At 64.9% G+C, this 115,343-nt stretch carries 94 protein-coding genes (2 of these 94 cut by a window edge); 19 read left to right on the top strand and 75 right to left on the bottom strand.

The features are described from left to right. From Q0H23_RS01775 to Q0H23_RS01585, 39 genes are all read right to left on the bottom strand, one after another. Positions 1-458 carry the 5' portion of a YqeG family HAD IIIA-type phosphatase gene (locus Q0H23_RS01775; RefSeq protein ID WP_293835062.1) on the bottom strand. It extends 28 nt beyond the left edge of the window, so only the first 458 of its 486 coding nucleotides appear in the window; the start codon lies at positions 456-458; its stop codon lies off the left edge, out of view. Beyond that, the gene (gene mltG, locus Q0H23_RS01770; protein ID WP_293835060.1) at positions 458-1,801 is read right to left on the bottom strand and encodes an endolytic transglycosylase MltG; all 1,344 of its coding nucleotides are present in this window, start codon (positions 1,799-1,801) and stop codon (positions 458-460) included. Before mltG ends, Q0H23_RS01775 begins: the two co-directional genes overlap by 1 nt. 36 nt (positions 1,802-1,837) lie before the next feature. Continuing rightward, positions 1,838-2,260 (bottom strand): Holliday junction resolvase RuvX, encoded by a 423-nt coding sequence (gene ruvX / locus Q0H23_RS01765; protein WP_293815237.1) that lies wholly within the window; start codon positions 2,258-2,260, stop codon positions 1,838-1,840. A 66-nt stretch (positions 2,261-2,326) separates the two neighbouring features. Further along, the gene (gene alaS, locus Q0H23_RS01760; RefSeq protein WP_293835058.1) at positions 2,327-4,984 is read right to left on the bottom strand and encodes an alanine--tRNA ligase; all 2,658 of its coding nucleotides are present in this window, start codon (positions 4,982-4,984) and stop codon (positions 2,327-2,329) included. Between the two features lie 188 nt (positions 4,985-5,172). After that, the gene (locus tag Q0H23_RS01755; protein WP_293835056.1) at positions 5,173-6,513 is read right to left on the bottom strand and encodes an AI-2E family transporter; all 1,341 of its coding nucleotides are present in this window, start codon (positions 6,511-6,513) and stop codon (positions 5,173-5,175) included. Next, entirely contained in the window at positions 6,510-7,367 is an 858-nt protein-coding gene (locus Q0H23_RS01750) for a SigB/SigF/SigG family RNA polymerase sigma factor (RefSeq protein WP_293815231.1), read from the bottom strand. The genes Q0H23_RS01755 and Q0H23_RS01750 overlap by 4 nt, the downstream gene beginning before the upstream one ends. Further along, positions 7,360-7,755, bottom strand: a complete 396-nt coding sequence (locus Q0H23_RS01745) for an ATP-binding protein (RefSeq protein ID WP_293835054.1) — start codon at positions 7,753-7,755, stop codon at positions 7,360-7,362. The genes Q0H23_RS01750 and Q0H23_RS01745 overlap by 8 nt, the downstream gene beginning before the upstream one ends. Beyond that, positions 7,756-8,403, bottom strand: a complete 648-nt coding sequence (locus Q0H23_RS01740; protein ID WP_293835052.1) for a DUF948 domain-containing protein — start codon at positions 8,401-8,403, stop codon at positions 7,756-7,758. Positions 8,404-8,483: 80 nt separating this feature from the next. Continuing rightward, on the bottom strand, positions 8,484-10,055 hold the full coding sequence (locus Q0H23_RS01735; RefSeq protein ID WP_293835050.1) for a replication-associated recombination protein A: 1,572 nt from the start codon (positions 10,053-10,055) through the stop codon (positions 8,484-8,486). Between the two features lie 34 nt (positions 10,056-10,089). Further along, positions 10,090-11,322, bottom strand: a complete 1,233-nt coding sequence (locus tag Q0H23_RS01730) for an HD domain-containing protein (protein ID WP_293835047.1) — start codon at positions 11,320-11,322, stop codon at positions 10,090-10,092. 62 nt (positions 11,323-11,384) lie between these two features. Continuing rightward, positions 11,385-12,539 (bottom strand): hypothetical protein, encoded by a 1,155-nt coding sequence (locus Q0H23_RS01725; protein WP_293835044.1) that lies wholly within the window; start codon positions 12,537-12,539, stop codon positions 11,385-11,387. 3 nt (positions 12,540-12,542) lie between these two features. Further along, positions 12,543-13,838, bottom strand: a complete 1,296-nt coding sequence (locus tag Q0H23_RS01720) for an SGNH/GDSL hydrolase family protein (RefSeq protein WP_293835042.1) — start codon at positions 13,836-13,838, stop codon at positions 12,543-12,545. Continuing rightward, positions 13,838-14,704 (bottom strand): metallophosphoesterase, encoded by an 867-nt coding sequence (locus Q0H23_RS01715; protein ID WP_293835041.1) that lies wholly within the window; start codon positions 14,702-14,704, stop codon positions 13,838-13,840. Before Q0H23_RS01715 ends, Q0H23_RS01720 begins: the two co-directional genes overlap by 1 nt. Before the next feature lie 20 nt (positions 14,705-14,724). Then, the gene (locus Q0H23_RS01710; RefSeq protein WP_293835040.1) at positions 14,725-15,333 is read right to left on the bottom strand and encodes a very short patch repair endonuclease; all 609 of its coding nucleotides are present in this window, start codon (positions 15,331-15,333) and stop codon (positions 14,725-14,727) included. A gap of 7 nt (positions 15,334-15,340) precedes the next feature. Then, entirely contained in the window at positions 15,341-15,619 is a 279-nt protein-coding gene (locus Q0H23_RS01705) for a YggT family protein (RefSeq protein WP_293815212.1), read from the bottom strand. Between the two features lie 4 nt (positions 15,620-15,623). Then, a complete protein-coding gene (gene proC / locus Q0H23_RS01700) occupies positions 15,624-16,451 on the bottom strand; it encodes a pyrroline-5-carboxylate reductase (RefSeq protein WP_293835038.1) in 828 nt (275 codons plus the stop codon). Positions 16,452-16,517: 66 nt separating this feature from the next. Continuing rightward, the gene (locus Q0H23_RS01695) at positions 16,518-17,306 is read right to left on the bottom strand and encodes a cell division protein SepF (RefSeq protein ID WP_293835037.1); all 789 of its coding nucleotides are present in this window, start codon (positions 17,304-17,306) and stop codon (positions 16,518-16,520) included. Positions 17,307-17,356: 50 nt separating this feature from the next. Further along, positions 17,357-18,118 carry a YggS family pyridoxal phosphate-dependent enzyme gene (locus Q0H23_RS01690; protein ID WP_293835036.1) on the bottom strand — a complete coding sequence of 254 codons (762 nt, stop codon included), beginning with the start codon at positions 18,116-18,118 and terminating at the stop codon, positions 17,357-17,359. Continuing rightward, positions 18,108-18,971, bottom strand: coding sequence for a PhoU domain-containing protein (locus Q0H23_RS01685; protein ID WP_293835035.1), 864 nt, complete (start codon positions 18,969-18,971; stop codon positions 18,108-18,110). The genes Q0H23_RS01690 and Q0H23_RS01685 overlap by 11 nt, the downstream gene beginning before the upstream one ends. A gap of 38 nt (positions 18,972-19,009) precedes the next feature. Next, on the bottom strand, positions 19,010-19,777 hold the full coding sequence (gene pstB, locus Q0H23_RS01680) for a phosphate ABC transporter ATP-binding protein PstB (protein WP_366509934.1): 768 nt from the start codon (positions 19,775-19,777) through the stop codon (positions 19,010-19,012). A gap of 37 nt (positions 19,778-19,814) precedes the next feature. After that, on the bottom strand, positions 19,815-21,785 hold the full coding sequence (pstA, locus tag Q0H23_RS01675) for a phosphate ABC transporter permease PstA (protein ID WP_293835033.1): 1,971 nt from the start codon (positions 21,783-21,785) through the stop codon (positions 19,815-19,817). Further along, complete coding sequence (locus tag Q0H23_RS01670) at positions 21,782-22,648, bottom strand: phosphate ABC transporter substrate-binding protein (RefSeq protein WP_293835032.1); 867 nt, start codon at positions 22,646-22,648, stop codon at positions 21,782-21,784. The genes pstA and Q0H23_RS01670 overlap by 4 nt, the downstream gene beginning before the upstream one ends. Next, positions 22,612-23,418, bottom strand: coding sequence for a polyphenol oxidase family protein (locus Q0H23_RS01665; protein WP_293835031.1), 807 nt, complete (start codon positions 23,416-23,418; stop codon positions 22,612-22,614). The genes Q0H23_RS01670 and Q0H23_RS01665 overlap by 37 nt, the downstream gene beginning before the upstream one ends. Then, positions 23,418-24,530: a cell division protein FtsZ gene (gene ftsZ, locus Q0H23_RS01660; protein WP_293835028.1), complete on the bottom strand. Its 1,113-nt coding sequence runs from the start codon at positions 24,528-24,530 to the stop codon at positions 23,418-23,420. Before ftsZ ends, Q0H23_RS01665 begins: the two co-directional genes overlap by 1 nt. Before the next feature lie 223 nt (positions 24,531-24,753). Further along, on the bottom strand, positions 24,754-25,845 hold the full coding sequence (locus Q0H23_RS01655; protein WP_293835026.1) for an FtsQ-type POTRA domain-containing protein: 1,092 nt from the start codon (positions 25,843-25,845) through the stop codon (positions 24,754-24,756). Positions 25,846-25,951: 106 nt separating this feature from the next. After that, positions 25,952-26,872, bottom strand: a complete 921-nt coding sequence (murB, locus tag Q0H23_RS01650) for a UDP-N-acetylmuramate dehydrogenase (protein ID WP_293835023.1) — start codon at positions 26,870-26,872, stop codon at positions 25,952-25,954. Between the two features lie 9 nt (positions 26,873-26,881). Then, entirely contained in the window at positions 26,882-28,291 is a 1,410-nt protein-coding gene (gene murC / locus Q0H23_RS01645; protein ID WP_293835021.1) for a UDP-N-acetylmuramate--L-alanine ligase, read from the bottom strand. 273 nt (positions 28,292-28,564) lie between these two features. Continuing rightward, a complete protein-coding gene (locus tag Q0H23_RS01640; protein ID WP_293835019.1) occupies positions 28,565-29,686 on the bottom strand; it encodes a UDP-N-acetylglucosamine--N-acetylmuramyl-(pentapeptide) pyrophosphoryl-undecaprenol N-acetylglucosamine transferase in 1,122 nt (373 codons plus the stop codon). 2 nt (positions 29,687-29,688) lie between these two features. Next, entirely contained in the window at positions 29,689-31,260 is a 1,572-nt protein-coding gene (locus tag Q0H23_RS01635; RefSeq protein WP_293835016.1) for a putative peptidoglycan glycosyltransferase FtsW, read from the bottom strand. Then, entirely contained in the window at positions 31,260-32,666 is a 1,407-nt protein-coding gene (gene murD, locus Q0H23_RS01630) for a UDP-N-acetylmuramoyl-L-alanine--D-glutamate ligase (RefSeq protein WP_293835014.1), read from the bottom strand. Before murD ends, Q0H23_RS01635 begins: the two co-directional genes overlap by 1 nt. Before the next feature lie 177 nt (positions 32,667-32,843). Continuing rightward, positions 32,844-33,875 (bottom strand): phospho-N-acetylmuramoyl-pentapeptide-transferase, encoded by a 1,032-nt coding sequence (gene mraY, locus Q0H23_RS01625; protein WP_293835011.1) that lies wholly within the window; start codon positions 33,873-33,875, stop codon positions 32,844-32,846. Next, the gene (gene murF / locus Q0H23_RS01620) at positions 33,876-35,336 is read right to left on the bottom strand and encodes a UDP-N-acetylmuramoyl-tripeptide--D-alanyl-D-alanine ligase (RefSeq protein WP_293835007.1); all 1,461 of its coding nucleotides are present in this window, start codon (positions 35,334-35,336) and stop codon (positions 33,876-33,878) included. It abuts the gene before it with no gap. A 25-nt stretch (positions 35,337-35,361) separates the two neighbouring features. Then, positions 35,362-36,987, bottom strand: a complete 1,626-nt coding sequence (locus tag Q0H23_RS01615) for a penicillin-binding protein 2 (protein WP_293835003.1) — start codon at positions 36,985-36,987, stop codon at positions 35,362-35,364. Positions 36,988-37,164: 177 nt separating this feature from the next. Beyond that, positions 37,165-37,752 carry a hypothetical protein gene (locus Q0H23_RS01610; RefSeq protein WP_293834999.1) on the bottom strand — a complete coding sequence of 196 codons (588 nt, stop codon included), beginning with the start codon at positions 37,750-37,752 and terminating at the stop codon, positions 37,165-37,167. A gap of 215 nt (positions 37,753-37,967) precedes the next feature. Then, positions 37,968-38,957, bottom strand: coding sequence for a 16S rRNA (cytosine(1402)-N(4))-methyltransferase RsmH (rsmH, locus tag Q0H23_RS01605; RefSeq protein ID WP_293834995.1), 990 nt, complete (start codon positions 38,955-38,957; stop codon positions 37,968-37,970). After that, positions 38,932-39,378: an MraZ family transcriptional regulator gene (locus Q0H23_RS01600; protein WP_293815170.1), complete on the bottom strand. Its 447-nt coding sequence runs from the start codon at positions 39,376-39,378 to the stop codon at positions 38,932-38,934. Before Q0H23_RS01600 ends, rsmH begins: the two co-directional genes overlap by 26 nt. A 778-nt stretch (positions 39,379-40,156) precedes the next feature. Next, complete coding sequence (locus Q0H23_RS01595; RefSeq protein WP_293834992.1) at positions 40,157-41,056, bottom strand: site-specific tyrosine recombinase XerD; 900 nt, start codon at positions 41,054-41,056, stop codon at positions 40,157-40,159. 259 nt (positions 41,057-41,315) lie between these two features. Further along, entirely contained in the window at positions 41,316-42,965 is a 1,650-nt protein-coding gene (locus Q0H23_RS01590) for a CTP synthase (RefSeq protein WP_293834990.1), read from the bottom strand. A gap of 356 nt (positions 42,966-43,321) precedes the next feature. After that, positions 43,322-44,794: a DUF1846 domain-containing protein gene (locus tag Q0H23_RS01585; protein WP_293834987.1), complete on the bottom strand. Its 1,473-nt coding sequence runs from the start codon at positions 44,792-44,794 to the stop codon at positions 43,322-43,324. 117 nt (positions 44,795-44,911) lie between these two features. Here Q0H23_RS01585 and Q0H23_RS01580 point away from each other — a divergent pair, with 117 nt between their 5' ends. The 5 genes from Q0H23_RS01580 to Q0H23_RS01560 all read left to right on the top strand — a co-directional run bounded on the left by Q0H23_RS01580 (position 44,912) and on the right by Q0H23_RS01560 (position 48,856). Further along, entirely contained in the window at positions 44,912-45,844 is a 933-nt protein-coding gene (locus Q0H23_RS01580) for a tRNA threonylcarbamoyladenosine dehydratase (protein WP_293834984.1), read from the top strand. 5 nt (positions 45,845-45,849) lie between these two features. Continuing rightward, entirely contained in the window at positions 45,850-46,605 is a 756-nt protein-coding gene (locus Q0H23_RS01575; protein WP_293834981.1) for a TatD family hydrolase, read from the top strand. A 157-nt stretch (positions 46,606-46,762) separates the two neighbouring features. Further along, a complete protein-coding gene (locus Q0H23_RS01570) occupies positions 46,763-47,278 on the top strand; it encodes a nitroreductase family protein (RefSeq protein ID WP_293834978.1) in 516 nt (171 codons plus the stop codon). A 112-nt stretch (positions 47,279-47,390) separates the two neighbouring features. Further along, positions 47,391-47,732 (top strand): ArsC/Spx/MgsR family protein, encoded by a 342-nt coding sequence (locus Q0H23_RS01565; RefSeq protein ID WP_293834973.1) that lies wholly within the window; start codon positions 47,391-47,393, stop codon positions 47,730-47,732. Between the two features lie 161 nt (positions 47,733-47,893). After that, positions 47,894-48,856, top strand: coding sequence for a 3-hydroxyacyl-CoA dehydrogenase (locus tag Q0H23_RS01560; protein ID WP_293834971.1), 963 nt, complete (start codon positions 47,894-47,896; stop codon positions 48,854-48,856). Between the two features lie 159 nt (positions 48,857-49,015). Here the strand turns inward: Q0H23_RS01560 and Q0H23_RS01555 are convergent, their stop codons facing one another. Next, on the bottom strand, positions 49,016-49,600 hold the full coding sequence (locus Q0H23_RS01555; protein ID WP_293834969.1) for an NUDIX hydrolase: 585 nt from the start codon (positions 49,598-49,600) through the stop codon (positions 49,016-49,018). Between the two features lie 269 nt (positions 49,601-49,869). On the opposite strand from Q0H23_RS01555, the gene Q0H23_RS01550 reads away from it, so the two are divergent. The 3 genes from Q0H23_RS01550 (at position 49,870) to pflB (ending at position 54,028) form a co-directional block, all read left to right on the top strand. Beyond that, positions 49,870-50,610 (top strand): Crp/Fnr family transcriptional regulator, encoded by a 741-nt coding sequence (locus Q0H23_RS01550; protein ID WP_293815151.1) that lies wholly within the window; start codon positions 49,870-49,872, stop codon positions 50,608-50,610. 334 nt (positions 50,611-50,944) lie between these two features. After that, positions 50,945-51,676, top strand: coding sequence for a pyruvate formate-lyase-activating protein (pflA, locus tag Q0H23_RS01545; protein ID WP_293815149.1), 732 nt, complete (start codon positions 50,945-50,947; stop codon positions 51,674-51,676). Positions 51,677-51,757: 81 nt separating this feature from the next. Further along, positions 51,758-54,028 (top strand): formate C-acetyltransferase, encoded by a 2,271-nt coding sequence (gene pflB, locus Q0H23_RS01540; protein ID WP_293815147.1) that lies wholly within the window; start codon positions 51,758-51,760, stop codon positions 54,026-54,028. A 196-nt stretch (positions 54,029-54,224) separates the two neighbouring features. On the opposite strand, the gene Q0H23_RS01535 is transcribed toward pflB, so the two are convergent. From Q0H23_RS01535 to rlmH, 7 genes are all read right to left on the bottom strand, one after another. After that, positions 54,225-55,070, bottom strand: coding sequence for a LysR family transcriptional regulator (locus tag Q0H23_RS01535; protein ID WP_293815145.1), 846 nt, complete (start codon positions 55,068-55,070; stop codon positions 54,225-54,227). A gap of 226 nt (positions 55,071-55,296) precedes the next feature. Next, the gene (locus tag Q0H23_RS01530; RefSeq protein ID WP_293834966.1) at positions 55,297-56,544 is read right to left on the bottom strand and encodes an amidohydrolase family protein; all 1,248 of its coding nucleotides are present in this window, start codon (positions 56,542-56,544) and stop codon (positions 55,297-55,299) included. A 116-nt stretch (positions 56,545-56,660) separates the two neighbouring features. Next, positions 56,661-58,100, bottom strand: a complete 1,440-nt coding sequence (locus tag Q0H23_RS01525; RefSeq protein ID WP_293815518.1) for an APC family permease — start codon at positions 58,098-58,100, stop codon at positions 56,661-56,663. A 280-nt stretch (positions 58,101-58,380) separates the two neighbouring features. Then, positions 58,381-59,058, bottom strand: coding sequence for an ABC-2 transporter permease (locus Q0H23_RS01520; protein ID WP_293834963.1), 678 nt, complete (start codon positions 59,056-59,058; stop codon positions 58,381-58,383). After that, entirely contained in the window at positions 59,055-59,936 is an 882-nt protein-coding gene (locus Q0H23_RS01515) for an ABC transporter ATP-binding protein (protein ID WP_293834961.1), read from the bottom strand. The genes Q0H23_RS01520 and Q0H23_RS01515 overlap by 4 nt, the downstream gene beginning before the upstream one ends. A 12-nt stretch (positions 59,937-59,948) precedes the next feature. Next, on the bottom strand, positions 59,949-60,329 hold the full coding sequence (locus Q0H23_RS01510) for a GntR family transcriptional regulator (RefSeq protein ID WP_293815511.1): 381 nt from the start codon (positions 60,327-60,329) through the stop codon (positions 59,949-59,951). Positions 60,330-60,444: 115 nt separating this feature from the next. Continuing rightward, positions 60,445-60,915 carry a 23S rRNA (pseudouridine(1915)-N(3))-methyltransferase RlmH gene (rlmH, locus tag Q0H23_RS01505; RefSeq protein ID WP_293815509.1) on the bottom strand — a complete coding sequence of 157 codons (471 nt, stop codon included), beginning with the start codon at positions 60,913-60,915 and terminating at the stop codon, positions 60,445-60,447. Between the two features lie 132 nt (positions 60,916-61,047). Here rlmH and Q0H23_RS01500 point away from each other — a divergent pair, with 132 nt between their 5' ends. The 4 genes from Q0H23_RS01500 to Q0H23_RS01485 all read left to right on the top strand — a co-directional run bounded on the left by Q0H23_RS01500 (position 61,048) and on the right by Q0H23_RS01485 (position 63,841). Beyond that, positions 61,048-61,344 (top strand): hypothetical protein, encoded by a 297-nt coding sequence (locus tag Q0H23_RS01500; RefSeq protein WP_293815507.1) that lies wholly within the window; start codon positions 61,048-61,050, stop codon positions 61,342-61,344. 117 nt (positions 61,345-61,461) lie between these two features. Then, on the top strand, positions 61,462-62,019 hold the full coding sequence (locus tag Q0H23_RS01495; protein ID WP_293834959.1) for a methylated-DNA--[protein]-cysteine S-methyltransferase: 558 nt from the start codon (positions 61,462-61,464) through the stop codon (positions 62,017-62,019). Between the two features lie 200 nt (positions 62,020-62,219). Continuing rightward, on the top strand, positions 62,220-62,891 hold the full coding sequence (locus Q0H23_RS01490) for a hypothetical protein (protein WP_293834957.1): 672 nt from the start codon (positions 62,220-62,222) through the stop codon (positions 62,889-62,891). Positions 62,892-63,037: 146 nt separating this feature from the next. Beyond that, a complete protein-coding gene (locus Q0H23_RS01485) occupies positions 63,038-63,841 on the top strand; it encodes an AIM24 family protein (protein ID WP_293834955.1) in 804 nt (267 codons plus the stop codon). A gap of 174 nt (positions 63,842-64,015) precedes the next feature. On the opposite strand, the gene map is transcribed toward Q0H23_RS01485, so the two are convergent. From map to Q0H23_RS01470, 3 genes are all read right to left on the bottom strand, one after another. Beyond that, complete coding sequence (gene map, locus Q0H23_RS01480) at positions 64,016-64,900, bottom strand: type I methionyl aminopeptidase (protein ID WP_293815499.1); 885 nt, start codon at positions 64,898-64,900, stop codon at positions 64,016-64,018. A gap of 127 nt (positions 64,901-65,027) precedes the next feature. Next, positions 65,028-65,900, bottom strand: a complete 873-nt coding sequence (fba, locus tag Q0H23_RS01475) for a class II fructose-1,6-bisphosphate aldolase (RefSeq protein WP_293815497.1) — start codon at positions 65,898-65,900, stop codon at positions 65,028-65,030. Positions 65,901-66,247: 347 nt separating this feature from the next. Beyond that, entirely contained in the window at positions 66,248-66,565 is a 318-nt protein-coding gene (locus Q0H23_RS01470) for a hypothetical protein (RefSeq protein WP_293834954.1), read from the bottom strand. A 240-nt stretch (positions 66,566-66,805) separates the two neighbouring features. On the opposite strand from Q0H23_RS01470, the gene Q0H23_RS01465 reads away from it, so the two are divergent. Both Q0H23_RS01465 and Q0H23_RS01460 read left to right on the top strand, forming a co-directional pair. Continuing rightward, a complete protein-coding gene (locus Q0H23_RS01465; RefSeq protein ID WP_293834952.1) occupies positions 66,806-68,038 on the top strand; it encodes an iron-containing alcohol dehydrogenase in 1,233 nt (410 codons plus the stop codon). A 6-nt stretch (positions 68,039-68,044) separates the two neighbouring features. Then, positions 68,045-68,398: an acylphosphatase gene (locus Q0H23_RS01460; RefSeq protein WP_293834950.1), complete on the top strand. Its 354-nt coding sequence runs from the start codon at positions 68,045-68,047 to the stop codon at positions 68,396-68,398. A 69-nt stretch (positions 68,399-68,467) separates the two neighbouring features. Here the strand turns inward: Q0H23_RS01460 and Q0H23_RS01455 are convergent, their stop codons facing one another. Then, a complete protein-coding gene (locus tag Q0H23_RS01455; protein ID WP_293815488.1) occupies positions 68,468-69,271 on the bottom strand; it encodes an SDR family NAD(P)-dependent oxidoreductase in 804 nt (267 codons plus the stop codon). Between the two features lie 481 nt (positions 69,272-69,752). After that, positions 69,753-70,967: an iron-containing alcohol dehydrogenase gene (locus tag Q0H23_RS01450; RefSeq protein ID WP_293834948.1), complete on the bottom strand. Its 1,215-nt coding sequence runs from the start codon at positions 70,965-70,967 to the stop codon at positions 69,753-69,755. 781 nt (positions 70,968-71,748) lie between these two features. Here Q0H23_RS01450 and Q0H23_RS01445 point away from each other — a divergent pair. Then, complete coding sequence (locus Q0H23_RS01445; protein WP_293834946.1) at positions 71,749-72,672, top strand: LysR family transcriptional regulator; 924 nt, start codon at positions 71,749-71,751, stop codon at positions 72,670-72,672. Positions 72,673-72,697: 25 nt separating this feature from the next. On the opposite strand, the gene Q0H23_RS01440 is transcribed toward Q0H23_RS01445, so the two are convergent. Further along, on the bottom strand, positions 72,698-73,630 hold the full coding sequence (locus Q0H23_RS01440) for an aldo/keto reductase (protein WP_293834943.1): 933 nt from the start codon (positions 73,628-73,630) through the stop codon (positions 72,698-72,700). Between the two features lie 719 nt (positions 73,631-74,349). Between Q0H23_RS01440 and Q0H23_RS01435 the strand changes: the two genes are divergently transcribed. The 3 genes from Q0H23_RS01435 (at position 74,350) to Q0H23_RS01425 (ending at position 78,692) form a co-directional block, all read left to right on the top strand. Beyond that, the gene (locus tag Q0H23_RS01435) at positions 74,350-75,657 is read left to right on the top strand and encodes an O-acetylhomoserine aminocarboxypropyltransferase/cysteine synthase family protein (protein WP_293834941.1); all 1,308 of its coding nucleotides are present in this window, start codon (positions 74,350-74,352) and stop codon (positions 75,655-75,657) included. A gap of 436 nt (positions 75,658-76,093) precedes the next feature. Continuing rightward, positions 76,094-77,224: a 5-methyltetrahydropteroyltriglutamate--homocysteine S-methyltransferase gene (locus Q0H23_RS01430; protein WP_293834939.1), complete on the top strand. Its 1,131-nt coding sequence runs from the start codon at positions 76,094-76,096 to the stop codon at positions 77,222-77,224. Between the two features lie 334 nt (positions 77,225-77,558). Then, positions 77,559-78,692, top strand: a complete 1,134-nt coding sequence (locus tag Q0H23_RS01425; protein WP_293834936.1) for a 5-methyltetrahydropteroyltriglutamate--homocysteine S-methyltransferase — start codon at positions 77,559-77,561, stop codon at positions 78,690-78,692. Positions 78,693-78,946: 254 nt separating this feature from the next. On the opposite strand, the gene Q0H23_RS01420 is transcribed toward Q0H23_RS01425, so the two are convergent. From Q0H23_RS01420 to Q0H23_RS01330, 19 genes are all read right to left on the bottom strand, one after another. After that, entirely contained in the window at positions 78,947-79,435 is a 489-nt protein-coding gene (locus Q0H23_RS01420) for a hypothetical protein (RefSeq protein WP_293834931.1), read from the bottom strand. 126 nt (positions 79,436-79,561) lie between these two features. Continuing rightward, the gene (locus Q0H23_RS01415) at positions 79,562-81,043 is read right to left on the bottom strand and encodes a glutamate synthase subunit beta (protein ID WP_293834929.1); all 1,482 of its coding nucleotides are present in this window, start codon (positions 81,041-81,043) and stop codon (positions 79,562-79,564) included. A gap of 1 nt (position 81,044) precedes the next feature. Further along, complete coding sequence (gene gltB / locus Q0H23_RS01410) at positions 81,045-85,691, bottom strand: glutamate synthase large subunit (RefSeq protein WP_293834927.1); 4,647 nt, start codon at positions 85,689-85,691, stop codon at positions 81,045-81,047. Positions 85,692-85,945: 254 nt separating this feature from the next. Continuing rightward, a complete protein-coding gene (gene rmuC / locus Q0H23_RS01405) occupies positions 85,946-87,331 on the bottom strand; it encodes a DNA recombination protein RmuC (protein ID WP_293834925.1) in 1,386 nt (461 codons plus the stop codon). Positions 87,332-87,346: 15 nt separating this feature from the next. Beyond that, positions 87,347-90,952 (bottom strand): UvrD-helicase domain-containing protein, encoded by a 3,606-nt coding sequence (locus Q0H23_RS01400; protein ID WP_293834923.1) that lies wholly within the window; start codon positions 90,950-90,952, stop codon positions 87,347-87,349. Next, on the bottom strand, positions 90,952-94,143 hold the full coding sequence (locus tag Q0H23_RS01395; protein ID WP_293834921.1) for a PD-(D/E)XK nuclease family protein: 3,192 nt from the start codon (positions 94,141-94,143) through the stop codon (positions 90,952-90,954). Before Q0H23_RS01395 ends, Q0H23_RS01400 begins: the two co-directional genes overlap by 1 nt. Positions 94,144-94,333: 190 nt before the next feature. Then, positions 94,334-95,968 (bottom strand): AAA family ATPase, encoded by a 1,635-nt coding sequence (locus Q0H23_RS01390; protein ID WP_293834919.1) that lies wholly within the window; start codon positions 95,966-95,968, stop codon positions 94,334-94,336. A 33-nt stretch (positions 95,969-96,001) separates the two neighbouring features. Next, a complete protein-coding gene (locus Q0H23_RS01385; RefSeq protein ID WP_293834917.1) occupies positions 96,002-96,865 on the bottom strand; it encodes an NAD(+)/NADH kinase in 864 nt (287 codons plus the stop codon). Positions 96,866-97,212: 347 nt separating this feature from the next. After that, on the bottom strand, positions 97,213-97,974 hold the full coding sequence (locus tag Q0H23_RS01380) for an aminoglycoside phosphotransferase family protein (protein WP_293834914.1): 762 nt from the start codon (positions 97,972-97,974) through the stop codon (positions 97,213-97,215). 118 nt (positions 97,975-98,092) lie between these two features. After that, positions 98,093-100,714, bottom strand: a complete 2,622-nt coding sequence (gene adhE / locus Q0H23_RS01375; RefSeq protein WP_293834910.1) for a bifunctional acetaldehyde-CoA/alcohol dehydrogenase — start codon at positions 100,712-100,714, stop codon at positions 98,093-98,095. Between the two features lie 586 nt (positions 100,715-101,300). Further along, the gene (locus Q0H23_RS01370; RefSeq protein WP_293834908.1) at positions 101,301-101,744 is read right to left on the bottom strand and encodes a hypothetical protein; all 444 of its coding nucleotides are present in this window, start codon (positions 101,742-101,744) and stop codon (positions 101,301-101,303) included. A 91-nt stretch (positions 101,745-101,835) separates the two neighbouring features. Next, positions 101,836-102,204: a PLP-dependent transferase gene (locus Q0H23_RS01365; protein WP_293834905.1), complete on the bottom strand. Its 369-nt coding sequence runs from the start codon at positions 102,202-102,204 to the stop codon at positions 101,836-101,838. 12 nt (positions 102,205-102,216) lie between these two features. Next, positions 102,217-103,980: a threonine--tRNA ligase gene (thrS, locus tag Q0H23_RS01360; protein WP_293834902.1), complete on the bottom strand. Its 1,764-nt coding sequence runs from the start codon at positions 103,978-103,980 to the stop codon at positions 102,217-102,219. Positions 103,981-104,683: 703 nt separating this feature from the next. Further along, a complete protein-coding gene (locus Q0H23_RS01355; RefSeq protein WP_293815661.1) occupies positions 104,684-105,115 on the bottom strand; it encodes a zinc ribbon domain-containing protein in 432 nt (143 codons plus the stop codon). 232 nt (positions 105,116-105,347) lie between these two features. After that, positions 105,348-106,793, bottom strand: coding sequence for a Mur ligase family protein (locus tag Q0H23_RS01350; RefSeq protein ID WP_293834900.1), 1,446 nt, complete (start codon positions 106,791-106,793; stop codon positions 105,348-105,350). A 106-nt stretch (positions 106,794-106,899) separates the two neighbouring features. Beyond that, a complete protein-coding gene (folE, locus tag Q0H23_RS01345) occupies positions 106,900-107,571 on the bottom strand; it encodes a GTP cyclohydrolase I FolE (RefSeq protein ID WP_293834898.1) in 672 nt (223 codons plus the stop codon). Between the two features lies 1 nt (position 107,572). Further along, positions 107,573-108,442 carry a tetrahydrofolate dehydrogenase/cyclohydrolase catalytic domain-containing protein gene (locus Q0H23_RS01340; RefSeq protein ID WP_293834895.1) on the bottom strand — a complete coding sequence of 290 codons (870 nt, stop codon included), beginning with the start codon at positions 108,440-108,442 and terminating at the stop codon, positions 107,573-107,575. 1 nt (position 108,443) lies between these two features. Then, complete coding sequence (locus Q0H23_RS01335) at positions 108,444-109,076, bottom strand: cyclodeaminase/cyclohydrolase family protein (RefSeq protein ID WP_293834893.1); 633 nt, start codon at positions 109,074-109,076, stop codon at positions 108,444-108,446. 16 nt (positions 109,077-109,092) lie between these two features. Further along, complete coding sequence (locus Q0H23_RS01330) at positions 109,093-110,757, bottom strand: formate--tetrahydrofolate ligase (protein ID WP_293834889.1); 1,665 nt, start codon at positions 110,755-110,757, stop codon at positions 109,093-109,095. Between the two features lie 266 nt (positions 110,758-111,023). Between Q0H23_RS01330 and Q0H23_RS01325 the strand changes: the two genes are divergently transcribed. Next, positions 111,024-112,142, top strand: a complete 1,119-nt coding sequence (locus tag Q0H23_RS01325) for a helix-turn-helix domain-containing protein (protein WP_293834886.1) — start codon at positions 111,024-111,026, stop codon at positions 112,140-112,142. 109 nt (positions 112,143-112,251) lie between these two features. Here the strand turns inward: Q0H23_RS01325 and Q0H23_RS01320 are convergent, their stop codons facing one another. From Q0H23_RS01320 to Q0H23_RS01310, 3 genes are all read right to left on the bottom strand, one after another. Next, complete coding sequence (locus tag Q0H23_RS01320; protein ID WP_293834883.1) at positions 112,252-113,133, bottom strand: dihydrodipicolinate synthase family protein; 882 nt, start codon at positions 113,131-113,133, stop codon at positions 112,252-112,254. A 210-nt stretch (positions 113,134-113,343) separates the two neighbouring features. Then, complete coding sequence (locus tag Q0H23_RS01315) at positions 113,344-114,141, bottom strand: amidohydrolase family protein (RefSeq protein ID WP_293834880.1); 798 nt, start codon at positions 114,139-114,141, stop codon at positions 113,344-113,346. A 6-nt stretch (positions 114,142-114,147) separates the two neighbouring features. Beyond that, positions 114,148-115,343: the 3' portion of an MFS transporter gene (locus tag Q0H23_RS01310; protein ID WP_293834877.1), read on the bottom strand. Its footprint extends 73 nt past the window's final position; only the last 1,196 of its 1,269 coding nucleotides appear in the window; its start codon lies beyond the right edge, outside the window; the stop codon is at positions 114,148-114,150.

Here is a 115,343-nt window from a genome sequence, read left to right as displayed (position 1 = left end):
AAGACGCGGAAGATGTGCGTGTACCAGAGGTCCGTCGTGCTCTGCGGGTCAACCAGGATGGGCCGCACGCCAGCGAGGTTGCCGGCCATGACGTCCGTGAAGACCTGATCGCCCACAAGCACCGCCTCTTCGGCGGTGGCACCCATGAGCTTGAGGGCGCGACGCACCGCGAAGGGCGCTGGCTTCATGGCATGGTGCACGACCTCGCAGCCAAGTTCCTTTGCGCTCTCCTCGACCTCGCGGGAGTGGAAGTTGTTCGAGACCATGCAGACCTTAATGCCCGCCGCGCGCAGGGAGTCAAGCCATGCGAGGGCGGACTTTGGGGCCTGCTTGGTGTCGCGCGGGACGACGGTGTTGTCGCGGTCGATCAGGACGCAGCGGACACCAGCCTCGACGAGGCCGTCGACGCCGATGGACGCGACGTCAGGCTCGCGCCTCCAGGGCTTAACCAGTGCCATTAGCGATTCGCCTCGATTGCCTGCAGGTGCTCGTCATAGGTAGCCGAGAACCATTCGTCGGTCTGGGTGATGTAGAAGTACAGGTAGTCAGTCTCGTCCGGAGAGAGCGCCGCCTTGATCGAATCGATGGAGGGTGAGCAGATGGGCGTCGGGGTGAGGCCGCTGTTGAGGTAGGTGTTGTAGGGACTGTCCTGCTTGAGATCATCAGCCGTGACCTCTCCGCCGGTGACGTACATCATCGTGGCGTCGCTCTGTAGCGCCATGCCGATCTTAAGGCGGTTGTAGAACGTGGAGGAGACCTTGGGACGCTGCGAATCCGTCACGGCCTCGCGCTCGATGATGCTCGCGAGCTTGAGGATGTCATAGTCGCTCATGTCAATGCCGTAGCGGTCCTTGATCAGGGACTTGGCGCTGTCAAAGTCGAGCGACATGACGTCGGACTTGTACTGGTCGAGCATCGCGCGGATGACGTCGTCCGCGGTGACGTTCGACTTGCCGGAGAAGTTGTAGGTCTTGGGACAGAGGAAGCCCTCGAGCGAGTCATCCTGCGCGTCGGCAAGGAAGGGGTAGTCCGCGACGTAGTTGGAGGCCTTTGCCTGGGCGAGGAAATCGTCAGAGGAGATGCTCGAGAACGTCTGGGAAACGACCGCCGCGGCCTGGGAGACCGTCAGGCCTTCCGGAATCGTAAACGCCCCGCTCGTGGAATTGGGGCCGGATACGAGCTGGTCGATGATCGAGTCAAAGCTCTGGCCCACGGTGAACATGTAGGCACCGCTCTTGAGAGAAGAGTCCGCCCCCTGCTTCCTGACCTCGGCCACGAAGTCATCGGAGCTGGCGATGACACCGGCATCCTCGAGCTTCGAGGCGATGGCAATGGCTCCGGACCCGTCGTCGATGACGACCTCAACCTGCATGCCCTGGTTGGGAAGATCTCCCTGGCTGGGCCTCTTGAGGAGGCGCGGCACGAAGACGACAGCGGCAACAACGATTGCGACGAGAACGATTACCGCAGCCAGAACGGGACCCTTGTGCGAGTGACCACCGCGGGCAGATGCGGCGCGCTGAGAGCGCGTGCGAGGGGTGGCGAGGCTCTGCATGCCAGTGGCGGAAGAGCGGCGACTCGCATTCGCGGGGCGTGCGGAGCGGGCGACAGCCGGACGCGAGGAACGGGCGGCAGCCGGGCGCGCGCCAGCAACGCGGGAAGGGGCGGCCGGACGAGAGCCTATGGCATACGGAGAGACCTGCGAGCCCGAACCCGTAGGACGCGACGCACGACGAGCGCCTGAAGAAGCCGCGTCACTCGAGAAGTGGGAGCCTCGACGATGCCTCTGAGAATCTGCCATAGGTGACCTTCCGAACTGCGCCGGCGGGCGCGTAGACTACCTGTCGCCCGACCCTCGCGAGTCAAGCCAGGCCTGCAGGAAGAGGGACGCGGCAATCATGTCTACCTTGCCACGCATCTGCTTCTCGTTGAGGCCCTGCTCACGCAGGATCCTCTTTGCCTCCGAGCTGGAGAGGCGCTCGTCGGCGAACTCAAGCGGGAGGTCGCAGGCTTCCGCGATGGAGCGAGCCTGAGCCATGACGCGCTCCGCCTGGGGACCGTCCTCGCCAGACATCGTCTGGGGACGCCCACAGACGAGGACCTCGGGCTCATAGTCCTCGAGGATGCGACGGAACGTCTTCGCGCACGAGAGAACCTCGGCCGCAGGCAGCACCTTCACAGGGCTGGCGACACGGCCGGAGGCATCACTCGCGGCGATGCCGATACGCACCTCGCCGATGTCGAGCGCGAGGACCCTCATGAGAGGGCTCCCGCGACGGCACCGGCGAGGTGGTCATATGTAAGAGTGAGCGAAGCCACGCGAGCCCTAGGAGAGCATCTCGCGGGCGGCAGCGAGCGCGGCGTCGATGCCGGAGGCATCCTTGCCGCCAGCCTGGGCCATGTTCGGGCGTCCGCCACCACGGCCGCCAACGTGGCCGGCGACGTTGCGAATCACGTCGCCAGCGCCGAAGCCGGCGGCAACGGCACCGTCAGTCGCGGCCGCGAGGAGCGCGACCTTGCCCTCGGGCGTGTTCGTGGCGAGGAAGCACGCGACGTCGCCGGTGGCCTTGTCACGGATGGCGTCCCAGGCCTCGCGGAGCTGGCCGGCCTCCAGGCCGTCCATGCGAGCGATGACCGCCTTGTAGGAGCCGCAATCGATAGCGGCGGCCATGGCCGTCTGGATCTTGTGAGAGGAACCGCCGAGGAGGGCCTGCTTGAGCTTGCCCTCGAGGTCACGGGCGGCGGCCTTCATGTCCGCGATGCGGCTGGCGGCGTCCTCGGGGCGGCACTTGAGCTCGGAGGCAACGGCGTCGAGGGCGTCATTGCGCTCGTCAAGCCAGGCAAGTGCGCCAAGGCTCGTCACGGCCTCGATGCGACGGACGTTGGAGCCGGTCGAGCTCTCCGAGACGATCTTGAAGAGACCGAGCTCGGAGGAGTTACGGGCGTGAGTGCCACCGCACAGCTCGCGGCTGAAGGGCTGGTCCTCGTTGCCCACGGAGACCATGCGCACGACGTCACCGTACTTCTCGCCGAACAGGGCGATGGCGCCGGCCTCCTTGGCCTCGTCGATGCTGCAGACGCGAGTCACGACGGGCTTGGCGGCGAAGATTTCGACGTTCACGAGGTCCTCGACCTCGTGAAGCTGCTCGGCCGTGAGGGCCTCGAAGTGCGTGAAGTCAAAGCGCAGGCGCGAATCGTCGCAAAGGGAGCCGGCCTGGCTGACGTGCTCGCCGAGAACCGTCTTGAGGGCGGCGTCGAGCAGGTGCGTGGCGGTGTGGTTGCGGCGGATGAGCTCGCGACGGTGGGCATCGATGGCGGCGCAGACGACGTCGCCCACGGAGATGGCGCCCTCGGCGACGTGAGCCATGTGAGCAAAGAGGCCGTTGTGGCCCTTGGTGTCGCTCACCTCGAGCTTGACGCCCTCGGCGCTGATGGTGCCGGTATCGCCCACCTGGCCGCCCATCTCGGCGTAGAACGGGGTGCGGTCGAGGATAACCTCGACGTCGGCACCGGCCTCGGCGCGCTCGACGGACTCGCCGTTCGTGACGATGGCGACGACGCGGGCATCGTCGACGGCGTTCGCGTCATAGCCCTCGAACTCGGTGGCGGCGAGCTTATCAGAGAGCTCGGTCCAGACGTTGTTGAAGTCACCCCAGGCGTCGCGGTTGGCGTTGGCGCGAGCGCGCTCCTTCTGCTCGGTCATGCAGGCGTCGAAGCCGTCCATGTCGACGTCGTGACCGGCGGCGGCGGAAATCTCGACCGTGAGGTCGATGGGGAAACCGTAGGTGTCGTGCAGCTTGAAGGCGACCTCGCCCGGAAGGGCCGCACCCTCGGCAAGACCGGCGATGGCCTCGTCGAGATAGGTGCGCCCGGTGTCGAGCGTGGTGGAGAAGCGCTCCTCCTCGGCGGCGACGATGCCCTTCACGAGCGCGACGTTTTTGAGCAGCTCGGGATAGGCCTCGCCCATGAGGCGGTTGACCTCATCGATGAACTTGGTGAGGAAGGCGCCCTCGATGCCCAGCAGGCGACCGTGGAACACGGCGCGACGAAGCAGGCGACGAAGGACGTACTCGCGACCCTCGTTGCCCGGCAGGATGCCGTCGGAGATCATGAAGTCAACGGCGCGGGCGTGGTCCGCGATGATGCGGAGGCTGCGGGAGGCGCCGGAGTAATCGTTGGCGTCATAGGTCTTGCCGGAGATCTCCTCGCCGAGGGCGATGAGGCTCTGCATGAGGTCGCCGTCATAGTTGGCGCTCTTGTGCTGCATGATGGCGGCCATGCGCTCGAGGCCCATGCCCGTGTCGAGGTTGCGGTGCGGAAGCTCCGGCAGAGAGCCGTCCTCCTGACGGTCGAACTGGGTGAACACGAGGTTCCAGAACTCGAGGAAGCGGTCGCAGTCGCAGCCGGGGGCGCAATCCGGCTTGCCACAGCCCACGTCCTCGCCCTGGTCGAAGTAAATCTCGGAGCAGGGGCCGCAGGGGCCGGTGGGGCCAGCGGCCCAGAAGTTGTCATCCTCGCCGAGGCGGGAGATGTGGTCCTCCGGGACGCCGAGGCTGCGCCAGACGTCATGCGTCTCGTCGTCATCCGTGAAGATGGTGAAGTAGAGGCGCTCGACCGGGAGGTGGAACTTCTCGGTGATGAGCTCAAAGGCCCAGGCGCAGGCCTGCTCCTTGGAAACTCCGCCGAAGGAGAAGTCACCGAGCATCTCGAAGAAGGAGAGGTGACGGCCATCCTCGCCGATGCAGTCGATGTCGTTGGTGCGCACGCACTTCTGGCAGCTGCAAGCGCCGATCTCCTTCATCGTCTTCTTGCCCTGGTAGTACTCCTTGAACTGGTTCATGCCAGCGTTGGCAAGAAGCAGCGAGGGGTCATCGGGGACGAGCGAGGAGCTGGGATACAGCTTCAGGCCGCGCTCCTCGAAGAACTTGAGGAAGGTCGAGCGAATCTCGGCGGTGGTCATGGACGGGAAATCGGCGGTGCTCATATCTCTCCCCTACGATCGGGTGGTGTCAGCGCATACAGCTCGTAAGTATACCGCGAGCGGCTACGCGGATGAATGGAAACGACGAAGGGCCTGAGCTGAGCCCCGACCCTTCACAAGATTCGATTGAGCGCATCTGCCGCGCCGCTCCCCGCGCACGTGACGCGCGAACGCCCGCATCATCCGACGTGCTACTTGCGCAGGCGCTTGAACTCCTCGAGCTGCTGGCGGAGGGTCTCCGCGAGGATGGGTTTCTCCGCGTCAGGACGCTCCTCCGCCTCCACCCCATCCATGGTGCTGGGATCGATGATGAGGGACCTCTCGAGGAAGGAGTCATCGTCGAGGGCATCGAACGAGGGCACCGGCGTGCCATCCGGGTGATGGAAGGGCGTGCCCTTGAAGAAGGCGCCCTCCCAGCTCACGAGCTGCCTGCCCGTCTTGTTCTCGAAGAAGTAGATGAAGGCGCCCTTGACGGCGGCGGTGAGCGGCACGGCCAGAGCCATGCCCAGCGCCCCGCCGAGGCTCGCGCCCACGGTGACGCCGATGAGGCTCATGGCGGGATGGATCTTGACGGCACTGCGCATCACGAGGGGGCTCAGGACGTTATCCGTGAAGTTCTGCGCCATGTCAGAAAGCACGAATGACCAGAAGGCGACCACGGGATTCACGAGAAGGCCGACAAGCGCGGCGAGGAACGAGGCCGTGAAGGGACCGATGACGGGGACGAAATGCAGGACTCCCGCGACGAGGGCCATCAGGCCAGGATAGGGGTTGCCGCAGATCGTGAACCCGATGTAGGCCAAGACGCCGTCGATGATGCTCGTGACCACGATGCCGCGCATGTAGCCGCCGACGGAGCGCCCGAGGACCGCGACGAGGAGCGCGAGGTCCTCGGCGTGGCGGGGTCCCGCGATGACGCCGAGCTCGCGCATGATCAGCGGATAGTCCTTCGCAAACCAATAGGCCATGAAGAGGCCGAGGAACGACATCACAATGGTATTCACGAGGCTCATGACGTTGGGAACGAACGCCCGGGAAAGCCAGCCAGCGAGCTTGCTCACGAGCGTGGTGCCCACATCGGTAAGCCCGACGAGCAGGGACTGGACGTTGGCCTGGAAGTCCGTGGTCTCGGCGGAGCCGTAGGAAGAGAAGAGATGCTGCACGAACTCCTGGGACTGCGCGAACAGCGAGGGAACGCGGTCGAGCATCTGGCTCAGCTGGCCGACGAACAGCGGCACCAGCCAGATGAGGAATGCGAGGACCACGCCGATGACCAATACGAGCGAGAGCAGGGCGCCAATGCCCCTGCTAACGCCATGGCGCTCGAACCAGTTGGTGATCGAGCTGCAGATGAACCCCACGATGGCGCCGACGGAGAGGCAGATGACCGCAGAGCTCACACGCCCGAGGACCGCAAGGATGATGGCAAACGCAATGGCACAGCCGATGAATGCCCACGCGCGTACGGCAACGAGCCTCGCGGAGCGATAAGACTCCTCTCGCTCCTCGGAGGTTAGTTTCTGTAGGCTCATCGCATAAGGCCTTCCGGGTCGATCTTGTCCTGGAGCTTCTTGAGCGTGCGACGCAGAAGACGACTCACCTGGACCTGGGAGATTCCCAGGCGCTTGGCTATCTCGACCTGCGTAAGGCCCTCGTCGAAGCGCATGCGGACGACTTCCTGCTCGCGCGGAGAGAACTCGCGAATCGTGTCCTCAATGACCATGCGGTCATCCGAGGCGGCGAGGTCTTGGTCGACGCTCGCGTAGTGGTCGATGACGGCGGGGGCGTCCTCGTCCTCGTTGTTCCCACCCTCGAGGGGCACGGAGCTATAGGCACTCGAGGACTCCATCGCCTCAAGGACCTCGTCGACGCTCACGCCAAGGCGAGAAGCGACCTCCTCGGTCGAAGGCGAGCGCTGGAGCTCCTTCGTGAGCTCATCTGTCACCAGGTTGACCTTGGCAGAGAGCTCCTGCAGACGCCTCGGCACGCGGACGCTCCAGCCCTTGTCGCGGAAGTGACGCTTGATCTCTCCCAGGATGGTGGGCGTGGCATAGGTGGTGAACTCGAGGCCACGCTCGGGGTCGAAGCGGTCGATCGCCTTGATAAGACCGATCGTGCCCACCTGGACGAGGTCATCGAGGGGCTCTCCCCTGTTCTTGAATTTTGCGGAGAGGAAGCGAACGAGGTTGAGGTGACTCATGATGAGCTCGTCTCGGGCGTCCTCGTCTCCCTCCTCCTTATAAAGGCGGAATAGCTCACGAGTGCGTTCCTTGTCCCAAGCCAGCTTGCCCTTTGGGGTGGCAGGCAGGTCACGCACGGCGGCGGCAGCCTCGCGACGCGCCTGGGCTCGCTGCTCGCTCGTAAGCTCTCTGGAGTCACTAGGCATCAAGGGCATCCACATTCTTCTGGAGCGTGAGCGAAAGCGTGTGCGCCTCGTCATCGAGCTCGCACTCGTCACAGACGGCGGTAAGGATGAGCTCCGCATACGTAGTGATCTGGTCATCCTCCGGCTCGGCCTCGCCAAGGGCAAAGGTCATGGTGAGGGCGTCTCCGCTCGCGTCAAAGCTGACCTCGCAGGCCTCGGGCTTGGTGGCGCAGCACCACACGAAGGCCTCCTCGGCGGCCATGCGGACGTCTTCGACGCCGTCGACGGAAAGGCCGGCGAGCACGGCGAGGTTCGCGGCGAGCATGCGCACGGGACGCGCGAATGAGGCGCTCGCGGGAACGGAAAGGGAAACGGGCATCTGCTGCTCTTCTTCTGTCGTTGCCATCATCTACTCAGCCTTCTCGGCGGCCGCGGAGGGCTCTGCCGGCGCCTCGCAGGAGGCATCATCGGAAACGGACGGGACCTGCTCCACCGGGACATCATCGGCGGGAGCGGAAGGATAGGTGAAGTAGCCCTCGTCACCAGAGACCCTCTCGACGTTCACGGGCTCTGCGGGAGCCGGGGCATCGAGCGCGCCGGTGGCGGCAGGAGCGGAGATCTTGGCGCTGGTGCGGCCGGAAACCTTGCCGGCGACCTTACCCAGCGCACCGGCGACGCCCGTGACGACGGACTCGACGGCACCACTGACGGCGCCGGTGGCACGCGCGCCCGTGTCAGTCACGGTGTTGACGTCAGAGAGGATGCCCTCGACGCGAACGAGGTCAACGTTGATGAGGTCGACCGTGGTGGAGGCCTTCTCGAGGATGGGCTCGATCTGCTTGGCGGCAGCCGGCAGCTCGTCGGCGACACCATCGAGCTTGGCGACGACGGGGCGGATGTCCGCGATCGTCTCGTTCACGGAATCCGTGAGCTCAGAGACGCTCTTGCGGGTCTGGCGTAGCGTGAGCGCGAGCTCGACCACGGCCCAAACACCGGCGATGACAAGAACAATGAGCGCGATCGTCATGGGGTCAAGAGCAAATCCTTCAGTGGACATCGTGGCTCCTCACGAGTTGGGTGCGCCCGTCTGCGCGGGCGTGCAATGGCTAGGGGACATTCTACCCGTCCGCGCGCGGACTACTCCTCGGCGGCGTCTTGGGTTTGGGACTCTGGCGCAGACGCATGGCCTGCCTCGGGCGACATGGGCTCAGGCGCAGCGGCGACAGCAGCCTGGGGTGCCGGTGCGGCAGGTTCGGGCGCCCGGGGCGCCGATGCGACCAGGCCATCCTCGGCAGACGCGGGCGGAACCTCCACCTCGCGCGGCGTCGCCCCCGTTCGACCGGAAGACGTGACGTCGAGGCGCCAGGCCTCCCAGCCGCGACCGCTCGGGCTAAAGAACTGGCCACGCTCGAGACCGTCCGGCAGGTACTGCTGCTCGACCCACCCCTCCGGATAGTTATGCGGGTAGAGGTAGGGTCCATAGGAATCCGAGCCCGGGCGGTGACGGTCGCGCAGGTGATTGGGCACCTCGCGGCGCGGCCCGTGGCGGACCTCGGCGAGCGCGGCATCGATACCCGCCTCGCAGGCGTTGCTCTTAGGCGCGAGGCACACGTAGAGCGCCGCCTGGGCGAGGTTAATCCGGCACTCCGGATAGCCAATGACCTCGGCGCTCTTGAAGGCGGCCTCCGCCACGAGAATCGCCTGCGGGTCCGCGTTGCCCACGTCCTCGCTCGCGTGGATCATGATGCGGCGGGCGATGAACTTCGGGTCCTCCCCCGCGTCGATCATGCGGGCGAGCCAGTAGAGGACGGCATCCGGGTCGCTGCCGCGCATCGACTTGATGAAGGCGGAGATGATGTCGTAGTGCATGTCGCCGGACTTGTCATAGGGAAGCCCACGGCGGGGATTTGCCTCGGTCACGTTCTCGCGGGTAATGCGGAGAGGCGCCTCCCCGGGGTCACCGGCGTCTCGCGCGAGCATGGAACCACCCTCGAGGAGGATCTCCCCCTCGGGCGTGACCTTCGCTCCCGCGGGAAGTGCCATCTGGCTCGCGAGCTCGAGCGTGGTCAGGGCGGAGCGCGCGTCTCCACCGGCAAGCTGCACAATCTCCGCGCGAGCATCGTCATCGAGGGAGAACAGGCCGCGCAGGCCGTGCTCGGACGCGAGGGCGCGGTCCACCAGAAGGCCGATCGCGGAGTCATCGAGCGGAATCAGCTCGACCACGCGACTGCGCGAGATGAGGGCGGAGTTCACCTCGAAGTAGGGGTTCTCGGTGGTGGCACCCACCAGGATGACGATGCGATCCTCGACCGCATGGAGCAGGGCGTCCTGCTGGGAGCGGTTGAAGCGGTGGATCTCGTCCACGAAGAGTATCGTGCGCAGGCCGCGCGTCATGAGGCGGGACTCCGCCGCCTCGATCTCGCGACGGAGGTCCTTGACCGTCCCCGTGATCGCCGAGACCTCGACGAACTCCGCGTGAGTGGTGTTGGCGATGATGCGCGCGAGCGTCGTCTTGCCGGTGCCGGCGGGGCCGTAGAGCAGGACGCTCGAGAGGACGTCATGCTCGATGGCGCGGCGCAGCCATGAGTCCGGGCCGACAGCCTGCTCCTGGCCCACGTAATCCGCGAGGGTCTGGGGGCGCATGCGAACCGCCAGGGGCGCGTTCATGTTGCGCTTGTAGCGCTCAACTTCTGAAAAAAGAGTATCCATGGGTCCGATTGTATGACGTAGCCGGCGGCGTGAGCTAGCAGAAGTAGCCGCGACGGCGGAACAGGGCCTCGGACTCGGGGAAGAGGTTCTGCGCGAGGGCAACGAAGTAGTCATCCGTCATGCTGGAGATGTAGTCGACCACCGTGAGGTCGAGGTCGTCCTGCCAGCGATAGGTCTGGCCGTAGTATGACAGGGCTCGCTCGACGTCGACGATATGGTGCCGGAAGATCGGGCTCGACTCGTCACCGGCACGCAGGTCACCGAGCATACGATCGTACACGCGGGCGAAGAGCGCGGAGATTTCCTCCGCGCGCTCGCCGTTGAGCTCGCTCGCGTTGTATATCTTCTCGAAGTTCTCCCGCTTGGCGCGGCGCATCTCCGCGAAGGCCTCCTCGCTCATCTCGATGCGGTTGCGGCCAAAGCTATGCTCGATGACGTCCGTGATGAAGGCACCGAGAGCCCACGAGTTATAGGCACCCCCAAGGCCATCGTCGAAGGAATCCTCCGTCACGAAGCCAGCGGCGATGGCGTCCTGGCGGTCTTTGCCCACATAGGCGATGATGTCGCTCACACGGACGACGCACCCCTCGAGCGTCATGGGACGGAGATGGCCGATGGCGCCCTCCCCCGTCTTCCAACAGCCGGAGACCACGGCATCAAGGTCATCGAAGCTCGAGAGGTCGCTCGTCTCGAACACCTGGCGCTCGCACTCGCCGTTGTGGCAGATTACGCCATCGAGCGTCTGGAGGGCGAGGTTACGCCCGGAGAGGACATCGAGAACGCGCACGCTCTGGACGTTATGGAAAAACCAGCGGCCCGTGCGCGCATGGTAGGCGTCATTCAGGAAGCGCTCGCCGGCATGGCCGAACGGCGTGTGGCCGACATCGTGGCCGAGGGCGATCGCCTCGATGAGGTCGAGGTTGAGGCCGAGGGAGAGGCCTATGTCCCTCGCAACGCGGCTCACGAGCTGCACGTGGAGGCCACGACGCGAGATGTCATCGTTGGCGCGCAGCGAGTAGACCTGCGTCTTGCCCGCCAGGCGGTTATAGGCAGGCAGGTGGATGATCTTCTCCGAATCACGGATGAAGGCCGGGCGCTCCGCGCCGTCGCGGTCGCGTGCGTCATCGCGACGGCGCACGGCCGCCTCGTTGGGAGTGGCGTAGGGACTCATGCCCCCGTGCGAGCGCTGCTCGAGCACGGCGGCGGCGACCTCGCTCGAGAGGGTCTCCCTCAGCGTGGGCGCGCAGAGATTGATGCGACTGGACATGGCTCCTCCAGAGGTGTCGTCGATGACACCCCCCACTCTACACCACGCCGCGGACACTAATCCTAGACGAGGTAGCAGGGACGACGGAGCCCGTCGGTCTCGACGCTTATGCCGGCAAAGTGGCCATTGAAGACGAAGACGTTCAGCGTGTCGCAGCCATGCTCCGCCGCATCGCTCCAGGAGGCAAAGCCCCTCACGAGCTCGAGTTCGCTCGAGGAGAGCTCACGGGAGAAGGCCTCGCTCGTGAGAGCGGAGACGAACTGGGGAGACGCCAGCGGCCAGGTGCGCATGCCACCCACGAGACAGGCGACGTTGCGCTCCGCCGCCTGGACAAGCGCGTCGAGGCCCGCTCCACCAATCTCGAGAATCCTCCCGAGGTCGACGCGGCGCCAAACGCAGGCGATGGGGCCGTCACCGTCGACGAGGCGGACGCGGCCCGGACGCACCTCTCGAATCGAAAGCTCGGAGACGTCGGCGAAGCGCGCGTGCACGCCACGGTCACGGAAGAGCGTGATGAAGCGCTCGATCTCGTTCATGTCAGTGTTTGCGCGGTCGCCCACGATGGAGAGGCTCATCGTCTCATCGCCGTAGGTGTAGTCGTCGCCGGGGTTGGTGTCCGGGAAGCCCGGGCCCGCCCAGGCGCGGTAGACGTCGAGCACGGAGTCGACGCACGCCTCGGTGAGGTCGAAGGCGGACAAGGTCTGGTGACGACACTCGAACTCGGTAAAGATGCTGGAGCGCCTCCAGGCGCGCGTCACCTCGTCAGCGCCAACGACACCCCTCGCCGCGGCAGTCGCCACGTTGAAGAGCTGGGCAGCGCCACCGTCGCCAAAGGCGATGTCGAAGCGCACGATGGGCGCCTGGCACTCATAGCCGGTATCGAGGCAGCACAGGCGCTCCGTCGCGGCGTCCATGCCAAACAGGGCACGAAAGTCGGCGTTGTTGCGAAAGGCGCGCAATGCCTTGTCGAGGACGGAATAGGCGATGTTGGAGAAGGTCTCGAGCCGCTCCAGGCCGTTGCCGTCAACGAAGACGGGCTCGCTCGACCAGGCAACAGGCTCGTCACCGAGGCCCGCGCGGGTGCTCGCGAGGTAGTTCTCGGCCCGGGCGAGGTCGCGAGAGACGTCCCCGGAATCCTGAAGGAGACGAGCGTATTCATGGGCAAAGGCCTCGCTGGCCAGAGAGGCAATGGGGTTCCTGGTGGCATTCTCGGTCATGGGTTACTCCTCGTCTTCAATCGAGTCCGCGGGGTCATCGTCTTGCTCACCCGCGATGGCATCTTCTGGGGTTGCAGCCGTACCAAGGCAGGCGCCACAACGGCCGAACTGGCCAAAGTCGCGCAGGCAAGTGCATTCGAGCGACTCGTCGAGGCGGGCGTCGACGAAGTCCGCAAGGATTTGGGCGCCCTCCGCCGTTGGGTGGCCATCCGCGTCAGAAAGGAGCTCTTCGCCAAGCTCCGGCTGCACGACCTCATACACCGCGGCGCGCCCCTCAGAGACGCGACGGGCGCGCACGCGAGCGACGGCGTCGCCGATGATTTTGTCGATGAAAGGATAGCAGCTACCAGGCACGGACGTCTTTCCCCCAGCAGGCGGAACCATGACGAGAAGCGAGGCATCCGGCCAGAGCGCGTCAACGTGCGAAAGGTACTCGGTGACCTCGCGGGAAACGACCGCGACGGAGGCCCGGCCGTAGCTGTAGTTTGCCCCCAGCGCCACGATCACGACATCCGGGGCGTCAAGGCGGTCGAGGCCCACGAGGGCGCTCGACTGGAAGACTTGGCCGCCGACGCTCTGGTTCACGAGGTCAAGGCCACGCTCGCGGGCGACGATGGCGGGCCAAGAGGCTGCGGGAGAGTCACACACGAAGCCCTGGGCCACGGAGTCGCCGAGAACGAGGAGGCGGCGGGCGGACACGTCACGCTCCACCGGACGCAGGAAGGTGCCGTTTCCGCGGACACGGCCAAGCCTAGCTCCCCTCAGGGCGGGAAGCCACACGCAGACGCGGCTCGCATCCGCAAAGCCCGGGAGCTGGAGAAGGTCGCCCGAGGCGGCACCGGCAGTGAGCTCGAAGGCGACCTCACCGCCGCGAGCCCCATGCTCGGCAGGCGGCTCGACCCCGTCGAGCGGAACGTCCGCGAGACGCTTCCCATCGACGTCGACCGCAAGCGCGTCATGCGCGCCCGGGGCGAGGAGGCCCTTCTCGGCAACACCCGCAAGCACGCGAGACGTCGCCGCGGGCTCCGCATCGAGGGCGATCTCGAGGACGAGCTCGCTCGCGTCTGTCTCGAACTCGAGACGGACGCCCGCACAACACGGCGCCATCTGCCGATAGATGCCGGGATACCATGCGGCGCAGCTACCGAGCGCACGCTCCTGCTCGGGCCAGAAGCGATGCGGGCGCACCCACTTGGCACCCACGTCCTCGAGCCATGCGGCGCCACGGACAAGCTTCGATGCCCACGCGGCACAGACGACCTCGGAGGCATTGGCAGCACGGACGCGAGCGGCCTCCACTACTCCCCCTCCCTCACGTCTGCATACCAGGCCTTGCGATCGTCGAGGCGCAGGATGCCGACGCGGCCGACGGGCCAGCCCGCAGCGGCGGCGCAGTCGATATCGATGCGGTCCGCGACACCGCCCGTCTCGGGCCGGGCGCCGAGCTCGACGATCTTCCCGCGACCATCCTCCGTCATGAAGTCTGAAGTCATGTCGTCAGAGTGGCGGGAAAGGTAAATCGAAGGCGTATGGCCAGCGACGACGATGGGGCCCACGCCCTGGGAGTCCACGAGGCCGGTGGGCATGCCCCAGAACCAGTCACGCACCCAGAGGAGCTCCTCCTCGTCGCGCTGGTCGAGGTAGTTCTCGAGCACCGTGTGGTCAGAGAGATCGGCCTCGGGGTTGTCCGCACGCCAGGCCTGCGAGTCCGCGCTGTTGATGCCGGCATGCGTGAGGATGTAGTCTCGCTCGCCGGCGCGCACCACGTCATAGAGCGGAAGCCCCGCGACCCAGGCAAGCACCTCCGCGTACCTCTCGGCATCGAGGGCCTCGAGCTGGGAGGCCGTCGCGGACCCGCCGTTCTGCACCCAGTTCAGCCAGTCGACGAAGTTCGAGGAGTCGAGGCAGGCGGTCGAGAACTCGCCGTCGACGGGATCTCCCGTCGCGGCGATGGCATTGAGCATAAGTCGCTCGTGGTTTCCCAGGAGAACGCGCACGTCAGGAATCGAGCGTACGAGCGAGATGACACCAAGGGGGTCTGGACCGCGATCGACCAGGTCACCGAGCACGTAGACGACGTCACCGTCACCGGGAGCGGCGGCATTAAGTGCCTCGTCCAACGCGTGGACGTGGCCGTGGATATCGGATGTGACGTAGATCGACATGCTCGCCTCCTCCAAACTTGCTAGCGGCGACGCGGGCGGACCCTTCGCGGACCACCCTTTCCACTATGACGCATGCGAACCTTTCTAGCTGCGAGAACACGCCTACGCGTGGAGCGAGCGCCGATAACTATCACAGAACCGCCACGTGGCCAGACGAGGTTCGGGCGCACGTCCTCGCTCGAGGCAGGGGATATGCCCGCACGCGGGCGCGCGGCACCCACGCCGGCAAGCCGCACCTCACGGACAAGCTCGGCAAGCGTCGCCTCCGCCCAAGCGCGCTTGAGGCGGCACTCCCAGACCACGAGGACCGTCCATCCGGCGCGAACGAGCTCGTCTACGTCACGCTCGTCGCGGGCGCGGTTACGCGCGAACTTCTCCTCCCAGAACTCGACGTTGCTCTTGGGCGAGCGCGTCGAGCAGAAAGGGCAGCGATGCCAGAAGCAGCCGTTCACGAAGATGGCGACGTGCTTGCCCGGATAGGACACGTCGGGCTTGCCGGGAGCGGCCTTCCAGTGGAGCCTATAACCGCCAAGGCCCGCCTCGCGAAGAGCCGCACGAACCTTGAGCTCGGGCTTCGTGTTCTTCGACTTATTCGCCTGCATGACATGGCGCGTAGCGAGCGAGGTCATGCGTGTCCTAGGCGAGCGCGAACAGGAGCTGGAAGAGCGCCCTCTCGGCAGCGACGAGCACGAAGAGGGCGATCATCGGCGAGAAGTCCATGCCGCCGATGGGCGGGACAAAGCGACGGAAAATGCCCACGTAGGGCTCGACCAAGCTGTTGATCACCGTGGCGACGTCATCGAGGAGGCTGCCGTCGCGGCGAGGAAACCACGACATGATGCACCAGATGACGACGAGCCACTGATAGAAGTCGACCAGTGACGAAATGACGCGGGCTACCTGATAAACACCCATGCGCCTAACCCCTCGCCAGCTCGGCCGTGCGCGCGAGGGCGGCGTCAACGGCGGCATAGGCGCCCTCGGTAAGGGCCGGCTCAAGCTCAAAGAGAGCGGCGGCGGTAGTGCCACCAGGCGAGGTCACGCGCTCCATGTAGGCACGGGGGTGCTCGCCAGATTTGGCGAGGCTCTCCGCAACACCAAGCATCGTGGCGTTGACCATCTCGCGAGCGGCGGCGGCAGGCAGACCAGCGCGAACGCCGGCGCGCGTCAGGGCGTCGACCATGAGGGCAAAGTAGGCAGGCGCGCAGCCCACGACGGCGCCCTCGGCGTCAAGCTGGTCCTCGCGCATGACCTTGGCGGAGCCGAGCGCGGCGAACATCTCGCGAACGAGCTCGATGTCAGCGGGAGTGGCCGTGCTGCCACCGCAAACGGCGGACGCGCCAGAGCGCACGGAGACGGGCAGGTTGGGCATGACGCGGACGACGCGGCACGCGGGGAGCGCGGCCTCGAGCGTCGAGAGCGCCGTTCCAGCGGCAATCGAGACGACGAGCGAGCCGGCGAGCGCGGACGCGCTCTGAGCAAGAAGGGCGCCAAGGACCTGCGGCTTCACCGCGAGCACCACAACATCGGGATGCTCGGCGAGGAGCGCGTCAGACGTGGCGAGCACGCGCACGCCCGCCTCGGCGGCGAGGGCCTCGAGCTTGGAGGCGTTATGGTCGCAGACGAGGACGCGGGAGCCCTCGATGGCGCCGGCCTCGACGAGGCCGCGCGCGATGGCGCCACCCATCGAACCGGCACCGATGACGCCAACCGTGATGCCCGCAAGGGCGGTGTTGTTCTCAGGCATGCAAACTCCAAACATAAGGGCGGCGGCACGCAGCCACCGCCCCGGACAATACAGGCGCGCGGAAAGCTAGCGGGCGAGACCCTCGCGGGTGAGCTTCGCCCTGTCGGTCTCGGAGAGCTCGACGCCCTGCGGAAGCACGACGAAGACGCGGTCTCCGAGCTCCTCGACCGAACCGTCGATGCCACAGGCAAGGCCAAAGCTGAAGTCGAGGATACGCTTGGCAACCTCGATCTTGAGGTTCTTGAAGGAGAGCACCACGGGCTGGTTGGTGCGGACGCGACGAACAACGGTCTGGACGTCGTCATAGCTCGTGGGCTTGAGAACGTAAGCCGGAAGCTTGCCACTCGTGACGCGCGGAACGGCAGTCAGGCCCACGTCACCAGGAGTGTTGCCCGTAGCGCCAAAGACGCCGGGCTGAGTCGCGGGAGGCACGAAGGAGCTGGGCTCATCGGCGTGCGTAGCACCAAGGTAGTCGCGAGGAGCGGCGTCATCCTTGCGCCAGGAGTCATCCGCGGCACGATATGCGCCGTCGGAGCCGTAGGCGTTATTAGCGCCATAGACATCGCCGGCGCGACCGAAATCGTCACCGGAGAGGTGACGGCCGGAACGCGTGTAGACGCTGATGCTGTCGGCGTCCGGACGCGAGGGATTGCCGAGGAGACCGGAGCCTTGCTGCTGCTGTCCGCGGTCAGCGTAGCGATCGCCACGCTGCGGGACATCGTCGTAGTAGCCCGCGCCGCCGTCATACGGCTCGTCGTAGTCGTCGTACTCGTCTTCGTAGTAGTCATCCTGACGGTTGTCCTGGGGACGGAGGTGGTCCTGGACTGCGTCCTTGATGTTGTCTAAAAAGCCCATGGTGTCTCCCATGTCTCGTCTGGGCGCCGAGGTGGCGCCCCCGCGTATGCCTACTTGAGGCCGTACTCGGAGGAAAACGCTATACGTCCAAGTCTAACGAGGGTGGAGCCCTCCTCGACCGCGATTCCAAAATCATCGCTCATTCCGCAGGAAAGAACCGGAAGAGGAAGACCCATGCGCGAGCGCAGGTCGCACGCGAGCTCCCTCGCGCCCGAGAAGGTTGCGCGGGCGGCCTCGGGGTCATGGGCCGGGGCCATCGTCATGAGACCCTCGAAGGCAAGACCCTCGAGACCAACGAGCTCCTCGGCCTGCTCGCGAACCTCATCAGGCGAGAAGCCACCCTTGCTCTCCTCGCCGCTGACGTTGCACTCAAGCAGCGCCGGCATGACGAGGCCGGCACGGACGGCGCGTTCGGACACCGCGCGGGCAAGCTCGAGGCTCGAGATCGACTGAATGCGCTCGGCACGGTCCAGCACCTGGTTGATCTTGTTCTTCTGGAGGTTGCCGATCATGTCGAAGCGGGGGGCCTCCACGCCAGCGGCCGCAAAAGCGTCGAGCTTGCGGACGAGCTCCTGCGGGCGATTCTCGGCAAATGCGTCCCAGCCGGCGCGCATGGCGGCGACGACCTCGCGGGGTCCAACCGTCTTGGAGACCGCAAAGGCCGTGACCTCGCAGAGTTCGCGTCCGGAACGGGAGCACGCCTCCGCAATCTGATCCATGATCCGGTCATGGCGCTCGTCCATGAAGGCTTGGTAGGTGGCCTCGGGCTCGAGGTCCACGGCACTCGCGACGACGTCCTCGCTACTGGCCATCGCGCTCACCCTCAGACTTCGCGACGGGAGCCGCAGATGCCGCAGGCGCATCGACGGGGATCGCCTTGGCGGCCGGCACGGCCCCATCGTTCTTGAGCTCGGGAATCTGACCCACGAGTTCCTCATCGACCTGCTTGTCCGCCACGAGGCCGGCGCTGCGGGCGGCATACATCTCGGCGAGGTCATCGTCGTCGAGATCCTGCAGGTCATCAAGGTTGCGGCGCTTGCCCGTGAGCAAGAAGACGAGCTTCTCGCCCACCTCGACGGCGTTGTCGGAGATGCGCTCGAGCATGCGGGACGCCATGATGACGCGGCTCGCCGCATCCTTGTCGTCGTCCGGGCCAAGCGTGGAGAGACGCCTGAAGAACTGCTTGTAAAGGTCATCGACCGGCTCGTCGAGAACGGGCAGCGAGGACGCGAGGCGCAGGTCCTCGTTCACGATGGCCATGACGCAGTTCGAGAGAACGCCGTAGACGAGGTGCCCCTCGCCCACGAGGAGGTCGATGAGCTGCGCGGGGACGTCGCGACCGGCGCAGCGCTTCGCGGTCTTGGCGATGTTGCGCACGTGGTTGGACATGCGCGCGAGGTTGAAGTTCGCGTAGATCACGAACTGGATGAGACGAAGGTCGCTCGCGACGGGCTGCTGCGTGGCAATGAGCATGAAGGCCTTCTGCTCGAGGGCGGCGCAGCGGTCATCGAGCCGTCGCGTCTCCGCCTTGACGGCCTTGGCCTTCTCCCTGTTGCCCTCCTCAAGGGCATCGAGCGCCTCGTGGAGCTGAAGGTCGATGTTTGCGTAGATGTAGACGAGCTCCTGGCGAAGCTCGGTGAGCTGGCGATTGAATGCCTCACGCATGGTGTCCTCCTCAGGTGCTTTGGGCCGGATGGTCGCAATCAGCCGAAGCGGCCGGTGATGTAGTCCTCGGTGCGCTGGTCGCTCGGGGAGTTGAAGATCTCGTTCGTGTCGCCGTACTCGACGAGTCCGGCGGGCTCGCCCGCGTGCTCCTGCAGGAAGAAGGCCATGTAGTCAGAGATACGGGCCGCCTGCTGCATGCTGTGGGTGACGATGATGATGGTCATCTCGCTCGAGAGCTCGGCCATAAGGTCCTCGACGCGCTGGACGCTCGTCGGGTCGATGGCGCTGCAGGGCTCGTCCATGAGAAGGACGTCGGGCTGGACGGCGAGGGTGCGCGCGATGCAGAGACGCTGCTGCTGGCCGCCAGAGAGGGCGAGGCCGTTCTTGTCGAGCTGGTCCGCGACCTCCTTCCAGAGGTTCGAGCGCTTGAGCGACTCCTCCACGATGTCATCGAGATCGCCTTTGCTAGTCACGCCCAAAAGGCGTGGGCCAAAGGCGACGTTCTCGTAGATCGACTTCGGGAAGGGGTTGGGCTGCTGGAAGATCATGCCAACGCGGCGGCGGAGGTCGACCGGGTCGACGCCCTCTGCGTAGATGTCGGCGCCGTCGAGGGACATGGTACCCGCGGTGTGAGTGCCCTCGATGAGGTCATTCATGCGATTCATGCAGCGCAGGAAGGTTGACTTGCCGCAGCCGGACGGCCCGATGAAGGCCGTGATCTTGTTGGGCGCGACATCCATGGTGACGCCGGAGAGCGCGTGGAAGTCTCCGTACCAGAAGCCAAAGTCCTCGACGTGGATGCCCATGCCGCCGTTCTCAGGCGCGTGGCGATAGACGGTCATGCTAGTTTCCCTTCGACTTCGATGCGGAACGACGCGACAGGTAGCGCGCGAACAAGTTAAAGGCCAGGATCATCACCATGAGCAGAAGGGCAGTGCCATAGGCGGCCTGCATGTTGATGCCCTCGTTGGCAAGCTGGTACAAGTGGATGGTCATCGGACGGCCAGAGTCAAGCGGTGTGAGGGGCAGGTTGATCGCCTGGCCCATCGTGTAGAGCACGACGGCAGTCTCGCCGATGGCGCGGCCGATGGCTAGGACGATGCCCGTGGCGATCCGCGGGAAGGCGCTCGGGAGAACGATCTTGGAGACGACCTGCCACTTCGTGGAGCCGAGACCGTAGGCGCCCCAGCGAATGTAGCGAGGCACCGAGCGAATAGCCTCCTCCGTGGTGCGCATGACGATCGGGAGCATCATGAGCGCGAGGGCGAGGGCGGCGGAGAGCATCGAGAGCCCAAAGCCCATCGCCTCGACGAAGAGCGCGTACCCGAAGAGGCCCATCACGATGGACGGGACGGACGAGAGCGTGTCTGCGGCGTAGCGGATGAAGGTGACGAGGCGACCCTGCTTCGCGTACTCCGCGAGATAGACCGCCGCGAGAACGGCGATCGGCACGCAGATGAGCATGGCGAGCGCCGTGACGTAGAGGGTCGAGACGATCGTCGGGAAGATGCCGCCCTCCGCGTTAACGCCCTCGGGCCAGCCAAAGATGAAGTCGAGCGACATCACGGGCAGGCCGTTCACGGCAACGAAGCCGATGATGAGGACGAGAACCGCCGTCGCGACGACGCCCGCGGTGCGGAAGACGCCGATCATGAGGTCATTCGTGCGGTTCTTGTTCGAGCCGCCGGCAGAGGAGGAACCCTGGGCAAGAAGGCGCTTGATACGGGCGCGGCTGCCCTCTCGGGGCTCCGTGACGACGCCGGTAACGGGGGTGACGTCATCGCCGGTGAGGACCTGCACGGGCGCGTGCTCCGCGGGATCCTCGGGATGGTCGAACGAGATGCCGGCGGCGGCGACGGCCGCGCGGTCCGCGGCCTTGGCACGACGATGCTTCGAGCGTCCGCGGCCATCCTCCCTCATGCTCGACATCTTGCGAACGATGCCCACGAGCGCCGCGGAGATGATGAACAGCACGCAGCCCATGCCAAACAGGGCGCTCCTGTGGAGTCCGCTCGAGTAGCCCATGTCGAGCGCGACCTGGCTCGTGAGCGTGGAAAGCGGGCTTGCGATGCCGGCAGGGATGACGGGCGCGTTGCCCACGACCATGAGGACGGCCATCGTCTCGCCGATGGCGCGACCCATGCCGAGGACCACGGCGTTCACGATGCCCATCTTCGCCGCGGGAAGGACGACCTTGTAGATGGTCTGCCAGCGCGTGGCGCCCATCGCGAAGCTCGCCTCGCGAATGCCCATGGGAATGGAGCGCAGCGCGTCCATCGTGAGCGTGGTGATGGTGGGCACGATCATGATGGCGAGCACGAGCCAGACCGTGAGGGCGCCGAAGCCCAGGCCACCCGTGAGCCTGGCCACGATCGGGCGGAGGATGACGAGGCCAAAGAAGCCGTAGACGACGGACGGCACGCCGGCGAGCAGGTCAACGGCGGTGCTGACGACGCTCGCGAGCTTCTTGCCGGCAATCTCCGTCAGGAAGACCGCGCAGCCCACGGCAAGGGGCACGCCAAGGGCAAGGGAGCCCACCGTGACGATGCCAGAGCCGGCGAGCAGGGCGAGGATGCCGTAGTGGCCCTCCGTGGGAGCCCAGCTGAGACTGAAGAAGTCTTTGAGGCCGATCTGGGTGATGACCGGGATCGCCTTCCAGAAGGTGAAGATGAAAATGAGGATGACGGCCAAGACCGCAACGCACGCGCAGGCGAGGAAGAGGTTCTTGAGGGCAGTCTCCTTCATGCGCGTGGCGCGCGTCACCTGCTTCAGGCTCGCGGGCTGCTGAGACGGGGCGCTGGTGGTGTCGCTCACTTGCCCTCACTCCCCTCTCCCTGCGTCTGGTGGGCGGGGATGTAGCCCGCGTCGCGGATGGTGTCGTTCATGGCATCGGAGAGGACGTAGGAGATGTAGTCATAGGCGGCGCCCTGCGGGTCTCCGTTGGTGAAGAAGTAGAGATCACGCGAGATGGGATAGGACCCGTCCTCGACGTTCTCCTCCGTCGCCTCGACGCCGTCGATCGCCAGGGAGCGCACGGAGGTGCTGGCGAAGTCATTGTCGACAAAGCCGATGGAGATGTAGCCGATGGCACCGGGCGTGCGGCTCACGACATCGCGGACCTGCCCCGTGCCGGGGAGAACCGCGGCGGTGCGGTCGAACGAGACGTCGCCCATGACGATCGTGCGGAACGCCTCGCGAGTGCCGGACGCCTCATCGCGGTTCACGACCTGAATGGCGAGGTCAGGACCGCCGACCTCACTCCAGTTGCGGATCTTTCCGGCATAGATGTCTCGGAGCTGCTCGGTGGTGAGACCCTTGACCGGGTTCTCCGGGCTCACGATGACGGCGATGCCGTCATGCGCGATGACCGTCTCGACAAGCTCGTGCTCGGACTCCTCAGCCGTAAGCTGGCGGCTCGAGGTGGCGATATCCGCAGTGCCGTTGGAGACCGCCTCGATGCCGGCAGAGGAACCAAGACCGCTCACGAGCACGTTCGTGCCCGTGTTGGCCTCAAAATCCTCGGCAGCCATCTCGGCGATGGGAAGCACCGTGGTGGAACCCGCGACGGTCAGCGTCTCGGAGGCGGAGGAATCCGCGCAACCCGAGAGCGCGAGCGCGCCCACAAGGGCGAGCGTTGCCGTTACGAGAGGTAGGCGATAGCAGCGTGACGACCGCATAGCCCCCCTTCCGCTCGATACGAAAAGAAACGACCGGTGTTGGCGGCCGTGGAAACGCACGAATCCACGAGGTTGGCGGCAGGAAGGCCGGCATCCCCGAGGGCGCACGCTATGGCTGCGGACAAGTCAAGGTTCGAGTTCGTCGAGGCAGCATGAACCATGCTACCAAACTCATCCACGAAGGTCTGCAGCAGCTCGGGCGACACCTCGTAGTCCTCGCCAAGGATGTGCGGGCCAATGTAGGCATAGACCTCGTCCGGGCGAGCGTTCGCCTCGCGGCAGAGGATGCCGAGGGCCTTGGCGGAGATGCGCGCGAGCGTCCCGCGCCAACCGGAGTGGATGACCGCGAACGCCCCGGGCACCGCAAGCACGACCGGCACGCAGTCCGCGAAGCACAGGAGCACGGGAACTCCAGGGGCCGTGCAGACAATGGCGTCCGCCCCCTCGAGCGCCTCGACGCGGGCGGCCTCGATAGCGTCTGGCGCGGCGTCGCGAATGACAAGCACAGTGTCCCCGTGGACCTGCTTGGGCTCCACGAGGTTGCCGGCGATGTCCGCGGCCCCCACGGCGGTGAGCGCACGCGCGCGGTTCTCCGCGACGTCTGCCGGCTCATCGCCGCAGCGAGATCCCAGGTTCAGGCTAGCGAACTGGCCTTTTGAGACTCCACCCTCACGCTCGGTAAACGCGAACGTGACCCCGCCCGGGCGATCGGTGTCGCCGAGCAGGGTCACGCCGTTCGAGACGTACCGGGTGAGCGAAGGGCCCGTCATTACAGGCGGCCACGCTTCAGGAAGTCAGGAATGTCGAACTCCTTGCTGCCCGTGGTGCTCGCGGCAGGGCGGGCGGGAGCAGCAGCGGGGGCCGGGGCCGGGGTCTCGACCGCAGCGGGAGCGCGGAAGTCACCGAGGAGGGACGGCTGCTGGGAGGCATCGGCGAAGCCGGTGGCGATGACGGTGATGCGGACCTGATCGCCCAGGCTCTCGTCGACCGTGGTTCCGAAGATGATGTTGGCCTCGGGGTCAACGTTGGAAGCGACGAGGTCTGCGGCGTCGGAGATCTCGGTGATGCCGAGGTCCTTGTTGCCGGCGATGGAGAGCAGGACGCGGGTGGCGCCGTCGACGGAGCTCTCGAGCAGGCGGCTGGAGATGGCCTCCTGGGCGGCGTCGGTGGCGCGGTTGTCGCCAGAGGCCATGCCGATGCCCATCATGGCCGTGCCGGAGCCGCGCATGATCGTGCAGACGTCGGCGAAGTCGAGGTTGATGAGGCCCGGGACGGTGATGAGGTCCGTGATGCCCTGGGTGCCCTGGCACAGGACGTCGTCCGCCATGCGGAAGGCCTCGAGCATGGTCGTCTTCTTCTCGGCGAGGTCGAGGAGGCGGTCATTCGGAATGACGATGAGGGTGTCGACGTTCTCGGAGAGGTTCTCGACGCCGGTAAGGGCGCTGGCGGTGCGCTTGCGGCCCTCGAAGGTGAACGGCTTGGTGACGACGGCGATGGTGAGGGCGCCCACGTCGTTCTTGGCGATGTCGGCGACGACAGGGGCAGCGCCGGTGCCGGTGCCGCCACCCTCGCCCGCGGTGATGAAGACCATGTCGGCGCCGGCAAGGGCGGCCTTGATCTCGTCACGGGAGTCCTCGGCGGCCTGAGCGCCGACCTCGGGGTTGGCGCCAGCGCCAAGGCCCTTGGTGATGTCGGTACCGATGTGGACCTTCACGTCCGCGTCAGACATGGCGAGAGCCTGGGCATCGGTGTTGACAGCCACGAACTCGACGCCGCGGATGCCCTCCTCGATCATGCGGTTGACGGCGTTGGTGCCGCCACCGCCGACTCCGACGACCTTGATGACGGCGAGGTAGTTGCTGAGGGTATCGGTGGCGCTCATGGTTCCTCCTTGCGTGGCGGTGCTTGTTGTGGTCGTTCTTCTGTGGGCGGGGCCCGTCTTAGTGGCGCTGTGTTTAGCCATATTCTTCAAACTCTCAAGCTCAGGTTTAGCTCTACCCGAAAGGTAAAGCGGCACATACTGTCATATATGGCGCTCCCCTGTCAACAAATCGTTGGCGTTTTTTCACGCGAACTGCAGATTGGGGCCGCCGGCGGTAGCGGTGTTATCCCTCGTCCGCCCCCGCATCTTCGTACTGGCCAGAGTCTCCGGCGGAGTCACCATCCGAGCCGTCACCGGCATCCTCGCCGGAGTCATCGCTCGAGGAAGAGGTTGTCGCCGGCGTGGACTCGGCCGTGATCTGCGCCACGGTGTTGGCAGCGCCAGAAAGCGTGGTGCCATCCGCGACCTTGCGATAGGTGGGCTTGCTCGGGACGCGAACGTTGACGTAGGTGAGCTGATCGCCGTAGTTAGCCATGATCTCGCTCAGGGCCTGAGCCTTTGCGGAGACATCATTCGCCGCGCCAAGGGAGACCTCGAGGCCGCTCTTGAGAACGACGGAGATGCTTCCGGAGCTCGCGGCGTAGAAGACCTGGGCCTCGGCGCTGATGGAATCGGGGAGCTGGCTCTGGTAGGTCAGGACATCAAGGATGGGGTCATCGGTCGAGGGCGCGCCCTGCGCGGGGTTGACCGTGGCCGGCACGTTGGCGATGAGCAGGCAGCCCATCTCCTGCGCACGGGCGAGGGCGAGCTGGACGACGTCCTCCCCGGAAGAGGTATCGAGTTGCACGGGCTCGATCCAGACACCGTCGTCACCAAGCGCCCACACGCTCGTACCGCCGCCAATAACGACGAGCGCGGCAACCGAGCGCTCCTCGATGGAGACCCCGAGCGTATCCGGAAACTCGCGCTTGATGATGACGCGCTTGACCCAGGGATTCTTCGAGACCTTCTCCGTGATCTGGGAGGTGTCGACGTTGAGCAGCGTCGTCCCCTCCTCGACGGAGGCGAGCTTGGCGATCAGGGACTCGCTCACGTGCTCCGAGGCCGTGGCGTTGATGCCGGTGATCACGAAGACCGGCAGCTGCGCCAAGACGAGAAGCACGATTAGCGAGACGAGGGCGAGGCCGGCGACGATGCCCGCGCCAACGGCAACCCTACGCACGTTGACGTTGCCGCTCGAGCCCCCATCGCGCCCGCGCAGCGCCTCGCGAGACGACGGTGAAGGCGTCTTGGGACGCGAGCCCGGGGTATTGAGCTTGCCACGAGTGCCCGCCTTGGAGCCCGCCGGACCGCCGGGGGCGACCCTGGGAGTCACTCGCGCCGTGGGGCGCGCGGACGGCAGCCCAGAGGCCGGACGACCCGATCCTGTGCGCGAAGCTATCTTTGAGGAGCCACGCGGCGTGGCGACGCGACCGCGCGCGCTACGACGTGAAGCCGAGGAACTTGACTTCCGGTTGGAGGTCGACACCCGTTGCCTCCCTCACCCTGTCATGCATCGCCCTCATGACGGCCAGGACGTCGGCCGCGGTGGCGGTGCCGTTGTTTACGACGAAGTTGGCGTGCACGTCAGAGACCTGAGCGCCGCCGGAGGAGTACCCCTTGAGGCCGCATGCCTCGACGAGCTGGGCCGCGCCCCTGTCTCCGGGAGGATTCCTGAAGACCGAGCCGCAGCAGGGCTTGCCCATGGGCTGCGTCGCGCGCCTACGCGCGAGGAGCTGCTCCATCTGGGCGGTGATCTCAGCGCGGTCGCCGGGGTCGAGGGCGAGCGTCGCCTCGAGAACGATATCCGCGCCGCCAAGGCTCGTCCAACGATAGCCCCACTCGACGTCAGTACCCCAGACGCGCATGAGGCCCCTTCCGGGGCGAAAGACCACGAGGCTCTCGACGCGACGGCCGATCCACTCGCGACGCGCGCCCGCATCCATGGAGACGGCGCCACCAAGCGTGCCCGGGATGCCGCAGGCGAATTCCAGGCCCGACATCGACGCCTTCGTCGCCGCGGTCACCACGCGCGAAAGCGGGACGGCGGCACCCGCGACGATCTTGTTATCCTCCGCCAGGACCTCGATGCGGGAGAACTCGCGGCCGAGGACGATGACGCAGCCGTCAAAGCCGGCGTCCGAGACGAGCAGGTTCGAACCCTTGCCCATGACGACCCACTCGACGCCCTGGGCGCCGAGGACCTCGATCACGCGAGAGAGAGCCGCGGGCGTGTGGCAGACGGCGAGCATCGCCGCGGGGCCACCGATTCGATACGTCGTGCGGTGCGCGAGGCGCTCGCCGCGGGTGATATCCGCGTCGACGGCACCGGAGAGTGTGAGATATGCGTTAGCCAGACTCAAGCGCAGCCCCTAGGCCTCGTTCTTTGCCTCGATGAACGCCGGACCCACGAGGGTGACGTCACCGGCGCCCATGGTCAGGAGGATGTCGCCGGGGCGAACCTCCTCGACGAGGCGCGCCATGAGCTCACGACGGTTGGGGACGTAGTTCACCTCGGCGACATGGCCGTTCTCCTTGACGGAGTTGGCGACGGTCTTGCCGGAGATGCCGGGGATCGGCATCTCGCCCGCGGAGAAGACGTCCATCACGAAGAGGACGTCAGCGTCGTCGAAGGCGTGGCCGAACTGCTCCGCCAGGGCCTGGGTGCGCGTGTAGCGGTGCGGCTGGAAGACGACGACCACGCGGTCATAGTCAAGGCCGGAGGCGGCGGAGAGGGTCGCGGCGACCTCCGTGGGGTGGTGGCCGTAGTCATCGACGACGGTGATGCCGTCCACGTCGCCGACGTGGGTGAAGCGGCGCTTTACGCCGGCGAAGGTGGAGAGGGCGGCCGCGGCCTTCTCGATGTCGAGGCCGAGGACATCCGCCACGGCAATGGCGGCGGTGGCGTTCAGCATGTTGTGGCGGCCGGGGTTGGCCTTGATGACGACCTTGACCTCGGAGCCAGAGGGGGTCTTCACCGTGAGGTGGCTTTCGATGGAGTGGTGCGTCGGCTCGGGGACGCAGACGTAGTCGAACTCTCCGTCGCCCTCGAAGCCGTACGTGGCGACCTTACGGCCGCAGGAGGCGGCGACCCTACGCACGCGCTCGGACTCGCCACAGGCGACGACCCAGCCGTCTTCGCCCACGGAACCCATGAACTGGCCGAAGGTGTTCTCGAGGTTCTCGATGGTGCCGTAGTGGTCGAGGTGGTCCGCCTCGATGTTGGTGACCACGACGACGGTCGGGTCGAAGAAGAGGAAGGAGCCGTCGGACTCGTCGGCCTCGGCCACGTAGAACTCGGACTTGCCGCTGTGGGCGTTCGTGTCGTAGCCCTCGACGAAGCCGCCGATGAGGAACGACGGGTCGAGCTTCATGCGGTCAAGCATGGTGGTGACCATGGAAGACGTGGTGGTCTTGCCGTGGGTACCGGAAACCGCGATGGTCTTGTGGCCGAGCGAGAGGGCTGGGAGCATCTTGGCGCGCGGCCAGACGTCGATGCCGAGCTCGCGGGCGCGGATGACCTCGGGGTTAGACTCCGGAATGGCCGTCGAGATGACGACGACGTCAGGGTTCACGGCGTCGATCGTGGCGGCGTCATGGCCAACGTGAACCTCGATGCCGGCAGCCTCGAGCTCGCGAACGTAGCGAGAGCTCTTGAGGTCGCTGCCGGTGACGTGAATGCCACGCTCGTGGAGGACGAGCGCGATGCCGCTCATGCCGGCACCACCAATGCCGATGATGTGGACGCGCTCGAACGGAAGCTTCTCAGAAGTGGTTGCCATGCGATGGCTCCCCTCTTGTTTGTGGCGGCGATAGCCGCACCTGTCCGCATGCCAGAAGACACGCGTTGGATTCGCATACAGCTCTTTAGTTTAGCCCAGCCCCACGGTCGCGCGCACAAGCATGCCCGTCTTCATCAGGAACGCCAAAGGCCGAGGCGCCGCAGGCCCTCGGCACCCGGCCTCTGGGCATGCGACGCCTCGGATTTGCGAATGGCAACGACGTAAGCTGGAGCGAGCCCAAGGTGCGTGCCGGCACAACTCTGCCCGCGGGCCCTAGGCGCGCGCGACGGCCTCGAGCTCGTCGGCGAGCTTGACGGCGGCGCGGTCCTGGGCAAGGCCCCGGGCGCGCTCGCGCATGGCGCCGCGCTCCTGCGCGTCCGTCACGAGCGCGAGGAGCTTCTCGGCAAACGCCTCGCCGGAGACCTCCTCATCGGTGAAGAGCACCGCGGCGCCCGCGTCGGTGAGGTAGCGGGCGTTCGTGGTCTGGTGGTCCGCCGTGGCGAAGGGATACGGAACGAGCACGGAGGGTACGCCGAGGGCGGCAATCTCCGCGATGGATGAGGCGCCGGCACGCGAGAGCACGAGGTCCGCCGAGGCGAGCACGTCTCCCATGTTGTCGATGTAGGGAAGAAGGCGCCAGCGCCTGGCCTGATCCTCCGTGAGCGCGAGGGCCTCCGCGGCAGCGTCATAGCCGCCCTTGCCCGTCGACTGCACGACATAGAGTCCGTCAACCGCAAGCAGCCGCTCCTTGAGGGCTGCCATACCCTCGTTGAGGGTGCGCGCGCCAAGGCTGCCACCAAAGACGAGCAGCAGCGTGGCGTCGGCGGGGATGCCTAGCGCCTCACGGCCGGCCTCGCGCGAACCCGCGATGACGCTCCTGCGAACGGGATTGCCCGTGAGCACCACGAGCTCGGGCTTGTCCGCGCGGGCGAAGACCTCACGCGCGGCGGGCACGGATATGCAGACGCGCTCCGCGTGAGCCGCCATCATCTTGTTGGCAAGCCCCGGAACGGAGTTCTGCTCGTGAAGCAGATAGGGTACGTGAGCGTCCTTGCACCAGCCCAGGAGCGGAACCTCGACGTAGGCGCCAAAGCCGCAGGCGACATCGGGCGCGCCCTGCGCGCGGAAGAGCTTGCCGAGGGCCCTCTTCGCGGACCAGACGCGGTAGAGCGACGTAAGCGCGGTCCAGGGGCGAGAGCGGTCGAAGCCCGTGACCTCGACGGGCACGAGCTCGAAACCCGCAGCAGGCACGAGCGTTCCCTCGAGCTTGGAGGGGCGGCCATAGAAGGTCACTTCGTGGCCGCGGTCGCGAAGCTCCTCCGCGAGCGCAAGCGCCGGATTGATGTGGCCAGCCGTACCGCCCGCCGCAATCGCGACCCTGAGCTTGTCTGCCATCGCTATCCCCTTCTCCTTGGTCTGTTTGAACCACCCGAGGCACCGCCGTTGTTGCGGACCCTGGGACCCTTATCGTCCGAGCGCAGACGCGAGCGCGCGTCACCCTGGAGGTTGATCCTCTGGCGGGGGCCAGCGGCCCTGCCCGCCCCTCCCTCGACGACGGTGAAGGCACCGCCCGACGAGGGCCTGCCCTGAAGCGGCGTCGAGGCGACGCGCGAACCTGCGCCGGAGTAGCCGGAACCACGCGAGCTAGGCCTACTCGTGGGAGGCGTCGCGTATCCGACGCCCCTCACGTGCGCCTCGCCAACGCCCGTGTCCTCCTCGTCCGAGACGACGCCGATCTGCCTACGACGACGGTCGTGCTCCGTCTCGGGGAGGCTCGAATGCCTCGAGACGCCCACGATGGCCCCCGCCAGCGCCAGGCAGCTCATGATCGAGGAGCCGCCATAGCTCAGGAACGGCAGGGGCTTGCCAGAGAGCGGGAAGAAGCCGAGCACGCCAAAGACGTTCAGGAAGAACTGCGTGAGAAACAGGGTCGTCGCCCCGATGACGATGAGACGGCCCATGAGGTCAGGGGCGGAATCGGCGATCTTCTTGGCCTCATACGCGAGGAGCACGAAAAGCGCGACGACAAAGAGCGTGCCCACGAGGCCCAGTTCCTCGCCGATGACGGCGAAGATGAAGTCGTTGTGCGCCTCGGGGAGGTAGGAGTACTTGGCGACGCTCATGCCGAGGCCACGGCCGAAAAGACCACCGGAGCCAAAGGCCATGAACCCCTGCGTGAGCTGATAGCCGGAGTCCCATTGATCCAGCCAGGGGTCGAGCATCGTGAGGACGCGTTGGCGCGAGTAGCCGTCGGAGAGGACGATGACCATCGCCATGGCGCACAGGGCGCCAAGGACCTTGACGATCAGGTCGCGCCGAAAGCCCGAGGCATAGGCAAGCGAGATGATCATCAAGACGATGATGCCCGTGGTTCCCTTGTCAGGCTGGACGAGGATGAGCGCGAGCGGCCCGCCGAGGGCGACTCCCGCGGTGATCGCGAACGAGCCAATCGACGTGGCACGGTCGCCAAAGAACTCCGAGGCAAGCGTGGCGGCCGCGTACAAGACCGTCACCTTGGCGAACTCCGAGGGCTGGATGCGGAGCGGTCCCACGCTTAGCCAGCGCGTCGCTCCGTTGGCGCCCGATCCGGCGACGAAGACGACGACCAGCATGCCCATCGTCACGACCCAGAGGAACAGCAGCACGGGCCTCGAACAGATGCTGTGATAGTCGAAGAATCCCGTGCAAAACGCGAGTATGAGGCCAAGGCCGATGCAAAGCAGCTGACGCTTCAGGTAATACGCGGCGTCGCCCTGCTCGGACAGGGCCTCGATCGAGGAGGCCGAGAAGATCATGACGAGGCCGAAGCACGTCAGCGCGACGATGGCCGCGACGAACAAGAGCCTCGGCTTCATGATCGAAGCGGGCACGCCCATGATCTTGCGCTCTATGTTTGAGGCAGACGACTCCTCGCGGCCCGCCCGGGAGCCGCGCGCAGAAGCCACGCTGGCGTTGGCGCGTGAAGACACTAGTTGCTCCCCTTGGCGATGCGATCGGCGACGAGGGACTTGAAGACGCGGCCACGCTCCTCGAAGCCCGAGAACTCATCGAAAGACGAGCACGCGGGCGAGAGAAGCACGGTATCGCCGGGGCGCGCTGCTTCGATGCCGGCATCGAGCGCCTGCTCGAGGTGCTCGGCGCGGACCACCACGCCGCCGGCGGCCTCGACCGCCTCGGCGATGCGCTCCCCTGCCTCGCCGAAGCACACGGCGACGTGGGCGTGGCGGGCGACGTCTGCGGCCATCTCGGAAAGGTCCGTGCCCTTGTCGTGTCCGCCGAGGAGAATGACGACGCGGCCGGGCTCGAAGGCGGTGAGCGCCTTGGAGACCGCATCGGTGTTCGTAGCCTTTGAGTCGTTCACGAAGCGCACGCCGACAAGCTCGCCGCACGGCTCGATGCGATGCTCGAGCGGACTGAAGGCGAGAAGCCCGGCGCGGACGTCGACGGCGTCAACGTCGCACGCAAGCGCGAGCGCAGAGGCGGCGAGCGCGTTCTCGACGTTGTGCTCGCCGGCGATCGAGAGATCGCCCTTGTTCACGAGCTCGACGTCGCAGCCGTCAAGGCGCACGACGAGCATGCCGTCGGTACGTTCCCACGCGGCGCTCGCGGTCGTGGCCTCGGGGGCCTCGCCCGCGGCAAGCAGATGGCAGACGCGCAGGCCACGTGCCTCGCAGCGCGCGGCAATGTCACGGCACCAGGAGTCTCCGTCAGAGATGACGGCGAGGTCGCCGGCGTCCATGTTCCGGAAGAGGCGCTCCTTGGCGGCTGCGTAGTTCTCCATCGTCTTATGCCAATAGAGGTGGTCAGGCGTGACGTTGAGCAGCACGCCCGCATGGGGATGCAGCTCGACCGTTCCCGCAAGCTGGAAGCTCGAGAGCTCGGCCACGAGCCACTCGCCGGGAGCGCGCCTGGCAACCTCGCCGATGGCCATCGTTCCGATGTTGCCGACCGCCTCGGCAGCAAGGCCACCCGCGCGAAGGAGGTCGCGGGCGAGGGTGGTCGTCGTGGTCTTGCCGTTGGTGCCGGTGATGCCAACCCAGCGCTCGGGGCTCTCGCGCCAGGCAAGCTCGGGCTCGCCGATGATCTCCTTGGAGGCGGCCTTGCCATTCGCATAGAAGTCGCTGAACTCGGAGATGCCCGGGGAGGCGATCGCGAGGTCGAAATCGCCCTCGACGCCCTCGGTGCCGTAGACGACCTTCGCACCCTCATGCTCGAGGGCGAGCGACTCGTCAGACGGGGCGCTCTTGGCGCCGCCCACCACGGTCACGGAACTCACCCTGCCATCATCGCGCTGGGCGAGAAGGTACTCGGCAACGGCCTCTCCCGTCTTGCCAAGGCCAAGGACGCAAACGTCCCCAAGTTTGCCGCCAGTCATGTGAAAGCCCCCTTTGGCTCGTCATTTCAGTGTGTGGCGCGTCCCTGCCCGCAGCCATGGCGTCAGTGCCTCGGCAGCCCGCAGGGCTGTGCCACTCGTGCGACCACACTGCACGCGGCTTGTCGTGCGTCGCGGGCGCGAGCGGATGCGAGAAGGCCGCCCGAGGGCGGCCCGTCGTTAGCGAAGCTGGAAGTAGAGTGCGAAGCCCACCGCGGCGAACATGGCGCTCACGATCCAGAAGCGAATGACCACCTTTGTCTCGCTCCAGCCCTTCTTCTCGAAGTGGTGGTGCAGCGGCGCCATCAGGAAGATGCGCTTGCCAGTGGTCTTGAAGCTGATTACCTGAAGCATCACGGAGAGAGCCTCGCAAATGAAGAGGCCGCCCATGACAAGTGACGTCACCTCAGTCTTCGTGAGGACCGCAAGGGCCGCGAAGCCCGCGCCCAGCGCAAGCGAGCCCGTGTCGCCCATGAAGATGGCCGCGGGATAGCAGTTGTGCCAGAGGAATCCCACGCACGCGCCGGCGCTCGCCGCGGCGAACACGGAGAGGTTGATCTCGTCGTAGGAGAAGGCGACCATCGACATCGCGAGCATGACCACCATGACGGTGCCGCCCGCAAGGCCATCGAGGCCATCGGTGAGGTTAACGGCGTTGGAGAGGCCCGCAAGCAGCAGGAACACGAAGATCAGATAGAGCCAGGGCACGCTGACGCCGCCGACGCTGAAGCCAAGCACGCCTAGGTCGAGCGTGAAGCCACCCGGGAAGGTGATCGTCGGGGGGACGCCCACCCAGTTGACGGCGAGCAGGCAGAAGGACACGGAGATGACGATGAGGCCGAGCATCTTCTGCGACGGGGTGAGGCCGAGCGAGCGCCCGTGGCTCACGGACTCGACGTCGTCAAGCAGGCCGAGGAGGCCCGTCGCAATCGTAGCCGCGACGCAAAGGATGAGGTCGGGCGTCCAGCGCGCGAAGAGCACGGTCGTGAGGATCATGCCGGCGAGGATGATCACGCCGCCCATCGTGGGCGTGCCCTGCTTCACGAGGTGCGTCTGTGGGCCGTCAGCACGGACCTGCTGGCCGATGCCGTCCTTGCGCATGAGGCGGATGAACGACGGCATGAGGAGCGCCGTGATGAGACACGAGACGAAGAAGGACACAAACACCTGATAGGTCGGGTACTGGGACCCAACGAGAAGATTGGTCAACACTTACGCCGTCACCGCCTTCACGAATACGTCGAGCATAGCCGCGCGAGACGCCTTGACGAGAACGAGATCATCGGGCGCGAGCACGCCCGACATGACGTTCATGAGCGCATGGACGTCATCGACGCGAACGATCTTGTCCTCGGAGAAGCCCATGAGCCTCGCGGCGGACTCCATGTGGTCCGCGCGGTCGGTGCCGACGATGACGAGCATGTCGAGCGGCTTCGCGGCGGCATAAGCGCCCACGAGCTCGTGAAGGCGCTCCTCCTCGTCACCGAGTTCGCCGATCTCGCCGAGCACGGCGATGCGGCGGCCGCCCTCCTCCACCTTCATGCTGCAGAGGGCGTTGAGAGCCGCGGCCACCGAATCCGGCGCTGCGTTATAAGAATCGTCGATGATGCGGCAACCACATGCGGCGCGGACGACCTCCTGGCGCATGTGGGTCGGGGCGAGCGACGAGAGCGCACAGACCGCGGCATTCGCGTCGACGCCCATGTGGCAGGCAACGGAGAGCGCGAGCAGGAAGTCGGGCACGACCTGCGAGCCCGTAAGCGAGAGCGTGACGCGACGAGCCCCATCCTCGCCAGCGATCGAGAGGTCGAAGCTCGGGTGCGCCTCGTCATCCAGCGTGACGTTGGCGGCACCGGCGAAGCAACCCGCCCCAGCGCCCACGAGCGTGACGGGGATACCTGCCGCATCGGCGAACTCGCGCGCGATGAAGGGCGTGTAGTCGCCGTCCGCGCACATGAACAGGCGCGGCTCGGGAGCGACGGTGCTTGCCGGGACGGCAGCCAGGGGCGCCACGATCTCGCCCTTGGCGCGGGCGATGTTCTCGCGAGAGCCAAGCAGGCCGATGTGGCTGGTCCCGACGTTCGTGATCACGGCGACGCGCGGGCGCGCGCACTTTGCGAGGCGATCGATCTCGCCGGGGTGGTTCATGCCCATCTCGACGACGAGGACCTGTGCCGAAGTGGGAGCCTCGAGCAGCGTGATGGGCACGCCAATCAGGTTGTTGAAGTTGCCGGCGGTGGCGTGGACCTCGTACTTGGCGCCGAGGGCGTCCGCGAGCATCTCCTTGGTGGTGGTCTTGCCCACGGAACCCGTCACGCCAACGACGCACCAGTCCTGCCGCGCGCGCCACCACTCGGCAAGACGGAGCATGAACTCCGTACCGTCGTCATCGGCGGCGCGGACGATGGCGCAGCCGGCCTCGAGCGCGGCGCGCTCGACCTCGGGAGAGACCGCGCGTGTGACGGCGACGACGCCGGCACCGGCACCGGCAGCGATGGCGTTGGCAACGTAGTCGTTTCCGTCAACGTTCTCGCCGGGGAACGCGACGAACAGCCCACGCTCGCCAACGCGTCGGGAGTCGATGGCGACGCCGACGAGGGTCTCCTCGCCCGTGCCGCAGACAAGCGTGGCCCCGGTGGCCGCGCAGACGTCATTCGCAGTGCATTCGATCATGCGATCTCTCCAGTCGGTGGTTACGTTATGCCTTGGGGACATTCAGGTCGGTCAAGGCCTCATTCATGATAGCGACAAACGGCGGGACGGCCGCGGCGCTTCCGTGATACGCGGTGCCGTTGATGCCCACGTAGCACAGGATCGCGGCGTCGTTACCATTGGCGAAGCCGATAAACGAGCTCATGAAGCGGTTCTCGACATAGCCGCCCTCGCTCGAGGCCTGCTCGCCCGTGCCGGTCTTACCGACGACGTCGTAGCCCGCGATGTTGGCCTTCCTGCCGGTGCCGTCATCCTGCACGACGGCGCGCATATCGCTCACGACACACTCGGCGGCGTGCTCGGAGATGACCTGCTCGCCCTCTCCCCAGTCGACCGTCTCGCCGCCCTTCTGGACGAGGAAGTGCGGCGTCATCATCGTGCCGCCGTTGGCAACCGCACCGACCGCGCGCACGAGCTGCACGCTCGGGAAGGCGATGCCCTGGCCGAACGCCGCCGCGCCCGTCGTGGCGCCGGTGTACTGGTCGCGCGAGGGCACGATGCCGTCCGCCTCGCCGGGGAAGTCGATTCCGGTCTTCTGGCCGATGCCAAACTTGGCGAGGCCCGCACTGAAATTGTCCGCGCCGATGGTCATGCCCACGAGGGCCGCGCCCGTGTTGGAGGAGCGGCGCATGATCTCGGTGGGGGTCATGTCCATGGTGTAGTCACGATCGTCCGCGTCGCTGACCTCGTCGTCGCCGACCTTGACCGTCGGCGGGACCGTGAAGTTCGTGTTCTGGGTGATGGAGCCGGTGTCATAGCCGATCGCCATCGTGAGAACCTTCATCGTCGAGCCGGGCTCGTAGGAGTCCGAGACACTCGAGAGCTTGAGGCCCTCGTTGGTGATGCTCGAAGGGTCGGTGAGGTCCGCGAACGGCGTGGAGCAGGCAGCAAGGATCTCGCCCGTCTTCGGATCCGTCACCATGACGTTGCCCGACTCGCCTTTCACGTCCTCGACCGCCTGAGCGAGCTGGGTCTCGGCGACCTGCTGGATGTTGATGTCGAGGGAGACGATGATGTCCTGGCCGTCCGTCGCCTCGTGGATCTGGGAGGCGCCGCCGGCGACCGGCTGGCCATCGCGACCGCGCTCCATGAGCATCTCGCCGTCGGTGCCCTTGAGGACGTCGTCATACTGGAGCTCGAGGCCCGTGATGCCGTTGCCGTCAGTGTCGACGAAGCCGAGCACCTGGCCGCCAACGGCACCGTACGGATAGACGCGCTTCACGTCCGTGAGGGCGTAGACGCCGGTGATGCCATCCTCAGAGAGCGTGGAGAGGAGGTCGTCGGCAACCTCGGTGTCGATCTTGCGCTGCACGTAGGCGAAGGTGGTGTCCTGGGAGAGCGTCGACAGGTAATCATCCGCCGTGCCGCCAAGGGCGCTCGCAAGCTCCTGGGCACACGTGGGCTTGTTCGTGACCTCTTTGGGATTGCAGTAGATGGTGCGGCATTCGACGCTCGTGGCGAGGACGTTGCCATTGCGGTCATAGATGGTGCCGCGCTTGGCCGTCAGCGTGACATTCGTCGTGTGCAGGCTCTGAGCCTTCGTCGAGAGGTTAGGGGCATCGATGACCTGCAGCCACAGAAGCCTCGCCACGACGAGGGCGAACAGCACCATGACGAGCCTCGGGAGGGGCGTGTTCGAATTCGAGCCCCTACCACCAGAGCGCGCGCGGCGCGCCTCTTCATAAGAAGACGCGGGACGCCCCCTTCGGGCACCCGCGCCTCGATCGTTTCTGTTACCTCTCGTTGCCATGGCTCACCAGTCTACGCGAAACAAACCCTGGCGGGCATGTTATGAGATGGAGTCCACATCGACTGCATTCGCGCCGGCCGTGGAACCGTCGCCCTGGGTGATGTTGGCCTGGCCGAGCTGGGAGGCGACCTCCTCCGGAGAGGCGGCGGTGCTGGCGCTGGTCTCCTGGGCATCCGCGCTGGCAGAATTCTCGGCCTCTGCCTCGGCAGCGGCAGCCGCCTCGGCATCGCCGACGGCGAGCTTGACGGAGTCGCCCGCGAGGACCATGCCGTAGCTCTGGGTAGCGATGCGGTCGATGCGCGAGGCGCTCGAGAGGACGGAGCGCTGAACTCGGAGGTCATCCTGAAGGGAGCGGGCCTCCTTGAGCTCGCTTCTCATCGTGGAATTCTGGGAGAGGATGGTCGCAGCGTACGTGAAGACGCCGACGCGTGCGGCGGAGAGCACCATGAAGACCGCCGCGACGACCGCGAGGACCTTGAGGGCGGAGAGAACCTGCCTTGAGACGCCGGCGCGCTCGCGGGCATCGAGACCAGCACCTTCGATCGTCTCGAAAGAGCGAGCCCCCTGCGGAGCGAACGCCCCCCTCGAGGCGTCGAGGTCATATGCCTCGGTACCCATGTACGTCATTGCGAATCATCCTTGTGCTGTGAGAGTGGCGACAGGTGCGCCCGCCCCGCTTTCGCGGGGCGGCTTGGCACCCTGTTCTTCGTTGGTGGTGCGATTAGGCTGCGTTTAAGTGCGTTGTAGTGTGTTCGTGCTTCGGTGGTGCGTCGTTTGTGCGTCGTACTATGCAAGACGGCCTCGCGGCCGGCGTTGCCCTGTTTGCGCGTATCGGCAGAGCCCTAGAGCTTCACCGCGACGCGCGTCTTGGCGCTACGGGCGCGGGGATTGCGCTCGAGCTCCTCCTCGCTTGCCACGAGCGGCTTGCGAGTCTTGACGCGAATGATCGGCACGTGTCCGCACACGCACACCGGGAAATCCGGCGGGCAGGTGCAACCCTGGGAGTAGACGCCAAACAGGTGCTTGACGATGCGATCCTCCAGGGAGTGATAACTGATGACGCAGATGCGGCCACCGGGGTTTGCCCAGCGGATTGCCGCCTCAAGACCTCGCTCGAGGACTTCAAGCTCGTGGTTCACCTCGAGCCTGAGAGCCTGGAAGGACTTGCGGGCGGGATGTCCGCCGTGGCGACGCGCGGCTGCCGGGATGGCGGCCTTGATGGCGTCGACCAGCTCGAAGGTGGTCTCGATGGGAGCCTTCTCCCTGCGACGACACACCTCGCGGGCGATACGGGAGGCGAAACGCTCGTCTCCGTAAACGGAAAGAATCCGGGCGAGGTCGGCTTCGGTGTAGGTGTTTATGACCTCAGCTGCGGTTTGGGTGTGTTTTCCCGGATCCATCCGCATATCGAGGGGCGCATCCTCGTTGTAGGAAAAGCCCCTCTCGGGTAAGTCGAGCTGTGGAGACGAAACGCCAAGATCGAACAGGAAGCAGTCGACTCCAGGGACTTGGGCCTTGACGAGAAGATCGTCGAGATCGCCGAAGTTGCCCTTGAGGAACTGGTGCTGGCCCTCCGGGACCTCGCGCTCGAAACGCGCGGAAGCGGCGGCAAGCGCCATGTCATCCTGGTCGATGCCTAGGGACAGGCCGTTGGGGGCGACACGACGAGCGAGCTCGACCGTGTGGCCGGCACCGCCAAGCGTACAGTCGCAGACGATGTCTCCCGGCTTGGGGTCCAGCTCTCGCAGGACCTCCTCCAGCATCACGGGTACATGCCGATATTCTGCTGTCAACTTCTCCACCTCGCTAGTCCTCGTCGAAGAACATGTCATCGTCATCCTCCATCAGAGCGGCGAGCTGCTCGGCCCACTTCTCCGTGTTGTACACGGCGAAGTGATCCGCGTCGCCGACGACGACAGCGTCCTTGCCAAGTCCAAGCTTCTCCTGCACGGCAGCGGGGACCTTGTTGAGCGGAAGACGACCGCTCTTGTCAATCTCCACCGTGACGGTGCTGGAGTTGAGCCTCAGGCGACGGAGATTGTCCTTCTTGGAGTTGGCGTTGAAGCCCTCCTTGAAGTGACTCATCACCCATTCCCTGTGGCCCTCCGGGGTGAAGCCCCACAGCGCGTCCTTCACGAGGATGAGGCAGACCTTGTTGCCAGACTCTTCCTTGAACTCATCGCGATACTCGGCTGGAAGCGTAATGCGCCCCTGGGCGTCGACAGAAACGGTCTTCGACCCAGTCAGGTACATATTCAGCTCCCCTCCGGCTTCGCGACCGGCGTCCCGGTCTGAGTCATCCGCGTGCGTTTGCGCTAGCCAGAATATTACCGCCTGGGCACGCCTGAGCAAGCCTAAATCTGACTATTTCCCCCTAAACGGCACTACGAATGACTTATCGACATTCGTTCGAGGAACGCCATCACCACGGATAGTGGCGAACGTCCGTTTGCATACAGGAACTTGGGGCGCACGGATTTGCAATCGCTAGACGGGCACAAACGCGCAGGGCAAACGTTTGACGAAGCTGTGAAGGTGCAGGTAAAAGAGATGTCTTTCACAATGCTTGTCAAGTGGCGACCGGACGAGCGGTATCCGTGCACCGGCAGGAGGTATCGCACGAACATCAAAATGTATGCTATTGGCTCAAACTCGAGCACAGGGACGCTGTGGTTTGGAGACTTCGAGGCCGCAACGGAGAAGATGCGCTTTCATACGCCAAGCGCCCCTTCACGCCCCTCCTCCGACAGCCCTTCGCGCTCCCGGCAGTCAAAAGATGCGCCAAGTAGGGGGCTATTCCGGAACCAGGCGAGTAGACAAGCGAAACGCCTCCTCGCCAGCTGGGGTTTTGTCACGAGAATAAGGCGTCTACTCGGCCATTCGAGGATTAGGCCCCTACTTAGCGACCTTTTTGTGCGCCGCTAGGCCAACTCGGCCGAAAAGCATGGGCATGAATCTCGATTCGCCAAGTAGACATGCGGTCCCGCCGCCCAACGGTTACCGCCAGACGGATGAAAGCCGCTCCCCGCCCCTACGCGTTGGCGCGGGGGTGAGCTCCCAGATAGACCTCACGGATGTGGCTGCGGTCAAGGTGCGTGTAAAGCTGAGTGGTCGAGATGTCGGCATGGCCGAGGAGTTCCTGGACGATGCGCAGATCCGCCCCTCCCTCGAGCATGTGGGTGGCAAAGCTGTGACGAAGCGTATGCGGATGCAGTCCCTCGATGCCCACGACGCCGCCGGCTCTCGCCACAAGCGAGTGCACGCTCTGGCGCGAGAGTCGACGACCTCGGTTGTTGAGAAACACGGCAGGCGTCGACACGCGGGGGTTCACGAGCTGCGGGCGCCAATTCTCGAGATAGTCGCCAAGAACCTCTGCGGCCGTACCCACGATGGGCACGATACGCTCCTTGTCACCCTTGCCCACGACGCGCAGAACCTGCTCGTCGAGAAGGACGCGGCGCAGGTCAAGGCCGCAAAGCTCAGAGACGCGCAAGCCGCAGCCGTAGAGGACCTCGACGATCGCATGGTCGCGCTGCCCCGCCGGGGTCTCCGGGAAGGGCTGGTCAAGAAGGGAAGCGGCCTGGTCACGGCTGATAACGTCAGGCAGGCGGTCAGGCTTCTTGGGAAGCGGCAGATCGGCAGCGGGATGAGCCGCGGTTATACGCTCGGACACCATGAAACGGTGAAAGCCCTTGATGGCTGACACCGCGCGCTCGACGCTCGAGATGGCAAGGCCGCTCTCACGCAGGTGCTGAATGTGGGCCTCGATGCGTTCGCGGGTGATCTGGTCAGGCAGGGTAACGCCCGCGCGCTTGAGGCCTGCGATGTAGTTGCGCAGGTCTCGGCCATAGGCCAAGACGGTGTTGCGCGAGCAGCCGCGCTCGACCGAGACGTAGTTGAGGTACTCCCTGAGAGCTCGAGACAGATCCAACGTCGCTCATCCTTCAAACCAAATCGGACACGCCCGAAAAAACAACGGTCGCCCCACGCAAAAAACGCGAGGCGACCAAGATGGTAACAAGTTAACGAAGCGTTATGTCAGCTTACCAGCCCAACGCGCCAAATCGCCAGACGACAGGCACATCGCGGCGGTGTGGACGGAGGCCTGACGCCGTCAGACGGCGACCCGCCCTCCGCCGGCGCGCAGAGGTCACGGGGCGCCAGGAAATCAGACACCACCAGGCGTTTCCCTACTCCCCCGCGTTGACCTCGTGACGGTCGACACCCTCATGCTTGGCGATTGCCGCGCGAACGAACTCGCGGAACAGCGGCTGAGGACGAGTCGGACGGCTCTTGAACTCCGGGTGGAACTGGGCGGCCACGAACCACGGGTGCACGTCCTCGGGAAGCTCGACCATCTCGACGAGGCGGTCGTCCGGAGAGACGCCGGAGAAGGTGAGGCCGGCCTCGCGGAGCTTATCGCGGTACGAGTTGTTGACCTCGAAGCGGTGACGGTGACGCTCGTAGATGAGCTCCTCGCCATACGCCTCTCGGGCAAGCGAGCCCTCGGCAACCTTGCACGGATAGGCGCCCAGGCGCATGGTGCCGCCCTTGGACGTGACATCCTGCTGGTCAGGCATGATGTCAATCACGGGATACTCGCAGTCGGGGAGGAACTCGGTCGAGCTAGCGCCCGGCATACCGGCGACGTTGCGCGCGTACTCGCAGACAGCCACCTGCATGCCCAGGCAAATGCCGAGGAACGGGACCTTCTTGGTGCGAGCGCGATGCGCCGCCAGGATCTTGCCCTCGAGGCCACGGATGCCAAAGCCACCCGGCACCAGGATGCCGTCGGCGTCACCGAGGACCTCCTCGACGTCATCCTCGCCGAGGTTCTCGCCATCAATGAGGTCGATCTTGACGTGGCGGCCATAGTAGACGCCGGAGTGGTGGAGCGCCTCGATGACGGAGAGGTAGGCATCGGGCAGCTGCGTGTACTTGCCCACCACGGCGATACGCGTCGTGTCGGCCTTCGCGTTCGCCTCGTGCATGCGCGTCGTGAAGCCGTACCACTCGCTCATGTCGCACGTCCTGGGATCGAGGCCGAGCCTCTCGCAGACCTTCACGTCAAAGCCCTGGTCAGCGAGGTGCTTCGGCACGTCGTAGATGGAGGGGCAATCGGAGTTCTCGAAGACGCAATCCGCCTCGACGTCGCAGAAGCTCGCAATCTTGGCACGGATGGACTCGTCGACCTCGTGGTCGGAACGGCACATGATGAAGTCAGGCTGGATGCCCATGGAGCGAAGCTCGCGGACAGAGTGCTGCGTCGGCTTCGTCTTAACCTCGTGAGCGGCAGCGATGTAAGGCACGAGGCTCACATGGATGAGGCAGCAATCAGCAGCGCCCTTCTCCTTGCGGAACTGGCGGATGGCCTCGACGAACGCCTGGCCCTCAATGTCGCCGATGGTGCCGCCGAGCTCGGTGATCACAACATCGGCGCCACTCTGCTCCTCGACGCGGCGGAAGCGCTCCTTGATGGCATTGGTCACGTGCGGGATGACCTGGACGGTGCCGCCGAGGAAGTCGCCGCGCCTCTCGCGAGCGATGAGGCTCTGGTAAATGGCACCAGTAGTGAAGTTGGAGTTGCGCGTTAGGTTCTCGTCAATGAAACGCTCATAGTGGCCGAGGTCGAGGTCAGACTCGTAGCCGTCCTCGGTGACAAAGACCTCGCCGTGCTGGAAGGGGCTCATCGTGCCCGGATCGACGTTGAGGTAGGGATCTGCCTTCTGCATCATGACCTTGTAGCCACGAGCCTTAAGCAGGCGACCGAGCGAGGCGGCAGTGATGCCCTTGCCCAGCGAAGAAACAACGCCTCCGGTCACAAAGATGTGCTTTGTCATTCGATGATCCTCCCGTAAAAAGTGCCGACAAACACGTATCTACGGGCTTTCATCCTAGCACCGGAAATATACCTAAATATCGACGAACTTCACGTTAATAGAGATGCAACATGTCGCCACAAATTACATGCGCACCTCCCCCCCCATGCAACTATTGGCACCTTCAAACGGGGATCACATGCCATAGGGTCGCCAAAGATTCCGGGCCATCGACACCTACTGCGGACGAACACGCTTAAGCATCCGATACATGCCAAGGCATCATCGCGGATCAGACGAAAAGGCGGCGCCGGCACGATAGCCGACGCCGCCCGAATCACACGGCATTCAAAAAGCGAGGCAGTCGCCCGGCCCCGCTAGATGCCGGAGCGCTCGTACTTGGGCTCGCAGCAGACATTAAGGCCCAGACGACGGAGGAACTGCTCGTCCTCCGTCGAGATGATGACGGAGAAGAAGGCGTCGCAGCCACGAAGCTCGTCGAGCGCGCCGAGGACCTTCTCGGCGACCTCGCTCGTCGCCGACGTGATGGAAAGAGCCATCAGCGTCTCGTCCGGGTGCAGGCGCGGGTTCTTCGAGCCGAGGTAGTGCGTCTTGAGGCGGCTGATGGGCTCGATCGCAGAATCGGAGATGACCTCGAGCTCGAGATCGACGCCGGCAATCGCCTTGAGGGCGTTCATGAGCAGAGAGCTCGCGCAACCCAGGCGCGTGGAAGTCTTGCCCGTGATGACCGAGGCGTCCGGCATGACCATCGCACCCGCGGGGCCGCCCGTGACACGCTCGCGCGTGAGGGCGGCAGAGCGCGCCGGCGAGTAGTTCTTGTCGACGCCCGCCTTCTTCATGATGCGCTCGAGTCGCTCGACCTGGTCAGCTCCGGCACCGGTGCGCTTGAGCTGAACGGCGGCCTGGAAATAGCGGCGCACGATCTCCATACGGCTCGCATCCCGGCAGGCGTCATCGTCAGTGATGGCAAAGCCCACCATGTTAACGCCCATGTCCGTCGGGCTCTGGTAGGGACTCTCGCCCAGGATCTTCTCCATCAGGGCGCGTACCACGGGGAAGGCGTCGACGTCGCGGTTATAGTTGACCGTCATCTCGCCGTAGGCCTCGAGGTGGAAGGGGTCGATGATGTTGGCGTCGTCGAGATCAGCCGTGGCAGCCTCATAGGCGACGTTCACGGGGTGTGTGAGCGGCAGGTTCCACACGGGGAACGTCTCGAACTTCGCATAGCCGGCTTCGACGCCGCGCTTGTGCTCGTGATAGATCTGCGAGAGGCAGGTCGCGAGCTTGCCGGAACCAGGGCCGGGCGCCGTCACCACGACGAGCGGGCGTGAGGTCTCGACGAACTCGTTCTTGCCATAGCCCTCGTCGGAGACGATGAGGTCGACGTTGTGGGGATAGCCGTCGATGGGATAGTGCAGCTTGCAGGTGATGCCGAGGGAATCGAGACGACGACGGAAAGCGTCGGCGGCAGGCTGGCCGGCATACTGCGTGATGACCACACCCGCGACGGAAAAGCCCTGGCCGCGGAACAGGTCGACGAGGCGAAGCGCGTCCTCGTCATACGTGATGCCGAGGTCTCCCCTCGCCTTGTTCTTCTCGATGTGGTTGGCGTTGATCGCGATGATGACCTCGGCCTCGGACGAGAGGCTCTTGAGCATACGGAACTTGGAATCGGGCTCGAAGCCAGGGAGCACGCGGCTCGCGTGGTAGTCGTCGAACAGCTTGCCGCCAAACTCGAGGTAGAGCTTGCCGCCAAACTGGTTGATGCGCTCACGGATGCGCGAAGCCTGTAGTTCGATGTACTTGTCGTTATCAAAACCCTGACGCATGCGCATCCCTTCTCGTAACCACCACTCAAGCACGGGCGAGGCGGACGTCCCGCTCGTCCACATGCTACCGTGGCATCATGTCCCAAGACTATGACTTTAACCGACTGGAGGCCCCACGTGAGCGAGACCCACAATGAGCAGATGACGGGACACGCCACCACCAAAAACAGCGCGGACGCCGACATCACGACGAGGCTTCGCCCCATCTACACACAGAGCGGGCTCGACGCCCTCGCCGGCTCGCGCGTGCTCGTATTCGGGCTCGGCGGAGTGGGCTCTAGCTGCGTGGAAGCACTCGCACGCTCAACCGTGGGTGAGCTTTACCTCGTGGACCGCGACACCGTCGACCGCAGCAACCTCAACCGACAAGCCCTCGCCTTCGAGAGCACGATTGGCCGGGACAAGACGACCGTCATGCGCGAGATTGTGGCCCAGATCAACTCTCAGTGCCACGTGGAGACGCTCAAGACCTTCATTGACAGGGACAACGTGTCCAAGGTGCTCGCCTGGGCAGGCGCCGAGGTGGACGAGGAAGGCCGCGTGGTCGGTCGCGGACGCATCGACTATGTGGTTGACGCCATCGACACGATGACGCAGAAGCTCGTGCTCGCGAAGCTGTGCTGGGACGCCAACATTCCGCTGATCAGCAGCATGGGCGCCGCGAACAGGCTCAACCCCGAGCTACTCGAGATCTGCGACATCAGGAAGACCCACGGCTGCCGCATGTCCCGCACGATTCGCAAGGAGTGCGGCAGGCGCGGCATCCCCCACCTCGAGGTCCTCTACTCCTCCGAAGGCCCGGTGCGCCCGAGCACCGTGGCCGGCTCCTCGCATGGCGGCCTCTCCAACCTGGGAACGGCAAGCTACATGCCCCCGATCATGGGGCAGATGGTGGCGGGTCGCGTCGTCCGGGCGCTAATCGGCTACGAGCCGTGGCGCTGGGACAAGAAGAGCGGTGCCATCGACGCCGCCCGCGAAACCGGGACAGAATCCGTGACTGCCGCAGCCACCACGACAGGCGGCACCGCCATCGCCCCCGAGACGGAGTAGACGCGATGGCGGCCGATATCTTCGACATGCACTGCCACCTCGGGTTTTATGAGAATCCCGGCGAAGCGGCCACCGAGCTGTCGCGCCTGGGCGTAAGCGGCATTTGTGCCACCGTGACGCCCGACGAGTACGCCAGGCTTTCGAATAAAGCCCAGGTAGCAGAGGCGTTCCGCCTAGGCGTGGGTCTCCACCCCTGGTGGCTCGCAGACGGTCGCTGCACCAAGGCGGACGTGCGCCAAGCCGCCGAGATCGCCGCCGAGTGCACCCACATCGCCGAGATAGGCCTCGACTTCTCCCACGGGAGGGACGCTTGCGCGCGCACGCAGGTCGAAGCGCTCGACATCCTGCTCGAAGCCTGTGCCGCCTCCCACCACGTGCTCTCGATTCACGCCGTCGCATCTGCGACCACCTTGCTCGACGCGCTCGAGCGACACAGGACGCACGAGACGAGCACGCCGATCCTGCACTGGTTCTCGGGTTCTGGCGACGAGCTGGTTCGCGCGCGCCAGATGGGCTGCCTCTTCTCGGTCAACGAGTTCATGCTCGCAACGCGCCGGGGCCGCGCCTACGCGCGCCAGATCCCGACAGGCCAGCTACTCCTCGAGACCGACCTCCCCGCCGAGCCGGGACACCCCCTCGCCGTCTCACCAGCCGAACACGCGCGGCGACTGCGCGCCACGCTTGACGCCCTCTGCGAGCTGCGGGGCGAGGACGTCCGCGACGCCATCGCCTGCACCAGCCGCGAGCTACTCGCGCCGTAGCCTCGAGACGCGCCAGACGGCCGCGCGGCACGCCGCGTCCGCGTCGTCCACCTGGCCGCACGCCACGCGCCAAACGCGAGCGCCCAAGATTGGGTAGCATCGAGCCAAGAACGAACGGGCGCCCGAGTGGCGCCACGCACCAGAGAAGGGACCCGCCATGCAAGACTTCCTCACACTCGCCCACAAGCGTTACTCCTGCCGCAAGCTCTCTGACGCCCCGGTCGAGGCCGAGAAGATCGACGCCCTGCTAGAGGCCGCCATCTGTGCCCCCACCGCATGCAACAAGCAGCCCTGGCACGCCTGGGTCATCGAGAGCCCAGAGGCCATCGAGCGCCTCGGTGGCTGCACGCGCTTCGTGTTCGGCGCGCACGCGGTCATCGCCATCGGTGCCAAGGCAGAGGACGGATGGGTCCGCAAGTCTGACGGCCGCGCGTTCGCCGACGTCGACGCCGCCATCGCTGCCACGCACGTCATGCTCGCGGCGCAGGACCTGGGCCTTGGCACCACGTGGGTGGGAGCCTTCGACACGAACGCCTTCGCCGAAGCCTTCCCGGAGACCGCCGGCTATGACATGATCGCCCTCTTCCCCATCGGCTACCCCGCCGATGACGCAGAGCCCGGTCCGCTCCACCCCGCGCGCAAGGACGCCTCCGAGCTCGTCAGTCGCATCTAGCCCGTTCGGCGGCAGCACCTACTCAGCCCGCCGCCAGCACCTGTCCCGCTCGTCGGCAGCACCCAGCCCACGCCCGAAAACGTCGCCCCTTCCCGACCACTCCGAGGTACGCATGAACATCCAGATATTCGGCACCAAGAAGAGCTTCGACACGAAGAAGGCCCAACGCTGGTTCAAGGAGCGCCGCATCAAGTTCCAGTTCATCGACCTCAAGGAGAAGGAGATGAGCAAGGGCGAGCTCAGAAGCGTCTGCCAGGTCGTCGGCGGCATTGACACCGTGCTCGACCCCAAGGCGAAGGACGAGGATACCCTCGCCCTCGTTCAGAACCTCGCCGAGAGCCAGCGCTTCGACAAGCTCCTCGAAAACCAGCAGCTCCTCCGCAAGCCGATCGTCCGTAACGGCCGCGCCGCGACCGTGGGCTACGCCCCCGAGGTCTGGAGCACGTGGGAGTAGACCCCAAAGACCGACCGCACGCGCGCTCTCCACTACCGCCTACGGGCCGATTGCTGACAGCGTTACCGGTTCCCAATATTCTTTACACATTATTGGTAATCGCAGGTATACGCAGTGTGTGATCTTCGCAATAGGCCTGCACTCATATTGAGGGGGAAATCATGAGCTTCAAGAAGGTCGTTGTCGCGGGCGGCGGTGTGCTCGGTAGCCAGATTGCGTTCCAGGCGGCTTATTGCGGGTTTGACGTCACCATCTGGCTCCGGAGCGAGGGCAGCATCGGTCGCACGCAGCCCAAGATCGACAAGCTGCTGGATACCTATCGTGACGAGATCGAGGGCATGGCAGCCGGCACCGCCACCTGGTGCGCCGGCATCGCGGATTCAGACAAGCCCCTCGACAAGGAGGCCTGTCTCGAGCGCGCCCAGGCTGCCCACGATGGCATTAAGCTCGAGCTTGACATGGCCACCGCCGTCGCTGACGCCGACCTCGTGATCGAGTCGATGGCGGAGGACGCCAAGGCGAAGGTCGAGTTCTACGAGAAGATCGCCCCGCTCCTGCCCGCCAAGACCGTCATCGCCACGAACTCCTCCACCCTCCTGCCAAGCCAGTTCGCAAAGTACACCGGCAGGCCCGACAGGTACCTGGCGCTTCACTTCGCCAACTCCATCTGGAGGAACAACACCGCCGAGGTCATGGGGCAGGCGTCGACCGACCCGACCCGCTTTGACGAGATGCTCGAGTTCGCCAACCAGATCCGCATGATCGCGCTGCCGGTTCGCAAGGAGAAGAACGGCTACCTGCTGAACTCCATGCTCGTACCGTGGCTGCTTTCCGGCCTCGACCTGTGGGCGAGCGGCGTGTCTGACCCGAAGAGCATCGACATCGCCTGGGAGCACGGCACCGGCGCCCCCAAGGGTCCCTTCCGCGTTATCGACACCGTGGGCCTCAACACCGCCTACAACATCGTGCTTCAGTTCCAGAGCGTTCCGGGCCTGCTCAACCCGCTCTTCAAGAAGATGATGCTGCCGTACAACTACAAGGAGATGGCACGTCTCCTCAAGTCCATGATTGACGAGGGCAAGCTCGGCATGAGTTCGGGCGAGGGATTCTACAGCTACGAGTAGGTCACGCCCGGGACCGAGGCGGCAGCGGCAACGGGTCCCGCGGCGCGCGACACCGCAGCCAGGGCCCACCGCAGCCCTGGCTCTGCCGCAACGCACGGCGCACACAAACGACGGAGCCTCCTGGCGAGTTCGCCAGGAGGCTCCGCGCATTAGGTCCCGTCACTTTGACCCGAGCAGTGCCTTCGTGCGCCCGACGAGCTTCGCGTAGACACGCTCACACATCCAAGGCTCGTTCGAGAGCTTGCAGACGTCATCAATCGAAACCCACCTGAGGCCGCTATTCTCGTCCGGCTTCTCGCGAAGCGGCTCGGACGGGTCGGCAACGAAAAGGTAGGTCGCGTTCAGGTGCACATGGGAGCTCACGTAGCTCCCGCGCTTGACGTGCCCCGCCACGGGCAGGGCCTCGACGGATAGGATCGCGCCCTCGCCCAAACCCTCGCTGACAAGGCAAGCGCCCGCGACCCCGGTCTCCTCCTCGAGCTCGCGCGCCGCGACCGCCGCGAGGTCAAAGTCGCCATCCGCATGGCCGCCGACCCAGCTCCAGGAGTTATAGATGTTGTGATAGCACAGGAGCGTCCGCTCGCCGGTGGCGTCGACCGTCCAAGCAGACGCCGTGAGATGCGCGAGCGAGCCGCGGAGGGCAACCTCGGGGTCGTGCTCGAGGCAGTCCAGCATAAGCGCCCTGTCCGCGACCTCCTGATCGCATTCCGGTACGAACGCGCGAACGTCATCAATGAGCGCCATGACAGCCTCCCCGTGGGCAAAGGATGAGTAAACACCAGGATATCGCAGCGACGCGGCTCCCTCGCGCCCGCATTCGCCAAGCGTGCGCAAAGTGGCATCTCGCCATTCCCGTGGCACCTTCGCAAGCATCCGGCATCAGGATCCCACATGCCCCGCAAGCAGGACTTTATTCTGTATTTGTTGCGCAGCGCATAGCATATGCCATTGGCATGGCGACACTTTGGATACACTCGGAAGAGACAGCCTGTTTGGTAACGGAGTGTGTCACGATGACGATCGAAGAATCGAGCGCCAATAGCAACCGCGTCTGTGCGGGCGAGGGCCACGATTGCGCCTTCAGCCGCGCGGGCAGCTCCTGCATGGACAACATCCGCCTTTTCGCAGACCTCCCCGCAGACGCCAAACGCGAGCTCCTCTCCTGCTCGCGCCATTCCGTCCACGAGGAGGGCTCCATCATCGTCCACGAAGGCGATCCCATCGAGAGCATCATCGTCGTGCGCTCCGGTCGCATCAAGACCTTCCGAACGGGCGCCGATGGCGAGGAGTACGTGCTCAGCGTCCTTCATGATGGCCAGGCCCTCTGGCACGGCATGTTCCTCGAAGACCACGTCTATCACTACTCGGTCGAGTGCCTCACGCCCGCCCGCCTCTGCCGCATCCATCGCGCGGATTTCGAGTCCCTCCTCGCCCGTCACCCTGATGTGGCGCTCGGCCTTATCCGCATGGTCTGCACGGAGCTCGATGACGCCGAACAGCGCATCATGATGCTCTCCATCCGCGACCCGCGCCGCCGCCTCGCCCAATACCTGCTCGTCCGCGACCAGAGCTGCGTCGGGCCCGAGATTCACCTCAAGTTGGATGACATCGCAAGCTCCATCGGTCTGCGCCCGGAGACCGTCTCGCGCAACGTCGCCCGCTTCGTGCGCGAGGGCCTCGTCGAGCGCGTGGGCAGGGGCCGCCTGCTCGTCACGGATCACGACGGCCTCGAAGCGGTTGCCGGCGAAGAATAGCCTCCGGGAGCCGCGTCCGCACCCGGGCTCGCCCCTATCGTCCCGTATCTTCCTCCACAAGTCGTCCATAAACCGGCATCCGCTCGCCGTTACAGACGCTACGCTCGCGATTTGCCTCACGAACCGGTATTGGAATCGCGCCATTCACCCGAAAAAATACGCCGTTCGCGGACATGCCGCTAATGTTGCCATTACATTTCTTCGCTCCTTGATTTCAGTCAAGGAACACCTCAATCCGGCGAATTACATTCTTCTCGTTGATTGGGTGATGGGCCAGATGCCCGTCCGCCCGCGCCATGGCAACTTGCCGCGGCAAGAATAACGAGGAGGCGTCATGCAAGGCAGGGTTCACTCGACGGAGTCTTTCGGCTCGGCTGACGGCCCCGGCGTTCGTTTCCTCATCTTCCTTCAGGGTTGCCCCATGCGCTGCCGCTTCTGCCACAACCCGGATACCTGGCGTACCGAGGGTGGCACCCTCATGGGCGTCGACGAGCTCCTTGACCGCGCCGAGCGCTACAGGAGCTACTGGGGTCCCGAAGGCGGCATCACCGTCTCCGGCGGCGAGGCTCTCGCCCAGGCCGAATTCGTGGCCGAGCTCTTCGAGGCCGCCCACGCCCGTGGCATCAACACCTGCCTCGACACCTCCCTCGCTCCGTTCACCCGCGAGGAGCCTACCTTCTCGACGCTTCGCCGCGTCTTCGACGCCTGCGACCTCGTGATGGCAGACATCAAGCACATTGATCCCGAGCGTCACCGCTGGCTCACCGGCCGCGACAACGCCAACATCCTCGACTGCCTCACCTGGCTCTCCGAGCAGGGCAAGGCCATGTGGATCCGCCAGGTCCTCGTGCCGGGCATCACCGACGGCGAGACCTCCCTGCACCAGACTCGCGACTTCATCGCCTCCCTCGGTGATGCCGTCAAGCGCGTCGAAGTGCTCCCGTACCACACGCTGGGCGTCTTCAAGTGGGAAGAGCTCGGCATCCCCTACACCCTCTCCGACGTGAAGCCGCCCTCCCACGAGGACGTCGTCCACGCGGAGCAGATCCTCAGGGGGCTCAACTAGGTAAACCTCTCCGGCGCGGGGGCGCGTCGGAGAACGTAACGAGCGTCGAGCCCGATGGGCGGCGGCGCAGAAGGAGGAAGCATGCAGCTTCGCGAAGAGTGGAAGGGCTTCAAGGGAGGCCACTGGGTCGACGACATCAACGTCCGCGACTTCATCCAGAACAACTACACCGTCTATGACGGCGACGAGTCGTTCCTCGCCGGTCCCACCGAGGCCACCGACGAGCTCTGGGGCAAGGTCCAGGAGCTCCAGGCCGCCGAGCGCGCCAACAACGGCGTCCTCGAGTGCGAGACCGAGATCGTCTCCGGCCTGACCGCCTACGGCCCCGGCTACATCGACGCCGACCACAAGGAGCTTGAGAAGATCGTCGGCCTCCAGACCGACAAGCCCCTCAAGCGCGCCTTCATGCCCTACGGCGGCATCAAGATGGCCCAGCAGGCTGCCGAGAACTACGGCTTCCACGTCAACGACAAGTACAACCAGATCTTCAACGAGTATCGCAAGACCCACAACCAGGGCGTCTTCGATGCGTACACCCCCGAGATGCGCGCCGCTCGTCACTCCCACGTCATCACCGGTCTCCCCGACACCTATGGCCGTGGCCGCATCGTCGGCGACTACCGTCGCGTCGCCCTCTACGGCATCGACCGCCTGATCGCCGGCAAGCAGTACGACCTCGCCAACTGCGGTGGCCGCACCATGACCGACGACGTCGTGCGCAACCGCGAGGAGATCGCCGAGCAGATCCGCGCCCTCAAGGGCCTCAAGGAGATGGCCGCCATCTACGGCTTCGATATCTCCAAGCCCGCCACCAACGCCCGCGAGGCCGTCCAGTGGCTCTACTTCGGCTACCTCGGTGCCATCAAGACCCAGAACGGCGCCGCCATGTCCGTGGGTCGCGTCTCCACGTTCCTCGACATCTTCATTCAGCGTGACCTCGAGGCCGGCACGATCACCGAGTCCGAGGCCCAGGAGCTCATCGACCACCTCGTCCTGAAGCTCCGCATCGTCAAGTTCGCCCGCATCCCGTCCTACCAGGCCCTCTTCTCCGGTGACCCGGTCTGGGCCACCCTCGAGGTCGCCGGCCTCGGCCAGGACGGCCGTAGCCTCGTCACCAAGACGGACTACCGCTTCCTCCACACCCTCGAGAACATGGGCCCGGCCCCCGAGCCGAACCTGACGGTCCTCTACAGCAAGCGCCTGCAGGAGAACTTCCGCAAGTACGCCGCCAAGATCTCCGTCACCACCTCCTCCATCCAGTACGAGAACGACGACGTCATGCGTCCGGTCTGGGGCGACGACTACAGCATCTGCTGCTGCGTTTCCGCCACTGAGACCGGCAAGGAGATGCAGTTCTTCGGCGCCCGCGCCAACCTCGCCAAGTGCCTCAACTACGCCATCAACGGCGGCAAGGACGAGAAGTTCCTGGACAAGCAGGGCAACCACATGCAGGTTGGCCCGGAGTACTCGCCCATCACGAGCGAGTACCTCGACTACGACGAGGTCATGCACAAGTTCGATCTCATGATGGACTGGCTGGCCGACCTCTACGTCAACATCCTCAACCTCATCCAGTACATGCACGACAAGTACTTCTATGAGGCCGAGGAGATGGCTCTCATCGACACCAACGTCCGTCGCACCTTCGCCACGGGCATCGCCGGCTTCTCCCACGTTGTCGACTCCCTCTGCGCCATTAAGTACGCCAAGGTCAAGACCATCCGTGACGAGCAGGGCATCGTTGTCGACTACGAGGTCGAGGGCGACTTCCCGAAGTACGGCAACGACGACGAGCGCGCCGACGACATCGCGGTCTGGCTGCTCAAGACCTTCATGGCCAAGATCGCCAAGCACCACACCTACCGCAACTCCGAGCCCACGACCTCGATCCTGACGATCACCTCCAACGTGGTCTACGGCAAGGCCACCGGCGGCACCCCCGACGGCCGCAAGGCGTTCACCCCGTTCGCCCCGGGTGCCAACCCGGCCTACGGCGCCGAGCAGAACGGCCTGCTCGCCTCGCTCAACTCCGTCGCCAAGCTCCCCTACGAGTACGCCCTCGACGGCATCTCCAACACGCAGACGATCAACCCGTCCGCGCTCGGCAACGATGACGACCAGCGCATCGCCAACCTCGTGAACGTTCTCGACGGCTACTTCGCCAACGGTGCCCACCACCTCAACGTCAACGTCTTTGGCGTCGAGAAGCTCAAGGATGCCATGGAGCACCCCGAGAAGCCCGAGTACGCCAACTTCACCATCCGCGTCTCCGGCTACGCCGTGAAGTTCATCGACCTCACGCGCGAGCAGCAGCTCGACGTCATCGCCCGCACCTGCCACGAGCGCCTCTAAAGGCAAACTGCGGCAGAACGCCAGCGAATACCGCTGACGGCGTAAATGTCAGCCTCCTAGGCGCCTAGGCGCCCGCACAAAGCAGAGGGAGTCCGTCTCAGACGGGCTCCCTCTTTTGGTATCACCAATATGTAGGAAACGATGCCGCTCGGTCGTCGAGGCTCAGCAACCCAGCTACGGACGCTCAGCAGAGCGCCTACAGGTAGTCCAAGAAGGCCTGAGCAGCGAGGCTCATCTCGGTGGTACGGCGGCGCACGAGATAGAGCACGCGGCTCGCGGGATGCGAGAGGTGTCGTACTTCGATGTCGTAGTTGGTACGCTCGAGAGCAAGGCTCGGGAGCAGAGAAACGCCAAGACCCGCCTCGACCATCGCGAGGATCGCGGAGATGTTACTCGTCTCGCAGCTGATACACGGGCCCTTGAGCTCGCGCTGGAGAAGCGGGGCGGTTTCCGTGTCAGCAATAAAGCGTTCGCCGAGAAGCGCGTCTACAGGAATCTCGAAGGGAACCTGAGGGAAATACCCCGGAGGCGTCACCGCCACGATCTCGTCCTTATCGTATGCGGAGGAAATGAAGCCCTCCCCTTCTAGCTTGCTGGGAATGAAGGCCATATCGACCTCGCCGGCAATAAGAAGGCGTTCCGCCTCGCCGTAGGTGCACTCGTTAATGCTGATCTCAATGCCGGGATGTTCCTCGACGAACCTACCAAGCGGCTTGGGAAGGCGAAGAGACACGACACTCGAGGGGGCCGCAATGGCAAGGCTGCCGTCTTCGAGCGACCCCATATTGGAGACGCGCCTGCCGAGAAGATCGTATGCCTCGCAGGCATTGCGAGCATCTCCCAGAAGGCGCTCACCATCATCGGTAAGCGCAAGAAGGGGCCCATGACGCTCGAACAGACGAACTCCCCACTCGCACTCAAGGCTCGCCACAGAGCGACTCACCGTGGACTGCGCGGAGCCAAGCTTCTCTGCCGCACGCGAGATGCTACCTAGACTGGCAGCCTCAACAAACGCTCGAATTTTGTTAACGCTAGATTCCACAGCGTTCCTCCCCCCAGGAACAGCTTGACCACTCATGCGAGTTCAAGTTTTCGTATGTTACAGCTTTATAACAAAAAACAAACTCCCCCTCGCGGACAATTCCGCGAGGGGGAGCTGGGGGACATACAAGCGGCTAATTAGAAGAGGGGGCGGACGGCGGACGACAACAAAGGTTGGGGGGTATCTCGCCCACCGTCCAGGGGGCATCTAATTAGCCATGGCGATCTTACAGACCACCCTTGATGACCTTCTCGCCCTCCTTCATGATGACGTCCATGTTCTCAGGCTTGAGGTCGTGGATGTCACGGGCAACGTCGCCGTTGACGACGAGGAGGTCAGCGAGCTTACCAGCCTCGAGGGAGCCGAACTCATCCTCGTGGTGGACCATCTTGGCGCCGTTGAGGGTAGCGGCCTTGATGGTGTCGAGAATGGTGACGCCGGCCTTGTCGACGAAGTCATACATCTCGTCGATGGTGACGTAGCCGTACGGGGTGACGAAGGAGAAGGAGTCAGAGCCGATGGTGAGCGTGACGCCCATCTCGTTGGCGCGACGGAGGTTGGCGTAGGTGCGCTGGAGCTCACGCTCGATGACGGTGTCGCCGGGGTAGCAAGCGTTGGCCTCGGTCTCCTCGGGCGGGTAGGTGGCGTACCAGGTCGGCAGGAAGCCGATGGTCGGGGTGAAGAAGGTGCCCTGCTCGGCCATGAGCTCCATGGTCTTGTCGTCGAGCTCGAAGCCGTGGATGAGCTGCTCGGCGCCGAAGCGGACGGAGTCGTAAGCGGCGCTCACGGAGTTGTAGGAGTGAGACCACAGAGGAATGCCGGTGATCTTGCACTCGTCAGCAACGGCCTTGATCTCCTCGGTGCTCATGAGCTGCTTGCAGCCGGAGTCCCAGCGCCAGATGCCGCCACCGGTCGCCCAGATCTTGATGGCGTCGGGGTTCTCACGAAGGCGCAGACGGACGGCGTGACGGAGCTCCCACGGACCGTCGACCTGATCGCCCCAGGGGTGAGAGTCCTTGGAGACCTGCAGCGGCAGGTGGTGCGAGTCGCCGTGACCAGCGGTGCGGCAGAAGCCAAGGCCGGTGGCGTAGATGCGGGGACCCTTCATGACGCCCATGTTGACGAGGTCACGGATGGCGATACCGTTGCGGCCGATCTCGCAGACGGTGGTCAGGCCGTGGGTGAGGCAGTCGTAGGACTGCTTGACGGCGCAAGCCTGCTTCTGGGCGACGGACTCGATGACCCAGTCGTTGTCGTCGTCGGTGAGGTTGCCGGAGAAGTGCAGGTGGGTGTCGATGAGGCCCGGCATGACGGTCTTGCCGGTGCAGTCCTCGACCTCGTAGCCAGCGGGCACCTCAGTGCGAGCGCCAGCGTAGGTGATCTTGTCGTCGTCGACGAGGACGAGAGAGTCATCAACCGGAGCAGCGCCGGTGCCGTCGACGAGCCTACCACCAACAAATGCGAACTTGCCCATTTCTTTCCTCCAATACGAGATTCCAACCAAACTACTTGCTTGTATTACTCACGCGTTTCTTACGCGCTTGGAGCCTAAGTACTTGGTGCAGGTCGAACTAGAGAGTGCGGGGGGAACTAGGCCGTGGCCTTCTGCTTGCCGAAGACGGCAAGGATGACGAAGCCGATGGCGAGCCAGCCGAGGGTCAGAGCCCACTCGATCGGCTTAAGAGCGGCCGGCGAGAACGGGACGACCATGAGGCCGATGATCAGCAGGCCGGCGCCCATGGCACAGTAGATGCCGAACATGCCACCGTTGACCTTGTACGGACGCGGGAGGTCGGGCTCGGTCTTGCGAAGCTTCATGCAGGCGAAGCCGGCCATGGTGCAGGCGAACACGAAGCCGAGGGCAGCGACGTTCGTCAGCGGGACGAGCATGTTGTTGCCGAGGAACGGACCAACGAGGGTCAGGACGCCCATGACAGCGACGGCCTTCTTGGGGACACCGGAGCCCTCGTCGAGGACGGCGAAGTCAGCGGGGAGCATGCCCTTGCGGCCGAGGGCCAGCATGAGGCGGGTGGAAGCGCCGAAGAAGGAGTTCATCGGGCCCAGAGGTCCAAGCGTGGCGATGATGAGCATCGCGATGTAGAAGAAGAGGTTGATGCGCTCGAGCACAGCCAGAGCGGGAACCGGAGCCATAACGAACTCGTGCCAGTCGATGATGGTGCCGAAGCTGTAGATGCAGATCAGGTAGAAGGCACCAGAGGCGAGAAGAGCGAGGGCCGGGATGAGGCCGAACTTCTTCCAGTCAATGTTCTCAGAGGCCTCCTCAGCCTGCTGAGGGATGGTGTCGAAGCCCGCGTAGAAGAACGGGGTCATGACGAGAACTGCAACGATGCCGCTCATGAGGCTCGTAGCGGACGTGGAGGTACCACCCGCAGCGTCAGCCACCTGAGAGAACACGGGCATGGCGTTGCTCGGGGAACCGGTCATGAAGCTGATGACCATGGCGAGGACCATGCCGGTCAGGAGCGCCTTGGTGAGGAAGCTGGAGAGCTTAGCAGCGGCACCAGCGCCCTTGAGGTTCATGAAGATGACGAGCACGGCGAAGCCAAGAGCGATGACCGTCGGCCAGAGGTACACGTCAGCGCCGAGAATCGTGTAGAGCTTGACGCTCGTGAGCCACGAAAGGATCTCGAACTTAGCGAAGCGGGTGGTCAGAAGCTTCGAGATGGCGATGGCCTCCCAGGGGCAGAGGGGCGCGTTGCCGAGAAGAAGCATCCAGCCGGTGATGAAGCCCATCTTGCGGCCGTACGTACGCTCGACGTACTCGATGATGCCGCCAGAAATAGGAATAGCCGCGGTAAGCTCGCCGAAGACCATTCCGATGGGCACAAGAAGGATGGAGCCGAGAGCGAAGGCGATCATTGCGGGGATGGGACCGCCACCGAGCACCATCCAATCGCCCACGAGAAGCACCCATCCGGTGCCGATGATTGCGCCAAAGCCGATGGTGAAGAAGTTGAAGAGCGTTAGCTCCTTCTTCATCCCTCCGGCGCTGGCCTCCTGTTCTGCCATAACTTGTCTCCCTTCGTCTTTAGCAGTTTCTCCTGCTGGCTTTGATTCTGGTCAAGGAGACGAAGGGACAAAAGAAGCCTGGGAGTCCGCTCGATCTGAGCGGTATCAAATGGCCCGCGAATGGTGTTTGTTTCGTGATGGTAACATCGAAGCGTTCGATGACAGTCTCACAACGCCTGCATAATCGCAGGTAGAGAGCGTGTTAATCCTGCAGAAACATACATGGGGACAAGTTAACGTGCTTTTAACGGGCTTTCGCACTAAAATTAAGCACTAATGACTAAAGGTCTTTTTTCTCGTATATCCCCAGGCTCACGGCATAGCTCGCACCATATGCGAGCAGCGAAATCACGCCCAGAAGGGCGAGGGACATCACGAGGTTCTGGTCAATCCAACCGGCCACTTCCGCAGCCTTCTCGGCTGTGACCATGTTCACCCCAACTGCAATCGCAAACGAAGCAACGAGTACCGCCGCGCACGCAAAAGCCCTTGCGCCACGCGCTCCCCCAAACTTCGTGAGGAATGGAATCGCAATCGCGCAGACGATTAGGCCACACGCCATCGACGCGAGCGATGAGGCGAAGACCTCGGCAGGTGCTACCAGCTCTGGCGATTTAGCCTGGGGCAACGCCGCAAATAGGCATTGGAGCGCCAAGCTGACCGCAGTGCCCAAGAGCGCGCCCGCAAAAGCCAGGACGAGCACCGTCGCATACCGACCCGCCACGACCTCCCTCCGCGAGAGGGGCAAAGTCGCCCGAAACCTCCCCCAGTTGTTCTGGTCCTCATAGCCCGCAAGGGAAAATGCGCACAGCAGCGTCATCATCGCGCTGACACTTCCTGCAACCCCCACCCCACCAGAGCCGATCATAATAAACGTGCTGGTAAAGACCAAAGTCACGATAATCGAGGGCATAAAGGGAGCGAGCGTTCTCAGGTCACAGGAAACGGCGTTTTTCATCGGGTCTCCCCCTTCAGGAAGAAGTGCAGGTAATCGTCAATGCTTGCGTGATCGCAGGGGATGTCGGGAAAGGCCTCGGCGAACTCGAAGCGATTGGGCACGAGAACGTCACAGGCAAACTCGCGTCGGATCACTCGGGCGCCGACAACGCAGGATAGGACCTCGCCAAGCTGGGCCTGGGCGCATCGCGCCACGCCAGCAGTGTCCGTGATGTCCTCTCGGGCGACATCAAAGAGAATCCGTCCCCCATCGATCGCCACCACGCGGTCCGCGATACGCTCCAGGTCCGTCGTGATGTGGCTCGAGAGCAGCACGCCATGGCCCTCCTCGCTTGCGAACGCGCGGAACTGGTCAAGGACTTCGTCGCGAGCGATGGGGTCAAGGCCAGCCGTCGCCTCATCGAGAATCAGCAGCTCGGCTTCGTGCGAGAATGCCACCGCAAGCTGCAGCTTCATCCCCATGCCACGCGAGAGGTCCTTCACCTTGGTCTTGAGGCCGAGGCCATACTCCGCACACAGGCCCTCGAAGCGAGCTTGATCCCAGGATCCATACGCGGCCGATACGCAAGCCGCGGATTGCCGGACGGTGTGGTCTCTAGGGAACGGGCACCCGTCAAGCACCACGCCCACGCGAGAGCGAACGTCTCTCTGGCACTCGCTCGAGGCGTGGGCGCCGAACGCATTGCCGAACAGGCTTAGCTCACCGGAGTCAAGGGGCAGAAGACCGAGGGCGGCGCGAATCGTCGTGGTCTTACCGGCACCATTCGCCCCCACGAGGCCCACGACCTCGCCCTCTCCCACCGTCAGGCTAACGCCGTCAAGGGCAAAGGAGTCATTCACGCGACGGCATATGTCGCGCATTTCAAGCAGGTTTGTCATCGTCACACCTTTCTAGTCGAGGGATTCCGGCGCCATGAGGTCGAGCAAGTCATGTAGCTCCCGGCGGGTTAGCCCGACGTCCATCGCCTCGACGCATGCCCGCGAGAGGAGCGTCTCGACGTGTTTCTGGCGTTCCTCGCGCAGGAGCTCGCGGTTCTTCTCGGAGACAAAGCAGCCCTTGCCCTGGACCGTTTCGATCAGGCCGACCGCCTCGAGATCCGCATAGGCACGCTTGGTGGTGATGACGCTCACGCCCAAACCGTCCGCGAGGGCGCGAATGGAGGGCAACCTCTCCCCCGCCGCAAGAGCCCCAGAAAGAACCTGCGACTTTATCTGCGAGGAGATCTGCTCGTAGATTGGCTTATCGCTCGATTTGGAAAGGATGATGTCCATGCGCCGTCCTTACTGTGTATATCTGTTAAGCACAGTATATACACAGTATGCACAGTCACGCAAGAGTGAAGTATTAGACTTTGGATTTTCCTAAAGCCGCAGGTAAACAAGCATGTTATTTGTGATACGGCTCTCCGCGGCTAATCTTGCAGGCACGATAGACCTGCTCGAGCAGGACCACGCGCGCGAGGTTGTGCGGCAGGGTGATGGGGCCAAAGGAGAACGTCTCGTCAGCACGGGAGCGAACATCGGGCGAGACGCCATCCGAGCCACCAATCACAAACGTGAGGTCGCTCTTGCCCCGGAGGGCAAGCTCGTCAAGGTGTTCCGAGAAGGCCTCGCTCGAACGCTGCTTGCCATCAATCGCCAGGAGAATCACGTGGCTGCGCTCGGGAATCACAGAGAGGATCTCCTCGCCCTCGCGCGAGCGACTCGCCTCGACTCCACCCGCGCGAGCCGGGTCGATATCCGCCACCTCACGAATCTCGACCTTGCCATAGGCGCCCAGGCGCTTCGTATACTCGGCGCAGGCATCACGCCAGAAGCGCTCCTTGAGCTTGCCGACAGCGACGACCGTATAGCGCATGAGACTCCCTTACATTCCCTTACATATATACATATTGAGGGACAGTCCGGTTGGCGAGTGCGCGCGGACGCGCGAATCCTCAAAGTGGGACAATGCCCTTGTTCGCAACAAATTGTCCCACAGGAGGTGGAGATGGGAAGCCACAAGAAATCGGCGCTCAAGGCGCAGCGTAGCGCCTTCGAGGCGAGCCTCGGCGATCAACTTGCGAGCACGTTCGAACGCGAGGACGCCCGCCGCGAGCAGGCGGCGCAGCAGCGCGAAGCCCAGCTCCGCCACAAGGCGTGCGAACGCAAGAAGCGCTATTCGAGCGAAAGCGAGGCCAAACTCGCGATTCGCGACTGCGAGCGCCATGGGTCTCGCGACCTCCACACCTATCGCTGCCCCTATTGCGGCGGCTGGCATCTCACCCACAAGTCCACGCGCAAGTAGATTCCGGACAATATCTGAGCCCAAAGACGTCATGGCCAAAGCCTTCGGATGCGAAAACAATCTTCTCAACCAGATGCCATCCGTTCGCGCAAGCAGGCAGACACGAAGGAGACACCCGTGCTCACCTCGTTGTTAAGTGAATCTCCCGTAGGGTCGCTCGTGCTCGGGAGCGAGGACGGCGAGAGGTTGCGTTCATGCCTGTTCACAACGGGAAGGCAGGGAACGAAAACTCCGGAAACCAGCCAACGCAGCCATACGCCCATCTTCGACCAGGCTCGAGATTGGCTGACAAGGTACTTCGCAGGAGAGCGACCAAACCCCGCTGAGTTACCGCTCGACCCCGAGGGCACAGCCTTCCAGCTCAGCGTCTGGGAGGTCCTGGCAGCCATCCCCTACGGTGAGACGGTCACGTACGGTTGGGTCGCCGAGAGAGTTGGCGAGAATCGTGGCAAGCGAACGTCCGCCAGGGCTGTGGGTGGCGCCGTTGGCGCAAACCCGCTCGGCATCATCATCCCTTGCCATCGCGTCATCGGCGCGAACGGCAGCCTTACGGGATTTGGTGGCGGCCTTGAGGCGAAAGTTGCCCTGCTCGAGCTAGAGGGCGTTGCGATGTCGCGCGGCGCGAGGTCTGAGGCGATTGAAACTCCTAGCAAAAAAACGGTCCAGATGCTCTGATTGCGACTGAAACTCCTAGCGAATTCAGCCTGGATGCTCTGACTGCGGCAACACGTCTCGAAAAATCAGATACGGCTTGCAAAGCCATTCGCGACCGACAGGAATTGATGTCTTAGATCCACAAAGCCCCGGTTAGCATGCACCGAATTAGTGTCCGAAAGGCGCGGTATGCTCCCACAAAAAGGGCGAAGGGAGTGATGGTGGCAGCGAGTTCGCAGAAACAAGGTAAGACCGGCTGGCTATTTGGCCTTTGCGTCGTCATGGCCATCCTAGTCCTCATAGCAGGCTGCGAGAAGAAGGCTCCGAAGAGGCAGAGCGCTCCCCTGACGGTGCCGCCGTCCGTCTCCGCTGCCGCCACCACTCCCCCGCCGGCAACCACTGCACCCGCGATCACAGAAGCCACCACACCCGCCGCCACGCTGCCCACCACCTCGCCTGATGGCACCCCGGTAGAGGACTCTCTCCCCTGGAAGGGCATGCCCGCAGGGCTCCTCGACAAGACCTGGCTCGGCGCCCCTGAGCGCACGGGCGAGGTCATCGACGGTGGTTTGTTTGATGGTGGCGTCACCTACTACTGGTACTCGACGAACGGGCTCCACGACGTCCTGTTTTCGGCAACCGTTCGCGACGGGGAAGTCATCAACGTCGCGAAGTGGAACACAGGCAGGAACTATTGGGAAGGCTACTGGGGCCTGCCCAATAGGGATGCATCGGGAGAAAAGGTCAAGACCGCCGCTCCCACGTATGAGTCCCCCTATGACTATGACTCGCCGGATGACTACGCGGACACCGCGGAGGATTACTTTCGCTGGCTCGGGTGCGATGACCCCTATGACGCCGCCTATCAGCACTGGGAGGACCTTGCCGGTTAGGGTACGGGTGCCGCCACCGCGACTCATCACCGGAGACAAAAAATGAGACACGGGGCCCAGATGCTCTGCATACAATTAAGACGTCGGCCAAAAGCCCGCCAACAAACCCAAGCTCGCAAGCAGGACCTTATAGATTTGGAGCAGCCATGACCGTCAGATTCTTCAACTTCACCGATGGACAAAACGTAAAGCTCACCGCGGAGCGCGGCGGGTACTCGGTGATTGAGTACCAGAGCGACATGAGCGTCAACCCCCACGAGGCCCAGCTCGCCTACTTCGCCTCCAAGATGAACGTAAGGCGTCGTCAGCTCGTCTGCCACCTCGACAGGTTCCCCTCGCACTGCGTCTCCATGCAGGCGGGCGCCATGCAATGGATGAGCGGCGACGTCCAGCCGAGGACCGGCATTCGCGGCGCAGGCGACTTCGCCCGCAAGCTCGTCCGCGGCTCCGTCACAGGCGAGTCCGCGATCAAGCCCGAGTACGAGGGGACCGGCATCGTCACCCTCGAGCCCACCTACAAGTTCATCCTGCTAGAGGACGTGACGGATTGGAACGGCGGCATCATCATCGAAGACGGCGCCTATCTCTCCAGCGACGCCTCCCTCACTCACAGGGCAGAGATGATTTCACGTCCCTCTGCCGCCATCGCGGGTGGCGAGGGCCTCTTCAACCTCGGTCTCTATGGAAATGGCCTTGTCGCCCTTGAGTCGTCTGTTCCCAGGGAGGAGCTCATCATCGCCGATCTCTACGATGACGTCATCAAGATTGACGGTTCCCTCGCCATCGCTTGGTCGCCCACGCTTCAGTTCACCGTCGAGCGCACCACGAAGTCGCTCATCGGCTCCGCTGCCTCGGGCGAGGGGCTCGTTAACGTCTACCGTGGTACCGGCAGGATCATGTTCGCGCCCGTCGCCGCTGGCCACGTCAGCGGAGCGTCCACGGGTGCATAGCGGCGCGTCCGCGGATGCACGCAAAAGCCGGCGGGAAGCCGCGCACCGATGGGGCTATCCTCCAGAGGAGAGACGGCCCCGTTCGACGCGCAAGCTTCCCGTCGGCTTCGTCTTAAAACGTTTTATCATGGCGCGTCGCCAGCTTGCCCCGCCTCGCGAACGCCGAAAGTAAGCCTACCAGCTAAGGAGCTCGTAGCCGTCCTCGGTCACGACAAGCTGGACCTCCCACTGGGCAGAATCCGAACCATCGGCCGTGCGCACGGTCCAGCCATTGGGATCGTCCATGTCGATATCCGCACCGCCGGCGTTGACCATCGGCTCGATCGTGAAGCACATGCCCGGAGCAAGCACGACGCCCTCCCCCGGCTCGCCGACGTGCGATACGAACGGATCCTCGTGAAACGCGTTGCCAATGCCGTGACCGCCAAACTCGCGTACAACGCTAAAGCCGTTCTCCTCCACGTAGCTCTGGACGGCATGAGCCATGTCGCCCAACGTGTTCCAGGGCTTCACCTGGGCAAGGCCACGCTGGACACTCTCGCGTGTTACGTCAACGAGCTTCTGACGCTCAGGCGAGACCTCGCCGATGCAGAACATGCGGCTCGAATCAGAGTAATAGCCGTCGAGAATCGTGGAGCAGTCGACGTTGACGATGTCACCGTCCTTGAGAATGTCCCCCTCGCTGGGGATACCGTGGCACACCACGTCGTTGATGGAGGTGCAAACGCTGTTGGGGAAGCCCTCGTAATTGAGGTCCGCCGGGGTACCGCCGTGCTCGACGGTGTAGTCATAAATCCACTTGTCCACCTCGGCAGTGCTGACACCGGCGTGGATGCGCTCCCCCACCATGTCAAGCACGCCGATGTTGATGGCGGCAGAGCGCTTGATGCCCTCGATGTCTTCCGGCGTCTTTAGCAGGCGGCGGACGATGACTTCCATACCGGCGTTGTAGCACTCCTGCAGACGCTCGTCGATTCGAGCGTGGCACTTCTTGTACTTCTTGCCGCTACCGCACCAGCAGAGGTCGTTACGTCCGGGAACCGGATCGTTGTCATACATGGTTAACTCCTTTCGTCTGCAGGTAAGTATGGCACTTTACGTGCCGACAAGGACGCAGAGAGCCCGCCCGGACAATCCGGACGGGCTCCAATCACGTCATCAGCCGCTAGGCGTCTGCGAAGAGGCGTTAGTTCCAAGCCTTGCCGTCAGAGCCGAACTCGCGGATGAGCTCCTTGGTGCGCTCGACGATGGCGTCGCGACCAGGCTTCAGCATCTTGCGCGGATCGTAGCCCTTGCCCTGCTGATCCTTGCCAGCCTCGACGTACTCACGAACGCCCTTGGCGAAGACGACCTGGAGGTCAGTGTTGACGTTGACCTTGCAGATGCCCATGGAGACGGCCTTCTGGACCTGGTCGACGGGGATGCCGGTGCCACCGTGGAGAACGAGGGGCAGGTCGCCGGTCTTTGCCTTGATGGCGGCAAGCTGATCGAAGGAGAGGCCCTTCCAGTCGGCCGGGTAGAGGCCGTGGATGTTGCCGATGCCGCAGGCGAGGAAGTCAACACCGAGGTCAGCGATCTGCTTGCACTGATCGGGGTCAGCGAGCTCACCCTCAGAGGCAACGCCGTCCTCGACGCCACCAATGCCACCGACCTCAGCCTCGATGGAGAGGCCCTTGGAGTGGGCGAGCTTCACGAGCTCAGCGGTGCGCTCGAGGTTGGTCTCGAAGTCCTTCTCGTGGGAGCCGTCATACATGATGGAGGAGAAGCCGGCCTCGATGGCCTTGAAGCAGTCCTCGTAGGAGCCGTGATCGAGGTGGAGGCAGACGGGCACGGTGATGTTCAGGGTGTCCATCATGTCGACAACAACGTCGTGGCAGAGCTTGAAGCTGGTCATCCACTTGGCGGCACCAGCGGTGCACTGGATGATGAGCGGGCTCTGGAGCTCCTCGGCGGCGGTGAGGATGCCGTAGGTCCACTCGATGTTGTTGGTGTTGAACGCGCCAAGGCCGTAGTGGCCCTTCTCGGCGGACTGGAGCATGTGCGTAGCGTTAACGAGCATGTCTTTCCTCCATTGCTTGATGAGCAACAAACACTAACTGAATCGGATTATAGCGAGCGATGCTGACACGAGAGCGAAAAGTACCGAGTTCTTACAGAAATCTGCAGCTAGATGGCTAGTTGTTCGCTATGCCGTAGTCATTTTGTGATGAGGATGAACTGCATTCGGCATTCATTCATGCAACAAGCGGATGCTCACGCCGCGGGTGCGGCAACGGTTGCGCGCACGGTCGAGCGTCGCGCGGTGCGGGGGCGCGCCGCGGGCAGGCATGGCACGGGGCCCGGCGCAGGGAGCCCCGGCGTGGGCAGGCGCAGCGACAAGCCGCCGCCGCAGCGGAACGGCGAAGCCTATGCCAGGCGAACGATGGCGAAGACGAACGCGAAGACGAACGTGACGAGCATCATTACCGCGCCCGAGAAGAGAAAGACATCGGAGAGCAGCATCACGCGCCTCTCGGCGTGAGAGTCACAACGAGCGCACATCTCCGCCACCATCGAGAGGACGGTGGTCGTGACGAGAATGGCCACGCAGGCGAGGATGAGCGAGAGAAGCACGATCTTCTGCCAGGTGGCCTCGATCCCCGTGAACGCATAGGGACCAGCGATAGCCAGCGCCACACCCATGATCGCGGCCACACACGCACGCATGACTCCGCCCTCCGCCATTGCCTCTCCAGTCCCTCGCCCCTCAGAACCTGAAAAAGGGACAGTCCCTATTTCAGGTTTCGTTTTGCAACCTGCAAAAGGGACTGTCCCTTTTGCAGGTTTCCATCGTCAGCCTCCGGATTTGTTGTCCGGCATGCTTTTGCAGGTTTCCATCGTCAGCCTCCGGATTTGTTGTCCGGCATGGGGAATACAATAGTGAAATCGAATCGCCCGACGCAACCTGCCCACGAAAGGAAACGCATGAATGACTTCAGTTTCTCCATGCCCACCAAAGTCGTCTTTGGCAGGGGCATGACGGACCATACCGGCTCCGAGCTCGCGTCTCGCGGCTTTAAGCATGCCCTCGTCGTCTATGGCAAGGATTCCGTCGTGCGCACGGGCACGCTTGACCGAGTCCTCGCCTCCCTCGATGCCGCCGGCGTCGCCCACACGGAGTACGGCGGTGCCCAGCCCAACCCCAGCCTCGCCCACGCCCGAGAGGGCGTAGAGGTGGCACGCGCCTCGGGCGCCGATGTCGTTCTCGCCGTTGGCGGCGGTTCCGCCATCGACACCGCAAAGGGCATCGCCCTCGGTGTCCCCTACCAGGGTGACCTGTGGGACCTCTACACCCATGCCGCCAAGCCCGTGGCGGAGGGCAAGCTTCCCGTCGCGTGCGTCCTCACCATTCCTGCCGCCGGCTCCGAGGCAAGCGCCTCAAGCGTCCTTACCAACGAGGAGACCCACCTCAAGAAGGGCCTCTCGTCCGAGCTCAACCGCCCCGTCGTCTCCGTTCTCGACCCTGAGCTGACCTTCACCCTCCCCGCCTACCAGACGGCAGCCGGCGTAACGGACATGTGCGCTCACATCCTCGAGCGCTTCTTCTCAACCAGCGGCCCCGTTCCCGTGACCGACCAGCTTGACTGCGGCCTCATCCGCGCCATCATCTCCGAGGCAGGCCGCGTCATGGAGGACCCCGAGTGCTATGACGCGCGCGCCAACCTCATGTGGGCCGGCACGCTCGCCCACAATGACCTCGCCGGATGCGGCCGTGGAGCCAACGGCGGTCGCGCGGGCGGCTGGGAGAGCCATGGCATGGAGCACGAGCTCTCCGCACATGACCCCAAGGTCGCCCACGGCGCCGGCCTTGCCGTCATCATGCCGGCATGGATGCGCTACGTCTGGCAGTCCAACCCCGAGCGCTTCCTCACCCTGGGCGCCGGCGTGTTTGACATCGAGCCGGTGGATGTCGTCGAGGATTGCATCGACGCCACGCCGGAGGAGGCCGTCGAGGACGCCATCCTCGCCACGATCGACGAGCTGCAGGCCTTCTTCTGTTCCATCGGTATGCCGCGCACGCTGGGAGAGCTCGGCTTCACCGCCGATGACATCCCCGCTTTCCTCGAGACGCTCAAGCAGAACAAGGGCGCCGAGTTTGGCCAGCTCCAAAGGCTCACGATGGATGACGCGCGCGCCATCTACGAGAGCTGCCTGTAGTCAGCCATGGATGTAAGTGAGGTCATCCGCACCTGGGATATCGACGGAGAGGTTCGCCTCGTCCTCGTCTTCGACGGCACCGTCCAGGGCGTCGGTTTCCGTTGGACCACGCAATCGCTCGCGAATGAGGCCGGCGTCACCGGCTGGGTCCGCAACGAGCCAAACGGCACCGTAACCGCGGAGATGCAGGGCACGGGCCACGCCATCTGCCAAGTGCTCGCCAGCCTTCGCGACCAATACGCCAGCGCTCGCTCGCACGCTTTCCTGCGTGCGATGAACCTGCGCTTCACCGTTACTTCATGCGAAAGGAGGGCCTGCCGCCAATCCGGCGACAAACCCTCCTTTGAGGTTCGGTATTAACCAGCGATGACTGCCTCACGGGGTTGACAAAGGGACAGTCCCTTTGTCAACCGCCGAAGTCTCCGTCGCTTAGTCCTGGTCGGCGTAGAACGAGCCCATGTAGCGGATGTACTCGTCCTCGGTGTGGTTGGCCTTCCAGTCGTGGACGCTCTTCTTGTTGCGCTCGCCCGTGATGATGGAGAACTCCTTCCCGAGCTTCTCGAACGCCTCGTCGGCCACCTCGTCGGGCGTAAGTGCGAGCTTGACGACCTGCTCGCCCACCGGGCCCTTCGGGAAGTTCTTGATGGCCGTGGGCGTAAGCGTCGTGCCAAGCGTGCAGACCTCGACGTCGACGCCCGTCTTCTCGCACTCGCAGGCGACGGCCTCGGTGAGCTTGAGGATGTAGGCCTTACCGGCACCGTACTCGGCGTTCCACGGGGAGCTCGAGATGCCCGTCATGGACGAGACGTTGATGACCGCGCCGCGGTCCTGCTCGGCAAAGATCGTCATGAAGTGGTGGAACATGCGCAGAAAGCTGATGACGTTGACGTTCACCATCTTCTCGTGGTCCTCAAGCGAGGTGTGCTGGAACTTGCCAAAGTGGTGCAGGCAGGCGACGTAGCTCATGAAGCCCATATCAAGGCCCTCGGTAGCCGAGAAGACCGCCTCGCAGGCCTCGTCGGGACAGGACAGGTCGGCACGGACGACCTTATAGTCCACGCCGTACTCCTCGTGGAACTTCTCGCCCTTCTCGCGCAGCAGCTCCTCGCGTCGACCCACCATAACCAGGTTCATGCCACCCTCAGCGAGCTTCTTGCAGAACGCCTCGCCCACGCCCTCGGTGGCACCAAGGACGATGCCCCACTCGCCGTACTTCTCGCGTAGATTCGTCATAAGTCTCCCTTTTCTTTTGCCGCCAGCCCCGGCGGCATCGAACACTCGCGGGGCACAGGGATACTCCTTCATGCAAAGCTATGACCCTTCGCCTCCGCGAGTGGCGAGACGCCCATCCACGAACGGTGCCCAGGCCGCGAGAGGTTGACAGGAGCCGTAAACTCGGCTCTTTTCAGCAAGGAGAGCTGACAAAGGGACTGTCCCTTTGTCAGCTACAGCAAGGGGCCCGGCCCGCATATGCGAGACGGGCCCCGAGGGCTCAGCTGTGTGGCAGGTTCCACGCGGCGGTGTAGCCGCTCTAAATTGTCACGCCCAGAGTTCGCGGGCGGTCCCGCGTCTCCGCGCGCCGCGCAGGCGCGTGGCGCCCGTGCGCCGTCCGGCCTCGCGTCTCCGCGCGCCGCGCAGGCGCGTGGCGCCCGTGCGCCGTCCGGCCTCGCGTCTCCGCGTTCCGGAAGGTCCCGCGTCCATCGCGCGCTATCCCTTACTTATAGCTAGCCTTGAGAATCGCAGTCACGTCATCGACGGTCAGCGGCGACGGATCGTGACCGAAGAGAGCGTCGTTGGTGGTAATGGCATTCTCCGCGATGGCAGAAAGCTCGTCCTCGGTAATGCCCCAGTCGCTCATCTTGAGCCCGTCCATGCCACATTCGCGCTTGAGGCGAGAGAGCTCGGTCACGAACGCACTCGGGCCCTGCTCGGCAAGCTCCACCTCGCCGGCACCCATGAGGCGAGCCATCTCGACGTAGCGGTCGTCGCACGCATGGACGTCAATCATATGCTGGTGATAGGCGCAGGCGATCATGATGAGGCCAGCGCCGTGCGGAAGGTCATGGTGATGAGCGCTCATGCCGTGCTCGGTACCATGACAACCGGCGCAGCCGGAGCAGACCATCGCGTAGCCACCGAGCGTGTTGGCGAACGCGAGCTGGGTGCGCGCCTCGAGGTTCGTTCCGTCGTTGACGCAGGCAGCAAGCGAGGCCGCGGCATTCCTGATGCCCTCGCGGCAGATCATGTCGCCCATGAGGGTGTGGTTCTTGGCGATAAAGCACTCGACGTTGTGGAACAGCGCATCAAAGCCCTGGAAGGCGGTCAGACGCGCGGGAACCGTGAGCATGAGCTCGGGATCGACCACGGACAGGCACGGGAAGAGACGCGAATCGCCCAGGCGCAGCTTCTCGTCGGTCTCCTCGCAGGAGATGACGGCGCCAGCGTCTGCCTCGGAGCCGGTGCCGGCAGTTGTGGTCACGCACACGAGAGGCAGCGGATCGTTGGGGATGGGCTGGGACTTTGCCGTGCCACCCATGACGTAGGTCCAGATATCACCGGCGGTAACGTTGCCCTCGGCGTCCACGGCCGGATTCGCGGCGATCGTGCAAATGCCCTTGCTCGCGTCCATGACCGAACCTCCGCCGAGCGCGAGAACGAAGTCGCAGCCCTCGCCTCGAGCAAGCCAACCGCCCGCGTTAACCGTATCGCGCAGCGGGTTAGGCTCGATGCGGTCGAACAGCACATGCTTCACGCCGGCACGATCGAGCTCGGCCTCGACACGAGTGAGGTAGCCGTTTGCCTTCACGGACTTGCCGCCGGTGGTCACGATCAAGGCCTTGGCGCCGGGAAGCTTCTGGTCACCGAGTTCGCCGAGCTTGCCTGGACCAAAGAGCACTTTTGTGGGCGCATAGAAGTTATAGGTCTCCATGCTGCATCCTTTCGTTCGAGCGCGTTGATTCCAATGCGTGTTATAGCGCGAGAACTAGCACGTCACAATACGCAAGCGCATTCGAGACAATAAGATACGCGCGCTTGTTTTCTGCTTCGTCACGGGTGGCAATCTTCACGAGCGAAGAGCCATCGCAGATGGAAGATCAACTCGAGCGTGGAATCACCTCGAGCGGCGAACATCGCGGGCCTTAGCACGCCACATGTGGCAGGCGCTCTCAATCGGCAGGCGCTCTCAATCGACGGGTCGACACGAACTAAAAGTCGCCACATGCAGCGAGTCGACACGGGCGGCGAGAAAAACTCGCTAAGTAGGGGGCTATTCCGGAACTATCGGAGTAGACACCCCAATTCCGCCGCAAAAGCCCAGTTGATCATTGCGAAAACAAAGCCTCTACTCGGCAACTGATCAAATAGCCCCCTACTTAACGCACTTTTCAAATCGAAACCGATGCGTAAACGATAACGCAGCGTCTAGGAGTGCGATGAAACGCCCCTCCTCTAGCAGAAATAGCAGCTCGGCCGAGAAGTATGGACATAAAGCGTGAACGCGCGGGTAGCCATCGTATCTCGATCACAAAGCCCCATTTGGTAAACGCCCGATTGGCAACGCTACTTGGCGAATCCCGAATCATGTCCATACTTCTCGGACGAGTTAAAACACGTGACCGCTCAGGCGAGCAAACAGTCTCGCCGCGCCCCCGTTCAACGCACAATATAGGCGTATCCTATGGCAAGCAAACATTGTCAAGGGAGGCCCCATGACCCTCACCCAGCTTCGTTACGTCACGCGCGTCGCCGAGTGCGGCTCAATCACCGAGGCCGCACGACAGCTTTACATCTCGCAGCCGTCCCTCTCCGCCGCCGTGCGTGATCTCGAAACCGAGCTTGGCATCCAGATCTTCAACCGCAGCGCGCGCGGCATTTCGCTCACGCCCGACGGCTCGGAGTTCCTCTCCTATGCTCGTCAGATTCTCGAGCAGACGGAGCTCGTCGAGCAGCGCTACTCCCACGCCCGCCCGTCAAAGCGCCTATTCGCCATCTCGTCGCAGCACTACGCGTTCGTCGTCCTCGCCTTCGTTCGCCTACTCGAGGGTTCAGACGCCGACGAATACGAAATGACCCTGCGAGAGAGCCGCACCTACGAGATCATCGAGGACGTCGCCGGCTACCGCAGCGAGCTGGGCGTGATCTATCTCAGCTCATTCAACGAGAAAGTCCTGCGCAAGCTCATGCGCGAGAACCGCCTCACCTACACGCCGCTGTTCAACGCGCGCCCACACGTCTTCGTAAGCGCGTCGCACCCGCTGGCAAACGCGAAAAGCGTCCGCCTCGAGGACCTCGATGACTACCCGTACCTTTGCTACGAGCAGGGCACACATAACTCGCTCTACTTCTCCGAGGAGCTCCTGCCTTTCGAAAGCCACCGCAAGACCATCGTCCTCACCGACCGTGCGACGCTGTTCAACCTGCTGCGCGGCGTGAACGGCTACACCATCAGCTCTGGCGTGCTCAACAGCGACCTCAACGGCGTCGACATCGTCTCCGTCCCGCTCGAGACTGACGAGACGATGCAGCTGGGCTTCCTCACGAACGACCGCGCTCGCCTCTCCCCCATGGCCAAGCGCTACCTCGACGAGCTCCGCTCCCTCATCGCCGATAACGGCTTCGAAATCCTGGGGTAGCGGCGAGCGCGGCGCGTCCCCACAGCTACGGCAGAACGTTGCCCGCGGAGCAGTAGATCTCGTACCACTCCTTGCGGGTGAGCTCGAAGTCGCAGGCGCGCGCGGCCTCGCGGACGCGCGACGCCTTCGTGGTGCCGATGACGGCCTGCATCTTCGCCGGATAGCGGAGCACCCAGGCGAGCGCCACGGCCATCGGGGTCACGTCGTACTTCTCGGCCAGCTCCTCGAGCTTGGCGTTGAGCTCGGGATACTTGGGGCTGCCGAGGAAGACGCCCTCAAAGTAGCCGTACTGCATGGTGGACCAGGCCTGGATGACCATGTCCCTATCCTCGCAGTACTCGAAGATGCCCCCGTCTCGCATGATGGCGGCGTCGTTCTCCATGTTCACGTTGAACGCACCGTTGAACGCAGGCGTAAACGCGCAGCTGAGCTGCATCTGGTTGGTCGCGAGCTTGACCGGGACGCGACGCTCGAGACGACCGAGCATGGCGGGATTGAGGTTCGAGACGCCCCAGTCGAGGACCTTACCCTGATCCTTGAGGGTCTCAAGGGCCTCGCCCACCTCGTCCGGCTCCATGAGCACGTCGGGGCGATGGAGCAGCATCGAGTCGACGTGGTCGACGCCCATGCGGGCGAGGCCGGCGTCAACGGCTTCGATGATGTGCTCCTTCGAGAAGTCGTACCACGTGAAGCCGTCCGGCTCCTTGCGAATGCCGACCTTCGACTGCAGGAAGACGCGATCGCGCAGACCCGGATTGGCGGCGAAAACCTCGCCGAGGATGCTCTCGCAGGTGCCTCGGCCGTAGACATCAGCGATGTCCAGGGCGTTGATGCCCTCGTCGAGCGCGGTCTCGATGAGCTCCGTGACCTCGGGCACGCTCATTTCCTTGATGCGCATGAGGCCAATCATGACCTCGGACGCCTTAGCCTTCTGCTCTCCAAATTCGATGTAGCGCATGAGCTTCCTCCTTGCTATTGAATACCCCTGCGCCTGATGATGACGCTTTAGCCAAGAGGAGTGCACGCCCCCATCGGCGAATGGCGCGCGATGCAGAAGTGGGACCTCGCGACGTCACGTGGCATCCGGCGGATAGCGGCGGCTCGCTTGCCACGGCGACTCGCAGCCGGGCGGCGATAGCGGTGACTCGCTTGCCACGGCGACTCGGGACGTCACGTGGCATTCGGCGTATAGCGGCGGCTCGCGGCCGGGCGGCAAAACGACCTCACGGCGGCCCACAATAGAAATCTGACCGCCAAACACCCCTCCCTACCTCGATGTAACAGAATCTTAATCCCTAGTTACCCACTAGGGTATTGACCTTATCGCCCACGCGGGCGTATAAACTCACCAGCAAAACCGAAGGCGCAAGGAGGTGCCGAGAGATGACTGCCAAGACCACCACGATGATGATGTGCATGCGAATGCTGAGCTCCCGGGCACCGCAGGGGTCTACCTGCAGGGTTGTCGTGCGTCATTAGCACCATCGCCTTGCGAAACGTCTCCGACTTGCGCCCGGGAGCCCGTGAGCTGCCGGGCGTTTCTTTTTTGGCAGCTACCCCGTTCGGCGCGTCGGCAGGCAACACGATCGCAGCGTCGAAGCCTCAAACACGCCCATCGAATCCAACAAGAACCCGCTCGACCAATATCCCGCAAGAACCATCCTTTAGGAGGAACCCATGTCTGACATCACCGCCGAGACCGAGAAGACCTTCCACTTCGAGACCCTTCAGCTCCACGTCGGCCAGGAGGCGGCCGATCCCGCCACCGACTCCCGCGCCGTGCCCATCTACCAGACCACGAGCTATGTCTTCCGCAACTCCCAGCACGCCGCCGACCGCTTCGGCCTTGCCGACGCCGGCAACATCTACGGCCGCCTGACCAACTCCACGCAGGGCGTCTTCGAGGACCGCATCGCCGCGCTCGAGGGTGGCGTGGCCGGTCTCGCCGTCGCCTCCGGCGCTGCCGCCATCACCTACGCCATCCAGGCGCTCGCCAAGGCCGGCGATCACGTGGTCGCCCAGAAGACCATCTACGGCGGCTCCTACAACCTGCTCGAGCACACGCTCCCGCAGTACGGCATCACGACCACCTTCGTCGACGCCCACAACCTCGACGAGGTCGAGGCGGCCATCCAGGACAACACCACCCTCATCTACCTCGAGACCCTCGGCAACCCCAACTCCGATATCCCCAACATCGACGCTATCTCCGAGATCGCCCACAAGCACGGTCTGCCCGTCGTCGTGGACAACACGTTTGGCACGCCGTATCTCTTCCGTCCGCTCGAGCATGGTGCCAACGTCGTCGTCCACTCCGCCACGAAGTTCATCGGCGGCCACGGCACCTCGCTTGGCGGCGTGATCGTCGACGGTGGCAACTTTGATTGGAAGGCCTCTGGCAAGTATCCGCAGATCGCCGAGCCCAACCCCTCCTACCACGGCATCTCCTTCGCCGACGCCTGCGGTGCCGCCGCGTACGTGACCTACATCCGCGCGATCCTCCTCCGCGACGAGGGCGCCTGCATCTCGCCCTTCAACGCGTTCCTGCTGCTCCAGGGCACCGAGACCCTGTCGCTTCGCCTCGAACGCCATGCCGAGAACACCAAGAAGGTCATCGAGTACCTCGTGAACAACCCTCACGTCGAGAAGGTCAACCACCCGAGCCTCCCCGACCACCCCGACCACGACCTCTACGAGAAGTACTTCCCCAACGGCGGCGCCTCGATCTTCACCTTCGAGATCAAGGGCGGCAAGGACGCCGCGTGGAAGTTCATCGACAACCTGCAGCTCTTCTCGCTGCTCGCCAACGTCGCTGACGTCAAGAGCCTCGTGATCCACCCGGCCAGCACGACGCACTCCCAGCTCTCGGACGAGGAGCTCGCCAACGTAGGCATCTCGCAGTCCACGATCCGCCTCTCCATCGGCACGGAGCACATCGACGACATCATCGCCGACCTCGAGCGTGGCTTCGCCGCCCTCGACTAGTTCGCAAGCCGCAGACAATCGCATCGACTCGGAAGGGGCGGGCCAGGTGGTCCGCCCCTTTTTGTGCGCTGGCGAGCCGGTTGTGTGGCACGGGCGGCACGGGTACGCAGGCCACACGTCGCGGAAGCGCCCGATACACAACGCGGAAGTGCAACTTGCACGGCACAGGCGCGCCGGCCGCATGCCGTGGAAGTGCCCGATCGCACTCGCCGCATGGAGGAACAGCGCCAGGACGCTCGTGCCGTCGAATGGCTCCCAGCAACCCCATAGTTTCAGGCTATATAACCATATCAGCTATCGATTCTTCCGGATGACCAACCGCTCTGTAATACTTGGTCTCGTGGCCGCTCTCGCCCAGCCTTCCATGCGGGGAAGCCCCACGTAACAGGCGAAGCGTCACCTCTTCGCAACGAACCCACAGCTCAAAGGAGCCATCATGGCAAAGCTCAACGCACCCTTCCGCTATGACATCGTCGGCAGTTTCCTCCGCCCGCAGGCAATCCACGACGCGCGCGCCAAGCACGCCGCCGGAGAGATCTCCTTCGAGCAGCTTCGCGAGGTCGAAGACGCCGAGGTCTCCAAGATCATCGAGAAGCAGAAGGCCGTGGGCCTGCACGCCGTCACCGACGGTGAGTTTCGTCGCCGCTGGTGGCACCTCGACTGGCTCGCCGGCTTCAACGGCATCAAGGTGTATGACTTCAAGACCGCCGGCTTCGGCGTCGAGAAGGTCATGCAGAGCACCTACGTCGACTCCCCCATCTCCTTTGACCCCAACCATCCCTTCCTCGACGGTTTCCGCCGCACGCAGAAGCTCGCCGGCGACACGCCCGTCAAGCAGACTATCGCCGGCCCCAACATGGTCACGCTTGACTCCGTGGTCCTCTCCCAGCAGTACGCCGCGAACCCCGTCTACGCCAACCTCGACGAGCTGCGCCACGACCTCGCCAAGACCTATCAGGACGCGATCCGCGCCTTCTATGACGCCGGCTGCCGCTATCTGCAGCTTGACGACACGAGCTGGGGCGCGCTCTTCTCGGGCCGCTTCCGCGACAGGATCGTCGCCTGCGGCTATGACCCCGACGAGCTCATCGACGTCTTCGGCGACATCACCGACGAGGCTCTCGAGGGCCGCCCGGAGGACATGGTCATCACGACCCACATGTGCAAGGGCAACTTCATGAGCCACTGGCTCTATGAGGGCACCTACGAGACCATCGCGCGCCGCCTGCTGGGCATCCGCGGCTTTGACGGCTTCTTCCTCGAGTACGACGACGAGCGCTCCGGTAGCTTCGAGCCGCTCAGGCACCTGCCGGCGGACACCGACCAGCGCGTCGTCCTCGGCCTCGTGACCACCAAGACGGCTGGCCTCGAGGATCCGGACGCCATCCGTGCGCGCATCGCCGAGGCCGCGAAGATCGTGCCCCTCGAGCGTCTCTGCCTCTCCCCGCAGTGCGGCTTCTCCTCCACCGAGGAGGGCAACTCGATCGCCGAGCAGGTCCAGTGGGACAAGCTCAGGCTCGTGCGCGAGGTTGCGGAGTCCGTCTGGGACGACGCGGACGAGGCATAGTCAGCGAGGCTCGCAGCCAGGCGTGCCAACTACCGTGACATTAAAACCTTGGGGCCCGGGACGCCAGCCGTTCCGGGCCCCTTCTCTTGGCCATCGCTCACCGTCTCGGCAAGCGCCACGCCTTTCTCGGCATCCCGCGTGTGTCATAGCTTCATCCTATGCATTCGCATACATGATGCGTAGTACCGGATAGCCCACAGACGTGGAATACTATTCCCAGCCAATTGGTCGGTTAGTTAAACGACTAGCAAAGAGCCTGGTAGAGATGATAATTGCGCACATCTCCCAAGCTCTTGCGACACTCACGAGTCACCTCACACCCAAGGAGAAACCCATGTCCTACAAGCACAATGCCCCGTTCCGCTATGACGTCGTCGGCAGCTTCCTGCGCCCGGACGTCCTCAAGCAGGCCCGTGCGGACCACGCCGCCGGCGTCATCGACGACGCCGCCCTCACGGCGGTCGAAAACGAGGCCATCCGCGACCTCGTCGCCAAGCAGAAGGCCGCCGGTCTGCACGTCATCACCGATGGCGAGTTCCGCCGCAGCTATTGGCACCTCGACTTCATGTGGGGCCTGAACGGCATCGAGCGCCGCACGAGCCGCACCGGCTATATGTTCCACGACGAGGAGACCACCGCTGACACCGCCGTCGTCACGGGCAAGATCTCCGGCGAGAACCACCCGTTCGTCGAGCACTTCAAGTTCGTGAAGGCCCTCGAGGAGGACGGCCAGGTCGCGCGTCAGACCGTCCCCGCCCCCGTCCAGACCTACTCCGAGGTCATCCTCGACCGCTGTGACGGCCAGGTTGAGAGCCTGCGCTCCGTCTACGCCGACGACGAGGCCCTCATCGAGGACATCGCTGCCGCCTACCGCACCGTCATCGCAGACCTCTACGCCGCCGGCTGCCGCTCCATTCAGTTCGACGACTGCACCTGGGGCATCTACTGCGACACGGACTTCGTCGCCAAGACCGGCATGAGCCCGGTCGACATCCAGAAGGTCTCCGAGCTCGGCGTTCGCCTCAACAACCTCGCGATCGAGGGCAAGCCCGAGGACCTCGTGATCACCACGCACGTCTGCCGTGGCAACTACCACTCCACCTACGCCTTCGAGGGCGGCTATGACCCCGTCGCGCCCTACCTCTTCGCCGACGAGAACGTCGATGCCTTCTACCTCGAGTTCGATACCCCGCGCGCCGGCACCTTCGAGCCGCTCAAGTACGTGGCCGAGGGCAAGAAGGTCGTGCTCGGCCTCGTGACCTCCAAGCAGCCGGGCCTCGAGGACGAGGATCTTCTCGTCAGCCGCATCAACGAGGCGGCCAAGTACGTGCCGCTCGAGAACCTCTACCTCTCCCCGCAGTGCGGCTTCGCCTCCTGCGAGTGCGGCAACAAGCTCACCGAGGACGAGCAGTGGGCCAAGGTCGCCCTCGTCAAGCGCGTCGCCGAGAAGGTCTGGGGCGAGGCGTAAGGCGGCCGCCACAGGTACGGCCAACGGACGCGTCCGGGCAAGCACGACCGGCAAGCATGTCCGGCAAGTGCGGCCAAACAAGCACGTCCCAATTAGCACGTCCAAACGAAATCCCCCGGTCCTAGCGCCGTTCTCGCACGCAGCTGCGCGAGAAGAGGCATCAGAACCGGGGGATTCGTCTTTACCGCGCTGACGGCCACTGGCCGCGGCGAGCCAATCTTTACTGCGAGGTACGGCCACTGGCCGCGGCGAGTCTAGTCGAACTGATGAGCCAGGCGAAGGGCCTCGGCGGCCTGCTCCGCAACCGCGGCGGCATCGGAGTGCGGGTCGCCAATGCCAGCAAGCACGCGAGCAATGGCTACGCAAGCCTCCTCGTTCTCGCAACCGGAGTCCTCAACGGCGCACGCAGCCATCTGGACATCTGAAACGGCATCCGCGATCGGTTCCCTACCAGGGCCGGCATACGGACAGGTCACGGCTCCACGGGGCACCCCACGGTGCTCTGCGATGTGCTCGCTGCGCGCGTGGACCTTATCCGCCTGCTCGCGGAGGGTCTCCAAGGGAGCAGGGACAGCGGCCGCCTCGAGGCCCTCGAGAAGCACGTCAAACGCATGGCCGCAGGGCACGAATCCAGGGTTTGCGTCCATCGCGGCGCACATCGTGGTGCCAAGGCCCACGAGCTCGGCCATGAGCAGGGACACGAAGCTCTCCCTCTTGAACTCAGGGTTCTCATGAAGATACATGTCTCTCTCCTATCGTCGTCAGTATCCCCCGTGATAGTAGCAAACGAAAAGACCCGCCAAGGGACTCCCCCCAGCGGGTCTCGAAAAACCTGAAAAAGGGACTGTCCCTTTTTCAGGTTTTGCCACTTACAGACCCAGGGTCGCGGCGACCTCGGCGGCACAGGCGAGGGCGTCGGCCATGGCGGTCACGACGAGGGTGGAGCCGTTGCGGGCGTCGCCAGCGGTGAAGACGGGCTTGCCGGCGACGCTCGCGGCCGTGCGGTGCGAGTTTGCCGTCGCCATAACGGGCAGCGGACGGCCCTTCTCGGCGATCTTCGCGCCGAAGGCCTCGACCACGCTAGCCTCGGGACCGGTGAAGCCGCAGGCGATGAGCACGAGCTGCGCCGGCACCTCACGCTCGGAGCCCTCGACGCGCTCGGGCTTCCCATGGCTCCAGTCAAGGTCGACCACACGCAGGCCACGGACGCCGCCGTCTTCGTCGAACAGCACCTCGAGCGTGTCAACGCCCCACTCGCGCATCTCGCCGCCCATGAGGTCGATGGCCTCGACCTGGCCGTAATCGGTCTTCTTGACGTTGGGCCATTGCGGCCAGGCGTCTCCAGCCGCGCGCTCCTCCGGAGGGCAGCTCAGGAACTCGAACTGGCGCACGGAACGCGCGCCCTGGCGCACCGCGGTGCCCAGGCAGTCGTTACCCGTGTCGCCGCCGCCGATGACCACGACGTCCTTGCCCGCAGCGTCAATCGCCGGCGCGCCGCCGTCAAGCACCGAGCGCGTGGCACTCGTAAGGTAGTCGACCGCGTAGACCACGCCACCGGCAGCGAGTCCCTCGTCATAGCCCGCGGCGGCAAGGCCACGCGGCTTGCACGCGCCCGCGGCGACCACAACGGCGTCGAACTCGTCCTTGAGCGCGGCCGCGACCGTGGCGTCACTCGCGTCGACACCCAGGCGGAACTCGATGCCCAGCTCGCGCATGAGCTCGACGCGACGCTTCACGACGTCCTTCTCGAGCTTCATGTTGGGGATGCCGTACATGAGCAGGCCGCCAGCACGGTCATGACGCTCGACCACGGTCACGCGGGCACCGCGGCGCGCGAGTTCCCAGGCACTGACGAGGCCGGCGGGACCGGAGCCCACCACGGCCACGCTCGGCGCGTCTGCCCCCGCAGGAGCGAAGCGAGCCGGGCCGCCGTGCGCCCACTGCCAGTCGCTGATGGCGCGCTCGTTGTCGTGAATCGTCTCCGGCTCGTCGGCACGGCCAAGGTTGCAGGCCGCCTCGCACAGCGCCGGACACACGCGGCTCGTGAACTCGGGCATGGGAGAGGTCAGTGCCAGACGCTCGGCCGCCTCCTCCCACTGGCCGCGATAGACGAGGTCGTTCCACTCGGGAATGAGGTTGTGCAAGGGACAACCACTCGGACGTGCCTTGCCAAACGAGATGCCCGTCTGGCAGAAGGCCACGCCGCACATCATGCAGCGGCTTGCCTGCACCTGCTGCTGCTCGGGCGTGAGCAGCTCGTAGAGCTCGTTGTAGTCACCCGTACGCTCGGCCACGTCACGAAGCCCATGGGCCTGCCTGCCGTGCTCGAGAAACGCTCCTGGCTTGCCCATGCTAGTTCCTCCCCGTGATCTGATCGAAGGCCACCTGCAGGGCCTCCTCGTGAGACTTACCCGCCGCCTCGGCAGCAGCGACAGCCTCGAGAACGTGCTCGTAATCGCGCGGAATCACCTTCACGAACTTCTTCCCGTACGTCTCGAAGCGATAGAGCATCTTGATGCCGCGCGGGCTCGAGGTGCGGGCGACGTGCTCCTCGACCAGGCCGCGGACGAACTCGAGCTCGTCAGCCGTGGGTTCCTTGAGCTCCACCATGTCGGTGTTGCAGCGTCCCGCGAGCGTGCCGAACTCGTCGAACACGTAGGCCACGCCACCGCTCATGCCAGCCGCGAAGTTGAGGCCAACCTCGCCGAGCACGACGGCTACGCCACCCGTCATGTACTCGCAGCCGTGGTTGCCCACGCCCTCGACGACGACCGTGGCGCCCGAGTTTCGCACGGCGAAGCGCTGGCCGGCGAGACCGTTCACGAAGCCCTTGCCGCTCGTGGCGCCATAGAACGCGACGTTGCCCACGATGATGTTCTCGTCGAACTTGTAGTTCGAACGCTTGGGCGGACGCACGGAGAGGATGCCGCCGGAGAGGCCCTTGCCGAAGTAGTCGTTCGCGTCGCCCTCGATGTTGAGCGTGACGCCCTTCGGCAGGAACGCGCCGAAGCTCTGGCCGCCCGAGCCCGTGCAGTCGACGGTGACGGAGCCCTCGGGAAGTCCCTCGGGGTGCGCCGCGGTGACCTCATGGCCGAGCATCGTGCCCACGCAGCGGTTCACGTTGTCGATATCGGCATGGAAGCGGATGGGCTCGAGGTGCTTGCGGGCGCTCGCGGTGTAGGGCACGAGCAGCGTCGCGTCGAGCGTGCGCTCGAGCTCGAGGTCGGGAGCCATGCTCGGCAGGAAGTGACGGCCCTCGGCACCCGGGATGTTGCGGCCGAACTCGTTCGTCCCGTTCGCGAGCACGCGAGAGAGGTCGACCTCGTTGGCCTTCCAGTTGCCCTCGACCTCGACCTGGCGCAGGCACTCGGGGTGGCCCACCATCTCGTCAACGGTGCGGAAGCCCAGGCGCGCCATGATCTCGCGCAGCTCGGCGGCCGTGAACTCCATGAAGTTGACGACCTGCTCGGGCGTGCCCGTGAAGCGGCCGCGGAGCTTGCAGTTCTGCGTGGCGATACCGGCCGGGCAGGTGTCCTGCTGGCAGTCGCGCTGCATGAGGCAGCCCATAGCAACGAGCGGCATCGTCGCGAAGCCAAACTCCTCCGCGCCGAGGAGCGCCGCGATGGCGACGTCTCGGCCGTCCATGAGCTTGCCGTCCGTCTCGACGACGACGCGGCTGCGCAGGCCGTTCATGAGGAGCGTCTGCTGGGTCTCGGCCAGGCCGATCTCGAACGGGATGCCAGCGTGCCAAATCGAGTCGCGCGGGGCGGCGCCGGTGCCGCCATTGTGGCCGCTAATCGTGATCTTGTCGGCACCACCCTTGGCAACGCCCGTCGCGATGGTGCCCACGCCTGCGAGGGCACAGAGCTTCACGCTGATGCGAGCACCGGGATTGGCGTTCTTGAGGTCGAAGATGAGCTCGGCAAGGTCCTCGATGGAGTAGATGTCGTGGTGCGGCGGCGGCGAGATGAGGCCGACACCAGGCGTGGACTGACGCACCTCGGCGATCCAGGGGTAGACCTTCTTGCCGGGCAGGTGACCGCCCTCGCCGGGCTTGGCGCCCTGGGCCATCTTGATCTGGATCTCGATGGCGCTCGAGAGGTAGCGGCTCGTCACGCCAAAGCGGCCAGAGGCGACCTGCTTGATGGCGCTCTTCTTGGAGTCGCCGTTGGGCAGCGGCACCTCGCGCGCCGGGTCCTCACCGCCCTCGCCGGTGTTGGAGCGGCCGTGCAGGCGGTTCATGGCGATGGCGAGGGTCTCGTGAGCCTCCTTGGAGATGGAGCCGTAGCTCATGGCGCCCGTGTTGAAGCGCTTCACAATCTCCGAGACGGGCTCGACCTCCTCGAGCGGCACCGGCGTGCGGCGGACGGCGTCGAAGTCGAGCAGGTCGCGCAGGGTGACGGCACGGCCAGAGCGGTGGATGACCTCGCCATACTCGCGGAAGAGGTCCATGTCACCCTCGGTGCAGGCGCGCTGCAGAAGATAGATCGCACGCGGCTCGATGAGGTGCTCCTCGCCGTCGATCGGACGCCACTTCGTGAGGCCCAGACTCGGGAGCTGGTTCGGCGACGAACTCTTCGCAAGAGCCATCGCCGCGGCATAGCGCTCGTTCTGCTCACGCTGGACTCCCTCGATGTCGAGGCCACCCACACTCGTCGTGGTGCTCGTGAAGTAGCGGTCGACGAGACCGTCCGCAAGGCCGATGATCTCGAAGATCTGCGCGGAGTGGTAGCCCTGCATCGTCGAGATGCCCATCTTGGACATGATCGAGGTGATGCCCGCGGTCACGGCGCGGTCATAGTTGGCGACAGCCTCGTCGCCGGGAAGGTCAATCGCGCCCTTGGCCACGAGGTCACGGATGCACTCGTGCGCCATGTAGGGGTAGATGCCGCTCGCGGAGTAGCCCACGAGGCACGCGAAGTCGTGCGCGCAGATGGCGTCGCCGGTCTCCACCACGATGTCCGCGAGCATGCGCACGCCCGTGCGGATGAGGTGGTTGTGGACGCTGCCGAGCGAGAGCAGGCTGGGGATGGGCACCTCGCCCGCGGCGGCGCGATCGGAGATGACGACGATGTTCACGCCTCCGCGCACCGCGGCCTCGATGTCGGCGTCGAGCTTCTCAAGGGCGGCCTCGAGGGCACCCTCTCCCCCATCGACCGGATACGTGGCGTGGAAGACCTGCGTCTTGAAGCCCACGCGGTCGATGGCGCAGATGCGCCTGAACGCGTCGTGGGTGAGCAGCGGCCCCTGCAGGCGCACGAGGCGGCAGGTGTCGCGGCAGTCCTCGAGCAGGTTGCCGTGATTGCCGAGATAGAGCACCGAGCTCGTGACGAGGCTCTCGCGCAGCGCGTCGATAGGCGGGTTGGTGACCTGGGCGAAGAGCTGGTGGAAGTAATCGAAGAAGGAGCGCGTGCGCTTCGAGAGCACGGCGAGAGGCGCGTCGACGCCCATCGAGGCCAGGGGGACCTTGGCCGCAGTCGCCATCGGACGGATCAGCTCGTCGACGTCATCGTAGTGGTAGCCGAGCTTCGCCATGCGCTCGGTGAGGCGCAGGTCCTCGTCGGGCTCCGCGGGCAGCTCGTCCGCGGCAGGCTCGCGCAGGTCGTGGATGTCGAGCGTCTCGTCGCCCAGCCAGTCGCGGTAGGGCTTCTCGTTGGCGTACTTGTCGCGGATCTCGTCGTTCCAGATCACGCGGCCCTGCGAAGGATCAACCTCGAGCATCTCGCCCGGGCCGAGGCAGCCCGTGCGCAGGATGTTCTCCGGCTCCACGTCGATGGTGCCCACCTCGGAGGAGAGGATGATGCGGTCGTCACGCGTGACGTAGTAGCGCGCCGGGCGCAGGCCGTTGCGGTCGAGCGCGGCGCCGAGGATGCGGCCGTCCGTGAAGGCGATGGCGGCGGGGCCGTCCCAGGGCTCCATGAGCATCGACTGGTAGGAGTCGTAGGCGCGGCGCTTCTCGGAGAGGTTGGGGTTGTGGTCCCAGGGCTCCGGAATCATGAGCGTCACGGCGCGGTCGAGCGGGCGCCCGTTCATCGTGAGGAACTCGAGCACGTTGTCGAGGATGGCGGAGTCGGAGCCCTCGCGGTTGATGATGGGCAGGACCTTCTCGAGGTCATGCTGCAGCACCGGGCTGTAGAGGTTTGGCTCGCGGGCGCGGATCCAGGAGACGTTGCCTCGCAGCGTGTTGATCTCGCCGTTGTGGATGATGTAGCGGTTGGGGTGCGCGCGCTCCCAGCTCGGCGTGGTGTTGGTCGAGTAGCGGGAGTGGACGAGGGCGAGCGCCGTCTCGACGGCGGCGTCGGAGAGGTCCGTGTAGAAGCGACGCATCTGCGTGGCGACGAGCATGCCCTTGTAGACGATGGTGCGCGAGCTCATGGAGCACACGTAGAAGATCTTGTTCGCAAGGGCAGGGTTCGCGTCGGCGGCGCGCTCGATGGTGCGGCGGCAGACGTAGAGCTTGCGCTCGAAGTCCTGACCGGCGGCGACGCCCTCGGGGCGACGGAGAAACGCCTGGAGGATGGTGGGCATGCACGCCTTCGCCGTGTCGCCCAGGTCATGCGGGTCGACCGGCACGCGGCGCCAGAACATGAGCGGCACGCCGCATTCGGCGCAACCCTCCTCGAAGACGCGGATCGCGGCCTGGACGGCAGTCGAGTCGGCGACGCCATCGGTCTCGCCGGTCTCGTCGCTGTGTGGGAAGAAGAGCATCGCCACGCCGTAATCGCCCTCGTCGGGGAGCAGCTGGCCCTCCTTCTGCGCCTCCTTGCGGAAGAAGCGGTGCGGAATCTGGAACAGAACGCCCGCGCCGTCTCCGGTGTTGCGCTCGAGACCCTTGCCGCCGCGGTGCTCGAGGTTGACGAGAACCGAGAGGGCGTCGTCGAGAGTCTGGTGGCTCTTGACGCCCTTCAGGCTGGCAATGGCACCGATTCCGCAAGCGTCATGCTCGTAGCTGGGACGATACAGACCGGTCTGGCTGGCGTTGTACTGATGAGACTCCATAGTGACGTCCTTCTCCGTAGGTCATTTCGCGCCGTCGCGACCCCGTTGACGAACGGGGCGCAAGCAAGCTCTCGCTACTCTAGGAGCCGGATATGTCACGTCCGTTACGCCAACACGGGCGCAACACGAGCGAAGCAATCTTGTAACACGGACCCACCAACCCGAAAAAGGGACAGTCCCTTTTTCAGGTCCGGGCATTACCGTAGAGCGCTACAAAGAAGGCGGCAGAGGATCGATTCCCCTGCCGCCATCCGCTACATGTCTTCCGGGAGCTCGCCCTCGAGCTCGGGAAGCTCGTCGTCAAGGCTGTCCGAGACGGTCTTGAGCTTGCGTTCCATGACGTTCGTGCGCGTGGTGATGATGCCGTCGACCGTCCTGCCGGCGCGGTCGATCTGCTCCTTGGCTTTGCGAAGCTCCGCCTGGTAGCGGGGAAGCTCCGCCTTGACGGCTTGGAGCACATGCATGACTTCGTTGGTGCGACGCTGCAGGTTGAAGGTCTGATAGGTCATCTGCAGGCTCGAGAGAATCGCCGCCATCGTCGATGGTCCGGCGACGTTCACGTGATAGTCGCGAGCGAGGCGCTCGATGAGGCCCGGCATGTTGACGACCTCGGCATAGAGGCCCTCGAAGGGTAGGAACATCACGGCGAAGTTCGTGGTCTCGGGAACGGAGATGTACTTCTGGGAGATGTCCGACGCCTCCTGGCAGATGCGTGCCTCGAGGCGCTTGCGCGCCGCCGTAAGGTCCTCGCGCGAGCCCTCGTCAGCCGCATCGCGGAGCTGGGCATAGAGGTCTCCCGGGAACTTCGCGTCAATGGGGAGCCAGATGGGGTCTCCCTCCTCCACCGGCAGCTTCACGGCAAACTCGACGCGATCGGCGCTGCCGGGCTTGGTGGCGACGTTCTCCGCATACTGCGAGGGGACGAGGATCTCAGAGAGGATGGCGCCGAGCTGGACCTCGCCCAGGATGCCGCGCGTCTTCACGTTGGAGAGGGTCTTCTTGAGGTCGCCCACGCCCGCGGCGAGGCCCTGCATGTCGCCCAGACCCTTGTAGACGGCCTCGAGGTTGTCATTGATCTGCTTGAAGGAAACGGAGAGGCGTTCGTTGAGCGTGCTCGTGAGGCGCTCGTCGACGGTCGCGCGGATCTGGTCGAGCTGGCGCTGGTTGTCGCCGCGAATCTGGCTCAGCTGCTCGTTCATGACCTGGGTGTTGCTGGAGAGTTGGTCATTCATCGTCTTAGTGTTGGCAGCGAGCTGCTGGGTCACCGCGTTGGTGACGCCATTCAGCTGCTCGTTCGCGACGCGGGCGTTGTCCGTGAGCTGACGGGTGACCGCCGCCGTCGCGTCGCTCAACTGGTTGTTGACGTCACGGCGAAGCGCATCGACGCGCATGCCGGACCCCTCGACTCCGCGCGCGACGCCCTCGAGCGTGGCCTTCGTCTCCGAGGCGCTCTGAACCTGGCGATCGGCGAGCGCCCTCATGAGGTCTTCGGCCTTTTCAAAGCGCGCGTCAAGTTGGTCCTCAAGCTGGTCCTCGCGGAGGACGGAGCGCATCGCGCGCAGGGCCGTCACGGAAACGGCGAGCGCGACTGCCACGGAGGCCGCGGCGATGACGATACAGACAAGCTCAATGGTACTCACGGGCAATCCCCATCCCTAGAGGTCGAATCGATAGCGGACGACAACCGGCTGGCCATTGGCAACGCCCAGCTCAACGCAAACGAAGGCGCAGGAAATGTGCCTATAGCCCTGGTCACGAAGGACCTTGGCATAGAAGCGCGCCTGCATCTCGTGGCGACGGCGAATCTCACCGAAGGTGGCCCCGACGTCGCCCGTCTTGTAGTCCACGAGAAGGGCCTCGTCCGCTCCGGGCGAAGGCAAGGCGGCGTCGGTCGCGAGCAGGTCGATCGCGCCCTCGAGGTTCGAGCCAAACGGCGAAGCGACCTCGCAGAAGAACGGCACCTCCGCGCGAACGAGCGAATGGCCAAGAGCCTCCGCGCGGATGTCGCTCGCCTCCCAACGCGCGAGCGCCTCCTCAAGGCGAGCCGCGTCACGGGCGGTCACCTGGTAATTTGCGGCGACGATACGCAAGCGGCGAGCATCCGGGACATGCCCGGTCTCCACCATGTAGCGCGCGAGCTCATGGAATGCCGAGCCCAGGTTCGTCGCTCGGTCGGCGTCCGATGCCTCGGGCAGCTCGTCGTCCACGACGACGGGCCACTGGGCGCCGGCCCGGCCGTCGGCTACCTCCGGCAGCTTGCCAGGCACGAGGTTCGCGAGCGCAAGCTCCGAGGCGTCGGGCTTAGCAGGGACCGGAAGGTCGAGCACCTCATCGAGAGAGATGGGCCTACCCTCCTCCGCGGCAGCCGCCATGGCGGCGTGGGCGGACGAATAGCTGAACACGCCCTCGCGCGGACGCCAGAAGTCGAGCCGCGCGCGGGTCTCTGCGTCGATGTCGAAGATCTTGAACGGTACACGGCCACCAGCGCCGGAGGCACTGGGCGCGAGTTCGCCAGAACCAGCGGCTTCGCTTACCGCCGCAGCACCTTCGAGCGGGAGCGTCTCGGCGGAGTCGACCTCGACCGAGACCTCCGGCGTGGGCCTCACGTCAACGCAGCGGACGAGGCCCAGACGAGCGCCACCGTACTCGAAGCGACCCTCTCCCGCACCCGGACGCTCCGCGAAGAGCGAGTTCGCAACCGTCCCCGCCATCGCGGGCGTCAGCCTGCCATCCTTGGCCTCGGTCACGTCGAGCGAGAGGATGACGCACTCCTTGGCACGCGTGAGGGCGACATAGAGGAGCCTGCCCGCCTCGCGCTCGTCCGCGAGCTTGCCTTCCTCCTCCATGAGATAGCGCCACTCGAGCGGCGTCACGCACTCCTCCGCGCAGGTGGGCGCGTCCTCGCTCAGATCGGGAAGCTTGAGCGACGCCGGCGCGAGGGAGAGGACCATGCGCTCGCCGTCGCGCTTCGAAAGCAGGCGCGGCGTCTTGTGCGGCCTGTCGGAGCCACAGCAACCCACCACCGCAACGACGTCGAACTCGAGACCCTTCGAGGCATGCGCCGTCATGATGCTCACCGCGTCGAGGCCCTCGCCGGAAAGCGACGCCGGTCCCTCCTTGGCAGCCTCGAGCCAACGGGAGAACTCGTCTGCGGCGAGCGGGGCGTCGAGGGCCGCCGGCTCCGAGAGCTCGCGGACATGGCGTACCGCAGCGAGCACGTTTGCCGCGACGGCACGTCCCGTCACGCCCTCGCCCTCGAGCCTCGCCAGCCAACCGGACTCTCGGACGGCCATCAAACAGACGTCCGCGACGGGGATCTTGCCCACGCGTGACAGGGCACGGCCGATCACGCGACGGGCATGCGCGAGGCGCGCGCTCACGGGCTCGTCGCCAAAATCAGCCGCGTCCTCGCGAACCCCCGGGTAGATGCGACGCTTTGCGGGAGCGTCGATCATCTCCTGGGGCTTCGTGGCCAGGCGCAGCATGTCGTTCGCATCGAGCTCGAACATGTCGCTGTCAAGCACCGGGTACAGGCCACTCTTGGTGTCCTGGGGATTCGCGAGAAGGCGGAGGAATGCCTCGACGACGCGGACCTCGGGCGCACTCGAGAAGGTCGAGCCACCCGTCACGACGCTCTCGAGGCCGCGCTCGCGCAGGGCGTCGATGTAGGCGTCCGCGCCCGTGAGGGTGCGCATCAGCACGGCCATGCGCCTCGGCGCCACGCCCTGCTCGCGGATACGGGCGAGGCGGTCCGCCAGCTGGGCGGCGGCGATCCTCGTCCTCGCCTCGCGTTTCACGGGCACAGCGCCAAGGCGATGGGCACGCGTCAGCTCGACCACGACGCGCGGGCACGCGTCCTCGGGGAAGTCGCTCTTGCGCGCCGGCTTGGGATGCAGGTCCATGAATGACGGCACGATGCCCGTGTCGCCGCAGACGCGAGCGACGAAGCGCAGGATCGCGTCATCGCTCCTGAAGTTCGTGTCGAGACGCACGGTCTTCGCCACCTCGGCGGAACGGTCCTCGAAGACGCTCACGTCCGCGCCGCGGAAGCCATAAATCGACTGCTGCGCGTCTCCCACCGTCGTGAGGTGGCAGGCATCCTCGCCCGACAGGCGCTTGACCATCGAGACCTGCTGGGCGTTCGTGTCCTGGAACTCATCGACCATGACGAGGCGGAAGCGCTCCGAGTACTCCGCGGCGATGTCCGGATGCTCGCGGAAGGCGCGCGCGAGCAGGTGGAGGAGGTCATCGTTGTCGAGCACGCCGCAGGAGCGCTTTGCGTCCGCGTAGTACCTCGTCGCAAGGCGGGCGAGGCGCATGAGGGGCTCCGAGAGGTGCTGCACGCTCGCGAGCGCAACCTCGCCACGGGCGCAACCCAGGGCGGCCTTCGTATCGCTCCAGAATTGCTTTACGGCCTTGGCGCTCCACTTCCTGCCGTCGGGGCCGCTGATGCCTTCGAGGATGTCTCGGGCGGCAGCGGCGTCACGCCTCGAGGGAGGAAGCTCCCAGAACTCCTGGAGGGAGGAAAGCTCGTCCCGCAGCCGGGAGAGCTCGTCTGCGTGCTTCGTCTCGCATGCGCACATGGCCTCGTAGCAATCCGTCAGGGAGCGCATGACTCCCGAGACGTCCGGGAGGGCGGGCGCGAACCCGAGCGAGTCAAGGCCCTCGAGCGCGCTCGAGGCCTCGTTCTCGATCATGCGAACGAGCGCCATGACGCCGTCTCGCTCCGTGCTGCCGTATTCCGCGAAGAGGGCGGCGACGCCCGGGTCTCCCTCGGACTCGCGAAGGGCCTGCTCGCTGGCCTCCTCGCGCATGAGACGCGCCTCCTGCTCCCCCACCATGGCGAAGCTCGGGTCGAGGTCAAGGTCAAGAGCGTGGTCGCGAAGGATGCGCGAGCACATGTGGTGGATGGTGCTCACCCACGCCGAGTCGACTCGAAGGGCCTCGTCCGCGAGGCCCGCCGCGCGAAGGGCGCCACGGATGCGGTCCTTGATCTCGCCGGCGGCCTTCTCGGTGAAGGTGATGATGAGCGCCTGGTCAAGGCTGTCGAGGTAGGGGCGGCCACCCTCGCCGGAGCCGGGGCAGAGCGCCCAGACGATGCGGCGCGTCAGCGTGAAGGTCTTGCCGGAGCCGGCACCCGCCGCGACGAACACGGGGCGATCGAGCGTTTCGACGATCTCGCGCTGGCCTGGCATGAGGCCGTCGAGTAGCGCGGCGGCACGGTCTGCGTCCGCGGGGGTCGCGAAGTTCTGGTCGCTCATTACTGCCTCCTCTCACAGGACAGGACGGGGCACCACTCGCATGCCTTGGGGCTTCTGGGACGAGCGTCGATCTCGCCGGCACTCATGCGCCCGATGACACCGGCGATTGCCTCCTCCGTGCGGTCGAGGAGCTCGTCGAAGTTGCGAGCACCCGGGACGGGAAGGCTGATTCGCTCGAGCTGCTTCTCCGTGAGGACCCCACCCAGGCAACGGGTGGAATCGGTGGCGGAGATGGCGCCGGTCACCTGGTGGCAGCCCTTCGTGCCGAGGTAGAGAGAGCCCACGACCCGTATGCCCTCGCTCGAGAAGAACTCCCTCGCGATACTCGCGTAGATGAGGGTCTGGACGCGATTGGGAAGCACGAAGCCGGCATCCCAGTCCTGGTCGCCCCTTGGCAGAAGGGCATACTCGTCAAAGAGCGCGCCCTTGTGCTTATAGTCGATGACGACGGCGCGACCCTCGGCGTCGACGTCGAGGCGGTCGATGGTGCCCACGAAGTCCGCGCCGGCATACGTCGCGGGACGGCCGCTCTTGCCTCCGAAGTCCCCCTCGAAGAGTCGCGGCTCGAAGCCGTCAAAGAGGGTTGCCTCGTACTCGAGCGTCGAGATGAGGTCGCGCTCGAGCTCCTCGAGGCGACGGAGCTCGCTCGGCACGTGGGGAACGAGCGCTTGCTTCGCCCTCGTCTTGCCCTCCGCACGCTGATGGGCGTAGTGCTCCGCAAACTCCGCGCGAAGGAGTTCGATGGCATGCGGGAGCGTCTGCTGGTCCACGCGCGAGCCTGGAACGCGGACGAGGGGATCCAGCCAGAATGAGGCGCCGTTCTCCGGCTCCTCGCCGAGCTCGCCCCCCAGAAGGCCCGCGGCCTGGGCGGCCTCCAGGAAAAGGCGCCTGTGGGTCACCTCGAGCACGCGGTGCGCAAAGGTGCCCATCTGCATGTTGGTGAAGGTGGCGTCCATGTCATCGAGGCCGAGGCGACGCAGCGTGAACCACTTGAACGGGCACTCGAGGTAGGTCTCGACCTGGGAGGCGGAAAGCGACAGGCGGCCCCCCGGAAGCTCCGCCTGACCATCGCGAGGAACCACGACGAGGCGGCGCAGTGCAGGGTCGAGATGGCCCGCCTCGGCGCGAGGGGCCACCTCATGAGTTGCCGGAGCAACGGGCTCAGCTCCGATGTTCTCCTCGACGGACCCCTCGTCGAGACGGCTCGACGGCGCGGACTCGAGCGCGCAGCGCAGCTCGCCGGAGGCGTTCGCCTCCGAGTAGCAGGCCAGGACCTCGGACAGCATCACCGAGGGGAAGGTCTCCGTCGCAGACGCGTCATGCGAGGGGCACACGAGCGCGAGCGAGCGCGCAGGAACGCGCAAGGCGCTCGCGAAACGGGCGCGCGAGGCATCGAGCGGATCCTGGGGTGCCTCGACGCCGGTGGCATCGAGAAGGCGCTCGAAGGCGCCGCCCGGGGCGGGGACGGGAGTCGTTCCCGCATCGAGGCCGAGGTAGACAAGCGCGTCCGCAGACGCAGGGGCAAGCGCCGCGGCGTCCGTGGGAGACACGACGTCTACCACGCACGTTGCGCCATCGCACGCGAGCCCGGGCCTGACCTGAACCGAGGAGCCCATCAGCGCCGCGTGGACGAGACGAACGAGCTCGTTCAGGCTGTAGCCCGCGTCAAGCGAGACGCCCGCCGCCTTGAGCGTGCGGCCGGCCTCCGCCAGCGCCGCCAGGGCCGCGGCATCCGCCGCGCGGGCAAGGGACTCCTCCGCAGAAGGCTCCGCCGGCTGCTCAACCGGGATGCCGTCCTCGTCCTGGGCGGGCTGGGCCGCGGCGAGGAGCAGCCTCGTCGCGGCGGCGCCAACGTGACCCTGCATGAGGTCACGCGTGGCGGCGGCGACTGCAGGCGAGGTGAGGGACTGGTTCTGGAGCGTCGCGAGGACGGCGGCGGGAGACAGGATGCGATTGCCGCGCCAGGAGACGTCACGACGCCAGGCAACCTCCGCGCCAGCGCGGGAGGAGACACCCATCAGGAAGTCCGTGAGGCCACGCGGCGGCCACCAGCTCATGTCCGGCAGGCACTCCGGGCTCGCGAGCTCCTCCTTCGAAGGCCACGAGGCATCAAGCTCGACCAGGTGCGCCACCGAATCCGCAAGGCGGAGGAGACCCGCGCCGGCGCCCGTCTCCTCGACGGAAAGACGCAGGCTGCCACGGACGGAAACGCCGCGGGCGTGGAGCTTGGGCGCAAGCGAGCGCCAAGTGGCGCGAGCGTCTGGAGAGACGACGACCACGTGCGTGGCACCCTCGGAGGCAAGCCCCTGGATATGCTGGCATGCCGCCTCGTCTTGAGCGAGCGGACCCGCGGGCTCGAGCAGCCTGACCGCGCCCGTGGGCCTAAGCACCTCGGAAGCCGGTCGGAACAACGTGCCGAGAAGCGAGTTGAGCTCGGGCTCACGAGAGATGGGCTCCGCGGCAGAAACTACCTCGTCGATGACCTCGATCCCAGCGGCGACAGCGGCCTCGCGAAGCTCGCCCGCGGAGGCGAGGGCCCTGCCAGACGCCTCGCCCTCGAGGACGCGCACGAAGACGGTGACCTCGCCCAGGCGGGCAAGCGCGCAGATAAGCTCCCTCGTCACCCGGTTGAACTCGTCAAAGCCCAGGAATACGCAGGGAGGCACGGGCGCGCCCTGCTCTCCCATCATGGCAGGCAGGAGCGAGGTCGCCTCGCAGGGCTCCACGAAACCCTTCTCGGCGAGGGCCTGCGCATAGGCATCCGTGAGATCGAGGGCGCGCGCCTCGCCCGCGGTGAGCGAAGCTCGCTCCCCCGCGGCGGGAAGCCAGGGAAGGGCACGAGCGACGACATCGCAGAGCAAGGCGACCGTACCCTCGCCCCCGTCGAGCGGGGCCATCTCGTGACCCGCGGCGACGAGGCTCATGAGAACGGGACGAAGCCCGCGCGTCACAAGCGAGCGCCCGTCTCCGTAGAGTGCCCAGCGGAGGTCCGTCCACGTGGAGGGCGTCTCGCAGTCGACACCGGCCGTGAGACCGGCGGCTGCAAGCTCACGCTGGACCTCAAGCCCACACGTGAGGCTCGGCACGAACACGAGCGCCCTTCCCGACGCCGCACGCCCCGCATCGAGCACGCTGACGGCCGAGGCACCGACGAGCCTCTCATCTGACGTTGTGATAAGTCGAAGAGCCATGTTCCTCCGCTTGTCGAGGTCTTTCCCGACAATCCTACCGCGTAAAGCGGACATTTATAAATCGGATAAAAGCCCAGGGTAGCGCACTGGCAAAGCACGGCGCACGTCCGCTTGAAAGCTGATGCATGCGCGACCGTCGCTGGCACAAGGGCGTGCCTAGCCGCACGCCTCCGCCGGCACGAGGGCGTGCCTAGGCGCGCGCCTCCGTAAGCAGCTCGCGAGCGTGCTCGAGCGAAATCTCGCTCGCGTCGCCGGAGAGCATGCGGGCGATCTCGGCCACGCGCTCGTCACCGTCAATCTGGCGAAGGCTCGTCTCGGGCTTGCCGTCGGCGCCGATGCCCTTGGAGACGAGGTAGTGGCACTCGCCCATCACGGCGACCTGCGCCAGGTGCGTCACGACGATGACCTGATGCGTCTTCGCGAGGTCCGCGAGCACGGCGGCGAGCGAACGGGCGGTCGAACCACCCACGCCGGCATCGACCTCGTCGAAGACGAGGGTGTCGACGCCATCCGCCTGGCCAAGGACGACCTTGCAGGCGAGCATCACGCGGCTCACCTCGCCGCCGCTCGCGATCTTCCTGAGCGGCCGTGGCGTGAGCCCCGCGCCGGAACGATACATGAGCTCGATCTTGCTGGGACCCGCCGGCGTCCACTGTGCGCGCGGCATGCGCTCGCACCTGACCTCGAGTTCCGCGCCACCCATCTCGAGACGCCCCATCTGCCCCGTCACGGCGGCGGCAAAGCGCGGCGCCGCCTCGGAGCGAGCGGCATCGAGGGCGTCTGCCGCCTTGGCAAGCGCGGCCTCCGCCTCCTCCATCGCACGGTGCGCCAGGCGCACGCGCTCGCCGGAATCCCCGGCGGCCTCGACGACCACGCGCGCCGCCTCACGCCTGGCGAACACATCCGCCATGCTGGGGCCGTACGAGCGCATGAGGCCCTGGAGCGCGCCCATGCGCTCCTGCATGCGAACGAGCTCCTCCGGGTCAAGGTCGACGGAGTCGCGGTAGTCACGAAGCCTTGAAGCGAGGTCATCGATGTCAATGAGCGAGCTCTCGAGGGAGTCCGCGAGCGCGGAAAGTGCGTTGTCGAAGCGAGCGGCGTCCCGCAGAGTCGAGACCGCGGAGGAGAGCGCATCCATGGCCCCCGCGTCACCCGCGATCGCCTCGCGCGCCCCCTCGCTTGCGCGGAGAAGGGCCTCGGCGTGTTCCGCTCGAGGCAGCGCCTCCTCGAGCTCCTCGAGCTCACCCTCCAGCGGGTCAACCTCGTCAATGCGCCTGAGCTCGAAGGCGGCCTGCTCGAGCCTCTCCGCGCCGGAGCGAGAGAGCTCGTCGACGCGCTCGTACTCAGCGCGAGCGTCTCGTGCAGAAGCGAAGGCCTCGCGGTAGGCGGCGAGCGCCGCGGCGACGCCCTCCCCCGCCCACGCGTCGAGCATCTGGGCGTGCGTGGAGGTGGAAAGCAGGCGCTGGTGCTCGTGCTGGCCGCAGAGATCGACCGTGGAGCCCACCTTCTCCGCAAGCTCAGACACGCTGGCCATGCGCCCGTCGATCTCGACGCGCCCGCGGCCCGCGGACTCAACGCGACGCCTCACGATGTGACCGTCGACGTCATCGAGACCGAGGTAGACGCGCCCCTCGACAAGCAGGTGGTCATCACCCTCGCGAACGGCGCCGGCGTCCGCGCGCTCGCCCACAAGCAACTTGCAGGCGCTGAGCAGCGCGGTCTTGCCCGCACCCGTCTCGCCCGTGAGCACGGTGAGGCCCGCGGCGGGCACGAGCGTCGCGTCGCGGATGAGTGCCACGCTCTCGACGTGGAGCTCGTCAATCATTGAATGGGACCTCCCCTGGGGCCTGCGCCGTCGTTACTGCTTCTTCCGCATCTGGCCATAGAACACGCGCGACACCGAGTCATAGAACCCGCCCGCGTCGGAGTCGAGCAGGATGACGTCGCCCGGGCCGCGCCTGACCGTGCACTTCATGGCCGAGCCGCCCTCCGGGCAGGTCACGAGCTGGCCATCGACGAACACGCTGCTCTCCGCCGGGCGATCGTCCGAGAGGGAGACCTCGACCACGTCCGAGGAAGAGGTGAGGAACGCGCGCGCGAGGATGGTGTGCGGCGCGATGGGCACGCAGACCATGCCGCTGAACTCGGGCGTCACGATGGGGCCGCCGCTGGAGAGGGCATAGCCGGTGGAACCCGTCGCCGTGGAGACCACGAAGCCGTCGCCGCGAAGGCGGTCAATGTGGTTGCCGGAGACGTCGACGTCGAACTCGATCATGTCGCCCAGCGCGCCGCGCGTGAGGGCGAGCTCGTTCAAGGCGAAATGATGCGTGTCGCGAAGAAGGCCGCCACCGCAGTCGAACGTGACGCCCACGTCAAGCGTGGCGCGCCTGCTCTGGTGCATCTCGCCCGCGAGCGCGCGCGAGACGGACTCAACGATGTTCTCCGAGCCAGCACCGGTAAGAAAGCCGAGATGGCCAAAGGAGAGGCCGAGGATGGGAATCTCGCGATAGCCCACGATGCTCGCGGCGCGCAGGAGCGTGCCGTCACCACCGAGGGAAACCACGAGCACGGCACCCGAAGGGTCACAGGTGCGGTTAGGCTCGCGTTTCTTGTCGTGCGCCCAGACCACCTCGACACCCTCGTGGGAAAGCCAAACCTCGAGCGTAGCCGCCGCCTGGATGGCATCAGCCCGCGAGTAATTGGGAACGAGAAGGACCTTCACACGCCACTCCCCTCAAAGCCGTCAGATAGAACAAGTGTACCACCCCACCAGTCCCCACCACAGCAGCCCGTAGCCCCCTGGCGCCGTGGCACTTGCCACCAGAATGGGTTCCAAAACACGAAAGAGGCCTGAGGTTCCTAAGCAAACATTCCGCAGCCACCACAGCAGCCCGTAGCTCGCTGGTGCCGTGGCGATTACCACCGGCAAGGTCCCAAAACACGAAAGGCCCCCGGAGGCTCCGTAGCAAACATTCCGCAGCCGCTATTGGCTACGACTCGCACTAGCATGCGAGCGAGGACGTTTGCGAGGAGCCTCCGGGGGCCGCGCTAGCGTTCAGTCAACCAACCCTACTGGTAATCAGCCACGTCGATCCAGCTGCGGAGGAACTCTTCCTCCTTAGCGTCGCGGTGGCGAGCCAGCTCGCTGGCGGCGACGATGCTCGTCCAGCGACGGACGACCTGGATCGGCATGTCAGCCATCTTGCAGAACAGGACGAGGTACTTGTCCGCGAGGTCAAGGTCCTCGAGCGCGAACAGCAGGTACGTCATGGCAGCGTCAGCCGCGGGCGAACCCTGGGTCGCGTGAGCCCAGTCGCAGACGTAGAGCAGGCCGTCGTCGCCGACGATGACGTTCGACGGATTGAAGTCGCCGTGGCAGACCCTATTCTCGACCTTCATGCCGTCGAGACGCATGAGCAGCTCGTAGCGGGTCGTGGCGTCGATCTCGGTCAGGCCGTTGATCATGCGGGCGTACTTGTCGCGCTGACGGTTGAGCAGCGGCGCGGTGTGACCGTTGATCTCGAGCTGGAGGCGGACGAACTGCTCGAGGTAGGCCTCGACGTTCTTCTTGTCAGCCTTCATGCGCTCGGCGAGCGTGGTGCCAGCGATCTTCTCCGTGGCGAGAGCCCAGCCCTCCTCGCAGCGAGAGACCTCGACGATCGCGGGAACGCGAATGCCGGACTCCTCGATGCGGGCGAGGTTGAGCGCCTCGTTGAAGACGTCGCTCTCGGGCTTGGAGTTGTTGAACACCTTGACGATGCGATCGCCGGCGTCATAGACGACCTTGTTACCGCGTCGAGCGAGCTCGACCTTGTTCTCCGGTAGCTCCATGAGAAGCCTCCTTAGGGTTCCTCCTGATGTGCCGGACGCGCCCCCGCACGTCCGGCAGCCTTGGACTCGTGACGGCACCTGCCAGTCCCTGGCAGGAAGCCGCCACGTAGTTCACGATTTACTCCTCGTAGCTCTTCGGCTCGCGGCCGTAGTAGGCGTCGAGGTAGAGCTCCTTGATCTCACTCATGAGCGGGTAACGCGGGTTGGCCGGCGTGCACTGGTCGTTGAACGCGTTCTCGGTCATCTCATCGAGCGTGGCAAGGAAGTCCTTCTCGTCCACGCCGTACTCGGCGATGGTCTGCTTGACGCCGACCTTCTCCTTGAGCTCCTCGATCTTGGCGATGAAGTTCTCGAAGACCTCGTCGTCGTTCTTGCCGGTCACGCCGCAGTAGCGGGCGGCCTCGGCGTAGCGGGCCTTCGCGTGCGGGTAGGCGTACTGCGGGAAGGTGCCCATCTTGGTCGGGACATCGGCCGCGTTGTAGCGCATGACGCGCGTGAGGATGACGGCGTTGGCCAGGCCGTGCGGGATGTGGTGGTAGGCGCCGAGCTTGTGGGCCATGGAGTGGTTGAGGCCGAGGAAGGCGTTGGCGAAGGCCATGCCGGCGAGGCAGGAGGCGTTGGCCATGCGCTCGCGGGCCTCGGGGTCGGCGGCACCCTTGTCATAGGCGCGCGGCAGGTACTCGAAGACGAGCTTCATGGCCTGCAGGGCGTACGGGTCGGTCCAGTCGCTCGCCATGACGGAGACGTAGGCCTCGAGGGCGTGCGTGAGGACGTCCACGCCAGAGGCCGAGGTGAGGCCCTTGGGCTGGGAGTCCATGTTGTTGGCGTCGACGATGGCCATGTTCGGGAGCAGCGCGTAGTCAGCGAGCGGCCACTTGATGCCGGTCTCGGCGTCGGTGATGACGGAGAACGGCGTGCACTCGGAGCCGGTGCCGGAGGAGGTGGGGATGGCCACGAAGTAGGCCTTGGAGCCCATCTCCGGGTAGGTGTAGACCCTCTTGCGGATGTCCATGAAGTCCATGGCCATGTCCTCGAAGTTGGCCTCGGGGTGCTCGTAGAGGACCCACATGATCTTGCCGGCGTCCATGGCGGAGCCGCCGCCGAAGGCGATGATCACGTCAGGCTGGAAGGAGTCGAGGATCTTGGCACCCTCGCGAGCGCACTGCAGCGTCGGGTCCGGGGCGACGTCCCAGAAGCAGGCGTGCTCGATGCCGAGCTCGTCGAGCTTCTGCTCGATCGGCTTGATGTAGCCGTTCTTGTAAAGGAACTGGTCGGTCACGATGAAGGCACGCTTCTTGCCCATGATCGTGCCGAGCTCGTCGAGGGCGACCGGCATGCAGCCCCTCTTGAAGTAGACCTTCTCGGGTGCGCGGAACCAGAGCATGTTCTCCCGCCTCTCAGCGACCGTCTTGACATTGAGCAGGTGCTTGGGACCAACGTTCTCGGAGACGGAGTTGCCGCCCCAGGAGCCGCAGCCCAGCGTGAGGGACGGCGCCATCTTGAAGTTGTAGAGGTCGCCGATGCCGCCCTGGGAGGACGGGGTGTTGACGAGGATACGGCAGGTCTTCATGGCCTCGGCGTGCTTGGCCATCTTCTCCTTCTCGGTCACGGCGATGTAGAGCGAGGAGGTGTGGCCGTAGCCGCCGTCGGCGACGAGGCGCTCTGCCTTGGCGATAGCCTCGTCGAAGGTCTTGGCCTTGTACATGCCGAGGACCGGGGACAGCTTCTCGTGAGCCATCTCCTCGGACGGGTCGACGCTGGTGACCTCGCCGATGAGGATCTTGGTCTTCTCGGGCACCTCAACGCCGGCGAGCTTGGCGATGGTGTAGGCGCTCTGGCCGACGATCTTGGCGTTGACGGAGCCGTTGACGATGACGGTCTTGCGGACCTTGTCGAGCTCGGCGCCCTTGAGGAAGTAGCAGCCACGGGCCTTGAACTCGGCCTTGACCTCGTCGTAGATGTCGGCGAGGACGGTCACGGACTGCTCGGACGCGCAGATCATGCCGTTGTCGAAGGTCTTGGAGTGGATGATCGAGTTCACCGCGAGCTTGACGTCTGCCGTGGAGTCGATGATCACGGGCGTGTTGCCGGGGCCGACGCCGAGGGCGGGCTTGCCGGAGGAGTACGCGGCCTGGACCATGCCCGGGCCACCGGTGGCCAGGATGATGTCGGCGGAGCGCATGAGCTCGTTGGTGAGCTCGAGGGACGGCTGGGCGATCCAGTCGATGATGCCCTCGGGGGCGCCAGCGGCGACGGCAGCGTCGCGCACGATGCGGGCGGCCTCGATGGTGCAGGCCTTGGCGCGCGGGTGCGGCGAGATGAGGATGGCGTTACGGGTCTTCAGGCTGATGAGCGTCTTGAAGATGGCCGTAGACGTCGGGTTGGTGGTGGGGATGACGGCGGCGACGATGCCGATGGGCTCGGCGATGCGCTTATAGCCAAACGCCGGGTCCTCCTCGATGACGCCGCAGGTCTTCATGTTCTTGTACTTGTTGTAGATGTACTCGGCCGCATAGTGGTTCTTGATGACCTTGTCCTCCACGATGCCCATGCCGGTCTCTTCGACCGCCATCTTGGCGAGAGGAATGCGGGCCTTGTTGGCGGCGATGGCCGCCGCGTGGAAGATCTTGTCCACCTGCTCCTGGGAGAACGTAGCGAACTCGGCCTGCGCCTTGCGCATGCTGGCCAGTCGCGAGTTGAGGGCATCGAGGCTGTCGATGACCTTCTCCGCCTTTGCCATGTGGTACCTCCAGATCGATTCGTGGGCAAATGCTGCCCTTTTGACCAACTGGCTCCGTGCCTACGCGCCCGGACTTCGCATGGCTTCTAGCCCCATGCATAAAACCTGAGCCTCAGACACCATGAACATGATACCGAAATTTAATGGCGCAAAATACGCAAAGGGATGAGCGGTAGTGCGTTTACCTGCGCTTGCACAGACTTCACTGGTCATTTACGCAACGATTACCCAAAGGTGGTTGCATACGTTTGTATGGTCAACATGCTAATTATGCGCATATTATCAATGTTGTTTTGCATATGTCAATGCAAACCCGCAGCTACTCCCCAGCATGGGGCGCAAATGCCCAGCCGGGCATGCATAGAGCAAAATCGCCTTATGCCCAACTACTGTTTTCCGAGGGAAAAGCCGCTGCTACCACTCGCACGCAATTATCAACCGTTCACGGCAAATTAGCTGCCGCTTGCTGTGAAGGAGTCTTGTCGGATTCCACAAACGGCAACGGCTCGCCGGATGGCAAAGGGACCGGCCGGCGAGATTGGAACCAGTCCCCTTCTGGTAAATGCAGGACCATCTTCCTGTCGCATCAACTTGCAGCAGACGCTCTTGCGGCAACGAGGCGCTCAACGGCACAGAAAACGCCAGGCAGGACGAAGGCGATTCCTCCAAGCATGGAGATGTCGGTGAGCCCCAACAGGACAACGCCGACAGTTTGGCGTGCGACGACGCAGACGATGGCCAAGCCAACCAGGATGAGAAACGAGACAAATAGGGCGCGGCGGCCGCAACCGACGGACGCCGCCACCGCATAGCCAAGGAAAAGCCACATAAGCGGACGAGACAGTATAACCGCAGCCAGGGTCACCCCATCGATTCCCATGATGGTGTTTGGGATGCCGCTGACAAGAGAATACGCTTCCACAAGCGCGGCGCCCCAGATTGGTCCTGGCAACGACGGCAACCTCAACCAGACACCCGCCATAAGCATCGCAAGAGCCAACGGAATGGCTACGTCTCTTAGCCTGTTCATGATGGCCTCCCCACCACGGCAGAACACACAGACGAGTCTGACTAGCTTGGTTTGATATACCGCAAAAAGGGAGCGGTCAAACACCCCGCCGTCACAACGTCCCGAGCGCGCGCTCGAGGCGCAGGACCTCTTCGCAGGCGTCGCCGCACGCCTCTCGTGCGTCATAGCGCAGCCAGGCGCCGTCGCGTGCCAGGCATACGTCCACGAGGGGGCCAAAGCCGCCCTCCAGGGTGCAGGAGGCCTCGTGGTAGCTCGCGTCGGTCGTAAGGCCCGGGTAGCGCACGGCGAGCACGGCCGGATGGCAGGTTAGATACTTGGCGCACGTCTGGGCAACGTCGGAGACGCGTCGCCAGGCGGCGGCGTCCGTCTTGCGTCGCAGGGCCGCGAGCGCGCTAAGCGAGGGACCTCCCCCGCCGGCAGGCAGGAGAGGTCCCAGGTTGTTGTCGTTCGAGATAGTCAACGGACACCCAGACTAGCTGCGACGCTCGGAGATCTCGGCGGTGATGTCGGCGATGAACTCGTCGACGGAGCGCTGGACGGTCTCGCCGGAGCGGTCGCGGACGGAGATGTTGCCGGCCTCGACCTCCTTCTCGCCCAGGATCAGCATGTAGGGCACGCGGTCGATGCTGCGGGCCTCGCGGATCTTGTAGCCGATCTTCTCGTCACGGTCATCGACCTTGACGCGGATGCCGGCGGCGTCGAGCTTCTCGGCGACCTGGTGGGCGTAGTCACGGCTCTTCTCGGAAACGGGAAGGACGTCGACCTGGACGGGCGCGAGCCACGTCGGGAACTTGCCGGCGTAGTGCTCGATCAGGATGCCGATGAAGCGCTCGACGGAGCCGAAGCAGACGCGGTGAAGCATGATCGGGCGCTTCTTGGTGCCGTCGGCGTCGGTGTACTCGAGGTTGAAGTTGATCGGCATCTGGAAGTCGAGCTGGACGGTGCCGCACTGCCAGGTACGGCCGAGGGAGTCCTCGAGGTGGAAGTCGATCTTCGGGCCGTAGAAGGCACCGTCGCCCTCGTTGACCTCGTAGTCCATGCCAAGCTCGTTGAGGGCGGTCTTGAGGCCCTCCTCCGCGCGCTCCCAGTCCTCGTCAGAGCCCATGGAGTCGTCCGGACGGGTGGAGAGCTCGACGTGGTACTTGAAGCCGAACTTCTGGTACACGGAGTCGATGAGGTTCACGACGCCGACGATCTCATCGGTGAGCTGGTCCGGACGGACGAACAGGTGGGCGTCGTCCTGGTTGAAGCAGCGGACGCGGAACAGGCCGTGGAGGGCGCCGCGCAGCTCGTGACGGTGCACGAGGCCAATCTCGCCGGCGCGGATGGGCAGCTCGCGGTAGGAGTGCGGCTTGGAGGCATAGACGAGGACGCCACCCGGGCAGTTCATCGGCTTGATGCAGTACTCCTCGTCATCGATGACGGTGGAGTACATGTTGTCCTTGTAGTGGTCCCAGTGGCCGGAGGTCTTCCAGAGCTGCTTGTTCATGATGAGCGGCGTGGAAATCTCGACGTAGCCGGCCTTGTGGTGGATCTCGCGCCAGTAGTCGAGGAGCGTGTTCTTGAGGATCATGCCATTGGGCAGGAAGAACGGGAAGCCGGGGGCCTCGTCGCGCATCATGAAGAGGTCCATCTCGCGGCCGATCTTGCGGTGGTCGCGCTTCTTGGCCTCCTCGATCATGTGCAGGTGCTCCTCGAGCTCCTCCTTGGTGGCAAAGGCGACGCCGTTGATGCGCGTGAGCATCTTGTTGTTCTTGTCGCCCTTCCAGTAGGCGCCGGAGGTGCCGGTGAGCTTGAAGGCCTTGAGGGCCTTCGTGTAGCAGAGGTGCGGGCCGACGCACATATCGATGTACTCGCCCTGCTGGTAGAAGGTGATGCGGGCGTCATCAGCGAGGTCGCCGATGTGCTCGACCTTGTACTTCTCGCCGCGTTCCTCCATGAGGGCGACGGCCTCCTCGCGGGACTTCTCGAAGACGGTGAACTTGAGGTTCTCCTTGCAGATCTTCTTCATCTCGGCCTCGATCGCGGGGAAGTCCTCCTCGCTGATCTTCTTGTCGCCGAGGTCGACGTCGTAGTAGAAGCCGTTGTCCGTGGCGGGACCGTAGGCGAAGTCAGCCTCGGGATAGAGACGCTTGATGGCCTGGGCCATGATGTGGGCGGCGGAGTGGCGGATGACGTGGAGCTCTTCCTCCGCGGGGCACTCGTCGACGTGGCCGTCGTTGTACAGAACCTTCATGGAAAACCTCTCTCGAGTATGTGCAAACAGTTAAGAAAAACGCCCATGCGCCATGACGGCGGTGGGGCGGTTATAGGGCGCCTGTCACATGACCTCGCGGCCCTGAAAGGGACAGACGCCTAGATAGTCTGAGTTCGTGTTCCCTGTGCGAGCGAAAGCTGCATCAGTTGGAGCCTTTCGAACGACGGCGCGGTAGACGCGCGCATTTACAGCTCTCTAGGTTTACCACAAAGCGCCCTTCACTGCAGCCGTGGCAGCCTGAAGGGGCGGATTGTCGCACTTTGGAAACGTTACATTGCGGCGATACCACCGTTTTGGCGGCAAGGTGTGCAACGAATTTGAGATTCTGCGGCTGAAATCCGACTTCTGGTGCAAGGCAGGATTTGGCCACCTGGGGTTTTATTTACTATCTTTTTCCTTACATATGTGTGTTGGGGCCCAAAAGGCCATAAACGAGCCGCAGAATCTCATATTTGTTGCACGCGTCCTCGCAAAAGGCCCCATACGATGCGCAAATCCCGGCAGCGGACGCGCAAATCGATGGCCGTCGGCAGGTTGCAAAACCCAACGGCGGCACGCTTGCCCACGACACGGACGCGCAAGTCGGTGGACGTCGGCTGACCCCGCAACCGAGCGCCACGAGACACGAAAAAGGCCCCGTCGCGAAGACGAGGCCTCGTAGGCTGCATATGGGGCAGGCGCGCTACTGGATGCGCGTACGGCAGTAGGGGCAGACCTTCCAGTCCGCGTTGAGCGGGCGGTGGCACGTCGGGCAGACATTGCGGACCTGCGTGTTGCAGTTGGGGCACACGATGAAGTCCTTGTCGATGGGCGTGCCGCACTTGGGGCAGATGCCGTAGTGCGAGAGCTGGTGCTCGCGAAGCGCGATGTCGAGGTCCTGCTCCTCACGGTCGACCAGGTAGGAGCTAGGACGGAGGATGACGTAGGCGAGAAGGCCCACGATGGGGATCACGGAGATGATCGCCCAGAGCCACCAGGGCTCTGCGCCACGGCGCTGAGCGTCGCGGATGACGTAGACGATCGAGAGCACGTAGAGCATGACGACGCAGGCGAGCATGAGGTAGAGCACCATGCGCACCTCGGGGGTGAGAATCTGGTCGATGAGGTCGGACATGTGACGAGCTCCTTTGTCATACGAGACGTTCACCGCGAGCAACGGCAGTCCTCAACTTAAGACACAACGAACGAGATTGTACCAGCCATCGGGCGATGGACAAGGCGGCCGGGGACGTCTCCGCGTCAGGCACAAATTCAGGCACGAGGCGCCGGCGCTGCCAGGCTTCCACGTTCAGGCGCGTGGCACAGCTCGACTAGGTCCCGCGCTCAGGCGTGTGGTGCCGGCGCGGCTAGGCCTCCCCGCCCTGCACTCCGGGCCTGAGGATGCCCGCTACCTCGCCCGCCGTCGTGATGGAGCCGCAAGCCACGAGGGAAACGTCCTCGAGCGCGGCCAGCGCCTCCTCGACGCTCGCAAACACGGCCTTGGGCGCCTTCCCGGCGCGCTCGAACATCTCGGCGAGCTCGGCGGGCTCGAGGGCGCGGTCAGACTGGGTGCGCGTGACGTAGACCTCGGGGAACTCCGGGGCGAGAAGGCCCACGATGCCCTCGACGTCCTTATCGGCGAGGACCGCGCACAGAAGCGCCGGCCTGCTCGCGACGTCCGGGTCGATGCCACGCACGGCGGCGAGGAACGTCTGGACGCTCTGCGGGTTGTGGCAGGCGTCGATGAGCACGGGCGGCTCGGCAGAGACGAGGTCGAAGCGGCCCGGCGTGGGGCAGTCGGCCACGGAGCGAAGGAGGCTCTCCTCGTCGAGCGCGCGACCAAGGTAGTGCTCGACCAGCGCGATGGCACACGAGATGTTCGCCGCCTGATAGCCGGGCTTAGGAGCCGAGACGCCACGATACGCGTGAGCCTCGGCATCCCCCACGCCGGTCTCCACGTCGAGGACGAGGTTGTCGCCAATCCTCGTGGGGCGGCTCGTGACCTCGTAGAACGCATGCGGCAGGTCCGCGTGCTCACGCGGGACGCCCGGATGCATCTCGCCCGCGGCGTCAGCGAGGTTCCTTGGACGAAGGAGCGTCGGGATGACGCCGACCTCTGCGCAACGCTCGAGGAAGACGTCCTCGACGCTCGCCGGGGTCGCCGTGCCCACGCCAAGAACGCAGGTCCTTCCGGGCTTGATGATGGCGGCCTTCTCGCCCGCGATGGCCTCGAGCGTGTCGCCGAGAATCCTCATGTGGTCGAGACCGATGCCCGTGACGGCGACGGACTTGATATTGTGCGCGGCGCTCGTCGCGTCCCAGCGCCCGCCCATGCCGCACTCGAGCACGGCGACGTCAACGCCCGCCTCGGCGAAGACGACGAAGGCAGCCACGGTGAGCAGGTCGAACTCCGTGATGTCATAGGGCCTCTCCCCCGCGGCGCTGCGGCGCGCGTTCACGCGCTCGCCTGAGGTGACGGCTGCCGCCATGCCACGCGCGAAGCTCTCCTCGCTCACAGGACGGCCCATGACCTCCATGCGCTCCGTGAGGCACACGAGCTCGGGCGAGGTATAGAGGGCGACGCGCTTACCCTCCCCCATGAGGATCGCGGCGGTATAGCGCGAGGTCGAGGTCTTACCGTTGGTGCCTGCGATCTGAACGCTCTCGAAATGGTCATCCGGATTGCCGAGCTCTGCGAGCATGTCCTCGACGCTCTCGAGCAGGGGCTGGATGCCGAACTTCTTGGTGGCGTGAAGCCTCTCCATCGCCTCGTCGAAGGTATAGGAGGGAATCTCAAACGGAATCTGATACATGTGCAAGGAACTCCTCAGGAAGGGGCACGGCCGCGCTTCGCGCCTGGTGGCGGAGGGCGGCACGCGAAGGGTCGGGCGCGGACGGCGGACGAGAGCCTGGGGCACGCTACCTGCCAAGGAGGCGAAGGGCCTCCTCACGGGTCTTGTTGTCGGTCTTGAGCGTGCCACGGACGGCGCTCGTGACGGTCATGGCTCCGGCAGCACGGATGCCGCGCATCGTCATGCAGGTGTGCTCCGCCTCGATGACGACCATAACGCCCACGGGGTCGAGCTCGGCCATCATGGCGTCGGCCACCTGACCGGTGAGGCGTTCCTGGAGCTGAGGACGGGCGGCGAAGCCCGCCACGCAGCGCGCGATCTTCGAGAGACCCGTGATACGGCCGTCGCGCGGGATGTAGGCGACGTGCGCGCGGCCGATGAACGGCAGGATGTGATGCTCGCACATGGAGTGGAACGGGATATCGCGCACGACGACAAGCTCCTCGTTGCCCTCCTCGTGGAACTGCTTGCGCAGGTGGCGGGCCGGATCGTCTGCCAGGCCCGAGAAGAGCTCCTCGCACGCGCGGGCGACGCGGTCCGGCGTGCCCACGAGGCCCGGGCGGTCCGGGTCCTCGCCGATGCCGATGAGCAACTCGCGGACGGCGGCCTCGATGCGCGCGCGGTCGACGCCGCCGGCAGGCGATGCGGAGGCGGTGAGCCTCTCCTGGCCCTGTGCCTCGACGCCGGTGGCGCCTTCCTCCGGCGCGCCGGCCATCTGAGTACGAAGGTTTTCGGTCATGCTATTCCCCCTTAGTGCGGGCCGCGGCACGCTCCGCCGCCCGCACGACATGCTTCATAAGAACGGCGGTAGTGAGCGAACCCACCCCGCCCGGCACGGGCGTCACGGCGTCCACGATGGGCTCCACGGCGTCGAAGTCGACGTCGCCGACGAGCCTGCCGGCGTTCTCGTCCCAGTTGATACCCACGTCGACGACCACCTGGCCGGCTCGCACGCAATCCGCGCCAACCATGCGCGCCCGTCCGCAGGCGACCACGAGCACGTCCGCCTCGCGACAGCACTCCGCGAGGTCTCGCGTCTTGGAGTGGCACATCGTCACGGTGGCGTTCGCGGCTTGGAGCATCATCGCGACGGGCCTGCCGATCACGAGCGAGCGGCCCACCACGGTCACGCGAGCACCCTCGAGCGGCACGCCGGCGTCTGCGAGCAGGTGCATGACCGCGCCCGCCGTGCACGGAGCGTAGCCCTCGCCAGAGCCCGTGAACACGCCGGCGAGCGACGCCGAGGTAAGGCAGTCGATGTCCTTCTCGGGAGCGATTGCCTCGCAAGCGGCCGCCTCGTCGAGCGAGGCGGGCAGGGGACGAAACATCAGGATGCCATGGACGGCGGAGTCCGCGTTGGCGGAGGCGATGGCGGCCATGAGCTCGCCTTGCGAGCAGGCAGGGTCAAGCACAACCTTGCGCACGTCAACGCCGGCAGACGCGGCGCGCTTGAGCAGGCCACGCTCGTAGGAGAGGTCGTCGGCGCGCTCGCCCACGCGGATCAGGCAGAGCGTGGGCACGATACCGCGGGGGCCGAGCTCCGCCGCGCGGGCAGCAGTCTCCTCCGTAAGCCTCGCCGCGACGGGTGCACCCTTGAGAAGCTTCGCCATACTAACCCCTCCCCCTCACCGCGCGTGCGGCTGCGTCAGCCAGGGCGTCCGCCCGAGGCAGCCAGTGCTCGAGCAGCTCCTCGCACTCCTCCTCGAGCTCACAGGCACGCTTGCGATCGACCATGGCAGTAGTGTTGGCATAGAGCGTGAGGCTCGCGCTCATGAGGGCGGCTCGGCAAAGCTGCGCGCCACACGCCACGTCCGAGATGAGCAGGCGCGACACGTGGTCTCCCAGCTCCTCGAGAAGTGCCAGCGAGCGGGCGCAGGCCACCATGATGCGATACGGCGGAAGCGCCGCTTCATGGAGGGCCGCCTCGATGGCGTCCGCACGGCGCGGGTCGTCGCGATCGATCGCGTAGGCGGCCGAGACCGCCGCATATGCGCGGGCATCCTCATCCATAAGGACGAGGAGCTCGCGGCGAATGCGGTCGGTCGCGGCGATCGTATGGCGAATGCTCTCGTCATGTGCGGCGTATGCGGGCTTGCCCTCGGTGAAGCGGCAGACCATCGTGCAGAGGGCCGTTCCCAGCGCTCCCACGTAGGCGGAGGCCCCGCCGCCGCCCGGAACGGGCTCCCGGGCGGCCAGGCGCTCGGAGAACTCCGCGCAGGTCTTCTCGGTCATAGAAACACTCATGAACTGGGGTGACTCCCTAGAAAAGGCCGGTGATGCGGCCGTCCTCGTCGACATCGATGTTCTCCGCGGCGGGGCGCTTGGGCAGACCCGGCATCGTCATGATGTCACCCGTGAGGGCAACGATGAAGCCGGCACCGGCGGAGACCTTCACCGAGCGGACGGTGATGCGGAAGCCCTCGGGGGCGCCCAGCTTCTTGGCGTCGTCGGAGAAGGAGTACTGGGTCTTGGCCATGCAGACGGGCATGTTCGTGAAGCCCTGCTCCTCGAGCTGCGTGATCTGTTTGGCGGCAGCCGGCGTGAGATCGACGCCGTCGGCGTGGTAGACGCGGGTGGCAATGGCCTCGATGCTCTCGCGGATGCCGCCGAGCTCATAGGCCTGGGTGAACTCGCTGGGCTCGTCGCACAGGCGCACGACCTCCTCGGCAAGCGCGAGACCGCCCTCGCCACCCTTCGCCCAGACCTCGGAGAGGGCGACGTTCACGCCCAGCTCGTGGCACTTGGCCTCGACGAGGTCGAGCTCGGCCTTGGTGTCCGTGGGGAACGCGTTGATGGCGACGACAACGGGCAGGCCAAAGACCTCGCGCATGTTGGTGACATGGCGCAGGAGGTTGGGCATGCCGGCCTCGAGGGCCTCGAGGTTTTCCTCGGAGAGCGCCGTCTTGGGCACGCCGCCGTTGTGCTTGAGGGCGCGCACGGTGGCGACGACCACGCAGGCGCTCGGGGTGAGCCCGGCCATGCGGCACTTGATGTCGCAGAACTTCTCGGCACCGAGGTCCGCGCCAAAGCCCGCCTCGGTGACGACGTAGTCGCCGAGCTTCATCGCGACGTCGGTCGCCATAACGGAGTTGCAGCCGTGGGCGATGTTGGCGAAGGGGCCTCCGTGGACGAACGCGGGCGTGTGCTCGAGCGTCTGGACGAGGTTGGGCGAGATGGCATCCTTGAGCAGCGCCGTCATGGCACCCTCGGCGTGGAGGTCATGCGCGGTGACGGGCGTGCGGTCGAAGGTGTAGCCAACCACGATGCGACCGAGACGGGCCTTGAGGTCCGCGATGGAGGTGGCCAGGCAGAAGCAAGCCATGACCTCGGAGGCGACGGTGATGTCGAAGCCGTCCTCGCGGGGCATGCCGTTGGCGACGCCGCCGAGGCCGCAGACGATGTTGCGCAGCTGGCGGTCGTTCATGTCGACGACGCGCTTCCAGGTGATGCGGCGCGGGTCGATGCCGAGGGCGTTGCCCTGCTTGATGTGGTTGTCGAGCATGGCGGCGAGCAGGTTGTTCGCCGCGCCAATGGCGTGGAAGTCACCGGTGAAGTGCAGGTTGATGTTCTCCATGGGCACGACCTGCGCGTAGCCGCCGCCGGCGGCGCCACCCTTGACGCCGAAGACCGGGCCGAGGGACGGCTCGCGAAGCGCGAGCACGGCCTTCTTGCCAAGACGCTGGAGGGCGTCAGCGAGGCCCACGGACGTCGTGGTCTTGCCCTCGCCCGCGGGCGTGGGGTTGATGGCGGTCACGAGAATGAGCTTGGCGCGGCGCTCCTTGTCGCGGAGCTTCGTGACGTCGACCTTGGCCATGTGATGGCCGTAGGGGATGAGCTCGTCATCGGTCAGGCCGAGACCCTCGGCGACCTTGCTGATGGGCCAAACCTCGGCCTGCTGTGCGATTTCGATATCCGTCAGTGCCATGGGAGCTCCATTCGCTCGAGGGGCCTGCTGCGCTGCCATTATCCAACGTCTCGTCGGCCAAACTTGGGAAGCCCTCGCAACTGAGACAGTTTGTGTCTCATAGGCGCGAGGGCGAGCGCGGACGATGTCATGTGGAAAAGGCAAAACAAACCCGTTTATCTCAACGGATAGAATTCTATGAACCTCACGCGCGAACGTCTCCGCCAGAGCGCGGCAATAACGCTACGATGATGGAACACTTTGTATCATTCAACGATGGAGACCCCATGAGGTTGAACCTCCAGATCCTCCGAGACGAGCTCGCCCCGCTAGAGTTCTCGAGCCACCTTGCCCCCGGCGCGGCGACGCGCACGTGCACCTATGCTCTCCCCCTCGTGCCCGGAGAGCCCCTCGAGGAGGGTCCCGTCTATGTAGCGGAGGCAAGCGAGCTGCCCGCGCGTCCCAACGCGAGTGGCATCGCGTCCGTCATCTGCGTGGGCCAGCCAACGGCCTCCTGGCGCCACGGAGACCTCGACATCCTCTGGACCGAGGAGGGCGCGATCGACGTGAGGGCGCTGCTCGCCCGCGTCACCAGGTCCTTCGCGCGCCACGAGGAGTGGGAGCGCTCGATGCGCGGGCAGATCGAGGAGGCGGGTCAGCCCCGCGAGCTCGAGCTCGTGCTCGAGGGCCTTCTCGCCCACCAACTGCTTGACGAGCGCCGCATCGAGGCGGGGGCGGGGCTTCTCGGCTGGGACGTGTTCGACCGCTACCTGTGCGTCTCGATCGCCTCCGTACAGCGCGGGCAGAGCCAGGAGCGCCTGGAGTCCACAGCGCGCTCGCTCTCCGGGAGGATCGGCGAGCTCGCCTGCGTCATGCATGGCGAGCACCTCGTCGTCGTCTGCAACCTCACGCGCGCCGACACGGACGAGGACGGCATGCTGCGACGCCTTGCCGGCGTGTTCATCCCGGGGCTCCTCGCCGTGGGCGCGAGCGAGGCATACGGAGATCTCAAGAACACGTTCTACTACTACAACCAGGCGCTGGCGGCAGCGCGGCTCGGCATACGGAGGCAGCCGGAAAGCGCGTGCTGGCGCTACGCGGACTTCCTGCTCGCGGACATGCTGCGCCGCGTGCGCGTGCGACAGATCCCCGCGGCGATGACCCCGCCGGGCCTCCTGCGCCTCATGGAGCACGACCGTGCGAATGGCACGGAGCTCACGCGGCTCCTGCGTGGCTACCTCGACCGCGATCGAAACGTGACGCGCACCGCGCGCGACCTCTTCCTCACGAGAAGCACCTGCATCAGGCACCTGGAGCAGATCGGCGAGATAAGCGGTCTCGATCTGGACGACCCTGACGTCCGCCTCGCCTGCAGCATCGCCCTACGCCTCCACGAGCGGGAGTAGCGGGGCGAAGCCGCAGCAGAACCACGTGTTGGGAGCCGGCTAACAACCAAGAAAAAGCCCGGACGCCAGAAGGCATCCGGGCTCGCAAGCCACAACGTATGTGTGCTCGCTACTCCGCGAGCAGCTCCGCGATGGCGGCCTCGTCGGCCTCGGTGGCCTGGACGGCCGGGTCGAAGATCTTCGTGGAGATGGGCAGGCCCTTGACCTTCACGGCAGCCTTGATGGCGGAGACGAACAGGTCGCACACGTCATAGACGGCCATGAGCTTGGAGATGCGCTCGGCGCACGAGACGGCCGTGGCATAGTCGCCGGCCTGGTAGGCGGCGTGCATCTTGGCGAACGTCTCGGGCTCCACGTTCGTGAGGCCGCACAGCACGCCGTTACCGCCGCTCACACGGTTGACCAGGTAGTACTCGTCAAAGCCGGAGAACACGGTGAACTCGGGGTTCACGGCACGCGCGGCGCGAATGACCTTGCGCGTGTGGCTGATGGTGTCCACGGTGTCCTTGATGCCACAGATGTTGGGGTGCTTGGCCGCGAGGGAGGCAACGAGCTCGGGCGTGAGATCGGTGCCGGTACGTGCCGGGAAGTTGTAGAGAATGACCGGGAGCTTCGTGGCCTCGGCGATGCCACCGAAGTAGTGCTCAGCGGTAGGCGCGCTCGGGCCAAAGTAGTACGGGGACACCGCGAGAACCGCGTCCACGCCAGCCTTCTCGGCATAGCGGGTGAGCTCCAGGACGTTGGCGTAGTTCGTGTCGCCAACACCAATGAAGACCTTCATGCGATCGCCCACGCGCTTCACGGCAAAGTCGCAAGCGGCCTTCTTGTCCTCGAGCGAGACGCTGTAGAACTCGCCAATGCTGCCAAAGAGCAGAACGCCGTTGAGACCGGCGTCGGCAAGGTGGTCGAGATGCTTGCCCCACAGATCAAAATCGATGTTGCCCTCATCATCAGTGATGGTGATGGACGGACAGAAAATGCCCTCGAACATGTCACTACCCTTCCTTTTCTAGGGACGGAGGCCATCTCCGCTACCCCTATCCTTATATCCAAGACAGCCACGTGGGGCCGGACGCACGAGGCGCCGGTCCCACAGGCATTTACCAGATCTGACCAGGTAAGCTAGTCAATCTTCTCGTTCTCACGAACGTCATCCTTCTTCAGGATAGCGCTTGCAAACTGGGTGTGCGAGACAGCCAGCTTAGAGCTCGAGGCCATACGCACGCACGGCGTTGTTCATGAAGAAGTCCTCGTCGTCGCCAAACGCGTCGCGCAGCGTCTGGAAGTGCTCGTCGAAGGAGCTGTAGAGCTTGACGACGGGCCAGTTGGACGCGTACAGGAGCTTCTTGGGGTCGAACGTGTCGCGCGTGAACTTGAGCAGCTCGGAGACGAACTGCTTGTCGGCCGTGGGGAAGCCAGAGACCTTCACGTAGAGGTTCGGCAGGGTCGCGAACTTCTTCATGACCGCACACCACTCCGGCGTGAGCGCCTCGACGTTGCCGAGGTGGTTCAGGATGACGGTCTCCTCGGGCGCCTGGGCGAATGCCTCGTAGGCGTCCTCGAGCTCGTTCACGCGGTTGCAGGACTCAAACGGCAGGCCCTTGGCGGCCAGCGTGTGCAGGCCCTCGACGAAGCTGGACTCGAGGCAACGGCCCTTGGGCTCGGAGTCGATGTGGAGCGGCTCGCGAATGCCGGCGGCAAACGCGGGGACGCGCATCCACGGGGAGACGTCGCTGCGAAGCATGCAGGCGAGCATCTTGGGGTGGGCGGCCTTGAGATCGTAGGCGATCTTGTCCTCGGCCTCGTGGTCAGCGCAGTCTACCTCGACGTACACGCCACCGACGAACTCCACGCCAGCCTGGCGGGCATACTCAGCCTCGAGGTCCTCCACCTTGTAGGTGTGGGTGATGGTGCCGTCGGTGCCGTCAAGCCAGGGCAGGCTCTGCGTATCGAGGTTCCACACGTGGAAGTGGGAATCGACAACCTTGAGATCAGACATGTTGAGCTACTTCCTTTCCAGACCGATCTTGCAGCCAAACAGGCCATACCAGGCGACGTAGAGGAAGCCCGGGACCGCGACGAGCAGTGCGACGTTGATGCCAGCGGCATCGGCAATGGCACTCATCAGCAGCGGAATGAGGGCGGCGCCCACGATCGACATGACGAGCGCGGAGGAACCGGTCTTGACGGCAGAGCCCTGGAAGCCCGTGAGTGTAAGCGAGAAGACGACCGGGTAGCCGATGGAGACGAACAGGTACGACACGATCATCGCGATGACCGAGACCGGGCCAAGGCCGAGGAACGCGACGAAGAAGAGCACGGCGGAAACGGTCATATAGACGCCGAGCAGCTTACCGGCGTCGACCTTGGCCATGATCGGCGTGGAGACGAAGCGGCCCACGGTGAACAGCAGCGAGAGGATCGAGAGGTACGCCGCGGCGGTGCCGGCGGTCATGCCAGGCCACTGCTGCATCGCGAAGGTGGAGAACAGCGACATGCCGGCGACCTGCAGGCCGATGAAGATGAACTCCGCAAGAACGCCAAGCGCAAAGTAGGGACGCTTGAGCATGGAGCCGAAGGTGACCTTCTCGGCAGAGGCGTTCGCAGCCTCCTCCTCGTCACCGGGAGGCGTCGGGAGCTTCACGAAGAGGAAGATGGCAAGCACGATGGCGAGCACGACGGCGATCACGATGTACATGCCGCGCATGCTGGAGAGGAACGCCAGCTTCGCCTCGGCGAATCCCGGCTGGCCCGCGGCGACGGTGCTGCCGAGGAACTGCGAGAGGATGAGCGGGCCCACGATGTTGCCAACGCCGTTGAAGGACTGGGCGAGGTTCAGACGCATGGACTCGTGCTGCTCGTCGCCAAGCTTGGTGATGTAGGGGTTGCAGTTGGTCTCGAGCGTCGAGGCACCGGCCGCGATCACGAACATGGCGAGCAGGAACATGCCGTACGAGGCAACGTTAGTGGCAGGCACGGTGACGAGCGAGCCGAGCACGAACAGGGCGAGGCCCATGATGACGCCACCCTTGTAGCCAAACTTCTTGGCCACGATGGAGGCGGGAATGGCCATCACGAAATAGGCGCCGTAGTAAGCGACCTGCAGGAGGCTCGCCTCAGTACCGGAAAGCTCCAGGTAGTTAGCCATGGGGCTGTTCAGGGCATTGACCAGGTTCATGGTCAGGCCCCAGACGAAGAACA

Source organism: uncultured Parolsenella sp., assembly GCF_934660935.1.
Classification (GTDB): domain Bacteria; phylum Actinomycetota; class Coriobacteriia; order Coriobacteriales; family Atopobiaceae; genus Parolsenella.
Note: the sequence above shows the minus strand (reverse complement) of the source record. Positions and strands in the feature narration are given on the sequence as shown.

Bases quoted from the DNA above. Each gene is read 5' to 3' on its own strand.
- Q0H23_RS01665 (WP_293835031.1), bottom strand. From the start codon at position 23,418: ATGACGGGCCCTTCGCTCACCCGGTACGTCTCGAACGGCGTGACCCTG.
- Q0H23_RS01685 (WP_293835035.1), bottom strand. From the start codon at position 18,971: ATGCGTGAGGCATTCAATCGCCAGCTCACCGAGCTTCGCCAGGAGCTC.
- Q0H23_RS01455 (WP_293815488.1), bottom strand. From the start codon at position 69,271: ATGACGAATCTACGCGAGAAGTACGGCGAGTGGGGCATCGTCCTTGGT.
- Q0H23_RS01715 (WP_293835041.1), bottom strand. From the start codon at position 14,704: ATGTCGATCTACGTCACATCCGATATCCACGGCCACGTCCACGCGTTG.
- rsmH (WP_293834995.1), bottom strand. From the start codon at position 38,957: ATGACATGTTCTTCGACGAGGACTAGCGAGGTGGAGAAGTTGACAGCA.
- Q0H23_RS01510 (WP_293815511.1), bottom strand. From the start codon at position 60,329: ATGGACATCATCCTTTCCAAATCGAGCGATAAGCCAATCTACGAGCAG.
- Q0H23_RS01370 (WP_293834908.1), bottom strand. From the start codon at position 101,744: ATGAACAGGCTAAGAGACGTAGCCATTCCGTTGGCTCTTGCGATGCTT.
- Q0H23_RS01320 (WP_293834883.1), bottom strand. From the start codon at position 113,133: ATGTTCGAGGGCATTTTCTGTCCGTCCATCACCATCACTGATGATGAG.
- adhE (WP_293834910.1), bottom strand. From the start codon at position 100,714: ATGGCAAAGGCGGAGAAGGTCATCGACAGCCTCGATGCCCTCAACTCG.
- Q0H23_RS01575 (WP_293834981.1), top strand. From the start codon at position 45,850: ATGGCGGCCGATATCTTCGACATGCACTGCCACCTCGGGTTTTATGAG.
- Q0H23_RS01640 (WP_293835019.1), bottom strand. From the start codon at position 29,686: ATGGCAGACAAGCTCAGGGTCGCGATTGCGGCGGGCGGTACGGCTGGC.
- Q0H23_RS01555 (WP_293834969.1), bottom strand. From the start codon at position 49,600: ATGGCGCTCATTGATGACGTTCGCGCGTTCGTACCGGAATGCGATCAG.
- Q0H23_RS01430 (WP_293834939.1), top strand. From the start codon at position 76,094: ATGGCAAAGCTCAACGCACCCTTCCGCTATGACATCGTCGGCAGTTTC.
- Q0H23_RS01565 (WP_293834973.1), top strand. From the start codon at position 47,391: ATGAACATCCAGATATTCGGCACCAAGAAGAGCTTCGACACGAAGAAG.
- Q0H23_RS01695 (WP_293835037.1), bottom strand. From the start codon at position 17,306: ATGGGCTTTTTAGACAACATCAAGGACGCAGTCCAGGACCACCTCCGT.
- Q0H23_RS01460 (WP_293834950.1), top strand. From the start codon at position 68,045: ATGGATGTAAGTGAGGTCATCCGCACCTGGGATATCGACGGAGAGGTT.
- rlmH (WP_293815509.1), bottom strand. From the start codon at position 60,915: ATGCGCTATACGGTCGTCGCTGTCGGCAAGCTCAAGGAGCGCTTCTGG.
- Q0H23_RS01335 (WP_293834893.1), bottom strand. From the start codon at position 109,076: ATGAGTGTTTCTATGACCGAGAAGACCTGCGCGGAGTTCTCCGAGCGC.
- gltB (WP_293834927.1), bottom strand. From the start codon at position 85,691: ATGGAGTCTCATCAGTACAACGCCAGCCAGACCGGTCTGTATCGTCCC.
- Q0H23_RS01585 (WP_293834987.1), bottom strand. From the start codon at position 44,794: ATGCGTCAGGGTTTTGATAACGACAAGTACATCGAACTACAGGCTTCG.
- Q0H23_RS01750 (WP_293815231.1), bottom strand. From the start codon at position 7,367: ATGCCTAGTGACTCCAGAGAGCTTACGAGCGAGCAGCGAGCCCAGGCG.
- Q0H23_RS01730 (WP_293835047.1), bottom strand. From the start codon at position 11,322: ATGTCCAGTCGCATCAATCTCTGCGCGCCCACGCTGAGGGAGACCCTC.
- Q0H23_RS01530 (WP_293834966.1), bottom strand. From the start codon at position 56,544: ATGGGCAAGTTCGCATTTGTTGGTGGTAGGCTCGTCGACGGCACCGGC.
- Q0H23_RS01465 (WP_293834952.1), top strand. From the start codon at position 66,806: ATGAATGACTTCAGTTTCTCCATGCCCACCAAAGTCGTCTTTGGCAGG.
- Q0H23_RS01740 (WP_293835052.1), bottom strand. From the start codon at position 8,403: ATGTCCACTGAAGGATTTGCTCTTGACCCCATGACGATCGCGCTCATT.
- mltG (WP_293835060.1), bottom strand. From the start codon at position 1,801: ATGGCAGATTCTCAGAGGCATCGTCGAGGCTCCCACTTCTCGAGTGAC.
- Q0H23_RS01425 (WP_293834936.1), top strand. From the start codon at position 77,559: ATGTCCTACAAGCACAATGCCCCGTTCCGCTATGACGTCGTCGGCAGC.
- pstB (WP_366509934.1), bottom strand. From the start codon at position 19,777: ATGGGCATCCACGTCGAGGACTTTGGCTTCTGGTACGGAGACTTCCAC.
- Q0H23_RS01690 (WP_293835036.1), bottom strand. From the start codon at position 18,118: ATGGCCAGTAGCGAGGACGTCGTCGCGAGTGCCGTGGACCTCGAGCCC.
- Q0H23_RS01400 (WP_293834923.1), bottom strand. From the start codon at position 90,952: ATGAGCGACCAGAACTTCGCGACCCCCGCGGACGCAGACCGTGCCGCC.
- Q0H23_RS01610 (WP_293834999.1), bottom strand. From the start codon at position 37,752: ATGACGTACATGGGTACCGAGGCATATGACCTCGACGCCTCGAGGGGG.
- Q0H23_RS01485 (WP_293834955.1), top strand. From the start codon at position 63,038: ATGACCGTCAGATTCTTCAACTTCACCGATGGACAAAACGTAAAGCTC.
- Q0H23_RS01470 (WP_293834954.1), bottom strand. From the start codon at position 66,565: ATGGCGGAGGGCGGAGTCATGCGTGCGTGTGTGGCCGCGATCATGGGT.
- Q0H23_RS01745 (WP_293835054.1), bottom strand. From the start codon at position 7,755: ATGATGGCAACGACAGAAGAAGAGCAGCAGATGCCCGTTTCCCTTTCC.
- pflB (WP_293815147.1), top strand. From the start codon at position 51,758: ATGCAGCTTCGCGAAGAGTGGAAGGGCTTCAAGGGAGGCCACTGGGTC.
- Q0H23_RS01340 (WP_293834895.1), bottom strand. From the start codon at position 108,442: ATGGCGAAGCTTCTCAAGGGTGCACCCGTCGCGGCGAGGCTTACGGAG.
- Q0H23_RS01390 (WP_293834919.1), bottom strand. From the start codon at position 95,968: ATGATTGACGAGCTCCACGTCGAGAGCGTGGCACTCATCCGCGACGCG.
- Q0H23_RS01440 (WP_293834943.1), bottom strand. From the start codon at position 73,630: ATGCGCTACATCGAATTTGGAGAGCAGAAGGCTAAGGCGTCCGAGGTC.
- Q0H23_RS01615 (WP_293835003.1), bottom strand. From the start codon at position 36,987: ATGGTGCTGTTCGCCCTCGTCGTGGCGAGGCTTCTGTGGCTGCAGGTC.
- Q0H23_RS01570 (WP_293834978.1), top strand. From the start codon at position 46,763: ATGCAAGACTTCCTCACACTCGCCCACAAGCGTTACTCCTGCCGCAAG.
- pflA (WP_293815149.1), top strand. From the start codon at position 50,945: ATGCAAGGCAGGGTTCACTCGACGGAGTCTTTCGGCTCGGCTGACGGC.
- map (WP_293815499.1), bottom strand. From the start codon at position 64,900: ATGTATGACAACGATCCGGTTCCCGGACGTAACGACCTCTGCTGGTGC.
- thrS (WP_293834902.1), bottom strand. From the start codon at position 103,980: ATGAAGGTTCTGTACAACGACGGCCACGTCGACGAGTGCCCCGCGGAG.
- Q0H23_RS01560 (WP_293834971.1), top strand. From the start codon at position 47,894: ATGAGCTTCAAGAAGGTCGTTGTCGCGGGCGGCGGTGTGCTCGGTAGC.
- Q0H23_RS01415 (WP_293834929.1), bottom strand. From the start codon at position 81,043: ATGGGCAAGCCAGGAGCGTTTCTCGAGCACGGCAGGCAGGCCCATGGG.
- Q0H23_RS01450 (WP_293834948.1), bottom strand. From the start codon at position 70,967: ATGGAGACCTATAACTTCTATGCGCCCACAAAAGTGCTCTTTGGTCCA.
- murF (WP_293835007.1), bottom strand. From the start codon at position 35,336: ATGATCGAATGCACTGCGAATGACGTCTGCGCGGCCACCGGGGCCACG.
- proC (WP_293835038.1), bottom strand. From the start codon at position 16,451: ATGCCTGAGAACAACACCGCCCTTGCGGGCATCACGGTTGGCGTCATC.
- Q0H23_RS01550 (WP_293815151.1), top strand. From the start codon at position 49,870: ATGACGATCGAAGAATCGAGCGCCAATAGCAACCGCGTCTGTGCGGGC.
- Q0H23_RS01710 (WP_293835040.1), bottom strand. From the start codon at position 15,333: ATGACCTCGCTCGCTACGCGCCATGTCATGCAGGCGAATAAGTCGAAG.
- alaS (WP_293835058.1), bottom strand. From the start codon at position 4,984: ATGAGCACCGCCGATTTCCCGTCCATGACCACCGCCGAGATTCGCTCG.
- fba (WP_293815497.1), bottom strand. From the start codon at position 65,900: ATGCTCGTTAACGCTACGCACATGCTCCAGTCCGCCGAGAAGGGCCAC.
- Q0H23_RS01445 (WP_293834946.1), top strand. From the start codon at position 71,749: ATGACCCTCACCCAGCTTCGTTACGTCACGCGCGTCGCCGAGTGCGGC.
- Q0H23_RS01670 (WP_293835032.1), bottom strand. From the start codon at position 22,648: ATGCGGTCGTCACGCTGCTATCGCCTACCTCTCGTAACGGCAACGCTC.
- Q0H23_RS01380 (WP_293834914.1), bottom strand. From the start codon at position 97,974: ATGGAGCTACCGGAGAACAAGGTCGAGCTCGCTCGACGCGGTAACAAG.
- Q0H23_RS01600 (WP_293815170.1), bottom strand. From the start codon at position 39,378: ATGTACCTGACTGGGTCGAAGACCGTTTCTGTCGACGCCCAGGGGCGC.
- Q0H23_RS01735 (WP_293835050.1), bottom strand. From the start codon at position 10,055: ATGGATACTCTTTTTTCAGAAGTTGAGCGCTACAAGCGCAACATGAAC.
- Q0H23_RS01590 (WP_293834990.1), bottom strand. From the start codon at position 42,965: ATGACAAAGCACATCTTTGTGACCGGAGGCGTTGTTTCTTCGCTGGGC.
- Q0H23_RS01355 (WP_293815661.1), bottom strand. From the start codon at position 105,115: ATGTCCGACCTCATCGACCAGATTCTCACCCCCGAGGTGCGCATGGTG.
- Q0H23_RS01755 (WP_293835056.1), bottom strand. From the start codon at position 6,513: ATGAGCCTACAGAAACTAACCTCCGAGGAGCGAGAGGAGTCTTATCGC.
- Q0H23_RS01435 (WP_293834941.1), top strand. From the start codon at position 74,350: ATGTCTGACATCACCGCCGAGACCGAGAAGACCTTCCACTTCGAGACC.
- murD (WP_293835014.1), bottom strand. From the start codon at position 32,666: ATGACTGGCGGCAAACTTGGGGACGTTTGCGTCCTTGGCCTTGGCAAG.
- Q0H23_RS01725 (WP_293835044.1), bottom strand. From the start codon at position 12,539: ATGACCGAGAATGCCACCAGGAACCCCATTGCCTCTCTGGCCAGCGAG.
- ruvX (WP_293815237.1), bottom strand. From the start codon at position 2,260: ATGAGGGTCCTCGCGCTCGACATCGGCGAGGTGCGTATCGGCATCGCC.
- Q0H23_RS01420 (WP_293834931.1), bottom strand. From the start codon at position 79,435: ATGTATCTTCATGAGAACCCTGAGTTCAAGAGGGAGAGCTTCGTGTCC.
- Q0H23_RS01705 (WP_293815212.1), bottom strand. From the start codon at position 15,619: ATGGGTGTTTATCAGGTAGCCCGCGTCATTTCGTCACTGGTCGACTTC.
- Q0H23_RS01315 (WP_293834880.1), bottom strand. From the start codon at position 114,141: ATGTCTGATCTCAAGGTTGTCGATTCCCACTTCCACGTGTGGAACCTC.
- Q0H23_RS01520 (WP_293834963.1), bottom strand. From the start codon at position 59,058: ATGAAAAACGCCGTTTCCTGTGACCTGAGAACGCTCGCTCCCTTTATG.
- Q0H23_RS01330 (WP_293834889.1), bottom strand. From the start codon at position 110,757: ATGGCACTGACGGATATCGAAATCGCACAGCAGGCCGAGGTTTGGCCC.
- Q0H23_RS01350 (WP_293834900.1), bottom strand. From the start codon at position 106,793: ATGTATCAGATTCCGTTTGAGATTCCCTCCTATACCTTCGACGAGGCG.
- murC (WP_293835021.1), bottom strand. From the start codon at position 28,291: ATGGCAACCACTTCTGAGAAGCTTCCGTTCGAGCGCGTCCACATCATC.
- Q0H23_RS01515 (WP_293834961.1), bottom strand. From the start codon at position 59,936: ATGACAAACCTGCTTGAAATGCGCGACATATGCCGTCGCGTGAATGAC.
- Q0H23_RS01395 (WP_293834921.1), bottom strand. From the start codon at position 94,143: ATGGCTCTTCGACTTATCACAACGTCAGATGAGAGGCTCGTCGGTGCC.
- Q0H23_RS01500 (WP_293815507.1), top strand. From the start codon at position 61,048: ATGGGAAGCCACAAGAAATCGGCGCTCAAGGCGCAGCGTAGCGCCTTC.
- Q0H23_RS01325 (WP_293834886.1), top strand. From the start codon at position 111,024: ATGAGGTTGAACCTCCAGATCCTCCGAGACGAGCTCGCCCCGCTAGAG.
- folE (WP_293834898.1), bottom strand. From the start codon at position 107,571: ATGACCGAAAACCTTCGTACTCAGATGGCCGGCGCGCCGGAGGAAGGC.
- Q0H23_RS01525 (WP_293815518.1), bottom strand. From the start codon at position 58,100: ATGGCAGAACAGGAGGCCAGCGCCGGAGGGATGAAGAAGGAGCTAACG.
- ftsZ (WP_293835028.1), bottom strand. From the start codon at position 24,530: ATGAGCGCCACCGATACCCTCAGCAACTACCTCGCCGTCATCAAGGTC.